Annotated in this window: 89 protein-coding genes (2 of these 89 only partly in view); 43 read left to right on the top strand and 46 right to left on the bottom strand. The window is 72.8% G+C overall.

The features are described from left to right. Window positions 1-1,466: the 5' portion of a hypothetical protein gene (locus ACSMXW_RS10160; RefSeq protein ID WP_485805395.1), read on the bottom strand. The gene continues 1,903 nt to the left of window position 1, outside the view; 1,466 of the gene's 3,369 nt are visible here — the first part of the coding sequence; its start codon is at window positions 1,464-1,466; its stop codon lies off the left edge, out of view. Window positions 1,467-2,160: 694 nt separating this feature from the next. Next, window positions 2,161-2,826: a helix-turn-helix transcriptional regulator gene (locus tag ACSMXW_RS10155; protein WP_485807931.1), complete on the bottom strand. Its 666-nt coding sequence runs from the start codon at window positions 2,824-2,826 to the stop codon at window positions 2,161-2,163. 390 nt (window positions 2,827-3,216) lie between these two features. Between ACSMXW_RS10155 and ACSMXW_RS10150 the strand changes: the two genes are divergently transcribed. Next, complete coding sequence (locus tag ACSMXW_RS10150) at window positions 3,217-4,548, top strand: COG1470 family protein (protein ID WP_485805393.1); 1,332 nt, start codon at window positions 3,217-3,219, stop codon at window positions 4,546-4,548. Between the two features lie 530 nt (window positions 4,549-5,078). Here ACSMXW_RS10150 and ACSMXW_RS10145 read toward each other — a convergent pair. Beyond that, the gene (locus ACSMXW_RS10145) at window positions 5,079-6,323 is read right to left on the bottom strand and encodes an acyltransferase family protein (RefSeq protein ID WP_485805391.1); all 1,245 of its coding nucleotides are present in this window, start codon (window positions 6,321-6,323) and stop codon (window positions 5,079-5,081) included. A gap of 467 nt (window positions 6,324-6,790) precedes the next feature. Here ACSMXW_RS10145 and ACSMXW_RS10140 point away from each other — a divergent pair, with 467 nt between their 5' ends. Then, a complete protein-coding gene (locus ACSMXW_RS10140; protein ID WP_485805389.1) occupies window positions 6,791-7,987 on the top strand; it encodes a damage-control phosphatase ARMT1 family protein in 1,197 nt (398 codons plus the stop codon). 189 nt (window positions 7,988-8,176) lie between these two features. On the opposite strand, the gene metE is transcribed toward ACSMXW_RS10140, so the two are convergent. Beyond that, on the bottom strand, window positions 8,177-10,513 hold the full coding sequence (metE, locus tag ACSMXW_RS10135) for a 5-methyltetrahydropteroyltriglutamate--homocysteine S-methyltransferase (protein WP_485805387.1): 2,337 nt from the start codon (window positions 10,511-10,513) through the stop codon (window positions 8,177-8,179). Window positions 10,514-10,931: 418 nt separating this feature from the next. Between metE and ACSMXW_RS10130 the strand changes: the two genes are divergently transcribed. The 6 genes from ACSMXW_RS10130 (at window position 10,932) to nagA (ending at window position 18,287) form a co-directional block, all read left to right on the top strand. Further along, window positions 10,932-12,185 carry an ROK family transcriptional regulator gene (locus tag ACSMXW_RS10130; protein ID WP_485805386.1) on the top strand — a complete coding sequence of 418 codons (1,254 nt, stop codon included), beginning with the start codon at window positions 10,932-10,934 and terminating at the stop codon, window positions 12,183-12,185. Window positions 12,186-12,190: 5 nt separating this feature from the next. Then, complete coding sequence (locus tag ACSMXW_RS10125) at window positions 12,191-13,495, top strand: extracellular solute-binding protein (RefSeq protein ID WP_485805385.1); 1,305 nt, start codon at window positions 12,191-12,193, stop codon at window positions 13,493-13,495. 24 nt (window positions 13,496-13,519) lie between these two features. Continuing rightward, window positions 13,520-14,497 (top strand): carbohydrate ABC transporter permease, encoded by a 978-nt coding sequence (locus tag ACSMXW_RS10120; protein ID WP_485805383.1) that lies wholly within the window; start codon window positions 13,520-13,522, stop codon window positions 14,495-14,497. Further along, window positions 14,494-15,333: a carbohydrate ABC transporter permease gene (locus ACSMXW_RS10115; RefSeq protein WP_485805382.1), complete on the top strand. Its 840-nt coding sequence runs from the start codon at window positions 14,494-14,496 to the stop codon at window positions 15,331-15,333. Before ACSMXW_RS10120 ends, ACSMXW_RS10115 begins: the two co-directional genes overlap by 4 nt. 126 nt (window positions 15,334-15,459) lie before the next feature. Then, window positions 15,460-16,932, top strand: coding sequence for a glycoside hydrolase family 3 protein (locus ACSMXW_RS10110; RefSeq protein WP_485805380.1), 1,473 nt, complete (start codon window positions 15,460-15,462; stop codon window positions 16,930-16,932). Further along, window positions 16,929-18,287, top strand: a complete 1,359-nt coding sequence (gene nagA / locus ACSMXW_RS10105; protein WP_485805378.1) for an N-acetylglucosamine-6-phosphate deacetylase — start codon at window positions 16,929-16,931, stop codon at window positions 18,285-18,287. The genes ACSMXW_RS10110 and nagA overlap by 4 nt, the downstream gene beginning before the upstream one ends. A gap of 246 nt (window positions 18,288-18,533) precedes the next feature. Here the strand turns inward: nagA and ACSMXW_RS10100 are convergent, their stop codons facing one another. Beyond that, window positions 18,534-19,313, bottom strand: a complete 780-nt coding sequence (locus ACSMXW_RS10100; RefSeq protein WP_485805377.1) for a GNAT family N-acetyltransferase — start codon at window positions 19,311-19,313, stop codon at window positions 18,534-18,536. Between the two features lie 122 nt (window positions 19,314-19,435). Next, window positions 19,436-21,406, bottom strand: coding sequence for a flavin monoamine oxidase family protein (locus ACSMXW_RS10095; RefSeq protein ID WP_485805375.1), 1,971 nt, complete (start codon window positions 21,404-21,406; stop codon window positions 19,436-19,438). Between the two features lie 402 nt (window positions 21,407-21,808). Here ACSMXW_RS10095 and ACSMXW_RS10090 point away from each other — a divergent pair, with 402 nt between their 5' ends. Further along, window positions 21,809-22,546: an SGNH/GDSL hydrolase family protein gene (locus ACSMXW_RS10090; protein ID WP_485805373.1), complete on the top strand. Its 738-nt coding sequence runs from the start codon at window positions 21,809-21,811 to the stop codon at window positions 22,544-22,546. Window positions 22,547-22,703: 157 nt separating this feature from the next. Here the strand turns inward: ACSMXW_RS10090 and ACSMXW_RS10085 are convergent, their stop codons facing one another. The 4 genes from ACSMXW_RS10085 to ACSMXW_RS10070 form a co-directional block, all read right to left on the bottom strand. Beyond that, on the bottom strand, window positions 22,704-23,099 hold the full coding sequence (locus ACSMXW_RS10085) for a hypothetical protein (protein WP_485805372.1): 396 nt from the start codon (window positions 23,097-23,099) through the stop codon (window positions 22,704-22,706). 4 nt (window positions 23,100-23,103) lie between these two features. Further along, window positions 23,104-23,595, bottom strand: coding sequence for a nucleotidyltransferase domain-containing protein (locus ACSMXW_RS10080; protein WP_485807929.1), 492 nt, complete (start codon window positions 23,593-23,595; stop codon window positions 23,104-23,106). A 144-nt stretch (window positions 23,596-23,739) separates the two neighbouring features. Beyond that, window positions 23,740-25,644 (bottom strand): N-acetylmuramoyl-L-alanine amidase, encoded by a 1,905-nt coding sequence (locus ACSMXW_RS10075; protein WP_485805370.1) that lies wholly within the window; start codon window positions 25,642-25,644, stop codon window positions 23,740-23,742. A gap of 487 nt (window positions 25,645-26,131) precedes the next feature. After that, window positions 26,132-26,827, bottom strand: a complete 696-nt coding sequence (locus tag ACSMXW_RS10070; protein ID WP_485805368.1) for a YoaK family protein — start codon at window positions 26,825-26,827, stop codon at window positions 26,132-26,134. 190 nt (window positions 26,828-27,017) lie between these two features. Between ACSMXW_RS10070 and ACSMXW_RS10065 the strand changes: the two genes are divergently transcribed. Then, a complete protein-coding gene (locus ACSMXW_RS10065) occupies window positions 27,018-27,197 on the top strand; it encodes a DUF5996 family protein (RefSeq protein WP_485805367.1) in 180 nt (59 codons plus the stop codon). Between the two features lie 55 nt (window positions 27,198-27,252). Then, window positions 27,253-28,035, top strand: a complete 783-nt coding sequence (locus ACSMXW_RS10060) for an RraA family protein (protein WP_485805365.1) — start codon at window positions 27,253-27,255, stop codon at window positions 28,033-28,035. Window positions 28,036-28,068: 33 nt separating this feature from the next. On the opposite strand, the gene ACSMXW_RS10055 is transcribed toward ACSMXW_RS10060, so the two are convergent. From ACSMXW_RS10055 to ACSMXW_RS10040, 4 genes are all read right to left on the bottom strand, one after another. After that, on the bottom strand, window positions 28,069-28,500 hold the full coding sequence (locus ACSMXW_RS10055; protein ID WP_485805363.1) for a DUF6510 family protein: 432 nt from the start codon (window positions 28,498-28,500) through the stop codon (window positions 28,069-28,071). Between the two features lies 1 nt (window position 28,501). Further along, a complete protein-coding gene (locus ACSMXW_RS10050; RefSeq protein ID WP_485807927.1) occupies window positions 28,502-29,257 on the bottom strand; it encodes a ferredoxin reductase in 756 nt (251 codons plus the stop codon). A 77-nt stretch (window positions 29,258-29,334) separates the two neighbouring features. After that, complete coding sequence (locus tag ACSMXW_RS10045; protein ID WP_485805361.1) at window positions 29,335-29,934, bottom strand: sulfite oxidase-like oxidoreductase; 600 nt, start codon at window positions 29,932-29,934, stop codon at window positions 29,335-29,337. Window positions 29,935-30,196: 262 nt separating this feature from the next. Further along, complete coding sequence (locus ACSMXW_RS10040) at window positions 30,197-30,841, bottom strand: TetR/AcrR family transcriptional regulator (RefSeq protein ID WP_485805359.1); 645 nt, start codon at window positions 30,839-30,841, stop codon at window positions 30,197-30,199. Between the two features lie 229 nt (window positions 30,842-31,070). Between ACSMXW_RS10040 and ACSMXW_RS10035 the strand changes: the two genes are divergently transcribed. The 6 genes from ACSMXW_RS10035 (at window position 31,071) to ACSMXW_RS10010 (ending at window position 38,267) form a co-directional block, all read left to right on the top strand. Beyond that, window positions 31,071-32,543 carry an MFS transporter gene (locus tag ACSMXW_RS10035; RefSeq protein WP_485805357.1) on the top strand — a complete coding sequence of 491 codons (1,473 nt, stop codon included), beginning with the start codon at window positions 31,071-31,073 and terminating at the stop codon, window positions 32,541-32,543. Window positions 32,544-32,596: 53 nt separating this feature from the next. Next, on the top strand, window positions 32,597-32,689 hold the full coding sequence (locus ACSMXW_RS10030) for an Ms4533A family Cys-rich leader peptide (RefSeq protein ID WP_485805355.1): 93 nt from the start codon (window positions 32,597-32,599) through the stop codon (window positions 32,687-32,689). A gap of 223 nt (window positions 32,690-32,912) precedes the next feature. Beyond that, window positions 32,913-34,625, top strand: a complete 1,713-nt coding sequence (locus tag ACSMXW_RS10025) for an ABC transporter substrate-binding protein (protein ID WP_485805353.1) — start codon at window positions 32,913-32,915, stop codon at window positions 34,623-34,625. Between the two features lie 20 nt (window positions 34,626-34,645). Next, window positions 34,646-35,638, top strand: a complete 993-nt coding sequence (locus tag ACSMXW_RS10020) for an ABC transporter permease (protein ID WP_485805352.1) — start codon at window positions 34,646-34,648, stop codon at window positions 35,636-35,638. Next, the gene (locus tag ACSMXW_RS10015) at window positions 35,635-36,687 is read left to right on the top strand and encodes an ABC transporter permease (RefSeq protein WP_485805351.1); all 1,053 of its coding nucleotides are present in this window, start codon (window positions 35,635-35,637) and stop codon (window positions 36,685-36,687) included. Before ACSMXW_RS10020 ends, ACSMXW_RS10015 begins: the two co-directional genes overlap by 4 nt. Next, the gene (locus ACSMXW_RS10010) at window positions 36,684-38,267 is read left to right on the top strand and encodes a dipeptide ABC transporter ATP-binding protein (RefSeq protein WP_485805349.1); all 1,584 of its coding nucleotides are present in this window, start codon (window positions 36,684-36,686) and stop codon (window positions 38,265-38,267) included. The genes ACSMXW_RS10015 and ACSMXW_RS10010 overlap by 4 nt, the downstream gene beginning before the upstream one ends. A 148-nt stretch (window positions 38,268-38,415) precedes the next feature. Here ACSMXW_RS10010 and ACSMXW_RS10005 read toward each other — a convergent pair whose 3' ends face one another. From ACSMXW_RS10005 to ACSMXW_RS09995, 3 genes are all read right to left on the bottom strand, one after another. After that, a complete protein-coding gene (locus tag ACSMXW_RS10005; protein ID WP_485805348.1) occupies window positions 38,416-39,672 on the bottom strand; it encodes an MFS transporter in 1,257 nt (418 codons plus the stop codon). A 496-nt stretch (window positions 39,673-40,168) separates the two neighbouring features. Further along, window positions 40,169-40,687: a MarR family winged helix-turn-helix transcriptional regulator gene (locus ACSMXW_RS10000; protein WP_485805346.1), complete on the bottom strand. Its 519-nt coding sequence runs from the start codon at window positions 40,685-40,687 to the stop codon at window positions 40,169-40,171. 52 nt (window positions 40,688-40,739) lie between these two features. Then, complete coding sequence (locus tag ACSMXW_RS09995) at window positions 40,740-42,869, bottom strand: alpha-galactosidase (RefSeq protein ID WP_485805344.1); 2,130 nt, start codon at window positions 42,867-42,869, stop codon at window positions 40,740-40,742. A gap of 211 nt (window positions 42,870-43,080) precedes the next feature. On the opposite strand from ACSMXW_RS09995, the gene ACSMXW_RS09990 reads away from it, so the two are divergent. From ACSMXW_RS09990 to ACSMXW_RS09960, 7 genes are all read left to right on the top strand, one after another. Then, window positions 43,081-44,316, top strand: coding sequence for an ROK family protein (locus ACSMXW_RS09990; RefSeq protein WP_485805342.1), 1,236 nt, complete (start codon window positions 43,081-43,083; stop codon window positions 44,314-44,316). 8 nt (window positions 44,317-44,324) lie between these two features. Beyond that, window positions 44,325-45,638 (top strand): ABC transporter substrate-binding protein, encoded by a 1,314-nt coding sequence (locus tag ACSMXW_RS09985; protein ID WP_485805340.1) that lies wholly within the window; start codon window positions 44,325-44,327, stop codon window positions 45,636-45,638. Window positions 45,639-45,683: 45 nt separating this feature from the next. Continuing rightward, window positions 45,684-46,658, top strand: coding sequence for a carbohydrate ABC transporter permease (locus tag ACSMXW_RS09980; RefSeq protein ID WP_485805338.1), 975 nt, complete (start codon window positions 45,684-45,686; stop codon window positions 46,656-46,658). Continuing rightward, the gene (locus tag ACSMXW_RS09975) at window positions 46,655-47,578 is read left to right on the top strand and encodes a carbohydrate ABC transporter permease (RefSeq protein WP_485805336.1); all 924 of its coding nucleotides are present in this window, start codon (window positions 46,655-46,657) and stop codon (window positions 47,576-47,578) included. Before ACSMXW_RS09980 ends, ACSMXW_RS09975 begins: the two co-directional genes overlap by 4 nt. A 127-nt stretch (window positions 47,579-47,705) precedes the next feature. Continuing rightward, complete coding sequence (locus ACSMXW_RS09970; protein ID WP_485805334.1) at window positions 47,706-49,592, top strand: alpha-galactosidase D; 1,887 nt, start codon at window positions 47,706-47,708, stop codon at window positions 49,590-49,592. Window positions 49,593-49,867: 275 nt separating this feature from the next. Continuing rightward, a complete protein-coding gene (locus ACSMXW_RS09965) occupies window positions 49,868-52,279 on the top strand; it encodes a glycosyl hydrolase family 95 catalytic domain-containing protein (RefSeq protein WP_485805332.1) in 2,412 nt (803 codons plus the stop codon). A gap of 234 nt (window positions 52,280-52,513) precedes the next feature. Continuing rightward, window positions 52,514-53,839, top strand: coding sequence for an SGNH/GDSL hydrolase family protein (locus tag ACSMXW_RS09960; RefSeq protein ID WP_485805331.1), 1,326 nt, complete (start codon window positions 52,514-52,516; stop codon window positions 53,837-53,839). Window positions 53,840-54,267: 428 nt separating this feature from the next. On the opposite strand, the gene ACSMXW_RS09955 is transcribed toward ACSMXW_RS09960, so the two are convergent. Then, entirely contained in the window at window positions 54,268-56,565 is a 2,298-nt protein-coding gene (locus tag ACSMXW_RS09955) for a lasso peptide biosynthesis PqqD family chaperone (protein WP_485805329.1), read from the bottom strand. A 1,539-nt stretch (window positions 56,566-58,104) separates the two neighbouring features. On the opposite strand from ACSMXW_RS09955, the gene ACSMXW_RS09950 reads away from it, so the two are divergent. The 4 genes from ACSMXW_RS09950 to ACSMXW_RS09935 all read left to right on the top strand — a co-directional run bounded on the left by ACSMXW_RS09950 (window position 58,105) and on the right by ACSMXW_RS09935 (window position 60,322). Further along, window positions 58,105-58,512, top strand: a complete 408-nt coding sequence (locus ACSMXW_RS09950; RefSeq protein WP_485807926.1) for a VOC family protein — start codon at window positions 58,105-58,107, stop codon at window positions 58,510-58,512. 156 nt (window positions 58,513-58,668) lie between these two features. Next, entirely contained in the window at window positions 58,669-59,529 is an 861-nt protein-coding gene (locus ACSMXW_RS09945; RefSeq protein WP_485805327.1) for an NAD(P)H-dependent oxidoreductase, read from the top strand. A gap of 338 nt (window positions 59,530-59,867) precedes the next feature. Beyond that, window positions 59,868-60,212 (top strand): hypothetical protein, encoded by a 345-nt coding sequence (locus ACSMXW_RS09940; RefSeq protein WP_485808594.1) that lies wholly within the window; start codon window positions 59,868-59,870, stop codon window positions 60,210-60,212. Continuing rightward, on the top strand, window positions 60,110-60,322 hold the full coding sequence (locus ACSMXW_RS09935; RefSeq protein ID WP_485805325.1) for a GNAT family N-acetyltransferase: 213 nt from the start codon (window positions 60,110-60,112) through the stop codon (window positions 60,320-60,322). The genes ACSMXW_RS09940 and ACSMXW_RS09935 overlap by 103 nt, the downstream gene beginning before the upstream one ends. A gap of 147 nt (window positions 60,323-60,469) precedes the next feature. On the opposite strand, the gene ACSMXW_RS09930 is transcribed toward ACSMXW_RS09935, so the two are convergent. The 4 genes from ACSMXW_RS09930 to ACSMXW_RS09915 all read right to left on the bottom strand — a co-directional run bounded on the left by ACSMXW_RS09930 (window position 60,470) and on the right by ACSMXW_RS09915 (window position 66,413). After that, window positions 60,470-61,150 carry a glycoside hydrolase family 11 protein gene (locus ACSMXW_RS09930; protein WP_485805323.1) on the bottom strand — a complete coding sequence of 227 codons (681 nt, stop codon included), beginning with the start codon at window positions 61,148-61,150 and terminating at the stop codon, window positions 60,470-60,472. Window positions 61,151-61,965: 815 nt separating this feature from the next. After that, window positions 61,966-62,793 (bottom strand): phosphoenolpyruvate hydrolase family protein, encoded by an 828-nt coding sequence (locus ACSMXW_RS09925; protein WP_485805321.1) that lies wholly within the window; start codon window positions 62,791-62,793, stop codon window positions 61,966-61,968. Between the two features lie 439 nt (window positions 62,794-63,232). Further along, a complete protein-coding gene (locus ACSMXW_RS09920; protein WP_485805319.1) occupies window positions 63,233-64,456 on the bottom strand; it encodes a Tm-1-like ATP-binding domain-containing protein in 1,224 nt (407 codons plus the stop codon). A gap of 262 nt (window positions 64,457-64,718) precedes the next feature. After that, window positions 64,719-66,413 carry an MFS transporter gene (locus tag ACSMXW_RS09915; RefSeq protein ID WP_485805317.1) on the bottom strand — a complete coding sequence of 565 codons (1,695 nt, stop codon included), beginning with the start codon at window positions 66,411-66,413 and terminating at the stop codon, window positions 64,719-64,721. A gap of 108 nt (window positions 66,414-66,521) precedes the next feature. Between ACSMXW_RS09915 and ACSMXW_RS09910 the strand changes: the two genes are divergently transcribed. The 3 genes from ACSMXW_RS09910 to ACSMXW_RS09900 all read left to right on the top strand — a co-directional run bounded on the left by ACSMXW_RS09910 (window position 66,522) and on the right by ACSMXW_RS09900 (window position 71,149). Next, window positions 66,522-67,052: a MarR family winged helix-turn-helix transcriptional regulator gene (locus ACSMXW_RS09910; RefSeq protein WP_485805315.1), complete on the top strand. Its 531-nt coding sequence runs from the start codon at window positions 66,522-66,524 to the stop codon at window positions 67,050-67,052. Between the two features lie 420 nt (window positions 67,053-67,472). After that, the gene (locus ACSMXW_RS09905) at window positions 67,473-70,385 is read left to right on the top strand and encodes an AfsR/SARP family transcriptional regulator (protein WP_485807924.1); all 2,913 of its coding nucleotides are present in this window, start codon (window positions 67,473-67,475) and stop codon (window positions 70,383-70,385) included. Between the two features lie 221 nt (window positions 70,386-70,606). Then, the gene (locus ACSMXW_RS09900; protein WP_485805313.1) at window positions 70,607-71,149 is read left to right on the top strand and encodes a sigma-70 family RNA polymerase sigma factor; all 543 of its coding nucleotides are present in this window, start codon (window positions 70,607-70,609) and stop codon (window positions 71,147-71,149) included. Window positions 71,150-71,722: 573 nt separating this feature from the next. On the opposite strand, the gene ACSMXW_RS09895 is transcribed toward ACSMXW_RS09900, so the two are convergent. From ACSMXW_RS09895 to ACSMXW_RS09885, 3 genes are all read right to left on the bottom strand, one after another. Further along, window positions 71,723-72,046, bottom strand: coding sequence for an ANTAR domain-containing protein (locus ACSMXW_RS09895; protein WP_485805311.1), 324 nt, complete (start codon window positions 72,044-72,046; stop codon window positions 71,723-71,725). A gap of 174 nt (window positions 72,047-72,220) precedes the next feature. After that, a complete protein-coding gene (gene arsB, locus ACSMXW_RS09890; RefSeq protein WP_485805309.1) occupies window positions 72,221-73,315 on the bottom strand; it encodes an ACR3 family arsenite efflux transporter in 1,095 nt (364 codons plus the stop codon). Next, window positions 73,312-73,620: an ArsR/SmtB family transcription factor gene (locus ACSMXW_RS09885; RefSeq protein ID WP_485805307.1), complete on the bottom strand. Its 309-nt coding sequence runs from the start codon at window positions 73,618-73,620 to the stop codon at window positions 73,312-73,314. The genes arsB and ACSMXW_RS09885 overlap by 4 nt, the downstream gene beginning before the upstream one ends. 88 nt (window positions 73,621-73,708) lie before the next feature. Between ACSMXW_RS09885 and ACSMXW_RS09880 the strand changes: the two genes are divergently transcribed. Beyond that, window positions 73,709-74,125: an arsenate reductase ArsC gene (locus tag ACSMXW_RS09880; RefSeq protein WP_485805305.1), complete on the top strand. Its 417-nt coding sequence runs from the start codon at window positions 73,709-73,711 to the stop codon at window positions 74,123-74,125. Between the two features lie 124 nt (window positions 74,126-74,249). On the opposite strand, the gene ACSMXW_RS09875 is transcribed toward ACSMXW_RS09880, so the two are convergent. From ACSMXW_RS09875 to ACSMXW_RS09855, 5 genes are all read right to left on the bottom strand, one after another. Next, entirely contained in the window at window positions 74,250-77,006 is a 2,757-nt protein-coding gene (locus ACSMXW_RS09875; RefSeq protein WP_485805303.1) for a bifunctional YncE family protein/alkaline phosphatase family protein, read from the bottom strand. Between the two features lie 3 nt (window positions 77,007-77,009). Then, a complete protein-coding gene (locus tag ACSMXW_RS09870; protein ID WP_485805301.1) occupies window positions 77,010-78,398 on the bottom strand; it encodes an ABC transporter permease in 1,389 nt (462 codons plus the stop codon). Next, a complete protein-coding gene (locus ACSMXW_RS09865) occupies window positions 78,395-79,369 on the bottom strand; it encodes an ABC transporter ATP-binding protein (protein ID WP_485805299.1) in 975 nt (324 codons plus the stop codon). The genes ACSMXW_RS09870 and ACSMXW_RS09865 overlap by 4 nt, the downstream gene beginning before the upstream one ends. A 488-nt stretch (window positions 79,370-79,857) precedes the next feature. Then, a complete protein-coding gene (locus tag ACSMXW_RS09860) occupies window positions 79,858-80,310 on the bottom strand; it encodes a YbhB/YbcL family Raf kinase inhibitor-like protein (RefSeq protein WP_485805298.1) in 453 nt (150 codons plus the stop codon). Window positions 80,311-80,404: 94 nt separating this feature from the next. Further along, a complete protein-coding gene (locus ACSMXW_RS09855) occupies window positions 80,405-80,941 on the bottom strand; it encodes a hemerythrin domain-containing protein (RefSeq protein WP_485805296.1) in 537 nt (178 codons plus the stop codon). A 620-nt stretch (window positions 80,942-81,561) separates the two neighbouring features. Here ACSMXW_RS09855 and ACSMXW_RS09850 point away from each other — a divergent pair. Then, window positions 81,562-83,970 carry a bifunctional polysaccharide deacetylase/glycosyltransferase family 2 protein gene (locus ACSMXW_RS09850; RefSeq protein ID WP_485805294.1) on the top strand — a complete coding sequence of 803 codons (2,409 nt, stop codon included), beginning with the start codon at window positions 81,562-81,564 and terminating at the stop codon, window positions 83,968-83,970. A gap of 55 nt (window positions 83,971-84,025) precedes the next feature. Here ACSMXW_RS09850 and ACSMXW_RS09845 read toward each other — a convergent pair whose 3' ends face one another. The 12 genes from ACSMXW_RS09845 to ACSMXW_RS09790 form a co-directional block, all read right to left on the bottom strand. Beyond that, the gene (locus ACSMXW_RS09845; RefSeq protein ID WP_485805293.1) at window positions 84,026-84,463 is read right to left on the bottom strand and encodes a hypothetical protein; all 438 of its coding nucleotides are present in this window, start codon (window positions 84,461-84,463) and stop codon (window positions 84,026-84,028) included. 95 nt (window positions 84,464-84,558) lie between these two features. After that, window positions 84,559-86,241 carry a hypothetical protein gene (locus ACSMXW_RS09840; protein WP_485805291.1) on the bottom strand — a complete coding sequence of 561 codons (1,683 nt, stop codon included), beginning with the start codon at window positions 86,239-86,241 and terminating at the stop codon, window positions 84,559-84,561. Between the two features lie 874 nt (window positions 86,242-87,115). Beyond that, window positions 87,116-88,462 carry a helix-turn-helix domain-containing protein gene (locus ACSMXW_RS09835; protein WP_485805290.1) on the bottom strand — a complete coding sequence of 449 codons (1,347 nt, stop codon included), beginning with the start codon at window positions 88,460-88,462 and terminating at the stop codon, window positions 87,116-87,118. Window positions 88,463-88,785: 323 nt separating this feature from the next. Further along, on the bottom strand, window positions 88,786-89,871 hold the full coding sequence (locus tag ACSMXW_RS09830) for a hypothetical protein (protein ID WP_485805288.1): 1,086 nt from the start codon (window positions 89,869-89,871) through the stop codon (window positions 88,786-88,788). A 1,336-nt stretch (window positions 89,872-91,207) separates the two neighbouring features. Continuing rightward, window positions 91,208-92,326 carry a hypothetical protein gene (locus ACSMXW_RS09825; RefSeq protein WP_485805287.1) on the bottom strand — a complete coding sequence of 373 codons (1,119 nt, stop codon included), beginning with the start codon at window positions 92,324-92,326 and terminating at the stop codon, window positions 91,208-91,210. 11 nt (window positions 92,327-92,337) lie between these two features. After that, on the bottom strand, window positions 92,338-93,252 hold the full coding sequence (locus tag ACSMXW_RS09820) for a hypothetical protein (protein WP_485805286.1): 915 nt from the start codon (window positions 93,250-93,252) through the stop codon (window positions 92,338-92,340). Next, entirely contained in the window at window positions 93,249-94,340 is a 1,092-nt protein-coding gene (locus ACSMXW_RS09815) for an LD-carboxypeptidase (RefSeq protein ID WP_485805285.1), read from the bottom strand. The genes ACSMXW_RS09820 and ACSMXW_RS09815 overlap by 4 nt, the downstream gene beginning before the upstream one ends. After that, window positions 94,331-95,350: an asparagine synthetase A gene (locus ACSMXW_RS09810; protein WP_485805283.1), complete on the bottom strand. Its 1,020-nt coding sequence runs from the start codon at window positions 95,348-95,350 to the stop codon at window positions 94,331-94,333. The genes ACSMXW_RS09815 and ACSMXW_RS09810 overlap by 10 nt, the downstream gene beginning before the upstream one ends. Next, window positions 95,347-96,243 carry a P-loop NTPase gene (locus tag ACSMXW_RS09805; protein ID WP_485805281.1) on the bottom strand — a complete coding sequence of 299 codons (897 nt, stop codon included), beginning with the start codon at window positions 96,241-96,243 and terminating at the stop codon, window positions 95,347-95,349. The genes ACSMXW_RS09810 and ACSMXW_RS09805 overlap by 4 nt, the downstream gene beginning before the upstream one ends. Then, entirely contained in the window at window positions 96,240-97,277 is a 1,038-nt protein-coding gene (locus ACSMXW_RS09800) for a phosphotransferase (RefSeq protein WP_485805280.1), read from the bottom strand. Before ACSMXW_RS09800 ends, ACSMXW_RS09805 begins: the two co-directional genes overlap by 4 nt. Beyond that, window positions 97,264-97,752, bottom strand: coding sequence for an NUDIX hydrolase (locus tag ACSMXW_RS09795; RefSeq protein WP_485805278.1), 489 nt, complete (start codon window positions 97,750-97,752; stop codon window positions 97,264-97,266). The genes ACSMXW_RS09800 and ACSMXW_RS09795 overlap by 14 nt, the downstream gene beginning before the upstream one ends. Continuing rightward, complete coding sequence (locus tag ACSMXW_RS09790; RefSeq protein WP_485805277.1) at window positions 97,749-98,651, bottom strand: class I SAM-dependent methyltransferase; 903 nt, start codon at window positions 98,649-98,651, stop codon at window positions 97,749-97,751. Before ACSMXW_RS09790 ends, ACSMXW_RS09795 begins: the two co-directional genes overlap by 4 nt. A gap of 337 nt (window positions 98,652-98,988) precedes the next feature. Between ACSMXW_RS09790 and ACSMXW_RS09785 the strand changes: the two genes are divergently transcribed. From ACSMXW_RS09785 to ACSMXW_RS09750, 8 genes are all read left to right on the top strand, one after another. Next, a complete protein-coding gene (locus ACSMXW_RS09785; protein WP_485805276.1) occupies window positions 98,989-100,173 on the top strand; it encodes a M16 family metallopeptidase in 1,185 nt (394 codons plus the stop codon). Next, on the top strand, window positions 100,170-100,982 hold the full coding sequence (locus ACSMXW_RS09780) for a hypothetical protein (protein ID WP_485805275.1): 813 nt from the start codon (window positions 100,170-100,172) through the stop codon (window positions 100,980-100,982). Before ACSMXW_RS09785 ends, ACSMXW_RS09780 begins: the two co-directional genes overlap by 4 nt. A 1-nt stretch (window position 100,983) precedes the next feature. Next, the gene (locus ACSMXW_RS09775) at window positions 100,984-101,619 is read left to right on the top strand and encodes a histidine phosphatase family protein (protein WP_485805273.1); all 636 of its coding nucleotides are present in this window, start codon (window positions 100,984-100,986) and stop codon (window positions 101,617-101,619) included. Beyond that, window positions 101,619-102,692, top strand: coding sequence for a nucleotidyltransferase family protein (locus ACSMXW_RS09770; RefSeq protein ID WP_485805271.1), 1,074 nt, complete (start codon window positions 101,619-101,621; stop codon window positions 102,690-102,692). Before ACSMXW_RS09775 ends, ACSMXW_RS09770 begins: the two co-directional genes overlap by 1 nt. A 1-nt stretch (window position 102,693) precedes the next feature. Further along, on the top strand, window positions 102,694-103,638 hold the full coding sequence (locus tag ACSMXW_RS09765; protein WP_485805270.1) for an ABC transporter ATP-binding protein: 945 nt from the start codon (window positions 102,694-102,696) through the stop codon (window positions 103,636-103,638). Beyond that, window positions 103,635-104,420 carry an ABC transporter permease gene (locus ACSMXW_RS09760; protein WP_485805268.1) on the top strand — a complete coding sequence of 262 codons (786 nt, stop codon included), beginning with the start codon at window positions 103,635-103,637 and terminating at the stop codon, window positions 104,418-104,420. The genes ACSMXW_RS09765 and ACSMXW_RS09760 overlap by 4 nt, the downstream gene beginning before the upstream one ends. Continuing rightward, entirely contained in the window at window positions 104,413-105,216 is an 804-nt protein-coding gene (locus ACSMXW_RS09755) for a hypothetical protein (RefSeq protein WP_485805266.1), read from the top strand. Before ACSMXW_RS09760 ends, ACSMXW_RS09755 begins: the two co-directional genes overlap by 8 nt. 72 nt (window positions 105,217-105,288) lie before the next feature. Further along, the gene (locus ACSMXW_RS09750; protein WP_485805264.1) at window positions 105,289-107,874 is read left to right on the top strand and encodes a helix-turn-helix transcriptional regulator; all 2,586 of its coding nucleotides are present in this window, start codon (window positions 105,289-105,291) and stop codon (window positions 107,872-107,874) included. Between the two features lie 497 nt (window positions 107,875-108,371). Here ACSMXW_RS09750 and ACSMXW_RS09745 read toward each other — a convergent pair whose 3' ends face one another. The 4 genes from ACSMXW_RS09745 to ACSMXW_RS09730 are packed head-to-tail and all read right to left on the bottom strand — an operon-like array spanning window position 108,372 to window position 112,053. After that, the gene (locus ACSMXW_RS09745) at window positions 108,372-109,334 is read right to left on the bottom strand and encodes a JmjC domain-containing protein (RefSeq protein WP_485805262.1); all 963 of its coding nucleotides are present in this window, start codon (window positions 109,332-109,334) and stop codon (window positions 108,372-108,374) included. 55 nt (window positions 109,335-109,389) lie between these two features. Beyond that, entirely contained in the window at window positions 109,390-110,178 is a 789-nt protein-coding gene (locus tag ACSMXW_RS09740) for an ABC transporter permease (RefSeq protein WP_485805261.1), read from the bottom strand. Further along, complete coding sequence (locus ACSMXW_RS09735) at window positions 110,165-110,941, bottom strand: ABC transporter permease (RefSeq protein WP_485805259.1); 777 nt, start codon at window positions 110,939-110,941, stop codon at window positions 110,165-110,167. The genes ACSMXW_RS09740 and ACSMXW_RS09735 overlap by 14 nt, the downstream gene beginning before the upstream one ends. Next, window positions 110,938-112,053 (bottom strand): ABC transporter ATP-binding protein, encoded by a 1,116-nt coding sequence (locus ACSMXW_RS09730; RefSeq protein WP_485805257.1) that lies wholly within the window; start codon window positions 112,051-112,053, stop codon window positions 110,938-110,940. The genes ACSMXW_RS09735 and ACSMXW_RS09730 overlap by 4 nt, the downstream gene beginning before the upstream one ends. A 489-nt stretch (window positions 112,054-112,542) precedes the next feature. Between ACSMXW_RS09730 and ACSMXW_RS09725 the strand changes: the two genes are divergently transcribed. Continuing rightward, complete coding sequence (locus ACSMXW_RS09725; RefSeq protein ID WP_485805255.1) at window positions 112,543-113,967, top strand: phenylacetate--CoA ligase family protein; 1,425 nt, start codon at window positions 112,543-112,545, stop codon at window positions 113,965-113,967. A 378-nt stretch (window positions 113,968-114,345) separates the two neighbouring features. Beyond that, window positions 114,346-115,343, top strand: the beginning of a protein-coding gene (locus ACSMXW_RS09720; protein WP_485805253.1) for an amino acid adenylation domain-containing protein. Its footprint extends 3,661 nt past the window's final position; the window shows 998 of its 4,659 coding nt (coding positions 1-998); its start codon is at window positions 114,346-114,348; the stop codon falls past the right edge of the window.

Raw genomic sequence — 115,343 nt, 5'->3', positions numbered from 1 at the left:
TCGGTGTCCTCGAAGCGGGTGACCACGATCCGGCGGCCGTCCGGCGTGTAGGTCTGCCGCTCGGTCCACGGGTCGTAACCGGGCCGGGGCTTGAACAGCGGGTCGGCGGCGGGGTCGGTGGCGGTGTCCGCTTCCGGGTCCTCCCGCAGGATGGTCACGTCCAGGTCCCTGGGGTCGGTGCCGTCGCTCCGGATGTCCTGGAGGGTGGCGGTGTGCGGCCCGTCGGCGGTGGTGCGGGTGACGACGACGGAGCCGCCCGCCGCGCCGCCCAGCCAGGTGGGGCCGTCCACCAGCCGGTCCTCGCTCAGCAGTTTCCCGGCGGTCTCCTCGGAGTGCGCCCCCGCTCGGTAGACCAGGTCGAACGTGGTGTCGCAGGTGCAGGTGTGGTCGGGGCTGACGAAGAGCACGGCGTCCCCGCCGGGCAGCCAGTCCGCGGACCGGGTACGCCAGCCGGCCTGCTCGCCCGCCAGCAGCGGCTGGTCGTCGCCGGCGGTGTCGGTGACGTACAGCCGCGGGTTCCGCGGCACCGGCGCGTCGTCCACGCCGCGGGCGAGGGCGGCGGTGGGGGAGGGCGTGCCGGCCGGGGCGTCGGGTGCGGCCGCGGTGGTGCCGGGTGCGCCGGCCGGGGTGCCGGTGGGCGTGGCCGCGGGGCCGCCGGTGGGTTCGCTCGCCGCGGTGCGGGGCGCCGGGCCGGGTGTGCCGGCCGCGGGTCCCGTGCCGTAGGTCAGCGGGACCGGGTCGAGGGTGTAGGCGATGAGGTCGCGGTGCGCGGCGTCGCCGACCGGGTTCCACACGGGCTGGGTGGCGTTCCCGGCGAGCGCGTCGGTGACCGCCCGCGGGGTGCCGCCGGACAGGTCGCGCACATAGATCCGCCAGCCCGTCGGGGCCGCGTCGCCGGTGTACGCGATCCGGGTGCCGTCCGGGGAGACGGTCGGCGATATCTCCGCCGTGGGCGTGTCGGTGAGCCGGGTGAGGCCGGTGCCGTCCGTGCGCACCAGCCACAGGTCCCGCTGGGTGCCGCCGCCGGGGCCGCCTGGCCCGGCCGAGTCGAACACCACCGCGCGGCCGTCGGGGGTGAGCCGGGGGTGCGCCGCGTCCAGGCCGGTGGTCAGCCGGTGCACCGCGCCGCCCGCGTCCCGCAGGTACACCTGGGGGCGGGGCTCGTCGCGCAGGCTGGTGAACACCAGCTCGTCGCCGCGTGCCGACGCCTGCTGGTCGAAGTGGGCGGGGCCCGGGCCGAAGAGGGGGACGCTGTGTGCCGGGTCCGTCACCCGGCCGAGGCTGCGGTGGCCGGTGCCGGCGAACGCGATCCGGCCCTCCTGGGCCGCCCGCGGGGTGCCGTCGCCCGCCGGCGGTCCCGGCGCGGCCTGGGCGGAGCCGGCCGCCAGCGAGGCGAGCACCAGCACCGCGGCTGCGGCCAGTCTGGCCGGCCGGGCCCGGCCGGCCGGTCCAGCGGTGCCGATCACGGTCCACCTCACTGTCTGGGGAACGACCCTCCCCGCAAGTCTCCCCGCCCCCACCACCCCGTCCCAGGCCCCCGGGGCCCGCCCCGGGGGAAGCGCGACTGCCTTTTCGGGCAACGGATCCCGTCGCTCCGGCGGGTGGGTGGCCGCGCGCGCCGGCCCGGGAGGAGCCGCACGTCGACACAGCCTCGTGCCCCCTATCGGGGCGAAGCCCCGCTTCGAAGGGGCGTGTGGCCGTGACGTTGTGCGGCTCCGCCGCGTGGGCGCGACCGCCCCGACGGCACCGGGGGTCGCCACCGTCCGAAGGGGACTGCTCGGGTTCGTTCCGGACCACCGGCCGGTGGGTGGTCGGGCGGGCAGTTCCCCGCGCCCCTTTGCGGGGTGGGCGGGTACGCGGGGCGGGCCCCCGCGTATCCGGAGGCGCGGGGAACCGGGGCACCTCCCACGCCCTCGAGGCAGTGGGGGGAGCAATGCGGGTGGCCGGCGCTGGGCCCGGCCCTGGCCGAAAAGGGTTGCGGCGTCCCTCGGGGTGCCTAGTGCCGCAACAGGCAACGTTCGCCCCGTCGCGACGCCCGGCACGCCCTCTCGCCGCACCGGCCGAAAGCCCAAGTACATCCAGTACGAGGACTTCCGGCCGCACACCGAGAGCACGCACCGGACGCCGCTCCTTGACGGGCAAACGTCGCCTGCCGCGGCACTAGATCAGTCCGTGCCGCATCGCATACCCCACCGCATGCGCCCGGTTCCGGAGCTGAAGCCGGGTGGACAGCTCATGCAGCACGTTCTTGACGGTACGTTCCGAGTACGACGTCTTCTCCGCGATCTCGACCGTGTCGAACCCCTCGGCGACCAGCCGCAGCATCTCCACCTCCCGCGCCGTCAGCGTGGAGAGCGTGAGCCCCCGGGGGTCGAGCACGGTCCGCTGGAGGCTGCCCACATGGTCCAGCAGTTTCCCCAGCAGATCGCCCGGCAGCACCCCCTCACCCCGCGCCAGCGCGGTGACCAGGTGCACCAGACGGTCCTGGTCCGCCTCCCCGCGCCGCAGCACGGCCGCCACCCCGCACTCGATCATCGTCTGGAGGGAGTTGGCCCCGAAGGAGCCGACGACAAGCCCGGTGCGGGTGGCCGTGTTGCGGCGGAGTCTGGTGAGGAGTTTCACGGCGGACTCGTCGACCGTGTCCACCACGACCAGGGACGCCTGGGCCCGGTCCGCCTCGGACTGAGGCAGTAACTCCACCTCGGGCCGCTGCCGAAGCTGGTGCACCACGCCCGCGTGTAAGATCAGGTCCCCCGCGTAGACGGCCACGGAGACTCTCTCCTGCCTGTCACGCCGCGTGGCACGGCCGGCCGCCGTCGGCGCGATGAGCCTGCGGTGCGGGCCGGCGTCCCGACCCGGGCGCGCCGCGCCGGCACCGCCGTCCGCCCCGTCCGGCGCCGCTCCGTGTGGGCGGATCTCGTCACTCTTCTTCAATGGTCTTCGACCTCCGTGTCGCACAGGGGTGGGGTAGTCCGCTGGGTTTCGCATCGGTTCCCGGGATGGTGCACGGCAGGCCCCGGCCCGCCCACCGGGCGGACCCCGGGCGCCGCGGCGCCGGGACGGGCACCGTCGGCCGTCGTTCCGCGCAGGTCGCCGCGCCTGCCGTGCGGGACAACGCGGGGGCACCGCACCGGTGTTCCGCCGGGCACGGGAGCTGCCCGCCCGTTGCCCCCGGGCTTCTGCCGGGCGCCGGGCCCCGCCGCCTACCGTCGGCCCGTGACCACTGCAGCCGAACTCGCGGCCCCCACAGTGACGGTGTCGCCCGGCGGTACGGCGACCACCACCCTGACCGTGCGCAACGACAGTGACATCGTCGAGGGGTACACGCTCGAAGTGGTCGGCGACTGCGCCGCGTGGAGCACCGTCGAACCCGCGCGCCTGTCCCTCTACCCGGGCACGTCCGAGACGGTCACGGTGCGCCTCGCGCCGCCGCGCTCGCCCGAGGTGCGGGCGGGGGAGGTCCCGCTCGGCGTGCGGGTGCTGCCCGCGGAGCGGCCCGAGACCGTGGTCGTGCCCGAGACCACCGTCCGCGTCGAACCGTTCTGGGAGCTGCGCACCGAACTCGCCCCGCAGCGCCGCCGCGGCTGGCTCGGCGCCCGCTACCGCACCGCCCTGCGCAACCAGGGCAACACCCCCGTAGCCGTCGACCTGACGGCCGGGCAGGCCGGCGAGGAGCTGAAGTTCGCCTTCGACCCGAGCGCCCCGGAACTGGCACCGGGGGAGTCCGCGGAGGTACGGCTGCGGGTGCGCGCCCGCAAGCTGATCTGGTTCGGCAAGCCGGTCGCCTGGCCCTTCACGGTCGACGCCGCGCCGACCGGCGAGGGGCTGCCGCAGGAGGGCCGGGAGAGCCAGGAGGGACAGCCCGGCCGGCCCGCCCCGCTGGACGGCGAGTTCGTCCAGCTCTCCGTGCTGCCGACGTGGCTGCTGGCCCTGCTCGCCGCGCTGCTCGCGCTGATCCTCGCGTGGTTCGCGCTGGTCAGGCCCGCCGTGCAGAGCACCGCCAAGGAGGCCGCGAAGCAGGCCGCCAGGAACACCCCGCCGCGGGGCGACGGCCAGCAGGGCGGCCGGCAGGACACGGGCGCCGGCGGAGGCGGCGGCACCGGGAGTGGGAGCGCTCCCGGGAGCGCGGGCGACGGAGGGGGCACCGGGAGCGGACAGGGCGGAACCGGTGGCGGGACGGTCGTCGGCGGCCAGCAGAGCTCCGCGACGATCGAGGTCGACACCGGACCCGGGGCCAGGAAGGCCGGCACGTATACCGTGCCGCAGGGCAAGGTCTTCAACGTCACCGACATCGTGGTGGCCAACTACCAGGGCGACGAGGGCCTGCTGACCATCACCTTCGGGGAACGCACCATCACCACGATCGCGTTGGAGACCTTCCGCAACCAGGACTACCACTGGGTCACCCCGATCGAGATCCCGGAGAACGCCACGGTGACCGCGGACGTCACGTGCCGCAAGCCCGGCACCCCCGCCTCCGGCAAGCAGGCCTCCGGCTGTGCGGAGGTGCTCAATGTCAGCGGAGTGCTGAGTGAGTTCCGGCACTGAACGCGATCTCAAGCACTGAACCAGACCCGTATGTACCGAACCAAGCGGCGCACCGCCCCTGGACGGGGCGCACGGAGGCGCCCGGGCGGTGCACGCACCCGAGCGTTCCTGCCCGGCGGCATGCCCGCACTCGGCGGCCCGCCCGTGCCTCCACGCGGCGAACATGCCCCGCCTGCCCGCTGCCCGCCTGCTCGCCTGCCCTGCCTGCCCAGCCTGCCGCGCCTGCCCCGTCAGCGTCTCCGGCCGCCGCGTGCGACCCGGCACACCCGTGGTGGCCGATCGCCCAGCCCCGTCCGGTTTCGTCCCCGGCCGCCGGACGGTGGGGTCCTGGCGTCCCGTTCCGCGCGCCCCTGACGGGGCACCGGGTGACGTCTTCCGCCGGGGCGCCCGCAAGGGGCAAGGGGCGCGGGGAACCGCGCGAGCAACCACAGCGCCCGGCAGGGGGCCCGGCACCCGCAGGGAGCCGATCGGCCGGCCCTGCGGGCAGCCCCCGGGCCCGGAGCGGCGGTGGCGGGGGAGGGCCGGGACGGCTACGTACGGCGGACGTGTCCCTGGGCGGTGGCCCCGGCCGTGGGCGGGGGAGCGGCTCCGGCCCCGGGCGGGGGAGCGGCCCCGGCCCCTCCCGGGGGGTCCCCGGACCGAGCCCCGGTTCCGGAGCGGGCGCCGCCGTGTGCCGGGTCACCGCGTTCGCCGTCCTCGTCCGGCCCGTTCCGTGCCGGAACCGGCCCGCGTGGCGTGCCGCGGAACGCCCGTTCCAGCCGGGGCTCCACCACCCAGCGGAAGGCGCGCCGCACGGGCGGTGTGCACAGCAGCGTCACCGCGCAGCCGGCGGCCAGGGTCACCGAGACCTCGCCGAGCGGCCCGTGCACCCACCGGTGGTCGTACCAGCCCCCGAACAGCGCGCCCTTGATCAGGAAGCCGTGCAGCAGATAGCCGTACATGGTGCCGGTGCCGAGCCCGGTGAACCAGGTGCGGCGGCGCGGCACCCAGGCGAGGAAGCACGCCGTGAGCGTCAGCGAGCAGGCCAGCAGCCCCGCCGTCATCGCCGGGCCCGCCCACCACGGTGCCCCCAGCTCCTGGGCGCTGTTGTCGTGGTAGAACCACACGTAGGTCATCCGCGGCGCCGCCCAGTACGCCACCGGGGCGGCCGCGGCGACGACGGGCAGCGTGGCCGCCCTGACCCACCTGGCGCGCAGCCGCGCCAGGTGCTCCGGCCGCAGCCCGAGGCCCAGCACGAAGAACGGCAGGAACTGCAGCACACGCTGGAGATCGAGGTCGTCCCCGATCTCCGGTGACATGGACGCGAGGGTCGCGAGCGCCACCGCGACCACGAGCGGCAGCGGGCGCCGCAGGGTCCGCCACAGCGGGGTCGTCAGCCGCCAGACGAACAGCGCGGGCAGGAACCACGTCAGGTACCAGGGGTCGAGCAGCGTGATCGGGTTCGACGGGTCGTCACCCACCCAGCGCACGAAGAGCGCGTACGCCGTCTCGAAGACCGCGTACGGCAGGGCGACCCCGGTGACCAGGCGTCTCAGCCGGTCGGGCCGGGCGTCGAAGCGCCGCGAGAAATAGCCGGAGACGAGCACGAAGGCCGGCATGTGGAAGGTGTAGACGGCCATGTAGGCGGCGTCGACCGCCCGGCTGCCGCTCTGCAACGGCTCCCACGAGTGGCCCACGGCCACCAGCACGAGGGCCAGGAACTTGGCGTTGTCGAAGAACGCGTCCCGCGCGGGGACGGAGTGCGCAGGCTGCCCTGCCGAGGAGTTTTCGGACATCTCCCCGATGCGGCTAACCGGCCTCCGGCCGGCGAAACGTCATGCGCCGAAGGTACCCGCACCAGAGCGTCTTCGGGGGCCCCGAACGACGACCGCCGCACCCGCGCCCCGAAGGGGCCGGGGGGACTGCGCGTCAGGTCGCACCGGTGGGTGGCGGGGCGACGGGCCGTCAGGGGCGGTCCCTGGAAGGGGACGGGGGGAACTGCGCGGTCGGGCCGCACCGGTGGGTGGTGAGGCCGCAACCATAAGGGGGCACCCCCAGGCCACGGCGCCGCTCAGGCACCGGTTCGCCGAGCCGTGGCCCGCCCGCGCCGGCCTGGACGGTACGGTGGAGGGCCGGCGCTCTCCCCGTGCCGGGCGGCCCGGTGCCCCTGTCCGTCCGGAGGACCCGCGGGCGGGCGGCCACCGCACACCGCCCCCGGAGCAGCGGTCGGCCACGGCACACGCATGCGGAGGACCAGGACGCCATGCCCGAACCCGACGACGCCCCGGCCGGCGCGCCGGACGCCCCCGTCATCGTCAGCAGCACACCCGGCTCGTTCGCCCACGGCGTCCTCACCGAGCGCCACCCGGCCCTGATCGAGAAGGTGTACGCCGCCCTGCCCTACGGTCCCCGCCGCCTGGCCGCGCTGGAGGCACTCGCGCGTGAGATCGCCGGGGTCATCGAGCCGCTCGGCCCGGACGCCCCGGACCACGAGGAGTGGCGGCGCTGGGGTGCGCCCTACTTCGGCCGGTCCTGGCTGGACGTGCCGTTCCTGTGGGCGGAGAGCTACTTCTACCGCAAGCTGCTCGGCGCCGTCGGCTGGTTCGCCGACGGGCCCTGGCGGGACGTCGACCCCTTCCGCCCGTTCAAGACGGCGGAGCTCGGCGCCACCGAGGCCCGCGAGGAGCTGGCCGTCCTCGACCGGCTCGCGATGCGCTCCCCGGACGACCAGGACGCCGCGCTGCTGCACGGCGCCCTGTGGGGCAACCGCGCCGACCTCGGCTTCCGCATCTCCGCCGGGGAGGCCGTCGGCGACGCCGACGACGGCACCCCGCTGGTCGCCGACGACTCCGCGGCGCTGTGGTCCCTGCTGCCCGCCGACGGCGAGGCCGTCGTCCACCTGGTCGCCGACAACGCCGGGCGCGAGCTCGTCCCCGACCTCCTGCTGATCGACCGGCTGCTGCGTCGCGGGCGGGCGGCCCGCGTGCTCCTGCACGTGAAGCCCCGGCCGTACTACGTCTCCGACGCGACGATGGCCGACGTGCTCGACTGCCTGCGGCACTGCGGCGCCGCGGGCGGCGCCGCCGCCGAGGCGGCCGGGCGGCTCTGGGAGGCGCTGCGGGACGGCCGGCTCGACGTGTCGGCCCACCCCTTCTACTGCGCACCGCTGACGTTCGAGGAGATGCCGGACGACCTGCGCGGCACGTTCGCCGGGGCGACGGTGACCGTGCTCAAGGGCGACCTCAACTACCGCCGGCTCGTCGGCGACCGGCTCTGGCCCCCGACCACGCCCTTCGCCGAGCTCGCCGCCCACTTCCCGTCCCCGGTCGCCACCCTGCGCATCCTCAAGTCCGACGTGATCGCCGGCCTCGACGCCGGCACGGAGGCGGCCCTCACCGCCGCCCACGACCAGCGCTGGCGTACCAGCGGCGCCCACGCCCTGGTCCAGGTGCGCCGCTAGACGGGTCCCCGTTCCGCTGGGCGTCGCCGGGCGGACCGTGACCTTCCCGCGTCGCCGGGCGGACCCCCGCCCCGTCCGCGTCGCCGGGGCGGACCCCCGCCCCGTCCGCGTCGCCAGGCGGATCCCGACCCGCCGCCCGGAGGTTGCCCGCCGCCCCGGAGGCCGTCGCTCACTCCGCGAGGCTGCCGCTCAGGCCCGGCCGGGCGGCAGTTCCGTGCGGATCTCGCGGGCCGCCGCCACCAGGTTCTCCAGGGACGCGCCGGCCTCCGGCCAGCCCCGGGTCTTCAGGCCGCAGTCCGGGTTGACCCACAGGCGCTCGGCGGGGATGTCGCGGAGCGCGCGGCGCAGCAGGGCGGCTGCCTCCGCGGCGGTGGGCACCCGCGGCGAGTGGATGTCGTACACGCCGGGCCCGGCCGCGCGCGGATAGCCGTAGCCGGCGAGTTCGCCGGTGACCCGCATGTGGGACCGGGCCGCCTCCAGGCTGATCACATCGGCGTCCAGGGCGTCGATGGCCTCGATGACGTCGCCGAACTCCGCGTAGCACATGTGCGTGTGGATCTGGGTGCCGGGCCCGGCGACGCCGGCGGCCAGCCGGAACGCCTCCACGGCCCAGGCCAGGTAGGCGGCCCGGCCGTCCGCGCGCAGCGGCAGCGACTCGCGCAGCGCGGGCTCGTCGACCTGGATCACGGGCGTGCCGGCCGCCTGAAGGTCCCGCACCTCGTCGCGCAGCGCCAGCGCGACCTGCCGCGCGGTCTCGGCCCGCGGCTGGTCGTCGCGGACGAAGGACCACGCGAGCATGGTGACGGGACCCGTCAGCATGCCCTTGACGGGGCGTTCGGTGAGCGACTGCGCGTACGAGATCCAGCGCACCGTCATCGGCCCGGGCCGCGAGACGTCCCCGGAGAGGATCGGCGGGCGGACATACCGGGTGCCGTAGGACTGCACCCAGCCGTGCCGGGTGGCGACGTAGCCGGTGAGCTGCTCGGCGAAGTACTGCACCATGTCGCTGCGCTCCGGCTCGCCGTGCACCAGCACATCCAGCCCGGCACGCTCCTGGAAGGCGACCGTGTCGCGGATCTCGCTCCTGATGCGCTCCTCGTAGGCGGCGGTGTCGATGTGCCCGGCGCGCAGGTCGGCGCGCGCGGCGCGCAGGGCGCCGGTCTGCGGGAACGAGCCGATGGTGGTGGTCGGCAGCGGCGGCAGCCGGAGCCGGTCCCGCTGGACGGCGGCCCGTTGCGCGTACGGCTCGGGGCGGCGGGCGTCGGCGCCGGTGACGGCGGCGGCCCGGGACCGCACGGCGGCGTCGCGGGTGTGCGGGGACTCGGCGCGGGAGGCCAGCGCCGCGCGGTTGGCGGCCAGTTCGGCCTCGATGGCGCCGGTGCCGTGGGTGAGCCCGCGGGCGAGCGTGACGATCTCCGCGGTCTTCTGGCGGGCGAAGGCGAGCCAGCCGGCGACCTCGGGGTCGAGGTCACGCTCGGCCGCAGCGTCCAGCGGTACGTGCAGCAGCGAGCACGAGGCGGCCACGTCCACGCGGTCCGCGAGCCCACGGAGCGTGGTGAGGGTGGTCAGGGACGCGTCGAGGTCGTTGATCCAGACGTTGCGGCCGTGCACCACGCCCGCGACCAGGCGCTTGCCGGGTAGTCCGCCGAGTGTGGTGAGCAGCTCCAGGTTGGCGGGCCCTGCCTCGGCGAAGTCCAGCGCGAGGCCCTCCACGGGCGCGCCGGCGAGTACGGGCAGCGCCTCGCCCAGGCGCTCGAAGTAGGACGCGACCAGCAGGTGCGGCCGGTCGGTGCGGCTGCCCAGGTAGTCATAGGCGCGGGCCAGCGCGGCCAGCTCCCCGGGACTGCGGTCCTGGACGAACGCCGGCTCGTCCACCTGCACCCACGCGGCGCCCGCGGCGCGCAGCGCGGCCAGCACCCGAGCGTAGACGGGCAGCAGCGCGTCGAGCAGGCTCAGCGGGTCGAAGCCGGGCGGGGCGCCGGGCGCGGGCCGGGCGAGCAGCAGGTACGTGACGGGGCCGAGCAGTACGGGGCGCGCGGTGAGGCCCAGCGCCTGCGCCTCGCGGAACTCGCCGGTCTGCTTGCCCGGGTCGGCCGTGAAGTCGGTTTCGGGGCCCAGCTCGGGCACCAGATAGTGGTAGTTGGTGTCGAACCACTTGGTCATCTCCAGCGGCGCGGTGTCCTCGGTGCCGCGCGCCATCGCGAAGTAGCCGTCGAGCGGGTCGGCCGCGACGGCCGGACGGTGCCGCTCCGGCACGGCGCCGACCATGACGGTGGTGTCCAGGACGTGGTCGTAGTACGAGAAGTCGCCGGTCGGAACCTCGTCGATGCCGGCCTCGGAGAGCCGGAGCCAGTTCTGTCCGCGGAGCTCGGCTCCGGTGCGGTGCAGGGCCGCGGCGTCGGCGCGGCCCCGCCAGTAGCCTTCGACCGCCCTCTTCAACTCACGTGCCGGGCCCTGGCGGGGGTATCCGTACACGGTCGCCCCGGCCGGTGGGGTACCGGCGCCGGTACCGGGCTGTGCTGTCACAGAACACTCCTTCCCGGGGGAAGTGGGGCAAAGATCGCGAATTGCCAGCGTAGCGCCCCGTCGGGGTGCGGAGCGCCGGCAGCGCGCGGCTCCGCCGGCGTGGGGCTGTGCCCCGGCGGGTGGCGGGTGCGCGCGGCCCGCCACCGGCCGGTGGGTCGGCTGCGACACGAAACCGACTCCTTCGGACGGCGGCGACCTGGCGGTCTCGTCGTGGCCGGTCGCTCCCCCACTGCCTTGAGGGCGTGGGAGGTACCCCCAGTTCCCCGCGTCGTTCCCCGCGCCCCTATTTCCGGCGCTCGCGCGCCCGTGGGCGGCGCCCCCGTCGGGGTGCCCGCCGGATTTACCGGAACGTAATGCGCGGGGCTGGTTCCGCTGGCCGAAACGTGACTACAGTGTGGCCCCACCAAATAATCTCAGCGTGAGAGGAATTGTGCCCAGTAACGCGTCTTCCCCGCTCCCCCGTGCGTCCAACCGCAGCGCCGTGCTGTCCGCGCTGCTGTCCGGCGCCGAGATGGACCGCCAGCAACTGATCGCCGACACCGGGCTCAGCCGGGCCACGGTCTTCCGGATCGTCGACGACCTGATGGCCGACGACCTCGTGCGCGAGGCGGGCCGGCGGCTGCGCGAGGGTCCCGGGCGGCAGTCCACGTCCGTCGGCTTCAACGGCCGCTCCGCCCTCGTCTGCGGCATCGACCTCGGCGGCACCAACTGCCGCATCGTGATCGCCGACGCGCTGGGCCGGGCCCTGATCAGGAGCCGGGACGCCACCCCGCGGGACACCACGGCCGAGGAGTTGGCGGCCTGGGTGGCCGGCCGGGTCGGCGAACTGGTCGCCGAGCACGGCGACGGCGTCCCCCTGCACACCGTCACCATCGGCCTGCCCGGCGTGGTGACCGGCGACGGCAGCACCGTCGTCAACTCGCACAACCTCGGCCAGATCAAGGGCACCGAGTTCATCAGGATCGTCTCCCGGCTGGTCGGGGTGCCGACGGTGATCGGCAACGACTCCAACCTGGCCCTGCTCGGCGAGCTGCAGTACGGGGCGCTGCCGGACCGGGAGACGGCGGTGCTGCTCGCCATGGGCACCGGCCTCGGTACCTCGGTCTCGCTCGGCGGCCAGGTGCTGGTCGGCCGCACGGGACTGCTCGGCGAGTTCGGCCGGCTGCCCCTGCCGGGGCGCCCGCAGCGGCTGCGCGACCTGCTCTCCGGCGCCGACCTGGTGGCGTACGCACGCACCAAGGGCGTCGAGGTGCCCCGCGCGCAGGCCCTGTTCTCGGAGCCCGAGCGCTACCGGGAGCTGCTCGACGAGGTGCACGAGGCGCTCACCCACCTGGTGACGATCGTGGCGCTCGCCTACGAGCCGGCCACGGTCGTCCTCACCGGTGGCTTCTCCGAGTCCTTCGACGCCGGGCGGCTCTCCGCGATCAGCGAGGAGGTCGCCGGGACCGTCGGGGTGCACAGCGTGGTCAGACGGTCCGACCTGGGCGACGCGGCGGGCCTGCTCGGCGCGATGGCGTCCTCGCTCGGCCGGCTCTACGACGCGCTCGGTGTCAGCGCCGACCACATGGCCGCCATAGAGGTCGACCGCGACCTCGTCGTCGAGCGGCTCGCCACATGCCCCACAACCAGCACGACGCACGACGCCCAGCAGGTGGAAGGACCCGGAAGGTGAGAACGATGCACACAGCACGGTGGCGGTGCGCCGTCGCGGCGCTGCCGGTCATGGCACTCGCCCTGACCGGCTGCGGCGGCAGCGGCGGCGACAAGGCGGACTCCGACAACAAGCTGACGGTCTGGATGATGACGGGCGGGCCCGGCGACAGCCCCCTCATCAAGGACGTCAACGCGGAGTTCGCGAAGAAGTACGGCAAGAAGTACCCGGGCATGAAGGTGGACGTCCAGGTCCAGCAGTGGGACGGCGTGGCCACCAAGATCACCACGGCGCTGGCCAGCGGCAACCCGCCGGACATCGTGGAGATGGGCAACACCCAGACCCCGTTGCAGACCTACTCCGGCGGCCTCGCCGAGCTGACCGCGGACAAGAAGTCCTTCGAGGGCTCCAGCGGCTGGCTCAGCGGCCTGGCGGACCCGTCCACCTACGACGGCAAGCTGTACGCGGTGCCGCTGTACGGCGGCACCAAGGTGGTCATGTACAACAAGAAGATGTTCGCGGACGCGGGCATCAAGCAGCCGCCGAAGACCGTCGCCGAGCTGGAGAAGGACTGCGGGACGCTGGCCGCGGCCAACAGGAGCACGGCGAACTTCTCCGGCTTCTACATGCCGGGCGAGTACTGGTTCAACGGCATACCCTTCGCCTTCGCCAAGGGCGGCACCGTCGCCACCCGGAAGAACGGCACATGGCGGGCCGAGATGAGCTCGCCGGCGAACCAGGCCGGGCTCAAGGCCTGGCGCACCTTCCAGAACACCTGCTCCACCAAGTCGTCGGTGGGCGTCAACACCGACAGCCCCGACCAGGACCAGCTCTTCGCGGACGGCAAGGCCGCGATGGAGTACGTCAAGGCGTGGGAGCCGGCCACCGTGCTGGAGAAGAACCCGGGGCTCAAGGGCAAGATCGGGTTCTTCGCGATGCCGGGCTACACCGCCGACAAGACCATGCCGGTGATCGTCTCCGGCTCCACCATCGGCATCGCGCAGAACAGCCCGGACCGGAAGGCCGCCACGGACTGGCTGCGGATCATCACCAGTAAGCACTTCCAGGCGACCATGGCGCGGAAGCTCAACCTGCTGCCGATCTCGCCCGACTTCACCCCGCCCGGCGTGCCCGAGCAGCTCACCGTCGCCTCCGAGGCCAGCAAGATCAGCAAGCCGCTGCCCAACAGCCCCGGCGAGGCCACGCTGGAGACCGAGCAGTACAACGAGCAGTTCTTCTCGAAGATCGCGGGTGGCGCGGACATCGCCTCGGCCGCCGCGGCCTACGACAAGCACGCCACCAAAGCCTTCAACTCACTCGGCAGCAACTAGACGTTCCTGGGGCCTTGCATGGCAATGACTGACAAGCGGAGCACGGCCCGTCCGGTGGCCCCGCGGTCCCGGCCGGGGCCGCGGGCGCGGCGGGCCGGGGCCACCCGGCCGCGGCTGCTGCCGTGGGCCATGATCGCCCCCGCCGTGGTGGCGCTGCTGCTGATCCAGGGCTATCCGCTGGTGCGGCTGCTGACGCTGTCCACGCAGGACTTCGGCCCCCGCTCGCTCTTCACCGGGCAGGCGGACTTCGTCGGCCTGCACAACTACACCGAGATCTTCGGCGATCCCGACTTCCGGGCCGTGCTGGTGCGCACGGTGGTCTTCACGGTGCTCTGCGTGGCGCTGCTGATGGTGCTCGGGTTCCTGATGTCCCACCTGCTGATGGGCGTCTCGTCGTGGGCCCGGGTGATGACCACGGTCTGCCTGGTGCTGGTGTGGGCCATGCCGATGGTGGCCGCGACGCTGGTGTGGCAGTGGATGTACCAGCCGCAGTACGGCGTGGCCAACTGGCTGCTGACCAAGCTGCGGATCTTCGGCGACCTCTCCGCGTACGACTGGTTCTCGCACCCGAACCAGGCGCTCGGGCTGGTCATCCTGCTGACGGTGTGGAAGGGCCTGCCGTTCGTGGCGCTGACGCTGTTCGCGGCCCGCGGCCAGATATCCGACTCGCTGTACGAGGCGGCGCGGCTCGACGGCGCGGGCACCCTCCAGACGTTCCGGCACATCACCGTGCCGATCCTCCGTCCCGTGCTGGCGATCCTCACCGTGCTGGAGGTCATCTGGTCGATGAACTCCTTCACCCCGATCTGGGTGCTCACGCACGGCGGCCCGGACGGCCAGACCACCACGCTCGGCGTCCTGGCCTACCTCACCGCCTTCAGCCGCAACGAATACGGCTCCGGCGCGTCCATCGCGGTGGTGACGGTGCTGATCCTCGCGGTCTTCTCCATCTTCTACGTCCGCAGGCTCTCGGACCAGGCGGAGCAGGGAGGCACGGCATGAGTGCGATGAGCCCGGCCCGGCGGCAGCGGGCGGTCAACAACGCGATCGCGGTCGTGGTCTCCGCGGTGATGATCTTCCCCGTGTACTGGATGCTGGCGACCGCGTTCAAGCAGCGCGGCCACATCCTCAGCACGGTGCCGCAGTTCTTCCCCTGGCCGATCAGCCTGGAGAACTTCCGGCGGGCGCTGGGAAAACCGCACTTCTGGGTGTTCGTGGGCAACTCCCTGACGGTGACGCTGTCCTCGGTGGTGCTGTCGCTGCTCATCTCGCTCTTCGCGGCGATCGCCATCGCCCGCTTCCGGTTCCACGGCCGCCGGGCGCTGATGGCGGTGCTGGTGCTGGTGCAGATGGTGCCGATGTCGGCGATGGTCATCCCGGTCTACCTGATGCTGCGGTCCATCAACGCCCTCGACTACATCCCCGGCCTGGTCCTCACCTATATGACGTTCGTCCTGCCGTTCACGGTCTGGACGCTGCGGGGCTTCGTCGAGGGTGTGCCGGTGGAGCTGGAGGAGGCGGCGCTCGTGGACGGCTGCGGGCGCTTCCAGATGTACGTGCGGGTGCTGCTGCCGCTGCTGATGCCCGGCATCGTCGCCACCTCGATCTTCGCCTTCGTCAACGCGTGGGACGACTACCTCTTCGCCTACGTGATCATGAAGTCGCAGAGCAACTACACGCTGCCGGTCTGGCTGGTGTCGTTCAAGACCGCGGAGAGCGTGGACTACGGCGCCATGATCGCGGCGTCCACGATCTTCTCCCTGCCCGTCCTCGTCTTCTTCCTGCTGGTGCAGCGCCGCCTGGTGGGCGGCATGACCAGCGGCGCGGTCAAGGGGTGAGCGCCCGGGGACACGTCCCCGGGCCGGCCCCGGCCCGCCCCTCGCGAATCCCGCGAATCCCGTGAACCCCCTACGCCCCCACACCCCCCGCATTCCCGAACATCCCGAAAGGTAAGGACCGAAGCGATGAATGCCGAGCTGTCACGGCTGGCCCACGGTGTGCTGTTCCCCGCGCTGGGGCGGCAGACCGTGCCGAAGTGGGCGCGTGCCCGGGTCGCGGAGGGGCTCGGCGGGTTCGTCCTGTTCGGCAAGGACCTCGCCTCCGCCGAGCAGGTCGGGGAGCTGACCGGCGCCCTGCACGGCCTGCGTGAGCACGTCCTGCTCGCCATCGACGAGGAGGGCGGCGACGTCAACCGTCTGGAGCCGTACGGCGGGACGTCGGTGCCCGGCAACCACGCGCTCGGCCGGCTCGACCAGCCCGACCTCACCCGCGAGGCCGCCTACCAGATCGGCCTGTCGCTGGTGGCGGCCGGCGTCGACTGGAACCTGGCGCCCGCCGTGGACACCGCCGTCAACCCGCTCAGCCCGAACGGCATCCGCTGCTTCGGCCCGGACCGGGCGAAGGTGGCCGTGCACGCGGCGGCCTGGGTGGAGGGCCTGCAGGCCGCGGGCGTGAGCGCCTGCGCCAAGCACTTCCCCGGCCACGGCCTCAGCTCCACCGACGCCCACCTCGGGACGCCCACCGTGGACCTGTCCCGCGAGGAACTCGTGGCGCACTACCTCGACCCGTTCCGCGCCGCCATCGCGGCCGGGGTGGACAGCATCATGGTCTCGCACGTCCACCTCACCCAGCTCGACACCGTGCCGGCCACCATCAGCCCGGCCGTGCTGACCGGGCTGCTCCGCGGCGAGCTGGGCTACGACGGCGTGGTGATCACGGACGCGCTGGAGATGCACGGCATCAGCGATGTGGCGAGCCTGCCGGACGCCGCCGTGCGGGCAATCAAGGCGGGCGCCGACGCGCTCTGCCTGGGCGCGTGGGCGTTCGGCGACGACGTGGACGCCGCCGCGAAGGCGCTGGTGTGCGCCGTGGAGAGCGGTGCGCTGCCCGAGCAGCGGCTGCGCGAGGCCAACGAGCGCATCGCCCGCCTCGGCACCCGGCCCAAGGCCGACACCGCCGAGCGGGACGACTCGGTGGGCGCCCGGCTCGCCCGGGACGTCGTCGAGGTGCACGGCGACCCGGTGCTGCGCGGCAAGCGCACCCTCGTCGTCCGGCTCGACCCGACGCACTCGCCCGCGCAGGGCCAGGCGTCCTGGGGCGTGGAGGAGCCGCTGCGCGCGGCGGGACTGACGGTCGAGGGCCTCGCCGTCGCCGGCGACACCTACAACGCCGCCGGCATCGTCAAGGCCGAGATCGGCCTCTTCCTCGACGAGTTCGGGGCCGACGCGGACGTGGTGATCCAGGTACGCAGCTCGCACCGGTTCCCCTGGCAGCGGCCCGTCCTCGACGAACTGCTGCGCCGCCACCCGCGCTGTGTCGTCGTGGACATGGGCGTGCCCGGCGACGACTTCGGCGGCTTCCGCGGCTGGGTGCGCACCTTCGGCTCGTCGGGCGTCTGCGCGCAGGCCGCGGTCGACGTCCTGCTGGCGAAGGCGTGAGCCGCCCGCTTCCGGTGCCGGGCGGCGACCTCCTGCTGACCAACGGCCGCCTGGTCACCCCCGGCGGGATGATCAGCCGCGGCTGGCTGCTGGTCAGGGACGGCCTGATCGCGGCCCTGGGCGAGGGCGCGCCGCCGGCCGGGATCGAGTTCCCGACGGGCGCCGGTGCGGGGGCGGCCTCCGGCGGGGCGGGCGGCGAAGGGCACGCGGACGCCACGCGGCGCCGCGCCGGCGGGCCCGCTGGATCCGGTGACGGGCCCGCTGGATCCGGTGACGGGCCCGCGGGATCCGGTGACGGGACCGCCCTCCGTGCCCGGCCCCGCCGGTCCGTCGTGGACCTGGGGGGCAGGCTGCTCACCCCCGGCTTCGTGGACGCGCACTGCCACGGCGGCGCCGGGCACTCCGTCTACACGGGCGTCGAGGACGACGTGCGGGCCGCCGCAGCGGGCCACCTGGCGCACGGCACCACCACGCTGCTGGCCTCCGTGGCCACCGTCGCGCCCCGGGCGATGACGGCCGCGGTGCGCGCCATCGCGGCCGTCATCGCGGACGGCACCGCGCCCGCCGTGGCCGGCATCCACCTGGAGGGCCCGTTCCTCTCCCCGGTGCGCCGCGGCGCCCAGACCCGCACGGCGCTGCGGGAACCGGACGAGCGGGTCCTCGGGCGGCTGCTGGACGCGGCGGGCGGCCACGCCGTGTCGATGACGATCGCGCCGGAGCTGCCCGGCGCGCTGGACCTGATCCGCGACCACGCGGCCGAGCTGGTGTGCTGCCTCGGCCACACCGACGCCTCAGCCGATGTCTTCTCGCAGGCCACGGACCTCGGTGCCCGCGCGGTCACCCACCTGTTCAACGCGATGCCGCCGCTGCACCACCGGGAGCCGGGCCCGGCCGCGACGGCGCTGCTCGACGCCCGGCTGCGCTGCGAGCTGATCCTGGACGGCCACCACCTCGCCGTCGACACCGCCCGGCTGGCCTACCGCCTCGCGGGCCCGGACCGGCTGCTGCTGGTGAGCGACGCCATGCCGGCGGCGGGCATGCCGGACGGCACCTACCGCTTCGCCGACCGGGAGGTCACCGTCACCGAGGGGGTGGCCCGGCTGCGCGGCACGGACACGCTGGCCGGGTCCACGCTGTTCGTGGCGGCGGCGTTCCGCAGGGCGGTACTGGACGTCGGCGTTCCGGTGCCGGAGGCGGTCCGGATGGCGGCAACCACGCCGGCCGCCCTCCTCGGCCTCACCGACCGCGGCGCACTGCGCCCCGGCCTCCGCGCCGACCTGATCACCTTCGACGCACGCCTGCGCCCGGCGCGGGTGTGGCTGGCGGGCGAGGAGCAATCGGTGGCGGCGGCCTGACCCGCTGCCCCCGCCGCCCCGGTCCGCGGCTGGGCGGTGCGGACGGGAGCGGCCCCCCGCCACCCGCTCCCGCGCCTGAGCCGGCGTCCGCCGCCGTGGACGGGAAACCAGTGGTCACGGATGCGAATGGGCAGGTACCCGACGCCTACCACCATAGGAGGGTGATTGCGCCCGGCCGCGGGCGGACGGGGGCCGGGTTTCCGCTCCGCCGCAGTCCGCCGTCGCATCGCGCAGTGAGGGGACGGTTCAGTGCACGGGGGCGGTGAACGCGGTCGTGTCCTGGGCGTGCTCGAAACCCAGGGCCTCGTAGAGGGGGACGCCGCTTGGGGAGCTCTCCAGGACCGCACCGGTCGCCCCGGCCGTGTGGGCTTCGCGCAGCAGGGCGGCGGTGATGGCCCGGCCGAAACCGCGGCGGCGCTTCTCGGGCAGCACGGACACGAGGGACACGCCCACGGTGTCGCCGGTGCGGGTGGCGACCGCGGTACCGACCGGAACACCGTGGTCCTCGGCGATGTACGTGGTGGTCGCGGGGGTGTCCAGGACGGACGGATCGCTGTAGGGGGCGAGGAGTGAGGCGTCGGGCAGGTCGTTACCCGCGCCGGCGAGCTTCAGGAAGAGGGAGCCGTCCGCTCCCGTGATGGCGCGTACCGCCACGGTGCCGGGATCGAGGGAGCGCAGGTCGGCGCCGTCCAGGCGCTTGACCATCAGCGGGCTCGACGAACGCTCGGTGAGGCCGTGGTCCGCGGCGAGCCGGATGACATCGGGGGTGGGTTCGCCCGCCACCTTGACCGCCCAGGGCAGTCCGTCGAGTTCGGGTGCGCCGATGAACGCCACGAGGTCGTCGACGTCGGGCTTCTCAGCGACAGTGAAGATCGCATTCAACTCCGCCACGGGCACTCCCGTGACTATCAGAGCTGTGTCCCCGGTGCCGCGCCGGACGCTCATGCGGGGATGGGGTGCGAAGTACGTCTCCAGTGCCGAGAGGTAGGCCCGGGCGGCATGGCCGCGAAGATCAGTAGGTGCCATGACCTGATTATTGGGGACACGCGCGGTTTCCCGTGGTACTGCGCCCCGGTGGGTCCGTCGCCGTCAACGGGACCTGCCGGGGCGCAGGAACGGGGCGGGGTGCGGGCACCCCGGTGGGCGGGTCAGTGCCGGCCGTGTACCTCCAGCGCCGCACGGACACCGGACTCCAGGGCCCCCTCGATCCAGGCGGGCTTCAGGGAGGTGTGGTCCCCCGCGAAGTGCAGCGGACCCTCGGGCGTGGGGATGTCGGGGAAGATCTCCGTGTGCTGCCCGGGCAGCAGCACGGACGCCTCACCGTACGCGTACGGGTCCCGCAGCCAGCTCTGCGTCCTGCCGACCCCCGTGTAGAACACCTCGATGCGCTGGCCGTACACCTGCTCAAGGCCGCGCAGCGCGTGCGGGTAGCGTGCGTCGTCGTCGAAGGAGTCCCAGCGCACCGCGTCGTCCGCCCAGCTGTACGAGGCCAGGATCACCCCGCCCGCGCTGCCCCGCACCGGGTGCGAGGGGTGGTACATGAAACGGTTGGAGTTGTCGCTGACGGAGCCGCCGCCGAAGACGTGCACCGCGTCGGGCTGGTCCCGGGTGACCCACCGCGTCGCGGCGTAGTGCCCCCGCTGGGCGTCGCTGATGTGGCCGGACGGCACCGAGCCGTGCGCGCCCAGCAGCCTGCCGTCGTCCGGGGTCCGGCCCAGCCGGTAGTCCTCGTACAGGCCCGGGTCGATGGTGGCCAGCTCGCGCTTCCAGTCGTCCTCGGTGAACTCCCACCAGCGGCGGCTGAACTCCAGCAGCACCTTGGTGGCCGTGTCGTAGTGCAGCTCGATCACGGCGCGCCGCTTGGGGTACGACGGCGCCGGGGTGAGCTGCACCTGGCGCAGGCCCGCGAAGGGCACGGTGACGATCGCGAGGTCGGCCGTGAACTGCTCGCGGACCACCTTGCCGTTCCGGCCCTCCGAGACGGTGTCCACCCAGACGTGCGGCCCCTTCCGGGAGACGTGGGCGGCCTCGCCGTGCCGGGGCCGCTGCGGGTCCCAGTATTCGATGCGGGTCACCCGCCGGTCGAAGCGCACCTCGTCCCGCACCCGCTCCAGCAGGGCGTCGGCGAACACGGCGGTGCCGCCGGCCAGTTCGTAGAACGTGGTGTCCGGGCTGATCAGGGCCGCGCCGAGGAAGTTGTGCAGGAAGGAGAGCGGCAGCCGGGAGGTGAGGTTCTTGATGGTGCCGATCAGGTCGACGGTGCGGGCGTCGAGCCCGGCGTGCTCGGTGAGGAAGCGGAACATCGAGTAGTCGCCGAACCTCTCGATGATCCGCGTCCAGCCCTCCAGGGCCTCGGCCGGCGGCTTGTTCTTCCGCTTGCCGTCCGGGCCGACCGTGCTGATCTCGTCGCGGACCGGGTCGAGGACGCTGTCGAGGATCGCGCCCGCGGGGACGTCCAGGTACTCGTCGGGGACGCCGAAGGTGCGGTTCACCGGGCGCGGGTTCTTCGCGTAGTCGACGCTGCGGACGAGCATGCCGTTGGCCTGGATCCAGGCGCGGTCGGTGCGTTGCCCCTGGCCGTCCTCCGCGACCAGCAGGAACGGCCGCTTCTCCAGGCCGAACTGGTCGATCAGCGCCATCAGCAGCGGGTGGCTGCCGGGCAGCCGCATCGCGCCCGCCTCCGCGTACTGGCGCTCGTCGGAGAACGGCTGCTCGGCCTTCTCGTGGCCGCCCTTACGGAACGTCTTGATGCGGCCGCCCGCGCGGTTGCCGTTCGCCTCCAGGACGGTCACGTGGTGGCCGGCCTGCTTCAGCAGGTGGGCGGCGAGCATGCCGGAGGGGCCCGCGCCCAGCACCAGGACCCGCTTCGCGGCGGTGCCCGCACGCGGCAGGCCCTCCTTGAGCACCCGGAGGTACTCGGGGGTGAGCACCTTCTCGTGCTCGTCCATGACCAGGATGGCGCGGGCCACGGCGCGGCTGCGCGCCGGATCGGCGGCCGTGCGCTGCCGGGGGAGCGACGGGGCGCTTGCCGGCGGGGTGGCCGCGGCCGCCGCCGGGCCGGTCAGCAGGCTTGCTCCGGTGAGGGCGGCGGCGGAGGCGGAGAAGGTACGCCGGCCCATGCTGGTGGACCCCGCAGGGGTCTGAGGGTTCGTCACAATAACAAGTTGTTAGCACCATAGGACTGTGTGTCATACGACGTGTGCGACTTGTCCCGCCATCGGATGAACGGACGTATCCGGGTTGACGGCGGGTGCAGCGGCGACGCGGCCGGGCCGGCTTGCCGTCGCGGACGGCGTTGCCCCGTGGATCCCCGGTGAAACCCGCGATTCCGCGCCGAAATCCGCGTGCCGCCGCTCGCCGCCCCGCATATTGACGTAGGTCGAACCGATGAATTCTCATCGAACCAGGCCGCTCCTCGGCGGCGCACCGCACGGCACCCCCGCATTCGGCTCTCGCGCTCCGCGGCGGCCTGACGAGAGGAAGCTCACGTGCGCAGACGCACCCCCCTGAATGTCATGTCCATGCTAGGGACGATCCTGGGAACAGCGCTGGTCGCGCTGGTGGCCGCGGTCCTCGCGCTGCCGCCGTCGGCGGCGGTCGCGGCGGAGCCCGGCGAGTCCGACGGCGGGGTCCGGATCATGCCGCTCGGCGACTCCATCACCGACGGGTTCACGCCGTATCCCGGCGGCTACCGCGTCAACCTGTGGCAGCGCCTGGCCGCCGGCGGCTACCGCGTGGACTTCGTCGGGTCCCAGACCAACGGCCCGGCCGAACTGGGCGACCACGACCACGAGGGCCACTCGGGCTGGCGCATCGACCAGCTCGACGCCAACATCGTCACCTGGCTGAAGGCCTCCGACCCGCGCACCGTCCTGCTGCACATCGGCACCAACGACATCAACCAGAACTACGACGTCCCGCACGCCCCCGACCGGCTCTCCGCGCTGATCGACCACATCCTCGCGACCAAGCCCCGCGTCGAGCTCTTCGTCGCGCAGATCATCACGGAGTGGGGCGAGCCGCACGCCTCGATGGTGAACGCCTACAACGCCGCGATCCCCGGCGTCGTGCGGAGCAAGGGCCCGCACGTGCACCTGGTCGACATGCACTCCGCCCTCACCGAGGCGGACCTCGCGGACGGCGTCCACCCGTCGAAGGAGGGCTACGACAAGATGGCCCCGGTCTGGTACGACGCGCTGCGCGCGGTGCCCGGCAGCCTCCAGCCGCTGCCCGCCGCGGCCCCGGAGGGGGCCCGGTAGGCGCCCGGTGGGCGGTCCGGTGGGCACCGCGCCGCCCACGCGCCGGCGGCCGCTCCTCGCCGCTCCACGCGCCGGCGGCCGCTCCACGCCGCTCCTCGCGGCGACGGCCGCCGGCCCGGGGGCCCCGGCACCGCCGTCCGCCGTCCGGCGCCCGCCCCTAGTGGCGCAGATGGGGCCGGTGCAGGTTGAGGAACGGGCGGCGCTTGCCGCCGTAGGACGTGCTGCCCTCGTGATACGGGCCGCCGCTCTCGGGGAGCCGCCGCGCCATCGCGTCACGCTCGGCCGTGGCCTGCCGGGCGTGCCTGCGGTTGGTGCGCCGCTGCCCCCGGCGGCGCCGGATCAGCGACGTGCCGGCCAGCATCATCGACAAGCCGAGCCCGAAGAGCAGCGTCAGGCCGATGCCGCCCACGAACGCGCCGAGCGTGCTGATCGTGAAAGGCTGGTTGCCGAGCAGGGTCACCGTGTAGTCCGGGCCGGCCCCGGTGTTGAAGGAGATCAGCAGTCCCGCGAAGGCGGCCGTCGCGGCCGCCAGCAGGAGACCCAGCAAGAGCATGTCCTCACCCCATCCTGTGGTCGTACGCACCCCGGGTTACCCCTGGTCGTCGGGTAAATCGCACTAAGTCGGAAAAATTCCGATGGGGGCCAGGGTGGCGGTCGGGTGCGGCCGGCCCGGGCCCGGGGTCCAGGCCCGGGATCCGGGTCCCCGACCCGGGTGGGGGGGCGGCCGGGTGCGGCGCCCCCGGGGGGCGAGGTGGCGGGACCCGTTCCTCCGCGGTGGCGCAGGGCCGCGACCGGCTGGGCGGTGCGATGGGCGGGCGGGGGAGTACCGCCGGCTGCCGCCGGGGTGGACGGCGTCGATCCGGGGGAGGTCCGCGGCCGCGCCCCGCTTGCCGGTGTGCGGCGATTCGGAAGTGCGTGGCGATGCCGAACACCCGCCGCAGGTGGGCCATGTCCTGCCGGTCGTGGTCGGCGGGGTGGGAGAACGGGCGCCCGGGGTCGGGCGACGCCTGGAGTGCGGAGCCGTCCGCTGCGAAGTCCAGGGGGTGCATGGCGGTCATCACGCCCGGGAGAACGCCGGCGCCGGCCGGTGCCCCCTGAGGCGCGTCAGGGGACAGTCGGGGTCGTATCCGGGCCCCGGCGGTGGCCGGTTGCTCGGGCACGACCCCGACTGTCCCCCAGGACGACGTCGGACGTCAGCGGCTCACGGTGACGTCCGCCGAGTTGACCTGCACGTACCGGTGGTTGAACTGAATCGTGTAGTACGTCTTCGCGCCGGTCACCACGGCCCCGTCAGAGGCGAAGAAGTCGTCGCTGGGGACGGCTGCCTGGTCGGCGACGTACGCCTGGCCGGCCGGGATGTGGTAGTCCGTCGCGGTCAGCGGCTTCTGCGTGGACGGAGAGTGGCCCGCCGGGTACTCCGCCGCGTCCGGGTAGGCGGTGCCGTAGACGGGCGCCGCCGTGTCGCCGGCCGCCTTGACGATGCGGACCCCGGGCGCGGGGATGGTGTAGCGGCCATCCGGGTTGTGGATCCAGCCCTTCTGGCCGTCGAACCAGATCGCCGTCCAGTCGCCCTGCTGGTCGGCCACCACGAACTGCTGGCCGTCCTGCACGGTGTCACTCCAGTCGTTGACCCGGTCCGTGCCCGCGGTGGCGTCCGGGTGCACGACGGGGTCGAGCAGCAGCGGGGCGTCGTCGGCCGGCGCGCTGCGCACGAAGAGGGAGTTGGACGGTGCCGTGACCTTGGTGCACTCGGTGGTGCCCCCGGTCGGGTCGTCCCCGGGGCAGACCGTGTACGTCTGGTCGTTCTCCTCGAACCCGGGGGCGATCGTCACCGCGGAGCCGACCGGCCCCACGCCGTGCGGCCCGACGTCGGTGGGGGCGTCCAGCATCCGCATGAACCGGGACCAGTCCCAGAAGGGGCCCATGTCCCAGTGCTGCGCGGCTATCCCCGAGTCGGAGGGCGCGGGCACGTCGTCGTGGCCGACGATGTGCTGGCGGTCCAGCGGGATGTTGTAGCGCGCGGCGAGGTAGCGCACCAGCCGGGCCGTCTGCTCGTAGGCGGCGTCCGTGTACCACTCGGCGCCGCGTGCGGAGAAGCCCTCGTGCTCGATCTGCACCGAGTGGAGGTTGCTCCAGTAGTTGCCGTCGCCGAAGGCGACGTCCTTGTTGGCCACCATCTGCGTGACCGCCCCGTCCGAGGACCGCATCACATACTGCGCGGAGGAGCCGCCGGGCTTCTGGAAGGTGGTGATGGTGTTGTCGTACGACGCCTCCGTGGTGTGGAGGACGATCTCGGTGATCTTGATGCCGTTCGCCGGCCGGTTGGACACCTGGCCGTTCGACGGGTCGGCCGGCACGAACTGGCAGTTCATGCTGGACGGGCACTCCGCCTGCGGCGCCGAGACGTCCTTCAGCTTGAGGCGGTCCACCTGCGCGTCGGCCGGCTTGGCGGCCGGGTCCGCGCTCAGCTCCACGCTCTGGTCGCCGGTGACCTTCTTCCTGCCGCCCGACCTGATGGTGCGGAAGACGTCGTCGACGAAGCCCTGCGCGGCCTTCTTGTCCGTCATCTGGCTGTACTTGGCGACCGCGGCCGTCCAGTCGGACGGCTTGTCGCTGAGCTTGCCGGTGATCTGCTTCTGGTAGGACGCCAGCAGGGCGGCGCCGCCGCGGATGTTGCTGCCGGTGTCGTGCCGCAGGTCGTCGGCGGAGATCCCGGTGAGGTCCGCGGCCTTCTGGAGGGTGTGCGCCTGGGGGCGGTCCGCGAGCGCCGGCGCGTCGGCGCGGCCCGCGGTGCCGGCGTCACCGGTGGCCAGCATGGACTTCGTGACGTCTCTGAGGGCCATCAGGCCGAAGCCGCCGTCGGCGCTGTAGCCCTTGTGCAGTTGCCAGCCCGACTCCTCGTGCGCCACTCCCATCAGCACCGGCAGTGGCACCTTGTACTCCTCGGCCGCCTGCTCGAACTGCTGCTGGACGTCCGTCTGCTTCTGATCGTCGGTGGCCTGCGCCAGCGCCGGCAGGAACACGAACGCCCCCGCCGCCACCGCGCCGCCCGCGACGGCCACCGAGAGCCACCGGAGCGTCTTCTTGCGTCTGTGCACTGTTTCCCTTTCACCGCAACCGCACGTCATGCGCTCTCGTCGTCGTCAGGGAACAGCCCCCTCGGGAGCACCACAGCCTCTACCCCGCCCGGCGTCGCACGCACCATGGATTTCATCGCGTCAACAGGTTCACTCAGGCAAATTGATATCAGACGTGCGGTGTCCGGATCGCGAAGGGCCTGTGGGGGATACCGAACGAAACGGTCACGGCCCGTCCGCCTTGTCATGGTTTGATGGTTCGTTTCCGGCCAGGTCCTGGCGGCGGCTGCCCGAACGGGCAGCGGGACGGCGGTCGTCCGGGCGGTTACGGGACGGCGTCCTGGCGGGCGGTCACGGCGACGCGGGGGCGGTCACGGCGACGCGGGGGCGTGCACGGCGTCGCGCCGCACGCGGGCGGTCACGGGATGACGAGCTTCTCCCGCTCGACGGGGGAGTCCCGCTGGGCCGCGCGCCTTCGGGGCGCGGCCCCACGCTGCCTTCCGGGCGCTCATGGCGCCGACGCAGCGGCGCGGGCCGCCAGGGGGACCGTCGTGAGCAGGACCAGGGCGACGACGAGTACCGGCACCGTGCCCTGGTGGACCTGGAGGGCGCCACCGGTGAGCGCGCCGCACACCAGCACCGTCACCGACACCGCCCGCCGCACCCGGGACGGCCCGGCCGGGTCGGCCACCAGGCCGGTGAGCGTACGGGTGAGGACCGTCGTGGTCAGGTCGGGCACCCCGAGCCGGTGCACCACGGCGTTCTGCAGCCCCATCCCCGCCGCGAGCAGCACGATCAGCACATACGACACCGCACCCGCGGCCCCCGCGGCGAGCGCCCCGGCCACCAGCAGGGCCTGCGCGGCGACCAGTGGCGCGAACATCCGCTCGGGCGTCCCGAACCGCGCCGCCCACCGCCCCCCGACCAGCACCCCCGCGACGAAGCACGCCACCGCCAGCAGCGAGGCCGGCGCGGACAGCTCCGCCGCACCGGCCAGCGCGAACGCCAGGAACGCCATGTTGCCGGTCATGTTGGCGACGAAGACGTGGTCCAGGCCCAGAAAGCTCACCGCGTCCACCAGACCGCTCACGAAGGTGAGCACCACCAGCAGCGGCGGCAGTACCCCGTGGTGCTCACGACTGCCCCCGAACAGCAGGGCGGCCGCGCGGTCGAGCAGGCCGACGACGGAGGGGAGGAAGTTCATACTCCCTGTCTCGGCAGCCGAGCCCGGCACCGCAAGCGTTCGGCCGGGCCCGGCAGCCGTGCCGGCACGGCAAGCGCTCGGCCGGCCCCCGGCCCCGTCCGGGACGAGTGGCGCCACCCGGGACCGCGTCGGACAATCCACGAGAGGCCCCACCGGCCGGAGAGGTCCGAGGAAACGGAGGGTCGCTCGCATGTCCCTCACCCAGCAGCCTTCGCCGGGCGCCGTCGAGGACTGGCCGCGCGCACCCCTGGACGAGTGGACCGGGACCAGGGACACCCTGCACATGTGGGCCCAGATCGTGGGGAAGGTCCGGCTGGCCGCGCGCGGCGCCCTGGAGGACCGCCCGGAGCGGCGCGCCGCACCCCGCTGATCCGGCCGGCCGAGCGGTCGGCCCCACCGTCCACGGCCGCGAGGGAGACCACGGCATGCGTGAGCAGAACGCAGGTGAGCAGCACACGGGGGAGCGGAGCGCGGGGGAGCGGAACTCGCCTGGGCCGGGCACGGACGGGCGGGGCACGCCCGGGCCGGGCACGGACGGGCGGGGGGCCGACCCGCGAGCGCTGGTCGAAGGGCTGGCGTGTGCGTCGCTGGTGGACGCGATGGGCCGCCTGTACGGGCACCGGGCCCACATCCTGAGCCTGGTCAGCCCCACTCCCGAACGGATCCTGTTCGGCCCGGCGGTGACGATCGCCTACCTGCCGTACCGCGACGACTTCACCGAGACCAACCGGCTGGGCTTCGGCGGCTGGTTCTACCGCGCCGTCGGGGACGCCCCGCGGGACAAGGTGCTGGTGCTCTCCAGCGGCGGCTACCCCAATGCCTCGCACGGCGGGGGCAGCAAACTGTCCCGCCTGCACAACCACCACCTGGCGGGCGTCCTCACCGACGGCAGGCTGCGCGACTTCGGCGAACTCGCCGGCTACGGCTTCGCGGCCTGGTGCGCGGGCGAGGCCACCCACTGGGGCGGCGACACGGTGGCCCCGTCGGCGGCGAACGTGCCCGTCGAGGTCGGCGGCGTCTGCGTGGCGCCCGGCGACTACGTCTTCGCCGACAGCTCGGGCGCCGTCGTCATCCCGGCCCGGGGGCTGTCCGACGTGGTCGCGGAGGCCCGCCGCATCGACGCGGAGGACCGGGGGTACCTGGCCCAGATCCGCGCCGAGGACCCCGAACGGATGCGGAGGGGCGACCAGCGCGCCACGGCGGGGTGACGCGACGGGACCGCCGAGGCCGCCGCCGCGCCCTCAGGGCCCCGGCAGCTCGCGCGGGAAGGAGAGCGCGACCGTGCCGCGCAGGTCGAGCACGAGGCGGTCGGGGGTGGGCACGAGGCGCAGGATGACGCGGTCGCACTCGGGGCAGCGGCCGACGTACCCGGGCGCACGGGAGTACACGCGCAGGCGCGCCAGCGGCCAGCCCGCGCCGCAGCCGGTGCACCGCCCGAGCGCGGTCGTCGGGTCCAGCGCCAGCAGCTCCGACAGCGGCCCGGCCAGCGCGTTGCCGTCCTCGTACCGCGCACGGAACGGCCCCGCGCCGGCACCGGGACCGTCCTCGGTACCGGCGCCGGGGCCCTCGTCCACGCCGGTGCCGGCACCGGGGCCGGCCCCAAAGCCCCTACCGGGGCCGTCCTCGCCACCGGTGCCGGGCCTGTCGTCCTTGCCGCGATCGTCGGGCTGCATGTCATCCTCCGGTGGGGCCGAACCGCTCGGTGCGGATGCGTTCGGGGGCGTGCCCCAGGCCCACCAGCAGGTCGGCGGCGGCCTCGACGAAGGCGGTGGGCCCGCACACGTAGCACAGCGGCGCGGACCCCGGTGGCCAGCCCGCCTCGGACAGATCCCGCGCCGTCAGCCGCCCCGCGGGCCGCGGCCGGTCCGCGGGGACGGTGCGGGTGTAGAGGCAGACGGTCCGCAGGCCCGCCTCGGAGCGGTCCAGCTCGGAGGCGTAGAGCCGGTCCTGAGGGGTGCGCACGGAGTACAGCAGCCGGAAGGGCGCCGGACTGCCGGCCGCGCGGCGGGTGCGGACCATCGCCATCAGCGGCACCAGGCCGGAGCCGCCGGCGACCAGCAGCACGGGGTCGCTCCGCTCGGGCCGCCAGACGAACCAGCCGCCCACCGGCCCGCGCACCTCCACCATGTCGCCGACCTCCATGACGTCCGCCAGGTACGGGGACACCTCGCCGTTCGGAACCCGCTGCACCGTCAGTTCGAGGCGGTCGCCGTCCGGCGCGGACGCCACCGAGTAGCTGCGCTGCGTGCTGTAGCCGTCCTCCGCGGTGAGCCGCACGTCGACGTGCTGGCCGGCCAGGTGCCCCGGCCAGGCGGGCACGTCGAAGACGAGGGTGTGCGCGGTGGCGGACTCACGGCGCCGGGCGGTCAGCTCGGCGGGCAGCCAGCGCAGCCGCCCGCCCGTCCGCCCCGGCCCGGCCGGCTGTCCCAGCCTGTCCGGTCCACCCGGTCCACCCGGCTGCCCCGGCTCACCCGTCCGCACCGGTCCGTCCGTCCGCCCGGGCCCGGCTAGTCACCCTGGTACCGCTGCTCGCGCCACGGGTCCCCGTAGTCGTGGTACCCGGCGGTCTCCCAGAAGCCGGGTTCGTCCTCGGTGCGCAGCTCGATCTCGCGCACCCACTTGGCGGACTTCCACAGGTACAGATGGGGGACCAGCAGCCGGGCCGGGCCGCCGTGCTCGGGTGCCAGGTCCGCCCCGTCGTAGCGGTACGCGATCCAGGCGCGCCCGCCGACCAGGTCCGCCAGCGGCAGGTTGGTGGTGTACCCGCCGTAGGCGTGCACGAGCGCGAACCGGGCGGTGGTCGGCACGTCCGCCATCAGGACGTCCAGTGAGACGCCCTCCCACCGGGTGCCGAATTTGGACCACTTGGTGACGCAGTGCAGGTCCACCGTGGGCGTCTCGGTGGGCAGGGCCGTGAACTCGGCCCAGTCCCAGCTGTGCGCCTCGCCCGCCTCGGTGCGGATCGTGAACCGCCACGCCTCCCGGTCCACCCGCGGCGTGGGCCCGGCGGACAGCACCGGGAAGTCCCGCGTCTCGTACTGGCCCGGGGGAAGCGCGTGCCCGGTGTCCCGGGCCCGGCCCCGGAACCCGCGCGAAATGATGACCATGCCGTCCCGCCCTTCACACAGATATGGACCTTATTGTCCACCTTTGTCCGTGACGGCGCAGATCGTGCACGCAGCGCAGGCGAAGCCGGTGCGGCGCTTGAGAACGAGCGCAGCGAAGACGAAGCCCGTCCGGCGTTTGAGGACGAGCGCAGCGAAAAAAGCCCGTCCGGCGTTTGAGGACGAGCCCGAAGGGCGAAGGGGGTCCGGGGCGCAGCCCCGGGACCGCGCCACCGGAGCGACCTGACGGTGGGACCGAACAGCCTCACCGAGTGACCGACGCCCCCCACAACCCCACGATCGCGTCGGTCAACCCCGTGGCCGTGTCCCGCCAACTCGCCCGGGGCGTGGGCGTCCTCTCCGCCAGCGCCCGCTCCCGCTCGGCGCACGTGTGCACGATCAGCTGCCGCGCCATGTCCCCCCGCTCGGCCCGCACCTCCGCCGGCAGGTCGGGCATGGTCGCGCTCAGCCGCCGCACGATGTGCCGCAGCGCGGGCGACGCGAGCGACACCTCGGTCATGATCTCGTGCAGGGCCGGATCCGTCATCACCTGCGCACAGAACCGCGCGTACCACGTGGGGCTGCCCAGCGCCGCCAGGTGCTCGGTGACGGGGCGGACCAGACACCCCACCCAGTCCCGCATCTCGCCGGAGTGCCCCGTCTCGTCCAGCAGCCGCACCCGCACCTGCTCGATGCGCCCGGCGTGCTTCATCGCGATGGCCCGCACCAGGTCGGCCTTGGTGCCGAAGTGGTAGCCGACGGCGGCGTTGTTGCCCTGGCCCGCGGCCTCGCTGATCCTCCGGTTGGACACCGCGTACACGCCCCGTTCGGCGAACAGCCGCTCCGCCGCCGTCAGGATCAGCTCCCGTGTTGCGCTGACCTGGTCAGCCCGTACCGACTTGCCCACCATGGTCACCACCTTACGGCGCACCGGAACTCACCCGGCCCAGGGAAGGCGCGCCCGCCCACACCCGCATCCGGACCGTCCGCACTCCTCACCCGCCCTCCCTCGCACCCCGGCCGCCCGCACCCGCACCGAACCGCCCGCGTCCCCCGCCCACACGAACGGATCATCGACTAACCTGAGCGAACTAAGTCAAGCGACTGATTTAAATCTTGGCCCGGACGGAGACCCGACGATGACCGACGCTCCTGCCAGACCCGCCGGCGGGGCGCCCCCCGCGCCACGGGCCAACCCCGTCGTGGCCGTGCTCGCCCTCGCCGGCATCACCGTGTCGTTGATGCAGACCCTGGTCATTCCGCTGATCCCGAAGCTGCCGGCGCTCCTGCACGCGTCCACGTCCGACGCGACCTGGGCGGTGACCGCGACGCTCCTCGCCGGTGCCGTCTCGACGCCGGTGATGGGGCGGCTCGGGGACATGTACGGCAAGCGGCGCATGCTGCTGGTGAGCCTGGTCCTGCTGGTGGCCGGCTCGTCCGTGGGGGCGCTCAGCGACTCCCTGGGCCCCATGGTGGCGGGCAGGGCCCTGCAGGGCATGGCGGCCGGGGTGATCCCGCTGGGGATCAGCATCATGCGGGACGAACTGCCCGCCGAACGGCTCCCCGGGGCGACCGCCCTGATGAGCGCCTCGCTCGGGGTGGGCGGCGCGCTCGGCCTGCCCGCCGCGGCCTTCCTGGCCGAACGCACCGACTGGCACGTGCTGTTCTGGACCTCGGCCGGCATCGGCGCCCTGGTCACCGTGCTGGTGCTCCGCCTGGTGCCGGAGTCCGCCGTGCGCACCGGCGGCCGTTTCGACGTGGTGGGTGCCGTGGGCCTGTCCGTCGCGCTGTTCTGCCTGCTGCTGGCGATCTCCAAGGGCGGCGACTGGGGCTGGGGCGCCGGCCGCACCACCGCGCTCTTCGGCGTCTGTGCCGTGGTGCTGGTGGTGTGGGGGTGGTACGAACTGCGCGCCCCCCGGCCACTGGTGGACCTGCGCACCACGGCACGCCGCCAGGTGCTGTTCACCAACCTCGCCTCGGCCGTGTTCGGCTTCTCGATGTTCGCGATGTCCCTGCTGCTGCCGCAGCTGCTCCAGATGCCGAAGGCCACCGGGTACGGCCTCGGGCAGTCGATGCTGGCCGTGGGCCTGGTCATGGCGCCCAACGGCCTGGTGATGATGGCCATGGCGCCGCTGTCCGCGCGGATCTCCCGGTCCCGCGGCCCGAAGGTGACGCTGATGACCGGCGCCGTCGTCGTGGCCGCCGGGTACGCGCTCGACATCGTGATGATGTCGGCCGTCTGGCAGTTGGTGGTGGTCTCCTGCATCGTCGGTGCCGGCATCGGGCTCGCCTACGGCGCCATGCCCGCGCTCGTCATGGCGGCCGTGCCGGTGTCCGAGACCGCGGCCGCCAACAGCCTCAACACGCTGATGCGGTCCATCGGCACCGCCATGTCCAGCGCGGTCGCGGGTGTGGTGCTCGCGCAGCTGGTCACCCGCTTCGGCCCGGTGCACCTGCCGTCCCGGAACGGCTTCCGGGTGGTGATGGCCATCGGTGCCGGTGCGGCCGTCGTCGCCCTCGGCTTCGCCGCGTTCCTGCCGGGGCGGCGCCCGCCCGTCACCGCCGCCCCCGCGGCCGCCGAGGCGGCGCCGGCACCCTCCCCGTCACCCTGACGTCGCTCCGCGTCACATTGACACGAAGGGGAGGGCTCCTTCATATTTTCCGCATGTTTATCAGCCATGCCCCGCTGCGCGCCGCGTTCGAGCTTGCGCTCATCGGCGTCAACGCGTTGAGCGTGGCCGATATTCACTGTCGCTGAACCACCGCCTCCCGCGAGTCCGACAGCTCTGCCACGGGTTCTCCACCCAAGTCCCCGCACCCCGTCCTATGGTGCAGAGGGGCGGCCTGCCCGCGGCTCCTTCGCTCCCGCACGCCGCGGCAGCACCGTGTCCCGGTCACCCCGGGCCCCGGTCGCCATCGGCGCCCGCTTCCACCACACGGTTCCCCGCCGGATCCGACGGCCGACACCCCGAGAGGCCCCCATGCGTCATCCGTCCAGCACCGCAGCCCGCCGCGCCGCGGCCGCATCCGTCAGCCTGGCCCTCGCCGCCGCAGCGGTCGCCTGCGCCGGGCCCGAGGACAAGGACGAGGGCGCCAAGGGCACCCCGCACAAGGGCGGCACCCTCACCGTCCTGAACACGGAACCGCAGACCGACTTCGACCCGGCGCGGCTGTACACGTCCGGCGGCGGAAACGTGCCTTCTCTGGTCTTCCGCACCCTGACCACGCGCAACCGCGCGAACGGCGCAGCGGGCAACAAGGTGGTGCCCGACCTCGCCACGGACCTCGGCACGCCCAGCAAGAACGCGACCGTCTGGACGTACACCCTGAAGAAGGGCCTGACGTACGAGGACGGCACGCCCATCACCAGCGCCGACATCAAGTACGGCATCGAGCGGTCGTTCGCCGCCGAACTCTCCGGCGGCGCCCCCTACCTGCGGGACTGGCTCGTCGGCGGCGCCGACTACCCCGGCCCCTACAAGGACAAGAAGGGGCTCGCCTCGATCGAGACCCCCGACGAGCGGACCATCGTCTTCCACCTGAACAAGCCCGAGGGCGAGTTCCCCTTCCTGGCCACCCAGACGCAGTTCACCCCCGTGCCGCGGAAGAAGGACGACGGCACCAGGTACGAGAACCACCCGGTCTCCTCGGGCCCCTACCGCGTCGTCAGCAACGAGAACGACGGGGAGACCCTCGTCCTCGCGCGCAACCGCCACTGGTCCCCGGCCACCGACGACCAGCGCAAGGCCTACCCGGACCGCATCGAGGTGCGCTCCGGCCTCGACCCCGCGGTGATCAACCAGCGGCTGTCCGCCGGCCGGGGCGCCGACGCCGCCGCCGTCACCACCGACACCAACCTCGGCCCCGCGGAACTGGCCAGGGTCAGCGGCGACAAGAGCCTCGCCGCCCGGGTCGGCACCGGCCACTTCGGGTACACCAACTACCTGGCGTTCGACCCGAAGGTGAAGCCGTTCGACAACCCGAAGGTCCGCGAGGCCATCGCCTACGCCATCGACCGGTCCTCGGTCATCAACGCGGTCGGCGGCACCTCCCTCGCCGAGCCCGCCACCACCTTCCTGCCGAACCAGAAGGCCTTCGGCTACACGCCCTACGACCCGTTCCCCGCCGGCCCGTCGGGCAACCCGAAGAAGGCCAGGCAGGTCCTCGCCGAGGCCGGCTACCCGCACGGCATCACCATCACGCTCACCCACGCCAACCAGGACCCGGAGGCCGGCCCCGAGATCGCCACGGCCGTCCAGGACGCCCTGAAGAAGGCGGGCATCACCGTGAAGCTCAGGGGCCTGGAGGTCAACCAGTACCGCGACGCGTACAAGAGCGTGAAGAAGGAGCCCGGATTCTTCCTCGCCCGGTGGGGCGCCGACTGGCCCTCCGGCGGCCCCTTCCTCGCCCCCATCTTCGACGGCCGCCAGATCGTCAGGAACGGCGCCAACTTCAACCACGCCCAGCTCGACGACCCCGCCGTAAACAAGGAGATCGACGCGATCAACCAGCTGACCGACCTGAACGCCGCCGCCAGGCGCTGGGGCGCCCTCGACAAGCGCATCGGCGAACAGGCCCTGGACGTCCCGCTGTTCCACCCCGTCTACAAGCGGCTCTACGGCAAGGACGTGAAGAACGTCGTGATCGGGAACTGGACGGGCGTCCTCGACGTCTCCCAGGTCGCGGTCAAGTAGCGCGGCCGGAGCCCGACACCATGAGTGAGGCCCTGCTGCCCACCGAGACGGCCACGGACCCGGCGGCACCCCCTCCCGCCTCCGGCGGCCGCCCGTTCCTGCGCCGGCTGCGCGCACAGCCGGCCGCCCTCGTCGCCGGCGGGATCGTCGTCCTGCTCGTGCTCGTCGCGATCGCCGCGCCGCTGCTCACCGCCCTGGAGGGGCAGGACCCCACCACCTACCACCCGCACCTGGTCGACTCGGCCAGGGGCGGCGTGCCGGTGGGGCCGCTCGGCGGGATCAGCGCCCACCACTGGCTCGGCGTGGAGCCCCAGACGGGACGGGACCTGTTCGCCCGCCTCGTCTACGGCGCCCGGGTCTCCCTCGGCGTCGCCGTCGCCGCCACCCTGGTGCAGATCCTCATCGGACTCGTCGTCGGGGTGGCCGCGGGGCTCGGCGGCGGCTGGGCGGACCAGGCCCTGAGCCGCCTCACCGACATCTTCGTCGCCCTGCCCCTCATGATCATGGCACTGGCGGTGCTGGCCATCGTGCCCCCGTCCGTGCCGCGGCCCGTCCTGGTCGCCGTCATCATCGGACTGATCGCCTGGGGCTCCACGGCGAAGATCGTGCGGGCGCACACCATCACCCTCAAAGAGCTCGACCATGTCGCCGCGGCCCGCCTCAGCGGCTGGAGCACCTGGCACATCGCCCGCCGTGAACTCCTGCCGGCCCTCGCCGCCCCCGTCATCACCTACGGGGCGCTGCTGGTGCCCGCGAACATCACCGTCGAGGCGGCACTCTCCTTCCTGGGGGTCGGCGTCAAACCGCCCACCCCCTCCTGGGGACAGATGATCACCACCGCCAACGTCTGGTACCAGGCGGCACCGCAGTACCTGCTCCTCCCGGCCGGGGCGCTGTTCGTCACGGTGCTGGCGATGACCGTCCTCGGAGACGGGGTGCGCACCGCGCTCGACCCGAGGGCCGCGTCCCGGCTGCGCATCGGCACCGGACGCAAGCGGGAGGCCAAGGCATGAGCACGACCACCGTCCGCCGGCGCCCGCTGGTGTGGCGCGCGCTGTCCGCACCCGGCGGGCTCGGCGGGTTCTTCCTGCGCCGGGCCCTGACCGCCGTCGCCACCCTGCTGGCCATCACCGTGATCGTCTACGCGGTGTTCTACATCGTGCCCGGCGACGTCGCCCAGATCACCTGCGGTGAGCGCTGCTCGCCCGCCCAGGTCCACCAGGTCGCGGCCCAACTCCACCTGGACGACCCGGTGTACGAGCGGTACTGGGAGTTCCTGCGCGGCATCGTCGCGGGCCGCACCTTCTCCACCGGCACCTCGCTCGAACACTGCGCCGCGCCCTGCCTGGGCCTGTCGTACCAGAGCGACCAGCAGGTCACGCAGCTGATCACGGCCAAGCTCCCGGTCACCGCGTCCCTCGCGCTGGGCGCCCTGGTGATCTACCTGCTGCTGGGCGTCGGCACCGGCCTGCTCGCCGCCTGGCGGCGCGGCCGGCCCTCCGAGCGGCTGCTGACCGGGCTCACCCTCGCCGGCTGGGCCACCCCCGTCTTCGTCATCGGCCTCCTGCTGATGATCGTCGTCTGCGGCCAGCTGGACCTGCTGCCCTTCCCGCAGTACGTGCCCCTGACCGAGGACCCCGAACAGTGGGCGTGGAACCTGCTGCTGCCGTGGTTCTCGCTCGCGCTGGCCGAGGCGGCCAGGTACGCCCGGGTGACCCGTGCCGCGATCCTGGAGACCCTGGCCGAGGACCATGTGCGGACCTTCCGCGCCTACGGCGTCTCCGAACGCTCGGTCCTCACCCGGCACGCGCTGCGCGGCGCGCTCGCCCCCGTCATCGCGCTCGCCGCCAACGACTTCGGCTCGATGTTCGGCGGGGCCGTGCTCACCGAGGCGCTCTTCGGGCTGCCCGGCATCGGCCAGGCGCTGGTGAGCGCCGTCAACGTGTCGGACCTGCCCGTGGTCGTCGGCATGGTGCTCGTCACCGGCTTCTTCGTGGTGCTCGCCAATCTCGTCGCGGACGTCCTGTACGCGGTGGCCGACCGGAGGGTGGTGCTCGTATGAGCCTCGTGGACGTCCGCGGGCTGACCGTCGACTACGGCACCACGCGTGCCGTCGACGACCTCTCCTTCACGCTGGCCAAGGGCGCCGCCCTCGGCCTGGTGGGCGAGTCGGGCTCCGGCAAGAGCACCGTCGCCGCCGCGCTGCTCGGCCTGCACCGCGGGACCGGGGCCCGCACCGGCGGCACCGTCACGGTGGCCGGCACCGATGTCCGCAAGGCCACCGACGAGGAGATCCGCCGACTGCGCGGCGGCCGGGCCGCGATGGTCTTCCAGGACCCGCTCTCGTCACTCGACCCCTACTACGCCGTCGGGGACCAGATAGCCGAGGTGTACCGCACGCACACCCGCGCCGGACGCCGGGCCGCCCGGCAGCGGGCCGTTCAGGTGCTCGACCTGGTCGGCATACCCGACGCCGCCCGCAGGGCACGTATGCACCCCCACGAGTTCAGCGGCGGCATGCGGCAACGGGCCCTGATCGCCATGGCCATGGCCTGCGAACCGGAACTCCTCATCGCCGACGAGCCGACCACGGCCCTCGACGTCACCGTCCAGGCGCAGATCCTCGACCTGCTCCACGGCCTGCGCGAGGAGACCGGGATGGGGCTGCTGCTCGTCACCCACGACGTGGGGGTGGCCGCGGAGAGCGTCGACGACGTCCTGGTGATGCGTGCGGGACGGGCCGTCGAACGCGGCCCCGTCCGCACCGTCCTGCGGACCCCCGCCGAGCCGTACACCCGGGAACTGCTCGGCGCCGTGCCCCGCGTGGACGGGCCCAGGGCCGAGCGGGCCCCGGTCACGGGCGACGTCCTGCTCACCGCCACCGGCCTGCGCCGCGACTTCGGACGGGGCCGGCGCGCCGTCACCGCCGTCGACGACGTCTCCCTCACCCTGCACAGCGGCGAGACCCTGGGCATCGTCGGCGAGAGCGGTAGCGGCAAGACCACGCTCGGGCGGATGCTCGTCGGGCTGCTGGAGCCGACCGCCGGCACCCTCGCGTACGGGGGCGGTCGGCCCCGCGTCCAGATGGTCTTCCAGGACCCGGTCTCCTCGCTCAACCCCAGGCGCAGCATCGGCGAGGCCGTCGCGGACCCGCTGCGCGCCCGCGGCGAGCGCGACGGGGCCCGGCTCCGCGCCCGCGTGGGGGACCTCCTCGAACGCGTGGGCCTCGACCCCGCCCACTACGACCGCTATCCGCACGAGTTCAGCGGCGGACAGCGCCAGCGCGTGGGCATCGCCCGGGCGCTCGCTCCCCAGCCCGACCTCGTCGTCTGCGACGAACCGGTGTCCTCGCTGGACGTCACCACGCAGGCGCAGGTGATCGCGCTGCTGGCCGAGGTCCAGCGGGAGTTCGGACTCGCGCTCGTGTTCATCGCCCACGACCTCGCCGTGGTACGGCAGGTCAGCGACCGGGTCGCGGTCATGCGGCGGGGGAGCGTGGTGGAGTACGGCACGGCCGAGGAGGTGTACGGGGCGCCGCGCGACCCCTACACCCGGCGGCTGCTCGCCGCGGTGCCGGCGCTCGACCCGGTCGCCGCGGCCGAACGCCGCTCGGCCCGGCGCGCCCTGTCCCCCGCCTCCTGAGCCACCGGCGCCGGCCGCCACGCTCCCCGTGCTGGAGCCCGGGGCCACCAGGACGGTGTCGGTGACCCACAGCGGTTCGAGGACACCGGTGGCCATGGCAGGGCGGCCTGACCGGCACCCCGGCGTCGCGGCCGGGGCGCCGGTGCCGTCACCGGCCGGGTGAGGAGGCCGCCGCGGGCGGGGGCGCGGGGGCGCCCCGCAGGTCGGGGGTGAGGGCGGCGACCAGGGCCACCGCGGTGAGGCAGAGCAGCCCGCCGGTGACGAGGGCCGTCGCGCCCGACGTGGCGTCCGCGACCAGGCCGGCGCGCATGTTGCCGAGGTCGGGGCCTGCCTGCCCGACGATCTGCTCGGCGGCGCCGACCCGGCCGAGCAGTCCGGCCGGCGCCTGGCTCTGGACGACGGTGCTCCGGGAGATCACGGAGACGGTGTCGGCCGCGCCGGCCAGGGCGAGGAACGCCAGCCCCGTCCAGGGCCCGGGCGCCATGGCGAACAGGGTGAGGGCCACGCCCCAGCCGGCGGAGCCCAGGAGCATGGTCAGGCCGGGGCGCGGCAGCCGGGTGAAGGCCCCGGAGAACACGGACGCCACGACGCCGCCGGCCGCCACCGCGGTGAGGAAGAGGCCGAGGGTGCGCGGGTCGTCGCCGAACCGCTCCGCGTTCAGCAGCGGGAACAGACTGATCGGCATCGACAGCACGGTGGTGGCCAGGTCCGTGAGCAGCGCTCCGCGGATGACGGGGGTCCGGGCGACGAACGCCAGGCCGTCCAGCACGCCGCGCGGGCCGGGACGGGCCGGCTCAGGGCCAGGGGGCATGCGGGGCAGTCCCCACGCCCCGTAGCACGCCGCGGCGAAGGAGAGCGTGTCGATCAGGTAGCAGCCGCCGACGCCGAGCCCGCCGACGGTGAGGCTGCCCAGCGCCGGGCCCAGCAGCATGGCCCCCTGGAAGGAGAGCCTGCGCAGGGCGAGGCCCGCGGCCAGCTGGTGGGCCGGCAGCAGGTGGGGGAGCAACGTGCGCGACACCGGGCCGCTGCCGGCGCCGAAGCAGGCCTGGGCGGCGACCAGCGCCAGCACTCCGGCGGGCGGGAGGTGGCCGAACAGGCCCTGGGCGGCGAGCAGGAGGGAGCAGACTCCCCGCCCGCCGGTCGTCAGCAGGTAGAACGCCCGGCGCTCCACGCGGTCGGCCACCGAGCCCGCGAGGAGGCCGAGCACGACGAGCGGCAGGGCCTGGGCCAGCCCGACCGCGCCGGTCCACGTGCTGCTCCGCGTCGTCTGCCAGACCTGGTACGCCACCGCGACCAGGGTCATCTGGCCGCCGAGACCGGAGAGTGCCTCCCCGGCCCACAGCCGCCGGAACGCGGGGGACGAGCGCAGCGGTGCGACGTCCATCAGCGCGCGTGTCAGGCCCACGCGGCCCGCCTCCGCACGTGGCCGCGCGTCCCGTCGCGCGGGCCTGGGCAACCACCATCTCCCGGTGGCCCGGACACGACGGGGACCGCCCCTTCGGGGCGGTGGCGATGTGGCGGTCTCGTGGTGGCTGACCGTTTCCCCACTGTCCTGGGGGCGTGGGAGGTGCCCCGGGTTCCCCCGGGCCCTGCGGGGCGCGCCCCAGTGGCCCGGAGGGCATCCGCGCGGCCCGGCCGCGCGCCCTGTCGGGGTGCTCCTTCCGGCCGAGGCCGGCACGGCGCCCGCAGGGGCGCGGGGAACTGCGCGAGCAACCGCCCACCGGCCGGTGGCCCGGACACGACGGGGACCGCCCCTTCGGGGCGGTGGCGATGTGGCGGGCTCGTGGTGGCTGACCGTTTCCCCACTGTCCTGGGGGCGTGGGAGGTGCCCCCGGTTCCATGCGCCGCTTCTCGCGCCGCTTCGCGGCTCCCCGGGTTCTCGGGAGCGGGGCCCGGCGCCCCTACCGCCACGCCGGGTCCTCCGCCAGCCTCTCCGTGATGCGGTCGTGGAAGCTCTTGCGTGCCAGGGCCCGTTCGATGTCGGTGACCACGCGGCTGAGCGGGTAGGGGAGTTCGGCTTCCAGGTCCACGAGGGCGGCCTCCGTGGCGCGCCACTCAGCGGCGAGCCGGCCGACGACGGAGCGGGCGCGGGGCGTCAGCGTCACCCGCTTGCTGCGGGCGTCGTCGCCCGCGACCGTCTCGACCCAGCCCGCCGCGCGCATCGCGGCCACCTTCTGGCTGAGCGCCGAGTGGGTGCGGCCGACCGACTCGGCCAGCTCCTTGATGGTCATCGGCCCGCGCGCGTGCAGGCGCAGCAGCTCCATCACGAAGCTCGGCTTGAGCCCGTCGATCCGCTCCTCCGCGTAGACACGTGCGATGTCGGCGTCCATCGCGGCCTGCAGGAACCGCAGCGGCCGCCAGATGCTGTGCAGGGTCGGGTCGTCGACGTGGGGTCTGTCAGCTACCGGGTCATCGGTCATGGCCGCATCGTAACAGTACTTATGTAAGTGCTGTTGGGTTTTCGGGGAACGCTTACCCCTCCTCCGCCCTCACCAGGTGCAGCGAGGCACTGGCCCAGTCCCCGTGCGGCAGGTCCGGGGTGATGCCGTACCCCATGAGCACGGACGCGTGGTGCACCGTGCCCGTGCGGGTGTCGCGGTAGCGGGCGGTGGGGTCGAGGCCGGCCAGGCGGAGGGCGGGGCGCGGGGTGCCGTGGCGGGGTGCGCGCTGCCAGACCAGCACGAAGGCCTCCCGCGCGTCGGCGGTGACGTACTGCACCGCGGTCGGGCCGTCGTCCCCGGGCCCGCGCAGCCGGTGCAGGGCGCCGTGCTGGACGATGTGCCGGACCTTCTTGTACTCCGCCACGAGACCGGCGGCCTCGGCGCACTCCTCGGGCGTCCAGCGCGCCAGGTCGCCGCCGAGCGCCAGGACGCCCGCCATGGCCACGTGGAAGCGGTAGCGCAGCGGGACCGAGCGGCCGGTGAGCTGGTTGGGCACGTCCGTCACCCAGGCTGCCATCGTGCCGGCCGGGTGGACCTGCGCGTAGCCGTGCTGGATGGAGACCCGGTCCGCGGCGTCCGTGTTGTCGGAGGGCCAGGCCTGGTCGGTGCGGGCGAGCATGGCGAGGTCGACGCGCCCGCCACCGCCGCTGCACGCCTCGATGCGCAGCGCCGGATGGTCCGCGCGCAACCGGTCGATGACGCGGTGCAGGTTCCGCACGTACCGCGTCCACAGCAGGTCGTGGCCGCCCTCGCGGCCGGGCCAGCCGGCCTCGCTGAAGGCGCGGTTCATGTCCCACTTGAGGAAGTCGACGCCGTTCTCGGCGACCAGCCGGGTCAGCCAGCCGTACGCCCACTCGGCGACGTCGTCGCGGGCGAAGTTGAGCACGAGCTGGTTGCGCAGCTCGGTGCGGGTGCGGTGCGGGAAGTGCAGGACCCAGTCCGGGTGCGCGCGGTACAGGTCGCTGTCCGGGTTGACCATCTCGGGCTCCACCCACAGCCCGAAGCGCATGCCGAGCCGGTGCACCTCCTCGATCAGCGGGGTGAGTCCGTTCGGGAAGCCCTTCTCGGCCGGCGTCCAGTCACCGAGGCCCGCGGTGTCGTCGCGACGGGCGCCGAACCAGCCGTCGTCCACGACGTACAGCTCCACCCCCAGCTCCGCGGCCCGCTGCGCGAGCGCCTTCTGGCCCGCCTCGCTCACCTCGAAGCCGGTGGCCTCCCAGGAGTTGAAGAGCACGGGCCGCAGCTCGTCCGGGTGCGGCAGCACGTGCGCGCGGACGTACGCGTGCCAGGCGCGGCTCGCCGCGCCGAAGCCGCCGTCGGTGAAGACGCCCGCGAACCGCGGTGTCGTGTGCTCCTCGCCGGGGCCGAGCGGCAGGGACACCCCGTCGTGCCCGGCGCCGCCGGTGAACGCGGTCCGCCCGTCGGGGGTGCGCTGCACGGTGATCCCCCAGCTTCCGCTCCAGGCCAGGGCCGCGCTCCACACCTCGCCGCGGTCCTCGGTGGCGTCGCCCGCGTCCAGCATCACCCAGGGGCTCGCGTGGTGGCTGGTGATGCCGCGACGGCTGGTGAGCACCGTCTCGCCGTGCGGGACCGGCTCCCGGTGCAGCAGTCCCTCCGCCGACCAGCGGCCCGTCACGTGGCTGAGCCGGTAGTCGTCGCGGGGCGGCAGCGTCCAGGCGGCCGAGTCCGCGCGCAGCAGGGTCAGCGGCTCCTGCCCGGTGTTGCGCAGCACGGTCCAGCGCTCGATGACGTCGGTGCCGGCGTGCACGCGGTAGTGCAGGGTGACGTCCAGCGGGTAGTGGCGGTCGCGGAACTCCAGGGCCAGCTCGGCCGTTCCGGGCGCCGGCTCCGTGGTCCTGTGGCCGACCGGCCGCCACTCGAAGGCCCGGGTGCCGTCCGCGAACCGCACCCGCAGGGACGGCGCCCCGTACCGGGCGCCGCCGTCCACGGGCAGTTCCTCGCCGGCCGCCGGGCGCCCCTCGAAGCTGCTGATCTCCCCGGCCGGCGGCGTCACCAGCTCCCCGGCCGCCGCGAGGCTCAGCCGCGGCCCCCAGCCGAGGTGGCAGGGCGCTCCCGTGTCGTCGATCCGCAGCGCGTACGAGGTGCGCGCGGTGGAGAGCAGCCAGACCCCGCGGGCCGGGTCGAAGGAGATCGCAGACATTGATCCTCGCGTTCGGAGCGTGGGGAGCGTTCGGTCAGCGCCACACGAGCAGGTGGGAAGCGGCAGGGAGCAGCCAAGCGTCCCTTCGATCGGCTGTCAATACCACGCTGTGCTCTGGCAAATACAGGTGTAGCGGGACCATGCAAGGTTCTTCGGAAGGGACTTGCTTCTTTCATTGACAGCAGAAAAGAACAACCCTATGTTTCCGGCCATGCGTTCGACGCCTCCTCGCGAGGCGGTCCCGGCGACGACGCCGGCCGCTTCCCTCGTCTTCACCACCCTCCTCTCGCACGGTCCGCTCACCCGGGCCGAGATCGGGCGGCGGACCGCGCTGTCCGCGGCCGCGGTCACCAAGGCGGTCCGCCCGCTGCTTGAGGTCGGTTACCTGGTCGAGGGCGCGGACGACGGGGCGCCGATCGGCGGAGCAGCGACCGGCGGAGCACCGGGCAGCGGGGTGCCGGGCGGTGCGTCGCGGCCCGTGCTGGGCCGCCCGGCCAACCGGGTCCGGGTGGACGGGGGCCGGGCGCTGTTCATCGGGATCAAGGTGACGGGGGACGAGATCATCGCCGTCCTGGCCGACCTGTGCTGCCGCATCCGGGTCGCCCGGCACGTGCGGCTCACCGGCCGCGCCCCGGAGGCGGTGCTGCCGCCGCTCACCGCGCTGGTGCAGGAACTCCTGACGGAGGCCGACGGGTTCGGTGTCCGGGTGCAGGGGCTCGGCATCGCGGTCTCCGGTGACGTGGACCGCGCGCACGGCGTCGTCCGCTACTCGCCCTTCCTGGAGTGGCGGGACATCGCGCTCGCCGAGATCATGGAGACCGCCACCGGGCTGCCGGTCACGGTCGACAACGACGTACGGGCCCTCACGGTCGCCGAGCAGTGGTTCGGCGCTGGCGTCGGGTTCTCCGACTTCGCCCTGGTGACCGTGGGCGCCGGCATCGGCTGCGGCCTGGTGGTGCACGGCCGGGTGGTGTCGGGCGCGCACGGCGTGGCCGGCGAGATCGGGCACCTGTCCATCGACCCGCTCGGCCCGCCCTGCCACTGCGGCAACAACGGCTGCGTGGAGGCGATCGCGGCGGACCCGGCCATCCTCCGCCGGGTCCGCGAGGCCACCGGACTGCCCGTGGCCACCGCCGCCGAGGCGCTGGAGCTGGCGCACCGCGGCGACCCCGGCGCCCGGGACGTCTACGCCCGGGCCGGTGAGGCCATCGGCAGGGCCATCGGTTCCGTGGTCAACGTCCTCGGCCCGGAACGGGTGATCATCTCCGGCGAGGGCCTGGCCGCCTACGACCTGTTCGCCGAGGGCATCCGCGACGCCCTGGCGGCGTCCGCATTCGGCGCCGCCGCGCAGTGCGACGTGATGACGCGTCCGCTGCCCTTCGAGGAGTGGGCGCGCGGGGCCGCGGCCACCGCGATCCAGTCCTTCATCGGAACAGACACGTACTAGGAGTAGCGATGACGCTGCAGAGCCGCACCCCCAAGGCCGCCACAGGTGCCAGCCGCAGAAAGGTGGTCCAGGGGCTGCTGGGCGCCTGTGCCGCCGCCCTGGCCACGCCCGCCCTCGCCGCCTGCGGCTCGGGGGCGGCGGCCGACCCGAAGACGGTGACGTTCGGGTCGAACGGCGCGGACGCCACCCCGAAGAAGGCCTACGCCGCCCTCACCGCCGCCTTCCACAAGAGCAGCAAGCTCACCGTCAAGACGAACACCGTCGACCACGACACGTTCCAGAAGAGCATCTCCACCTACCTCCAGGGCACCCCGGACGACGTCTTCACCTGGTTCGCCGGCTACCGCATGCAGTACTTCGCCAAGAAGGGCCTCGCCACCCCCATCGACGACGTCTGGGAGAAGATAGGCGCCGGCTTCGGGGACGCCACCAAGCAGCTCTCCAAGGGCGAGGACGGCAAGTACTACTTCGTGCCGCTGTACAACTACCCCTGGGCGGTCTTCTACCGGAAGAGCGTGTTCCAGAAGTACGGCTACGAGATCCCGCGGAACTGGAGCCAGTTCACGGCGCTCGCCAAGCGGATGAAGAAGGACGGGCTCTCCCCGATCGCCTCCGGCTACGGCGGCGGCGACAGCTGGAGCATCCTCGGTGCCTTCGACTACCTCAACCTCCGCGCCAACGGCTACGACTTCCACATGTCGCTGATGCGCGGCAAGGTCTCCTGGACCGACAAGCGGGCCGCCCGCACCATCGACCTGTGGCGCGAGATCGCCCCGTACTACCAGACGGGCGCGGCGGGCCGCTCCTGGCAGGACGCCGCGCAGTCGCTGCTCGACAAGAAGTCCGGCATGGCGATCATCGGCCTCTTCCTGGGCCAGCAGATCACCGACGAGTCGCTCCGCTCCGACATCGACTTCTTCCCGTTCCCGGAGATCGACTCCGCGTACGGCCAGGACACGGTCGAGGCGCCCACGGACGGCTTCATGCTCAGCCGGGGGCCGAAGAACCCCGACGGCGCCAGGAAGTTCCTGGAGTTCCTCGGCAGTGCCAAGGCCGAGAACCTCTACGGGGGCGTCGACCCCAGCAACGTCGCCGTCAACACCGGTGCCGACACCGGCTCGTACAACGCGCTGCAGAAGAAGTCAGCCGCGCTGATCGCCGGCGCCAAGCACCTCACCCAGTTCGCGGACCGCGACAGCGACCCCGGATTCATCTCCACGGTGATCGAGCCCGGCTTCGCCGAGTGGCTGAACCACCCCGACGACGGCTCGGCCCTGCTGAAGAAGATCGAGTCGCAGCGCTCGCACTTCTTCACGGCCTGACGGCACGGCCGGCACCGCGCCCGACACCACCTTAAGAGGTCCACCATGTCATCCGTGCGCCCCGCGCCCCGGTCCCCGGACACCGCGCCCCGGTCCTCCTCGCGCGCACGCTTCCGCCCCTCTCGTCAGCGCAGCCTCGGTCCTGGTGACCGCCTCTTCCTGACGGTCGTCGTCGGCATCCCGCTGCTCGCCCTGCTGGTCTTCGTGTGGCTGCCGGCGCTGGCCTCCGTCGGCCTGTCCTTCACCAGCTGGGACGGCCTCACGCTCTCCGACATCCACTGGGTCGGGTTCGGCAACTACCAGCAGATCTTCACCAACTACCCGCCGTTCTGGCCGGCCGTGCGGCACAACGTGCTCTGGCTGCTGTTCACGGCCCTGCTGCCCACCCCGTTCGGGGTCTTCCTCGCCTACCAGCTCGACCGGAAGATCCGCTTCACCCGGATCTACCAGACCGCGATCTTCATGCCGATGGTGCTCTCCCTGGCGGTCGTCGGCTTCATCTGGGAGATCATCTACAACCCCGACACCGGCCTGCTGAACGGTGTCATCGGCGCCGTCTCGTCCGGGCACCACATCGACTGGCTGGGCAACCCGCACCTCAACCTGTGGGCCGTCCTCGTCGCGTCCGGCTGGCGGCACACCGGCTACATCATGATCCTCTACCTGGCCGGCCTGAAGGGCTTCGACCCCGCCCTGAAGGAGGCCGCCGCGCTGGACGGCGCCAACGGACGCCAGACGTTCCTCCGTGTGGTGCTGCCGGCCATGAAACCCGTCAACATCATCATCCTGGTCGTCACCGTCATGGAGTCGCTGCGCGCCTTCGACATCGTCTACGTGCTCGGCGGCGGCACCGGCAGCAAACCCGGCATGGAGCTGCTCTCCCTGCTCATCAGCGACAACATCATCGGCGAGTCCAGCCACATCGGGTACGGCTCCGCCCTCGCGGTGATCCTGCTGCTGGTCTCCCTCGCCGCGATCGGGACCTTCCTCGTGACGACCTTCCGCAAGGAGGACCAGTGACCGCGACCGCCTCCCCGCCGGCCTCCCGGTCACGCGCCCCGCTGGCCGCGCCGGCGGCCGCCCCGAACCGGCCCCGGCGGCAGACCGGGCGGCACCTGATGCTCGGCGGCATCGCGCTGCTGTGGCTCGTCCCGCTGCTGTGGGCGGTCTACACCTCCCTGCGGCCCTACTCCGACACCACCAGGCACGGCTACCTGTCCTGGCCGCACAGCATCAGCTTCGGGAACTTCTCGGACGCCTGGAACCAGTCCGGGATGCCGCACTTCTTCTGGAACTCGGTGCTCATCACCGTGCCCGCGGTGCTCGGCACGCTGCTGTTCGCCTCGGCGGTGGCGTTCTTCGTCTCGCGGTTCGACTTCCGGTGGAACGTCGCGCTGCTCATGCTGTTCACCGCGGGCAACCTGATCCCCGCCCAGGTGCTGATCACCCCGCTGTACAAGCTCTACCTGCTGCTGCCCCTGCCCGCGTGGATGAGCGACTCGCTGCTCGTCTACAACTCGCTGTGGGGCATCATCTTCATCCACATCGCCTACCAGTGCGGCTTCTGCACCTTCGTGCTGAGCAACTACATGAAGACGATTCCGAAGGAGATCTTCGAAGCCTCCCGCGTCGACGGCGCCCCCGTCTGGCGCCAGTTCCTCCAGATCGTGCTGCCGCTGTGCCGGCCGGCGTTCGCGGCGCTCGCGACCCTGGAGTCCATCTGGATCTACAACGACTTCTTCTGGTCCCTCGTCCTCATCCAGACCGGCGACAAGCGTCCGATCACCTCGGCCCTGGCCAACCTCCAGGGCCAGTACTTCACCAACCCCAACCTGATCGCGGCCGGCGCCCTCATGACCGCGATCCCCACCCTGCTGGTCTACTTCGCGCTCCAGCGCCAGTTCATCAGCGGGCTCACCATCGGCTCCGGTAAGGGCTGAGCCGCCACCCCCGACGTCCCGACGGTCGCCCCCCGACCGGCCGGCCCCCCGGCGTCAAGGAACGCACGTCCCCTGCCCGGTTCCACCGCGCTGTCCCCTCGCGATCCGACAACAGGAGGTCCGGCCCATGCGGTCACCCTCGAACCCGACGCCGGGCGCCGCGCCCGCCCGCCCGGCGCGCCGCTCCCTCAGATCCGTGCTGGTGCTGGCCGTCACCGCCGCACTGGCGGCCGCCGCGCCCACCGCCGGCGCTGCCACCGGGGCCCCGGCCGCCACCCCGGCCGCCCACACCGCCCCGGCCACCGCCCGGCCCGCGGGCACCGCCGCGACCGCCCCCACCCTCGCGGCCAAGCCCTACATGGGCTGGTCCAGCTGGAGCATGCAGTCGTCCAAGTACCCGGGCCTCAACCCGGACGGCGACTACAGCTACCTCACCGAGGCCAACGTCCTGAAGCAGACCGACGCCCTCGCCGCCAGGCTGAAGCCCTACGGCTACGACTACGTCAACATCGACGCCGGCTGGTGGCGCGACAACACCTGGAAGCCGGAGTTCGACAAGTACGCACGCCAGACGCCCGACCCGGTCCGCTTCCCGCACGGCATGAAGTCGGTGGCCGACCACATCCACGCCAAGGGCCTCAAGGCCGGCATCTACCTGCCCGTCGGCCTGGAGAAGGAGGGCTACGCCGACGGCAAGGCCCCCATCTGGGGCACCACCGACTGCACCACCGCCGACATCGTCTACCCCGACCTGCGCACCACCAACGGCTGGGACAGCGCCTACAAGCTGGACTTCTCCCGCCCCTGCGCGCAGAAGTACATCGACTCCCAGGCGCAGCTGTTCGCCGACTGGGGCTATGACTTCCTCAAGCTGGACGGCGTGGGCCCGGGCTCGTTCAAGACCGGCGACAACTACGACAACGTCCCCGACGTCGCCGCCTGGCACAAGGCGATCGCGGCCACCGGGCGCCCCATCCACCTCGAACTCTCCTGGTCCCTCGACATCGGCCACGCCGCCGACTGGCAGAAGTACTCCAACGGCTGGCGCATCGACACGGACGTCGAGTGCTACTGCGACACGCTCGTCAGCTGGGAGAACTCCGTCAACGATCGGTGGAACGACGCCCCGGCGTGGACCCACGAGGCGGGCCCCGGCGGCTGGAACGACCTGGACGCCATCGACGTCGGCAACGGTGAGATGGACGGCATCACCAAGGCCGAGCGGCAGAGCTACATGACCCTGTGGGCCATCAACAAGTCGCCGCTGTTCACCGGTGACGACATCACCCGGCTCGACGACTACGGGCTCTCGCTGCTCACCAACCGCGAGGTCATCGCCGTCGACCAGAGCGACGCGCCCGTGGCACGCCCCGTCACCCCCGTCGGCGACCAGCAGGTCTGGGCCACCAGGAACACCGACGGCAGCTACACGGTCGCCCTGTTCAACCTCGGCTCCGCCCCGGCGTCCGTCACCGCCCACTGGGCGGCCCTCGGCTTCACCGGCAACGCCACCGTGCGCGACCTGTGGAACAAGGAGAGCCTCGGCACCCACAAGGACGCCATCACCGAGGCGCTGCCCGCACACGGCTCGCGGCTGTTCACCGTGCGCCCCGGCGGCTCCCGGCTCGTCACCACCGGCTACGAGGCCGAGGCGACCGCCAACACGCTCACCGGCAACGCCTCCGTCGCCGACTGCGACGCCTGCTCCGGCGGCAAGAAGGTCGGCAACCTGTACACCGGCGGCGCGCTGCGGTTCAACGGCGTCACGGTGGACAAGGACGGGATCTACACCGTGAGCGTCCGCTACATCAGCGGTGACCCCCGCTCGGTGACCGTGTCCTCGAACGGTGGGCACGGCAGCAGCCTGCCCTTCCCCGCCACCGGCGACTGGGGCACGACCGACACGGTCGGTGTCCAGCTCGCGCTGAAGAAGGGCACCAACACCATCACCTTCGACAGCGGCAGCGGATACGCGCCCGACATCGACCGCATCGACGTGCCGCGCACCGTCTGACAGCTCGTCGCCCCGCGCCCCTGCCGGTGCGCAGCCCCACCCTGAAGGGGCGCGGGGAACTGGCGGCGCGGACAACGCCCTCCAGGCAGTGCGGGAGCGACCAGCCACAGGAGACCCGCAGGTCGCCACCGTCCCGGAGGGGCAGTGTCTGTCGCAGCCGGACCACCGGCCGGTGGGGGTTGCTCGCGCAGTTCCCCGCGCCCCTTGGGGAGCCGGGGCGCAGCCCCGCATTCTCTTCCCGAACACGCCGTCCCCCCCCGACATGGAGTGTCACCGTGGACATCCCGCACACCGACGTACCAGGCAACCGGCCCAGCCGCAGAGGCTTCCTCGCGCTGGCCGCCGCGGCCGGCGCGGTTACCGCGCTGGGCCTGCCCGCCTTCACCGCCTCGGCGGCCCCGCGCCGCCCGGCCGAGTCCCCGCTGCTGTCCGACGCCGACGCGGCACCCAACCGCCTGTGGTGGCAGGCCCCCGGCTCACCGGGCTCGATGATCCAGCAGGGCCTGCCGGTCGGGAACGGCCGCCTCGGCGCGCTCGCGAGCAACGATCCCGCCGGCGAACTGCTGATGATCACCGACGCGGCGCTGTGGACCGGCGGCCTCAACGACACCCTGGACGCCGACGGCCAGTTCCCCTACGGCCGCGACGACTTCGGCTCCCTCACCCTGCTGGCGAAGCTCACCGTCGACATCGAGGGCCACGACCTCGGCGCCGTCGACGGCTACCGGCGCACCCTCGACATGGCCCAGGGCCTGGTCACCGCCTCGTACCGGCTGGACGGCGTCACGTACGAACGGCAGATCTTCGCCAGCAGGCCCGACGACGTCATCGTGCTGCACTTCGGCCAGCGCGGCGGCGGCGTCTACACCGGCACCGTCTCCCTCGCCGGCACGCACGGCGAGACCACCACGGCGAGCGGTGCCGGAGGGTACGCGTCCTTCGGCGCCGCGCTCGGCAACGGCCTGAAGTACGGTGCCGCCGTCACCGCACGCAGCAGCACCGGCAAGGTCTCCGTGTCCGGGACGTCGATCACGTTCAGCGGCTGCCGGGACCTCACCGTCGTCGTCAGCGGCGGCACCGACTACGCGCCCGACGCCGCCGCCGGGTTCCGGGACCCGGCCGTGGACCCGGAGCGGCTGGCCCGCACCAAGGTCCAGGACGCGGCGGCGCACTCGGCGACGGCCCTGCTGTACACCCATGTCGCCGACTTCCGCCCGGTGTTCGAACAGTTCGCCCTCGACCTCGGCGGCTCCTCGGCCGACCAGCGTGCCCTGGACACCTGGGAGCGGCTCCAGGCCCGCTACCGGGACGACGTTCCCGACCCGGAGCTGGAGGCCGGCTATGTGCAGTTCGGCCGCTACCTGATGATCTCCGGATCGCGCGGGGTCCTGCCGATGGGCCTGCAGTCCGTGTGGCTGGACGGCAACGACCCGGACTGGATGGGCGACTACCACACCGACATCAACATCCAGATGAACTACTGGATGGCCGACCGGGCGGGCCTGTCCGCGTGCTTCGACGCGCTCGCGGACTACTGCCTCGCCCAGCTGTCCTCCTGGACGGACGTCACCCGGCGGCTCTTCAACACCCCCACCAACCGGTACCGCAACTCCAGCGGCAAGGTGGCCGGCTGGGCCGTCGCCTTCTCCACCAACCCCTACGGCGGCTCCGGCTGGTGGTGGCACCCGGCCGCCAACGCCTGGCTCTGCCAGAGCCTGTTCGAGCACTGGGAGTACACCCAGGACCGCGGCTACCTGGAGAAGATCTTCCCCCTCCTCAAGGGCGCCGTGGAGTTCTGGGAGGCCCGCCTCGTCACCACGACCGTCACCGACGCGTCCGGCGCCTCCCGCGAAGTGCTGATCGACGACAGCGACTGGTCGCCCGAGCAGGGCCCCCAGGACGCGAAGGGCATCACCTACGCCCAGGAACTGGTCTGGAACCTCTTCGGCAACTACCACACCGCCACCGAGGTGCTCGGCCGCGACGCCGACCACCGGAAGACGGTCGACGGCCTGCGCGCCCGCCTCTACCTGCCCGTGGTCAGCCCCAAGACCGGCTGGCTGGAGGAGTGGATGTCGCCGGACAACCTCGGCGAGACCACACACCGGCACCTCTCGCCGCTCTTCGGCCTCTTCCCCGGCGACCGGATCCGCCCGGACGGCTCGACGCCGAAGGACATCGTCGACGGTGCCACGGCCCTGCTCACCGCCCGCGGCATGGACAACTTCGGCTGGGCCAACGCCTGGCGCAGCCTGTGCTGGGCCCGCCTGAAGGACGCCGACAAGGCCTACCGGCTCGTCGTCACCAACCTGAAGCCGTCCGTGAACGGCGGCAACGGCAGCGCGATGAACCTCTTCGACATCTACGAGACCGAGCCGGGCCGCGGCATCTTCCAGATCGACGCCAACTTCGGCACCCCGTCCGCCGTCGCCGAGATGCTGCTCTACTCGCGCCCCGGGCACGTCGAACTGCTCCCCGCGCTGCCCGCCGCCTGGGCGGCGTCCGGATCGGTGTCCGGCGTGGGCGTGCGCGGCGGCTTCGTCGCCGACCTGAGCTGGCGGGACGGCAAGGTCACCGAGGTGACGCTGAGGAGCGTCGGCGGCCGGAGCACGACCGTCGTGGCCGGCGGCAGGTCCCACCAGGTCACCGTCAGGCCCGGCGGGTCGGTCACGCTCCGCCACCCCTGAGCCGCCCCGGCCCGGCGCTCGCTCCGGCGCGCCGGGCCGGCCGGCGCACCCCGGCTGCTCAATCGGCACTTCCCGGCCACCCGGCCGGCGCACTTCCTGGCCGGGTGGCCGGCGCACCCCCGGCCACCCGGCCGGCTCCCTCACCGGTACCCCCGCGGCAATTCACCCTGCACGGCGGGCGTGGCCCGCTGCGCGCGACAACGAAGACGCGACGAAGAGGAGTGGAGAACGACGATGTCCCACGAGAAGAGACGCCCCGCGCCCCTGAAGAGACGCCCCGCGCTCATGCGCCGGGCCCGCCGCAGCGCCCTGCTCCTGGCCGTGGCCGGCGCGCTGGCCGGCACGGCCCTGGCGGTGGTGCCGCCGGGCACCGCCCACGCGGCGCCGGACACCGTGCGGGGGGCGGGCACCGGGACGGCGTCCCCCACCCACGGCACCCGGGTCAGCGCCTGGTCGCCCAGCATGACCACCGCGGGCCCCGCCTTCGCCGACCAGACCATCCGGATGGTGGCGCACAGCAGTGTCGCCGGCTCCGACGTCCGCATCACCCTCTCCAACCGCTACAGCGACACCCCGCTCGACGTCGGCGCGGTGACCATGGCCGTCCAGCGCGGCGGGGGAGAGGCGGAGCAGGGCACCACCCGTACCGTCACCTTCGGCCACGCGGAGCGGTTCACGATCCCGGCGGGCGCGGAGGCGGTCAGCGACCCCGTCCCGATCACGGTGAGCGCCGGCGAGAACCTGCTCGTCAGCCTCTACGTGCCCCATGCGACGGGCGCGTCCACCTGGCACTCCGACGCCTTCGACACCACGTACACCGCCGCCGGGAACCACGCCGGCGACGAGGGCGCCGCCGCGTTCGGGACCACCTCCACGTCCTGGTACTACCTGGCGGGCCTGGACGTCGTCTCGCCGACCGCGAAGGGCACCGTCGTCGCCTTCGGCGACTCGATCACGGACGGCTACCACTCCTCCACCGGAACCTACACCCGCTGGCCCGACTTCCTCGGACGCCGGCTCGGCGCCGCTCCGGGACCGCAGCGGCTGAGCGTGGTGGACGCCGGGATCGGCGGCAACCGCGTGCTCACCGACGTGCCCAACCTCTGGCAGGGCGTCAGCGCGCTCAAGCGCTTCGGCCACGACGCGCTCGGCCAGCCGGGCGTCAAGGACGTGATCCTCTTCGAGGGCATCAACGACATCGGCAACAACGCGGGACCGAACGGCGCGCCGCTGACCGCCCAGGACCTCGTGGCCGGCTACCGCACCCTGATCCATGCGGCGCACGCGGCGCACGTCCGCGTCATCGGCGCCACCCTGATGCCCGACGAGGGCAACGGGTACTACACGCCCGCGGCCGAGGCGATCCGGCAGGACGTCAACCACTGGATCCGCACCTCGGGCGCCTTCGACGGCGTCATCGACTTCGACCGCGCCATGCGCGACCCCGCGCACCCGACGGCGCTCGACCCCGCCTACGACGCGGGCGACCACATCCACCCCAACGACGCCGGCATGCAGGTCATGGCCGACGCGATCGACCTGCGGCTGCTGCACCCCTGACGCGCGGCGGCCGCAGGTCCCGGGGCCCGTTGGGCCCGGTACCCGGTGGGCGGTGACGCCCACGGCCCCGGCGAGCGGGTGCCGGCCGACACGCCCGGCCGGCACCCGCTCACCGACGCCCGTCCGCCGTCCCGTGCCGGCGGGCGGGCGACGGTGCCGGCGCCACCGGGGGGCCTGCCGCGTCAGATCGAACGGGCGGGTGAACGGCGGTGGCCGGTAGGGGATGTACGCGGTCTCCGCCACCGCGCAGTGCTCGCGGGCCGCGGCGTTCACGGCCCGGGCCTCGGGGCCGCCTCATGCCCCTCGTGAACGCCGGCTTCCGGGCGGCGCGCACGGTGTCGCCCGCCATGGCGCCGGCCCGACGGCCCTGGGATACGACCAGTCGTATGCCCTGCCCTGCCGCCGCTTGGGCGCGGTGCCGCGGCGGCTCAGGGCCGGTACTCGGCGGCCGCGGTCGGCAGGGCCAGTTCGGCGCTGTGCAGCTGGGCCAGCAGGACCGCCACGTCCTGCTTGGCGTGCGCGGCGGCGGGTGGGTGGGTGGCGGCCAGGTGGCCGGCGGCCTCCTCGGCGTTCGCGCCGTCGAGCAGCGTCCGCACCACCAGCGCCGCGCTGGCGTTGAGCTGCCAGTACCGGCCGGTCGCCCGGTCCCACAGCACCATGCCGCCCACGGTGGGCACCGCGCTGACGTGCGGGTGCAGGGTGAGGGGAGCGGTGGCCGCGGTGGCCGCCCGGGTGCCGTGGCGCGGCGGGCGGCCGACGGTGGCGGCCGGCCGCGGGACGCCGGAACGCAGGGCGTCGGGGCGCCGCCCGGTGGGTGCTTGGGCGCGCTGTTCGGCGGCGACGGCGCGCAGCCAGCTCTCGCAGGCCAGCGTGGCGTCCAGGTCCGTCGGTGTCATGAGGCCGGCGTCCGGGCGGAGCAGTGCCTGCCGCACCGCCGCGTCGTCGACCAGGCCGTGCCGCGCCAGCTCCGAGCCGTCGAACAGCGCCAGCAACTCGGCGCGGTGCCGCAGCAGTCCGGCGGACAGCCCCGTGGAAGGGCCGGTGGGCGGGGCGGCGTACGGGTCGGTGTCGGCGTACGGGTCGTCGTCGGCGTACGGGTCGGTGTCCATGTCCGCCAGGAGACCGGCGCCCGGCTCGTGCCCGGCCGTACGGCGGAGCAGCGCGTCCGGGACGGCGCCCCGCATCGCCGCCGTGAGCAGCGGCTTGAACTCCCATGGCGAGCAGCGGCTCTCCAGGCGTACGGCCAGCACCGCGGCGAGCACCTGGTCGTCCAGGTACGGCAGCGTGAGCCGTACGCCCGCGGCGCTGGTCAGCCGGTCCGCCTGGCGGGCCGCGGCGCCCGTCGCCCGCGCCCTCAGCAGCACCTCGTGCTGGGCGCGCTGGGCGGCGAGCGGTGCCACCGGCTCGCGGACCGCGCCGAGCAGCAGCTCACGGGCGGCGTCCGCGGCGTCCGCCGTCGCCCACGCGGGCAGCCGCGGCGGCGGTGACCAGGTGAAGGCGGCCTGGTGTCCGCCGGTCCTGGGCGCGGTGAGGGCGGCGGCGTGGTCGCGCACCTCACGGGCCGGGCTGCGGCAGTCGGCCAGCGCCCGCAGCGTGCCCGTCCACGGCCCGCGGGCCCTCACATGCGCGCCGTGCAGGTGCCGCAGGGCGGTGCACGGACGCGTCCGCACCAGGTCGTGCACATACGTACGGCCCGGCCGGAACAGCTCGTCGCCGCCGTGCCCCGCCAGGTGCACCCGGGAGCCCTCGGCAGCCAGGGCGCGGGCCAGCTCGCCGAGCCGGGCCCGGCCGCGCACCCAGGCGAACGGCTCGTCGGGGTCGGCGGGCGGCGCGTGCGGGCCCAGTCCCGCGAACATCGGCGCGAGCGCCGCGACCGGGTCCACCCGGTGCCGGGCGTCCGGCAGCGCCTCGGCCACCAGCGCGGCGTACCGGTCGCCGCCGCTGCCCGTGCCGTGCCCCGCCCACCGGTGGGTGACCAGGCCGGCCGGTCCCCGGGCGGCCAGGAAGGCGAGGCTCGCGTCGTCGATGCCGCCGGACAGGCCGACGCTGACCGTGCCGCCGTCACCGGTGCGGGCCGCCACCGCCGCGGCGAGCGCCTCCCGCACCGCGGAGGCGCCCTCGGCCAGCGGCAGCGCCGGCTCCGGTGGCGTCCAGCGGCGCCGGGCGCTCACCGAGCCGTCCGGCTCCAGGGCCAGCCAGTGGTCGCCGGCCACCGCGCGCACCCCGCGCCAGGGCGTGGACTCGTGCAGCGGGAACGGTGCGGTGCGCAGCGCGAGACGCAGGGCGAGCCAGGACGCGTCCCAGTCCGCGCCGGTCAGCCGGGCGAGCAGGTGCGGCGAGTCCGCGGCGATCGCCGTGCCCCGGAACCGGGCGTGCGCCACCCGCCGCACCGAGGCCAGCGACCCCTGCACCCGCACCCGCCCACCCACCGACGCGACCAGGTGGAAGCAGCCGGGCGCCCCGGCGACCGCCGCCTCCGCGTCCTCCACCGACCGCACCCCGGCCAGCCGCCCGCTCAGCGTCGCGGCGGAGAGGGGGCAGAACCCGATCACCGCCACCCGTGCCGTACCGGCCGCGGCGACCGTCACCCGGCCGTCCGGCCAGTGGCCCACCAGCCAGGGCCGCCTGGAGGCGTGCTCGACGATGTCCTCCGCGCGCGGCAGCAGGGCGCGGGCCGCGGGCAGAGCACGGTCGCTGTCCGGCAGGACCACGAACCACTCATCCATGGCGTGCTGGACCCATCAGCCGAGACCCCTCTCCCCATGCCGCCTGTCCGCTGTGTGCCGCTCGTCCACCGTGTGCTGCCTGTCCGCTGTGTGCCGCTCGGGTGCTGTGTGCCGCCGGTGCCCCGCGTGCCGCCGGTGCCCCGCGTGCCGCTCGTCCCTCGCATGCCGGCTGTCCGCCCCGTGCCACCTGTCCGCCCCGGGCCGACGTCCTCGCCGTGCCGGCGCGTCCGCCACCGCACCCGCCGCCCCGCCGCCGGACGTACGGGCCCCCGAACGGCCGCATCCTGGGGACATGCCCGTCCGGCACACGGAGAACCGGGATCGAGAGGCAAACCACCCACGGCGTGGTATCCGGTGCACGACGTCCCCACCGCACGGGGCCGCCCACCCGGCCGGGCCCGCCGGCGCACGGCCGGGCGCCGAGCGCGGCACCGGGGCGCCGAGCGCGGCGCCGCCGTGGCGGGGCGGCCCGGCCCGCGCGGCCACGGCACGGCGACCGGGGGCCACGGCACGGCGACCGGGGGCCGCGGCACGGCGACCGGGGGCCAGGTGGTCACGTTGGGACTGCCCCGGGCCTTTGAGGACCATCAGGTGCGGATGCGCGGGGACTCGGTGCGCACCGGGCAGATCTCCGGCCGCCCCGGGCAGATCTCCGGCCGCCCCGGGGGGAGTACGGCCGCGGCGGGTACGGGGCGTACGGCTGCTGTGGTGGCTGGGTCATCGACGTGCTCCCGTGATCGGTGCGGGCGGAGCCTGCGGCTGAGCGGCACGGCGCCCGCCAGGTGGCAGTGCCGTCGCCGGATGCTCTGCCCCACCACGGTCGGTACACAAACGGCAGGCCGTCACACCGGTTCTGAAACCCCACTAAGCGGTGCTCGTGTGGCTCTGGCGCGTGCGTTCTCGACCAAAGTGCCCCAGAACACCACCGGCGCACACCCTCGTTCGCACCCGCTCCCACCACACAGGGTGAGCGCCGCCGTCCTCCGGCCGCCCGCGCACCGGGCGGGACACACCGGGCACCCGTGCCCGCGCGTCAGACGGCCGGCCGGACCGGCCGGACCTAGCATGGTGCCCGCGCCCCGGGGCGCACCCCGACCGCCGCACGCCCAGGTACACCACCGCGGAAGAGGAGGCCCCGTGACCGGGACCCCGGCCCCCGTCCTCGGCAGCATCCTGCTGGCCAGCACCGACCCCGACCGCCTCAGGGCCTGGTACGAACGGGCCTTCCGCGTCCGCGCGGACGCCGACGGCTTCCTCCGCTTCGGCGGTGTCGACGTCCTGATCGACGGCCGCGACGACATCACCGAGCGCAGCCAGGGGCCCGCCCGGATCGTCCTCAACCTGCACGTCCGCGACGCGCAGGCCACCGTCGACCACCTCGACTCCCTGGACGTGACCTGGGTCGCCCCGCTGGAGTACCGGTCGCAGACGGGCCTGTGGTTCGCCACCGTCGCCGACCCGGACGGCAACCACCTGCAGATCATCGAGGCCACCCCGGCGTACCACGCAGGCAGGCGCGCCCGCACCGGGCTCGGCGTCCTGGAGACGGCCGCCGTCGCCACCCGGCTGCCCGCACAGGATCTCGAACGCGCCCGCCGCTTCTACGCCGACGTGCTCGGCCTGCGCCCGGTCGAGGTACGGCCCGGCGGCCTGCGGTACGCGTGCGGGAGCGGCGGCTTCTCGTTGTTCGCCTCCGCCGGCGGACCGTCGGGCGGGCACACCCAGATGGCCTTCGAGGTCGACGACCTCGATGCCGCCGTCCGCGAACTGCGCGGCCGCGGCGTCGTCTTCGAGGACGTGGACGTGCCCGGCCTCACCACCGTCGACGGCATCGCCGAGGTCGCGGGCAACTACCCGTCCACCGGTGCGCGGGGCGAACGCGCCGCGTGGTTCCGCGACAGCGAGGGCAACATGCTCGGCATCGGCCAGCCGCTGCGCTCCCGCTGACGTCACCCGGGCTCGGGGCGTCCCGCCACGAGGAGGGGCGCGCCCGGTGGCGCGGGAGGCCGGACCGCCGTGCGTCGCGGGCCGTGGCCCGATCCTTGCGCATGTTGTCCTCGCGCCGGCGGCGCGCGGCACGGGTCCGTGGGCACAGTGGGTGCCATGAACGTGCTCTGGATTCTGGCTCACCCCGACGCCCGGTCGCTGAACGGATCCCTGCACCGTGCGGGGGTGGCGGCGCTGACCGGCGCCGGTCACCACGTCGAGGTGTCCGACCTGTACGCGATGAAATGGAATCCGGTGGTCGACCGGGGGGACTACTTCCCGGACCGCTCGTCGGAGTGCGCGTCCACCGGCATACCGGGCGGCACCTCGGGCCGGTCGCCCGCCACCCCGGCCGGCACCTCGGACCACGCCCCGGACGGCGGGCGGCTGCGCGTGGACAAGGCCTCGCAGCGTGCGCTCGACGAGGGCGCGCTGAGCCCGGACATCCGCGCCGAGCAGGCCAAGCTCGACCGGGCCGACCTCGTCGTGACGCAGTTCCCCCTGTGGTGGTTCGGGGTGCCCGCCATCCTCAAGGGGTGGATCGACCGGGTTCTCGTGCGGGGCTACGCCTACGGCATCCCGGACCCGGACCGGCCCGGGCGCAGCCTGCGCTACGGCGCCGGCGGACTCGCGGGCAAGCGGGCGCTCGCCGTGGTGACGGTCGGCGGCGCCGCCGCGGGCTACCAGCCGCGCGGCATCGACGGCTCCCTCGAAGAGCTGCTGTTCCCGCTGCTGCACGGCACGTTCTTCTACACGGGCATGTCCGTGCTGCCGCCCGTCGCGATCCACGACGCGAACCACCTGTCCGACGCGGGCTACCGGTCCGCCGTCGCGGAACTGAGCGCACGGCTCACCGGCGCGGAGACCACGCCGCCCATCCCCTACCGCACGCAGAACGGCGGCGACTACGACGACGAGATGGTACTGCTGCCGCACGTGGCCACCGACAGGACCGGACTGGACGCGCACCGGGCATGAGGGCCGCCCGGACGGAGGCGAGCACGGGCGGCGCACACAGGATGACGCGTATTCCACCCGGCCCGGCACGCGAGGGCCCGCCCCCATGAGGGTGCGCCCGGACTGCGAGGCCCCCCGGCGCATGAGAGAGCCCCCGGATCGTGAGGGTACGGCGGCGCCCCTGACGCAGCCCGCCCGGTTCACCATGGCCCGCGGGATCCGGATGCACGCACTAGCATGTCCGCGTTCACGCCGTGCTCGGGCGACGGACCCGCACCGGACGGGCCCTGCCCCGGGGTTCCGACTCCGGCCGACACCCCGCCCGGCGCAGGCCAGCCCAGCGATGCCGGAGGAACGCCATGCCGGAGCCGACCGTCGAGATCGTCGAGGATGCGGACGAAGCCGTCGTGGACGGCTTCCGACGGCTCCTTCCGCAGTTGGGCAACGTGCTTCCGGACATGACCGCGGAGCACGTCAAGCGCGTGGTCACCACCCCTTCGAACACCGTCCTCGCGGCCCGCTCCCCCCAGGGCGTGGTCGGACTGCTCACCCTGGTCGTCGTCGTCCTGCCCACTGGGGTCACCGCCCCCGCATCGAGGACGTGGTGGTCGACGAGGCCGCGCGCGGTCAGGGCGTCGGCCTCGCCCTCGTGCGCCGGGCGCTGGACCTGGCCGAGTCCCTTGGCGCCCGCCAGGTGGACCTGACCTCACGCCCGAGCCGCGCCGCCGCCCACCGCCTGTACGAGAGGGCCGGCTTCGTCCGCAGGGAGACCCATGTCTTCCGGTACGACCTCGGGACGCGTCCGGGGTCCTGACGGCCGCGGGCTCACCGTCGTCGACGGCCACGGCGTCGAGGGGGAGGCGGCCGCCCCGGTGGAGAGCGGCGTGGCGCGGCAGCCCGGGGGCCGCCGCGCCACAGGTGACGTCCGTCTCGCTGACGTTCGTGGGGGACGGGACGTTCGTCAGCTCACCGAGATGTTGGAGTTGCCGCTGCTCTGGTAGCCCTCGGTCGCGAGGATCATGTAGTAGCTGAAGCTGCCCAGTTGCATCCCGTAGCGGGACCACGCGTCGAAGTGGTTGCCCGTGGTGATGGTTCCGCCGGTCCGCTTCGACTGCCGGACGCTCCAGAACTGGGGGAAGGTCTTGGTGCCCTCGACCGACGGGGCGTTGTACCGCATCGTCTGGTAGACGTCGTACGTGCCGCCGTCACTGGTGACGGTGCCCTTGTACGTGCCCGTGGGCCGGTAGCTGCCCCAGTTGTCGACGATGTAGTACTCCACGAGCGGGTTCGAGGTCCATCCGTAGAGGGACAGGTAGCCGTTGCCGGACGGGCTGAAGCTGCCCGAGTAGCTCACGGTCCTGCGCCCGCCGTTGCTCCAGCCCTTGCCGGCCACGAAGTTCCCGGCGTTGCTCCACGAGGTGCTGTAGCTGCCCCCGGACTTCAGGGTCATGGAGACAGAGCCACTGCCCTCGGTCCAGAACGAGTAGTAGTAGCCGTTGTTGGTGCCGGTCTGGTTCGTGGTGATGGTCGTGTCGGCGCGGGCGGTGCCGGGCAGCAGCACCGCGGACGTGAGCGCCAAGGCGCCGGCGCCGATGAGGCCCCTGCGGCTGAGGGCGTGGGCGGGGGCGTCGTGCTCGTACATGCTTCCTCCTCATGAAGGCCGGCGGGGGGAGCCGGACAGCGTGATACGACCCGGCGGAACCGCCGGTGACCGGGGTGGCGCCGACCGCGCGTCGGCGTCCTGCAACGCGGCGGGGCTGGCCGGACGCCGATCGGACAACGCCCGGAGGACCAGGTCGCGGCTCGTGACCCGGATCGACAGCGGTTCGGTCTGCCGATGCCGACAGTGTTGGTCCATCATCATGGACCTGTCAACTGTTCTCGCAAGCGTTGCGATAACTGTCTGTCGGTCGGCTCCCCGCGGAAGAATGATCGTTGCAGGTCAACGCCCTCCCTTAGCTGTTCGAGTCCGGCGACGGATGGCGGAGGACGTGATTCACGGGTCGGATCCGGAGCTGCGCTCTCGAAACTTTCGACTCGTCTTCCGGTCGTTGCGCGCCGTGCCGAGGGGGAGTCCCGGCCCGGCCCCTCGCGCCTCCGGGTGTGCGGACCGGCCGGCGCCGCTCGGCGTGGTCACTCTCCCCGGCCGGTGCCGGTGGTGCAGGATCGTGCCTGTCGAGGAAGGGGAATGCCGGGCCGGACGGTGTTCGGCCGTCCCGTGGAATGCGGGGAAGCGGCCAATTCCGTGAGCAGCGAATTCCGGAAGCGCGAGTTCGGGGAAGGACGGGCGCGGAGACACGGCGAGTCCGGGGAAGCGGCGAGTCGGGGGAGTGGCGAGTTCGGAGCGACGGCGGGTGGACGCTCTGAACACCGCCCCGGCCTCCGCCCCGGCCGACGGCGGAGGCGGCGTCGGCAAGAGGGGCTGCCCGGCGGCGCCGGTCGTCGCCGGCGCCGGGCTCAGGGGCCGAAGGTGAGGGACTTGAAGGCCTCCGTCTGCCGGCGGATGCCGGCTTCCGTCGGCAGCCGTTCGATCGAGCTCGCGCCGAAGAAGCCCACCACCCCGTCCGTCCGCGCGAGCACGTACTGCGCGTCCTCGGGCTCCGCGATGGGCCCGCCGTGGCACAGGACCAGGATGTCGGGATTGACCGCGACCGCCGCGTCCCGCATCGCCTGGACACGCTCGACGCACTCCTCCAGCGTGAGCGCGGTGCTCGCGCCGATGGTGCCCTTGGTGGTCAGGCCCATGTGCGGGACGACGACGTCGGCTCCCGCCTCGGCCATCGCGGTGGCCTGGGCGGTGTCGAACACGTACGGCGCGGTCAGCAGGGAGCGCTCGTGTGCGGCCGCGATCATCTCGACCTCCAGACCGAAACCCATCCCGGTCTCCTCCAGGTTCTGGCGGAAGACGCCGTCGATCAGCCCGACCGTGGGGAAGTTCTGCACCCCCGCGAACCCCGCCTCCTTGACCTGGTCCAGGAAGCGGCCCATCACCCGGAACGGGTCGGTGCCGTTGACACCCGCGAGCACGGGCGTGTCCCGGACCACGGGAAGCACCTCGTTCGCCATCTCCATCACGATCGCGTTCGCGTCGCCGTAGGCCAGCAGGCCCGCGAGTGAACCCCGGCCCGCCATCCGGTAGCGGCCGGAGTTGTACAGGATGAGCAGGTCGATGCCGCCCGCCTCGGCCGACTTCGCGGAGATGCCCGTCCCGGCGCCGCCGCCGATGACCGGGCGGCCCGCCGCCACGGTCGCCCTGAGCCGTTCGAGTGCCGTGTTCCGGTCCATGGTCGCCTTCCTTCCCGCCCACGCACGCGTGGGCACCTGCCGTCGTCCGGGCACGTACCCGGGTTGCCCGGCCGTACGGGCCCGGGTTGCCAGGCGGTACGGGCCCGGGCTGTTCCGGCGCGCCGACCCGGTGGTGCGGCGCCGGGCCTTTCGCCGTACCGAGCCGGCCGTTCCGCCGTACCGGCCGGCCGTTCCGCCGTGCGGGCCCAGTCTCGCCGTGCGGGCCCGGTCACCGGTGCCCGGCCCCGGTCGTGTCCGCATCGGCCCCGGTCGTGTGCCCAGCGGTCCGGTCATGTCCGTCGCGCCGGCCCCGCAAGCAGGACCGGCACCGCAGGCAGGACTGGGCCCCGCAAGCAGGACCGGGCCCCGCAGGCAGGACCGGCACCGCAGACCGGACCGGGCCCGGCCGGTCCCGCAGGCCCGGCCGGCTGCCCCGCCGTCAGCGAGCCGAGGTGATCATCCGGTGCAGGCGCCGTGCGGCGTCGCGTCCGAATCCCGGATCGTTGATGTGCGCCTCCACATCGACGATCTCGGCCGGCGATCCGGCGAGCGCGCCGCGCAGCGCGGAGAAGAGCTCCTCGTCCGCCGCCGCGTCCCGGAACGGGCCGCCGTCCTTGTCGATACCGCTCACGCCGCGCAGCGGCAGGAGCACGGTCACCGGCCCGCGCGCCCCGGCCAGCTTGGTGCCGATGCGCCGGCCCAGCTCGGCGTTCTCCTCGGGTGTGGTGCGCATCAGCGTGACCGTCGGATTGTGGACCACGAGGGTCCGCCCGCCGAAGCCGGCGGGCACGGTCTCCCGCGGGCCGAAGTTGACCATGTCCAGCGCGCCGACCGAGACCACCTGCGGAATGCCCCGCTCACCGGCCGCCTCCAGCCGGTGCGGACCCGCGCTCAGCACACCGCCCACGAGATCGTCGGCGAGTTCCGTGGTGGTCAGGTCGAGCACGCCGGCGAGGCGGCCGTCGCGCGCGAGCTTCTCCAGGGCGCGCCCGCCGGCGCCGGTGGCGTGGAAGACGAGCGGCTCGTAGCCGAGGCCGGCCAGCTCCGCCCTCGCCTCGTCGACGGCCGGCGTGGTCAGCCCGAACATCGTCAGACCGACGAGGGGCCGCTGTGCGCCGGCCGGTGCGGTGCGGCGGGCCTCGTGCTCCGTCGCCATCGCGGCCACCGCCGCGGCGGCGTTGCCGAAGATCTGTTCGGAGACCGAGTTGATCCCCGCGACGTCGACCACGGAGTACATGAGCGTCACGTCACTCTCGCCGACGTAGGGCGAGACATCGCCGGACGCCATCGTGGAGACCAGCAGTTTCGGTACCCCGACCGGCAGCGCGCGCATCGCACGGGCCGCGACCGACGAGCCGCCGGAGCCGCCGACGGCGAGCACCGCGTCGAGCCGGCCCTCCGCGTGCAGCGCGAGGGCCACCGACGCGGCGCCGGACGCCATCGCCTCCATGGCGGCACCCCGGTCGTCCGCCTCGCGCAGCGCCGTGAGGTCGGCGCCGCCGGCGCGGGCGACCTCCGCGGCGCGGACGTCCGCGACCGCGTCGGAGAACGGGCCGACGTCGACGGTGACGGTGCCCGCCCCGTGCGCCCGTACCCGGTCGGCGAGCCACGCGTACTCCTCGCCCTTGGTGTCCATGGTGCCGATGAGAACGACCGTGGCCATCCTGTCCGCCTCCTGCTCTCCGCCGAGCCGTGTGCTTCCCCTGTGTTTCCCTTGCGCTTCCCCCGGGGCCGCACATCATGTGCGTGGCATGAGCGAGCCGGGTGGGTCTCCCCTCCCCGATGTTGCCCGCGCCCCTTGCCGGGGGGCGGCCCCGTCCCGAAGGGGCGCGGGAACCGCGCGACCGAGCGGGACGGGACCGTCTGACCGCCACCGGCCCCAAGGGGCGGCCCGCACCGGGGCGCGCAGCGCCGTCACGGGGGCGTCACCGTGGTGCGGCGGGAGCGGCGTGCGGGTGGCTCGTGGGGACCGTGGGGAGGGTGCGGCGCGGGCGGAGCAGGACGACGGCCAGGGCGGCGCAGGCGAGGAGGATGAGGGCGCAGAGGAGCATCGCGGCGTGCAGCCCACTGGTGAACCCGGTGTAGGACGCGTCGTTCAGAGCCCGTCGGGTGGCTGCGGGGACACGGGCCGCCCCGCCCGGGTCGGCCCGCCCGGCACGGATCGCGGCCGTCACCGCCGTACGCGCGGAGGCGTCGAGGCGGTCGAACGGCGCGGCGAGCGCGGCCTGCCGGCGGGCGTACAGGACGGCGCCGAGCAGGGCGATGCCCAGCGTGGCACCGATCTGGCGGCATGTGTTGTGCAGGGCGGCCGCGGTGTTGACGTGGTGCGGGGGCACGCTGGAGACCGCCACGTTGCTCATGGTCGAGCTCATCAGCCCGCAGCCGATGCCGACCAGCGACAGCCGCCACTCCAGGTCCGCGAGCGCGGGCCGCCGGGCCTCGGCGGCCAGCGCCAGGCAGCCGGCGGCCGTCACGAGGAGCCCGGTGACGAGGACGGACCGCGCCCCGAGCCGTGCGGTCAGCCGTCCGGCCACGGGCGCGAAGGCGGCCATGCAGGCGGTCAGCGGCAGGAAGAGCAGGCCGGTGGTCAGGGCGGAGTAGCCCTGCTGCTGTTGCAGGTAGAGGCTGTAGAAGAAGAGGACGCCGAAGAGGGTGACGAAGTACGCCAGCCCTGCCGCGTTGGCGGCCACGAAGCCGCGCAGCCGCCACAGTTCGAGCGGCATCAGCGGGCTGCCCCCACGGCGCCCGACGAGATGCTCGGTGCCGAGGAAGAGCGCGGCGCCGGCCGCGGCGGCGACGAAGGCCCCGACGATCCTGGGCGACCCCCACCCATAGGTGCCCGACTCGATCAGTCCGTACACCAGGGCCGTCAGCGTCAGCACGCCCAGGACGACGCCGGCGGCGTCCACCCGGGGAGCGTGCCCCGGCCGGCCGTGCCGGGCGGCCGGCACCACGCGGTGGGCCAGCACCAGCGTCACCACGGCAAGGGCGAGTACCAGGAAGAACCCGGCCCGCCAGGTGGCGACGGTGAGCGCGAGGCCGCCCAGGACGGGGCCGGCGGCCAGGCCCATGCCGGCGACCCCGGCCCAGATGCCCACCGCCCGGGCCCGCGCGGTGGGTTCGCGGTACTCGCTGACCACGATGGAGAGTGTCTGCGGGAGCATGACGGCGGTCCCGAGGGCCTGCACCACCCGGGAGGCGAGCAGGACGGACGTGGTGGGGGAGACCGCGCACAGCAGCGAGCCGAGGAGGAAGGCGAAGACGCCGAGGAGGAACGTGCTGCGCCGGCCCAGCCGGTTGCCGAGCGCGCCGCCCGGCAGCAGGAGGCTCGCGTAGCCGAGGGTGTAGATGTCCGCCACCCACTGCAGACCGGTCTCGGACGCGTGCAGGGAACTGCCGATCTGCGGCATGGTCACATTGACCAGGGTCGAGTTGAGCATGGACAGCATGAGGCCCAGGCACATCGCGAACAGCACGAGACCCGCTCCCGCGCCGGGCGGCCCGGCGGCGCCGGACGCCTCCACCGGTGTGCCGGATATCCGCCGGGGCTCGGCCGGGCCGTTGTCGCCGCCGTTCACGATGCCCTCCCTCTCCACGGTCGCCGCAGGGACACGCCGCACCACTGGATTAAAGTTAGGCTAACTATAAAACCGTCCGGTGAGCGCGATGGCCTGTTGTCCCCGTCACACCCCTATCGTCATGGCACGCTGAACAGAGGGAGGCCTCCTATGGGCGATCAGGAACGTGACCCCCGCCGCGGGGCCCCGGGGCCGGGGGATGCGGAGCCGGCGGGCCCGGGGCCGGCGGATGCGGAGCCGGCGGATGCGGAGCCGGCGGATGCGGAGCCGGCGGACCTGGCTGCCGCGCTCCGCCCGCGTTTCCTGCGGATCAGCCAGGCCATGCGCCGCGACACCCAGGGCCTCGCGGTGACCATCACCCAGGGGGCCGTGCTGAGTCTGCTGCGCGGCGGCCCGTCGAGTGTGGGAGAGCTGGCCCGGTCCGAAGGCGTCCGTCCGCCGAGCATGACCCAGATCGTCAACCGCATGATCGAGCTGGGGTGGGTGGCGCGCAGCGGGCCGGCCGTGCGCGGCAGCCAAGTGGAGATCACCGAGCTGGGCCAGAAGGTCTGGGCCGATGTCACCCGGGAGCGCGTGGCCCTGCTCGCCGCGCGGATGGACCGGCTGTCGGCCGACGACCAGCACACGCTCCGCGCGGCCCTGCCGGTCCTGGACCGGCTCTTCGGCCCGCCGATCGGATAGGCGTCACGACGTCGGGGTGCGTGTCCGCCCGCCGACGGCGTGGCTGCGTGGTCCGCCCGCCGACGTCGTCCACCAGGAGGACCTCCGGCTCTCCCGCCATGCGATGCGGCCTCCCCGCGCGGACCAGGACACGCCGAAGGCCCCGCGCCCGGGAGAGGTAACGTGGCGTAGGGATCGAGCACAGTCGGTACTCGGGAGAGTGGGAGTGCGGCATTCACACCGGGCGGGACGGGTGCGTCACGCCGTGCGGGCCGGTGCCGCCCGCGCCCGCGGCCGCGCCCCCCGGCTGCCGGCCGCTGGTGGCCGGGACGCCGTTTCGGCCAGGAGCGGCACGCGCCTATGCTCGTCCACCAGGGGTCAGTCCATGAGCGGGATGTACCTCATGTCTGTTGTGCCGTCAGTACCGGGGGCGTTGTGACCATGCGCTTCGCCGTGCTGGGGCCGGTCAGGGCCTGGCGCGGTGAGACCGAGCTGAAGCTCGGTCCGCCGAAACAGCGGAGCCTTCTGGCGCTGCTCCTGATCCACGCGGGCCACCCGGTGTCCGTGCACGAGATCGTCGACACCCTGTGGGGCCAGGATCCGCCGGACAGCGCCGTCAACGTGGTGCAGCGGCACATCGGGGCGCTGCGCCGTTTACTCGAACCCGGACTGCCGGCCAGGGGTGCCTCACGGTGGCTGGTACGCGGCTCGGGCGGATACCGGCTGGAGGTGGAGCCCGACTCGCTCGACCTGCTGCGCTTCCGCGCCCGGTGCCAGGAGGCGGCACGCCTGGCCGAGGCGGGGAAGCCGGCCGGCGCGACGGAACTGCTGATCGAGGCGCTGGACCTGTGGCGGGGGCCCACCGCCTCGGGCATCGCCCCCGAGGTGCGGGCGCACCCGGCGTTCACGGCCGTCGACCGCGAGCACTCGGACGCCGTCAAGGCGGCGGCGGACCATGCGCTCGCCGCCGGGCCGGGGCCCGGCGCGCGGGTGCTGGTGACCCTCCGGCAGGCCGCCGCGCAGCATCCTCTGGACGAGACGCTGCAGGCCAGGCTGATCATGGTGCTCGCGGCCACCGGGCACCAGGTGGAGGCCCTGGAGACGTACCGCACCGTACGCACCCGGCTCGCGGACGACCTCGGCCTGGAGCCGGGCCCCGAACTGCAGGCCGCCCAGCGTCAGGTGCTGCGCCAGACCGTCCGGACGGACGACGTGCCGTCCGGACCCGTCGCGGTGCCCGCCGGCCCCGCCGGGGACACGGCACGGCCGCCCGACGCCGCGCGGGCCCCGCGGGGCGCCGCCGACCCGGTGTGTCCGGCCCAGCTCCCGGTGAGCCCCGCGACCTTCACCGGCCGGCGCGGTGAACTCGACCGGCTTCGTGAGCTGCTGCCCGCCGCCGGCGGGCAGCCCACGGGGCTGGCGATCGGCGTGATCGGCGGCATGGCGGGCGTGGGCAAGACCACACTCGCCGTGCACTGGGCGCACCAGGTCGCCCACCGCTTCCCCGACGGGCAGCTCTACGTCAATCTGCGCGGGTTCCATCCGGGCGGCTCGATCATGAGTCCGTCCGAGGCGATCCGGTCCTTCCTCGACGCCCTCGGCGTGCCGTCGCACCGCATCCCCGCGGGTCTCGAGGCGCAGGCCGGGCTGTACCGCAGCCTGCTCGCCGGCCGGCGGATGCTGGTCGTCCTGGACAACGCGCGGGACACCGAACAGGTCAGACCCCTGCTGCCGGGCTCGCCCGGCAGCCTGGTCATCGTCACCAGCCGCAACCAGCTCTACGGGCTGGTGGCCGGGGAAGGTGCGCACGTCGTGCCGCTGGACCTGCTGAGCGAGGCGGACGCGTGGGAGTTCCTGTCCCGGCGGCTCGGCGCCGGCAGGATGGCACGCGAGCCCGGCGCCGGCGCCGAGATCATCGCCCGGTGCGGGCACCTGCCGCTGGCGCTGGCCATCGTGAGCGCCCGGGCCGCGATGAGCCCGGCGTTCTCCCTCGCCTCCATCGCGGCCGAGCTGCGGGACGGCGGGGGCAGCCTCGACGCGTTCACCGCGGAGGCCCCCCTCACGGACGCCCGCAGTGTCTTCTCCTGGTCGTACAGTGCGCTCGCCCCGGACGCCGCGCGGCTGTTCCGGCTGCTCGCGCTGCACCCGGGCCCCGACTACTGCCTCGCCGCCGCCGCAAGCCTGGCGGGCCAGGAGAGCGACCACGTGCGGCCGCTGCTCGCGGCGTTGGTGCGGGCCCATCTGATCAACGCGACGGCGCCCGACCGGTACGGCTGCCACGAACTGCTGCGCGCCTACGCGACCGAGCTGCTGCGGTCCCAGGGCACGGTCCAGGAGTCGCGCGCCGCCAGGCGCCGCCTGCTCGACCACTACCTGCACTCCCTGCACACGGCGGACCGCCTGCTCGCGCCCACCCGGGACCGGATCGAGCTCTCGTCCCACGCGGCCGGCGTGACCCCGATGCGCTTCCGCGACCAGCGCGACGCGGCGCACTGGCTGGACACCAACCGCCCCGCTCTCCTCGCGGCCGTCGAGGACGACGCCCGGCACGGCAGGGGAGAGCACAGCTGGCAGCTCGCCGCGATACTGGAGTGGTACCTGGACCGCAACGGCCGGTGGCACGAGCAGCTGGCCGCCCAGACGACGGCGGTGACGGCGGCGCAGCGGCTCTGCGACACTCGCGGCCAGGCGCACGCGCACCGGGCGCTGGGCTTCGCCCTCGGCCGGATGGAGCGCTGGGACGAGGCGCGTGAACACCTCGCGCGGTCGCTGAAGCTGTTCGGCGAGATCGGCGACCTGGCCGGTCAGGGCCTCGTCCACCGCTACCTCGCCTTCCTGGCCAACAGGCGGCAGTCCCACGAGGAGGCGCTCGACCACTACGCGCAGGCGAGCGCCCTCTACCGCTCGGCAGGACGGCGCAGCGGCGAGGCGAGCGTCTCCAACGAGGTCGGCTGGACGTACATCATGATGGCCCGGTACCCGAAGGCCCTGGACGAGTGCGGGCGGGCCCTGGCGAACCACCAGATGATCGGCGACCGCAACGGCCAGGCCGCGGCCTGGGACAGCCTCGGCTACGCCCACCACCACCTGGGCGACCACGACCGGGCACTCGCATGCTTCAAGCGCGCGCTGGAGCTGTACCGGGAGATCAGCGACCGCTACCTCGAAGCGGACACCCTGGTGCACATCGGCGACACCCACCACGCGGAGGGCGACGGCGCCCGGGCGGAGCTCGCCTGGCGGAAGGCACTCGACATCCTCGAGGAGATCGGCCATCCCGAAGCCCCTCAGGTCCGCGACAAGTTGAGGCAGCTGCACGAGCCCTCCGCCCGCACCGAACTCCTCGGCGCATAACGCGGGGACCGCCCCCGGCCCGGCGTCAGAAAAGCGTCAGTCTTCCGGCAGTGGCCCCCGCCTACGCTCTCCACGCGTGCCGCTTGATCAGAGCTTCCACCGCGACCGGTACCCGGGTGCCGAACCCGGGGTCGCTGCGCCTGGGGAGGCGTGGGGGGAATCCGAGGGCCCTGGTGCGAGCGGGCGGTACCCGGCCGGCCTTTCACCTCGGGAACTGGGACATGAACACGACCACCGCCGCGGACGCCTCGACGGCCGCGGGCCGCAGGCACCCCCTGCACACCCTGATGTCCGACCACACGAAGGCACTGCTCGGCTACACCGAGCGGCTGCTGAACGACCGTTACCTGGCCGAGGACATCGTCCAGGAGACCCTCATCCGCGCCTGGCGCCACAGGGAGCGGCTGCACGGCGCGGAAGGCTCGGTCCGGGGCTGGCTGCTCACCGTGGCCCGCAACCTCGTCATCGACCGGCTGCGCAGCGCCGCCGCCCGCCACGAGACCGTCGGCGCGGAGGACTGGGACGCCGCCCAGCCCGACCACTCCGAGTCCGTGCTGCTCTCGGTCGAGACGACGGCGCTGCTGCGCCAGCTCTCCTACGAGCACCGCGAGGTGCTGCTGCACATCTACCTGTGCGACAGGACCGTGCAGGAGACGGCACGGATCCTCGGGATACCGGCCGGGACCGTCAAGTCCCGGCAGCACTACGCACTCCGCAACCTCCGGGCGAGGAACGGCACGGTCGCCGCGGTGCGGGCGGGGTGACCGGCTCGGGGAGTGCCCTGGCGCGGTGACCGGCCCGCCGGACGTGGCCGGCGCGCCGCGGTGCGCCGTGGCCCCGGCCGGCCCGGGCCGGGGGAGCGTGCCGGGGCTCTCGCTCATGGTGTCCTTCCCGTGTCGTCCGTGTGCCCGTGAGATCGCCGGGAGCGGCCGGCGGGACCGGCACGGCGGGCGGCGGCCCGACGCGGTCTTTCCGGCGTGTTGCTCCACCCCCTACACGGAGCGGCGCGGTGAAAACGTTCGAAGATGATCTGAACCATCCGGGGTCCCCCGGCCGTGTAGGAGGCGAACCGCACCTGAGGAACACCTCGGCGGGGCGACGGGACGGCACGCCGGTACGCACGGCGTGATGGCGCCGGACTCGTCGCGACGGACCGGGCCCCATGCCCGGGGAGCCGGAGGTGTGCCGGTGGCTCTCCCCTGCCGGGGCACCTCCTCCAGGCCCGCGGGCCCGGGACAAGGACGGGCACGCGGAACGCGAGGGGCGGCCGTGGTTCGTCCCGGCCGCCCTTCGGCCTGGTGCGCCGCGGGCCCCGCCGGGAAGAAGGCCGTGTCCGGTCAGTTGGACAGGTGAGGTACCAGCCTGCGGGCCAGTTCCTCGTGGATGTCCGGCGCCAGGGAGCCGGTCTCCCCCCAGGCGACGACCAACTCGGCCACGTGACGCAGTTTGATGTTGGTGCACATCGACGTCTCGCGAAGGATGTCCCACGCCTCGGCCGGCGAGACCCGCCCCACGGCGACGACGACGCCCAGCGCCTGGTCGATCACCGCATGCGAATCCACGGCCTGTTGCAGTTGGGCGACCTTGCCCTCCAGCTGCCTGATCTGATCGGCCGGTGCCTCGGTCTCCGGGTTCAGGAGTCGGTCGGCGCGGTACTCCAATGTTGCCTCCGCGGGTGTCGGGGTCCGAACTCACACTGCGTCTGCCCCGTCCGGCACGACCTAGCACCCGCCTTCGGCAAAATGCCCAGAAAGCGATGCCGTGTCTCCTGTCGCGGCCACACGGCGGGCCGTCGGCGGCACAGGGGACGCCGCCGCCCCGCCGGCGCGGCCGGCTCAGGAACCCGGCCGCGCGGCCGGGAACCTCCGCCGCCGGGCCAGTGACACGTACACCAGCGCCACCAGGACCGGCACCTCGATGAGGGGGCCGACGACCCCGGAGAGGGCCTCGCCGGAGGTGACGCCGAAGGTGGCGATGGCGACCGCGATGGCCAGCTCGAAGTTGTTGCCCGCCGCGGTGAACGCGAGGGTCGCGGTGCGGTCGTAGGCGAGTCCGGTGGCCTTGCCGAGGGCGAAGGCGCCGAACCACATGAGGGCGAAGTACGCCAGCAGCGGCAGCGCGATCCGGGCGACGTCGAGCGGCCGGGAGGTGATCGTCCCGCCCTGGAGGGCGAAGAGGACGACGATCGTGAACAGCAGCCCGTACAGCGCCCACGGCCCGGTCTTCGGCAGGAACGCGGCCTCGTACCGCTCGCGGCCCAGCCTCCGCTCGCCGAGGCGGCGGGTGAGGAACCCGGCGAGCAGCGGGACGCCGAGGAAGACGATGACGTTCAGGGCGATCTTCCCCGCGGGGACGTCGAGGTGCTCGCCGCCGCCGAGGCCGAGCCGGCCGGGCAGCAGGTCGAGGTAGAACCAGCCCAGCAGGCCGAAGGCGAGGACCTGGAAGACCGAGTTGAGGGCGACCAGGACGGCCGCGGCATCGCGGTCGCCGCACGCGAGGTCGTTCCAGATGATCACCATGGCGATGCAGCGGGCCAGGCCGACGATGATCAGGCCGGTGCGGTACTCCGGCAGGTCCGGCAGGAAAATCCAGGCCAGCGCGAACATCACCGCGGGCCCGATGAGCCAGTTGAGGACCAGTGAGGAGGCCATGAGCCTCTTGTCGCCGGTGACCGCGTCCAGCCTGTCGTAGCGGACCTTCGCGAGCACCGGATACATCATGATCAGCAGGCCGAGTGCGATCGGCAGCGAGATGCCGCCGATCTCGACCTTCGCCAGGGCACCGTTCAGGCCGGGGACCAGCCGGCCGAGCCCGAGACCGACGGCCATGGCGGCGAGGATCCACACGGCCAGGAAGCGGTCGAGGGTGGAGAGCCCGGCGACGACCGAGGACTCCCCGGGGGCGGTCGCCGGGGGTTCGGTGCAGGTCACGGGCAGGCCCTCTTGGTGCCGGCGTGGGCGCGGGCGGTGGCGGCGAGATCGGCGAACTGGCCGGCGAGCGTCCCGATGACCTCGGGCCTGAGCCGGTAGTAGGTGAACCGGCCGCAGGGCTCGGTGTCCACCACCCCGGCCTCCCGCAGCACCTTCAGGTGGTTGGACAGGTTGGTCTGGCGGGCTCCCGTCTCCTCCACCAGGTGCGTGGTGCACAGTGTCTCGCGGGCCAGCAGGGTCACGATCCGGAGCCTGAGCGGGTCGGCCAGCACCCGGATCAGGTCAGTGTCGACTGACGTCAGCATGGGCTGATGCTGTCATATCATCGTGGACTGATACCAGTCCGGGCTGACCCGGGGGCCCGTCGGAGGGCCCTCCCCGAAGGAAGAACCCATGGCCTCCGCTCCGCTCGCCTCCGTGCTGTTCGTCTGTGTCCACAACGCCGGCCGCTCCCAGATGGCCGCCGGATTCCTCACCCACCTCGCGGGCGACCGGATCGAGGTCCGCTCCGCCGGCTCCCTCCCGGCCGACCAGGTCAACCCGGCCGCCGTGGCGGCGATGCGGGAGGCCGGCGTCGACATCGCCGGCGCCAGGCCCCGGATCCTCGACCCCGCGGCCGTCCAGGCGTCCGACTACGTCATCACCATGGGCTGCGGCGACGCCTGCCCGGTCTTCCCCGGCAGGACGTACCTCGACTGGGACCTGGCGGACCCGGCGGGCAAGGGCGTCGAGGCCGTCCGGCCGATCCGCGACGAGATCAGGGCCCGGGTGGAGGCCCTCGTCGCCGAGATCGACGCCAAGGCGGGCTGACCGCCAGAAGGCCCCTGGCGGGACGGAAAGAACCCTGGGGGCGGGCGGAACGACTCTGGGGACGGAAAGGCCCCTGGCCGGCGGGTGACGCCGGCCAGGGGCTTCTTCAGCGGATCGACCTGCGTCAGTCGTCGGATCCCGACGGCGGCAGGTAGGCGCCCGGCACGTCCTTCGGCGCGAAGATCTTCTTCTCGCCGGGGTACGGCTTCTTCCAGTCGTACCTCTGGTACCACGTGAAGTGGTTCATCTGGGCGGGGTTCGCGAAGTCGGCCTGGGCGTGGATGCCGGTCAGCCGCTGGTGCGACTTCCAGTCGTCCCACTGAGCCGCGACCTTCTGCATGGCCGCCGGCACCGTCGCCGTCGGCACGGCCGCCGCCTTGGGATCCTGCGGCGCGGGGGTGTCCTCGCCGCAGGCGGGCGGGGTCTTCAGGCCCGCGGTCAGCGAGGTCCGGTTGGGCAGCGCCGTGAACGGAGTGAAGTCCGCCTTCTCGGTGAACGCCCCGGTCATGGGGGTGGCCGCGCTGTCCTTCTGGTTCATCGGGTGGATCCCGAGGATCTGCTCGATGGTCCGGACCATCGTGATCTGCGAGTAGTAGTGGCTGTCGACGACGCCGTGCCGCGCGTAGGGGCTGATGATCTGGATCGGCGCACGGTGGCCGTCGACGTGGTCGAGACCGGCCTGGGAGTCGTCCTCGACGACGAAGATCGCCGAGTCCTTCCAGTACTTGCTGTGCGAGATCTCGTCGACGATCCTGCCCGTCGCGAGGTCGTTGTCCGCGACCTGGGCGGCCGCGCTCGCCGGACCACCGGTGTGGTCGCTGGAGAGCCAGAACATGTTCAGGTCCGCCGGCCCGTGTGCCTCGAAGTCACGCTTCCAGATCTGCTCCCGGTAGACGTCCGGGACGCTGGTGTCGAACTTCGGGTAACCGGGCACCGACACGTCGTTGAGCGACGGGATCGGCGAGGACGAGGTCAGGTGGTAGGCCGTGTCCTGCCCGGTCGCCGCCATGTTCTTGCTGTCGCAGTACAGGTTCTGCCAGGTTCCGTCCGACGGCTTGGACAGGAACTGGTGGAACTCGCCGAAGTCCCGCACGGACTTCCCGGCCGCCTGTGCACCGGTCCAGATGAAGCCGGTCCGCTGGTGGCCGAGGGCGTCGTCCTCGGTGTCGTAGCTGCGCAGGTACTCGCCCGCCGAGGACTCGGTGTACTCGGGGTCGTCGGCCTGCATCAGCCAGTTGTGGCCCTCGGCCGAGTTCGTGCCGATGTCGTACGTGTTGTCGTACAGCCCGAACTGCTTGGCCAGCGCGTGCTGGTTCGGCGTCACGTTCTCGCCGAACTCCGCCAGCGACGGGTCGCCGTTGCCCTGCGGCATGTCACCGAGGACCTGGTCGTAGGTCCGGTTCTCCTTGACGATCATGAAGACGTGCTTGATCGTCGAGGGGTCGCCGAGCCGCGCCGGGACCGGCACCGGCTTCGCGTGGCTCTTGCCCTTGGCCAGGGTGACCGAGCCCTTGTCCCAGCCGTTCTGCTTGAAGACCTTGGCCGTCTCGGACTTGATGACCTTGTCGCTCGGCAGCGTGAACCGCTGGAGGCTCGACGTGGTGTCGTGGGTGGCGTGCCCGGCGCTGTTGGTGGGGCGGCGGGCGTCGATGCCGCGGGTGTTGGAGACCAGCACCTGCTTGCCCACGGTGGTGATCTCCGCGGGGAAGTAGTCCGTCGGGAGCAGGCCGACGTAGCTGACCGGCTCCTGCGGGGTGGTGTACCGGTAGACGGCGACCGCGTTGGCGCGGCCGAGCGTCACCAGCAGGTGGCCGTCGTCGGTGAGCGTCACCGCGTCGGGCTCGTAGCCCACCGACGCCTGCGGCCACGGCCGGGTGGCGATGGTCTGCACGACCTTGTCCTTGGCCGTGTCGATGACCGACACGTCGTTGGTGGCGGTGTTCGTGACGAACAGCGCCCCCTTCTTCGCGTACAGGGCGGTCGGGTGCAGACCGACGTCGATGCTCGAGGCGGCGGCGGACGGGTTCGCCAGGTCGATGACGGAGACCGTGCCGGTGGTGGTGGCGGCGGTCACCGGGTCCGCCGGCACCTGGGTGTTGTAGGAGTTGATGGTGGTGTCGCCCGGCTTCGCCGGACGCCCGCCCTCGTTGCTGACGTAGAGCTTGTCGCCGACCTGGACCATGTCACGCGGAGCGTTGCCCACCGGCCAGCTCTGCTTGATCGCCCCGGTCGCTGCGTCGATCGCGACCACGCGGTTCTGGCCGTTGACCGCGGAGTACACGGTCGAGCCGTCGGGCGAGAACACGGCCTCACCCACCAGCGCGTGCTTGGGCCCGTCCGCCGGGATCTTGATCGACGTCGGGTTGGCGACGCTGCCGTCCGGGTTCACGGTGAACCGGGTGTAGCCGTCGGTCTGGCCCAGCCACAGCTGCGAACCGTCGGGAGAGTAGGTGGGGCCCTCCTGGCCCACGTCGTTGCCGCTGATGCGCGGGTTGGACGACGCGGAGTTGCCGACGAGCTGCTGCACCTTCCAGTTCTTCAGGTCCACGATGGACAGCGCCGACCCACCGTCGGTGACCGAGGCCGCGAGGTGGGTGCCGTCCGGGCTGACCGAGGACGACATGATCTTGCCGTTGTTGACGACGAGGCGGTCGCCGTACGGGGCGATGTACTGGTCGCTGGAGATGACCTGGCCCTGATCGGTGCTCTGGCCGACCTGATCGGTGCCGAACTGGCGCGTCTGGGCGAAGGCGGCACCGGCGGCGACCACGGCGAGCGCGGTGATACCCGCGGTGACCAGGGGTATCCGGCGGCCGATGCGTCTACCGAGAAGGCCGGAGTGCGCCTTCTCGACACGCCGACGACGGCGTGTTACCTGCATGGGTTATCCCTTCGGGGTGGTGACGAGCAGTTCGACGTTGCCGTCGAACTGCCATAGCGGGTTCGGTGCGTCGCCGGTCGGGGTCCGCACCAGGAAGTAGCCGTTCACTTCCTTCGGTCCGTCGCCATCGGCCACGAACCGCCCGTCTGGGGTGACGTCGAGCTGATAGACGGCCTGTCCTGTGGCCGCGACGTCGGGGAGATGCCAGGAGACGACGCAACGCCAGTCGTTGCCCGCTCCCTGGGCGCCGTCCTGCACACCGCCCTTGGTGCACGCGGCCGTGGTCTTCAGCCGCGCCTCGGTGACGGCGGGACGGTGGAGCTGCTCGGTCTGCATGCGGTACAGGTGGGCGAACGCCGTGGCGACCGAGCGCTCCACCTTGTCCTGCTCGATCCCGGAACCCGTCAGGGGCGCGGCCCCCGTCGCCGCGCCGACGACGCCCACCGTCACGGCGAGCAGACCGGCCAGCGGCAGGGCTCCGGCGGTGACCGCGCGGCGACCCGAGCCGTCGTCGGTCAGGTTGGTGAAGTCGCGCCGTACGAACAGCACGTAGGCGAGGACCGTCGCGAGCACCGCCCACACCAGGCTGACCACGACGCCGATCAGGAGCGGGCCTAGCTGTGCCGGACTGGTGAACAGGCCGTTCCAGGCGATGAAGGCGTAGCCGGGCAGGGCGAGGCGTACGGCGACGGGGAGCGGCAGCATCTGGGCGAGCTGCATCGCGAGCGCGACGAGCGCGGGCAGCAGCAGCCCCATCGGGGACCGCCCCAGCGTGACGGACCCGAGGAGCCCGATCGCGGCGAGGGCCAGGGTCGGGCCGAGCACGCAGACCCAGGCGAGCAGCACCTTGCCGGCGGCGTCCGCCGGTGCCAGCAGGTGGCCGTCGAGGCCGACCAGCGGCTGGTTGCCGACGGCCACGATTCCGCCGGCCGCGCTGGAACACGCGAGACCGGCCACGAGCAGCAGGATGACGGTGAGACTGGCCAGGGCCTTCGCCGCGAAGATCCGGCGCGGCGACCGGACCGCCACGAGCAGGTGGCGCCAGGTGCCGAGCCGGTCCTCGGAGGCGAACACGTCGCCGGCGACCACCGAGGTCAGCAGCGGGAGCGCCCAGGTGCCCGCGAAGCCGAGCGTCACCAGCGGCCCGGCCCAGCCGGTGGCGTGCATCAGGCGGCCGAAGAGGGTGTCGACGGGGAGCGAGCTCTGCTGGCTCACCGCGGCGACGAAGAGTGCCGGCGCGATCCAGCAGGCGAGGACCAGCAGCCGGATGCGCCACTGGGAGACGAGCTTGACCAGCTCGAAGCGGTAGCCGCGGGCCACCGAGACGCGGCGGGCGACGGCGGCGCGGTCGTCGGCGACGGCCGGGTGGCCGTCGGCGGTGGTCACGGTCATCGGCCGGCCTCCTGCGGGTGCCTGCCACGCCTGTACGGCTGTGGGGAATCGTCGGTGAGGGCGAGGAAGGCGGCCTCCAGCGGCGACACCACGGGGGTGAGCTCGCGCAGCGCGATGCCCGCCGCCACGAGCAGCGCCACCAGTTCGTCGAGTGCGGGCACCAGCGCGCGCACGACGAGCACGTCGGCGGCCTGCCGCACCCCGGCGTCGTCGACGACCCGGATCCCGGCCGTGTCGGCGGCCAGCCGGCGGGCGGCCGCAGGGTCGGAGGTGAGCAGCCGGTAGTCGAGTTCACGGTTCTCGGCGGCCAGCTTGCCCAGCGGTCCCGAGAAGACGACCCGTCCGGTGGCGAGGATCGTGACCTCGGAGCACAGGGCTTCGAGGTCGTCCATCCGGTGACTCGACAGCACCACGCTGGTTCCGTCCGCCGCGAGCCGGGTGAGGACGCCGTGCACGTGCTTCTTGCCGGCCGGGTCCAGACCGTTGGAGGGTTCGTCGAGCACGAGCAGCCGGGGCCTGGTGAGCAGCGCGGCGGCGAGCCCGAGCCGCTGACGCATGCCGAGGGAGAAGCCGCGGGCCCGGTCGTCGGCCACATCGGCGAGCCCGACCTCGTCGAGCACGTCGTCGATCCCCGCCCGCCGGGCGTCCTGGCCGCGCAGAGCGGCCAGCGCGGCGAGGTTCTGCCGGGCGGTGAGCGAGGGATAGAGACCGGGACCGTCCACGAAACCGGCGACACCGTCCGGAGCGGCGAGCGCCCGCCCCACCGGGGTGCCCAGGATCTCCAGACGGCCGCCGTCGGCGACGGACAGGCCCAGCAGGAGGCCCAGCAAAGTCGTCTTGCCGGCGCCGTTCGGTCCCACCAGGCCGTGGATCTGCCCCTGCGTCACATCCAGATCGATGCCGTCGAGCGCGACGACGTCGCCGAAACACTTGGTGATCCCGCGAGCCCGAATTGCGCGGAGTGTAGCCATGAGCCCCTTCTTTCCAAAGCCTCAAGGAGACTAGGGACCGCACACAGCGCAGGTGGGGACACTCGGTTGAATATTCATTGAACGGGGGACGTCAGGCTCCGCCGTGGCGACAGCCCCCGGTCGACGCTCCTGGGAGCAGGACGGGTGGGGCCACGCGCGCACGTGGGCACGGCTGTCGGAGCCGGACCGACGGGCCCCGGGCGGACCGCGGACCGCATCCCGTCGGGACCGCGGACCGCATCCCGTCGGGACCGCGGACCGCATCCCGTCGGGACCGCGGACCGCATCCCGTCAGGAGCGCCGACCCTGTCCCGTCAGGAGGTCCGAGCGGGCGCCCCGGCGCTACGCGGGGGGCACGTCGGGGTCCTCGGCGCGTGCCGCGGGCAGCAGTTCGCGGATGTCCGAGGGGAGGGAGCCGGCGAGCTTCCGCATCACCTCCGGTGAGACGGCGGGGCCGTCGGCCGGCCGCCGCCGGCGCGCTCCGGGGTTCAGCGGTGGTACAGGCCGACGAGAGTGCCGGAGGTGAGTTGCTTGTCGCCGACGGCCTCGTGCACGCGGTCGGCGCTGGGCGCGTCGGGAAGCACGCACGGTTCCGCGAGCGCGTACAGCCGGAAGAAGTACCGGTGCGCCTCGTCTCCCGGCGGCGGATGCGGTCCGCCCCAGCCCGGCTCGCCGAAGCCGTTGACGAGCTCGGTGCCGCCGGGCGGGCACCGCCCCGTGTCCGTGCCGTCGCTGTGCGGATCGATGCCCACCACGATCCAGTGCGCGAAGGTGCCCGACGGCGCATCGGGGTCTTCGCACAACAGCACCAGTTCGGCCGCGTCGTCCGGGACGCCCTGCCACGTCAGCGGGGGCGAGACGTTCTCCCTCTCCAGGGCGTGGCGGCCCGGGACGAAGGAGTGGTCGGTGAATGCGCTGCTGCTGAGGTCGATGCCGGCCATGGCGCCGGAGTACCCGGGCCGGGACACGGCATGCGTCCGGACGGAGCGACACCCCACCGAGGAAGCTCCCGCAGGGCCCGCAGGGGCCCGTGTCTCAGGACTGCCTGCCGGACAACCAGTCGCGTACCCGGTCCACCAGCGCGGTGCCCGGGGCGACCACCGTGCTGAACGGCGGCTTGTCGGGCGTGTGGGGGTGCGGGTGGGTCGGGGCCGCCCTCTTGGCCTGCTCGGCCTTGGCCCCCAGGTCGCGGAGCTCCCGCGCGGTCAGCGCGGTACGCAGCCGCGGGAAGACGGCGCCTTCCTCCTCCCGGATGTGCGCGTAGGCCTGGGTCATCAGCGTCCGTATGCGGCTGTCCAGTTCGGCGGCGTCCAGGTCCGCCCGGTCGAGGCCGTTCATCGTCCGTTCCGCTGCCGCGTGCGTCTCCAGTTGCGCGTCCGCGATCTCGTCACCCTCGGGCAGTGCCCTGCGGACGACGGGGTACAGGTACTCCTCCTCGGCCACCGAGTGCCGGACCAGCTCCATGATCAGGCGATCCACGAGCTCCTGCCGCTGCCCGGCATCCGTGCTGGCCTCGAAGGAGGTGAACAGTCCCTCGACGGTGCGGTGGTCCTCCGCCAGAAGGTCCAGCACATCACCTTTCGGTGCCCTTGCCACGTAACCTCCCCATGCCGATGCCGGAGGCGGGTTCCCGCCGCGGCACACCCGAAACGCCAGGGGTGACGTGCCTCCGGACCGGCCGGCGAGAGGTCGGCGAAGGGTCCCACATCATCGGCGAGGGTCGTGCGAGACACGCCGACACATCGCGTAGGTCAGAAAATCGTATTTTTTAATCTAGTATCCGGATCATGGATTCTGAGTCCGGCACGGCCGAGCGCGTCCTGTCGCCTCCTCTCCCCGTCCGGTGCGAACGATGCCGACGGCACGACGGGCGGGAACAGCGCGTCGGCAACCCCGTCTTCGTGGATCCCTCCGGGCGCCGGGCCCGCCTGGTCAGGCGCTGCGGGGTCGTCGCCGGGGGCGTGCTGCTCGGCTATACGGCGATCTTCTGCGCCGGTGTCTGGGGCAAGACGCCGGACGCTCCCAGGACGCCGATACAGCCGACGCCCGGGCCGTGGGGGGCTGGTCCGCAGCAACCGGAGGGACGGTCACCGCAGTCACCGAGGTGACCGCTCGACGTGGGGCCCGGGCCGTGCGCCCGGCCCGAGCACGGACGTGCTTGACAGTGCCGGACACGTGGAGGCCAGGCCGAGATGCGCGACAGGACCCACAGGACCCACAGGACCGACAGGAAGCCGCCCGCGCCCGCGGGCCCGCGGCCGACCGGCCCGCCGGAACAGCCGGCCGTGCCCCGCAAGGGCGCCTGGTTCCGCGGGGTGCTGGCCGTGGCCGCGCTGTTCGCGCTGGTCTGCGCCATGCTGCTGAACGGCTATATGTCGCTGGAGGTCGGCAGCGACGACCACGGCGCCGACGACCGGAAGCGACGGGCCGCAGGGCCGGGCAGTTGCGCGGCACCGCGCGGGAAAGGAGCCGCGCCGCACGGGAAGGGGGGCGCACCCCACGCGAAAGGGGCCGGCCCGGACGCGAAGGGAGGGCCCGTCGGCGACGCGCCCCCCACCGCGGCCGCCCTCGGCCTGACCGCTTCTCAGCGCTCGGTCCCCGAGAAGGTGCTCACCGGCGGACCGGTGCTGGCCTTCGGGGCAGACGGCCGGGCGACCGGCTACCGGATCCCGAGGCAGACCATCGCGCTCACCTTCGAGGGCGGCCCGGACCCGGTGTGGACCGCGAAGGTGCTGGACGTGCTGGGGAAGCACCGGGTGCCGGGGACGTTCTTCGTGGCCGGCCGGATGGCGGCCCGGCACCCCGGCCTGGTCCGCCGGATGCGGGACTCCTGCCACGAGATCGGAGTGAACGCCTTCACGCGCGTCGACCTCGCGTCCCACGGCACCCGGCGCATCGACCGCGAGGTGGCGTGGACACAACTGGCGTTGGCAGGCTCCGCGGGCGTCACCACCTCGCTCTTCCGGGCCCCGTACGCCTCCTATGTCACGGCGCTCGACGACCGGACCTGGCCCATGTACCGGCACCTGGGCGCCACGGGGTACATCAGCGTGTTCGCCGACAAGGACAGCGGGGACCGGCGGCGGCTCCCGGCGGCGGCGATCATCCGCAACGCGACCCCCCGGGGCGGCGCGGGCGCGTCCGTGCTCTTCCACGACGCGGGCGGCGACCGCACGCAGACCGTGCGTGCCCTCGGCGCCTACATCGAGAGGATGAAGCACCGGGGCTACGCCTTCACCACGGTCACCGGCGCCCTGGGCACCCGCAGCGCCGTGCACCGGGCGGGGACGAAGGGGCTGTGGGAGGGCCGGGCGCTGCTTGTCGCCATCTGGCTGACGCAGGTGATGATGCCGGTGCTGAGGGTGCTGCTGTACACCGTCGGCGCCGCGGTGCTCGCCCGGTCCCTGGTCATGCCGGTCCTCGCCGCGTGGCACCGCCGTTCCCGCAACCGACCGGACTTCACCTGGGGGCCGCCGGTGACGGAGCCGGTGAGCGTGATCGTGCCCGCGTACAACGAGAAGGAGTGCATCGCCCAGACGATCGGGTCGCTGGGCGACAGCACCCATCCCATCGAGATCATCGTGGTGGACGACGGTTCGACCGACGGCACCGCCGACATCGCCGAGTCCATGAACCTGCCCTGCGTACGTGTGCTGCGGCAGCCCAACGCGGGCAAGCCCGCGGCCCTCAACCGTGGTGTGGCCGAGGCCCGGCACGACCTGATCGTCATGATGGACGGGGACACGGTCTTCGAGCCCGAGACCGTCTGCGAACTGGTCCGCCCGTTCGCCGACCCCCGGGTGGGCGCGGTGTCGGGCAACGCCAAGGTCGGCAACCGCGCGACAGTGATCGGCGCCTGGCAGCACATCGAGTACGTCATGGGCTTCAACCTCGACCGCCGGACGTACGACCTGCTGCGCTGCATGCCCACCGTCCCCGGAGCCGTCAGCGCCTTCCGCCGGGCGGCGCTGACCGACGCGGGCCTGATGAGCGAGGACACCCTCGCCGAGGACACCGACGTGGCCATCGCCCTGCACCGGGCGGGCTGGCGCGTCGTCTACGCCGAGCACGCCCGCGCCTGGACGGAGGCCCCCCGCTCCATCGGCCAGCTCTGGCGCCAGCGCTACCGCTGGTCGTACGGCACCATGCAGGCACTCTGGAAACACCGCCGCTCGGTCGTCGACCGGGGACCGTCAGGCCGGTTCGGCCGCGTCGGGATGCCGCTGGTCGTCCTGTACCAGATCGTCACCCCCCTCTTCGCCCCCCTGATCGACCTCTACGCCCTCTACGGAATCCTCTTCCTCGACCCCGTGAAGTCGCTGCTGGTGTGGGCCGCGTTCCCGCTGTGCCAGCTCCTCTGCGCGGTCTACGCCTTCCGGCTCGACCGCGAGCGGTACCGCTTCCTTCTGCTGCTGCCTCTGCAACAGCTCATCTACCGGCCGTTCCTGTACCTGGTGCTGATGCACTCGTGCGTCACGGCGGCTACCGGAGCCCGGCTGCGGTGGCACAAACTGCGCCGGACCGGCGAGGTGGACGCACCACGCCGAGCGCACGTACCGGCGGCCGGACGGACACCGGTACGGACCGGCGGCGGCGAATAGGGCCGGGTGGTGTCCGGCCGGCTCCCGCCCCGCCGCACCACAGTGCGCGCGGTCGTCAGCCGGTGAGCGTTCCGGCGAGCTGGCGCAGCCGGTCCGCGGCCTCCGCGAGGGCGCCGGTGCCGGTGAGGCACGCCGCGAGCAGCTGGAGCCGTTCCGACAGGCGGCGCAGCCCGCCGCCCGACCGGGCCGAGGCGAGCGCCTGCTCGGCGTCGTCGACGACCCCCTCCACGGCGGCGTGCTGCCGCGCGGTCAACCGGTCGTCGGCGGAGCCGTCGGCCGCGGTGGAGGCGTCCGCGGCGGCGTCGGCGGCGCGGGCCAGGAGGTCACGGATGTGGTCGAGATGGCGCTGTACGGCATCCAGGTGTGCGGCGCCGCCGTGGTGTTCGGCGTGTGCGCCGTGGCCGGCGGCGAGCGCCGCGTCGGAGACGGACGCGTGCCCGCCGATGATGATGCCGTCGTTGCGCGTCACGCGGGGCGCGTCCGCATCGTTCATGTGGCTCCTGCCTTCGTCGTGGGTCCGTCCTGGCGGACGGACCCGTCGGGACCCGTCGGGACCAGCCCGTGGCCGCGGCGTGCGGGGTGCCGCGGTCAGCCGGCGGCCGGGGCCGCCGGGCCGCCGGAGCCCGGGCCCTGCCCGCCACCGGGCCGCCCGGTCACGAAGCGGACCGGGCCGCCCGGGCCCCCTCCCGCCGTGGCGACCGCGCCGGTGCCCGCGGCGACCGCGCCGTGCATGGCACCGCCGGTCATGATGATGCCGTTGTTCAAGATCATTTGTCGGCCCTCGTCCAGCTCGCCGGTGTCCCAGCCGTACTTCTCGAAGAGGGACTTGAGCACGGTCAGCACCCGCAGCTGGAGCTGGCTCTCGTAGCGGCGGACGTCGATCCGCTGGAAGTAGTTGGCGTAGTCGCCCGTGGTGGCGAGCTCCCGCAGGGACTGCCCGCCCCCGAAGTCGTACCGCCGGTCATAGCGGATCGCCTCCTGCAACTGTTCGCGCTGCCGCTCCAGCCGGCCACCGCGGAACACGTGCCGCACGGCCCGCCGCACCGGCTGCGCCAGGCCGTCCATGGCCGCCTGCCACCCCGACGCCACCACCCGCAGCCGGTGTTCGGAGCCGTGCGCCGCGGTCATCCGGTCGACCTGCCGGTACGCCTCACGGACCGGAGGCAGCACCGCGGCCGTGCTGTACAGGTGCACGGTGTGCTCGGTGACGGCGGCCTGCACGTGCACGGTCAGCACCACGTCCGCGTCCCACGACCGGACCTGCGCGGTCAGGCAGTGCCGCACCGGGCCCTCGGTGCGTCCGCGGGCCGCCTCCACCACCTCGGGCGGAACGGTGCTGACGGGCCGGAAGGCGAACGGCACCGAGTCGCCGAGGAAGGTCTCCGCGGTGAACGGCTCCGGCCCGTCCAGCAGGTCCTGGCCGCTGACGAAGAGCTGCTCCCAGACGGTGAGCCCAGGCACCGTGGCCGGCCCGTGCTGGAGCTCCGTCAGGCCGGTGCGCAGCGCGGTCAGCAGCTCCCCGGTGCCGAAACGGGCCGCGTCGGCAGGGGTGCCGGCCGCGCCCCGAGCGGGCGTCAGCCGCAGGTCGAGCGCCCAGGAACGGATCTCCGTGCCCGAACCGACGAACGGCCGGAATCCGCTGTAGATGACGACGTTCTCCGGCGGCGGCCCGGAGCCGGGCCGCCGGCCCGTGCCGAGCCGGCGCAGCTCCTCGAAGACCTCCTGCTGCTGGGACCAGGCCGCCAGCCACGGCAGGACGATCAGGAACACCAGCACGTCCAGGACGACCACTGCCGACGGGAGATAGCTGGCCCACGTCAGGACCGGCAACAGGAACCCGCTGAGCACCAGCAGGAGAACGCAGCTCATCAGGGCCTTCAGCAGCTCCTGCGCCGGTGACTGCACACGCCACGCGCCGGCCCGGGTCCGGTACCAGCTGTGCATGCCCGGCACCCGCAGCGCGTGCCAGCCGGCGGCGCCCCTGGCCACCCCTCCGGCCAGCACGCCCCGCGTCTTCATGAGGACCACGAACAGCACGGCCGCCAACGGAGCGGTGACGAGCACCACCAGCCAGCTGCCGCAGATCCTGACGTCCCGGTCGCCCACCAGCGCCCGCGCCCGCTCGGCATGGCGCCGCAGCCTGCCCAGGTCCACGCCGTAGCACGGCGGCACCGCCTGGAAGTCCTGCATGTCCAGCTGGTGCTGGACCTGCAGGGCGAAACCCTCGTCGACGTACGCCCCCACGCACATGTGCCGGGTCGCCTCGGACATCTCCCCGTTGTCAGGCGCATCCTTGAACCGCCAGGCCATCGAATCTCCCCCTGTGTCCGATGAGTGGTACGCCGTCCGTTCCCCGATCCGGGGAGTCGGACACGCCGCACGGGGGAGAAACAGCGGTTACCGGCCGCCGCTCGGGGGACTGTGCGGGCGCGACGTCGGGGCGCGCGACGCCCGGGGGTTCTGTCGTCTCTTTCTGAATCGACGCCACCTTTCCTATTGCATAAGGGTATATGTCATATTCTTATGGGCATTTTGTTTTTGATTTTGATTATTGACAAGATCAGTCACTAACTGCGAAGCTTTTTTTGAGAACGAAGCCCCGCAAGGGGGTACGGTGTATCGGAGGTTCCACCATGTTGCGTCTTCCTGCTGCTATTTTTGTCTCGGCGTTCGTGGCTTTCTCGGCGGTGGTCGCAGTCAGTGCCGACGCTTCGGCGGTGACACGTGAGGCGAGAGCCGGGGTGTCCAGAGCGTTCGATGCCGCGTGGGGGCAGAACGTGCAGGCGGCGGGGCCGGGAGCCGAGCCGGGTACCGCGGGTGACGTACCGTTGTGCTGCTGAGCCTTTCCCGGGTGACAGGCCGCGGGCCAGGCGGACGAAGGCTCCGCGCGAATGCGGAGCCATACAGCCATACACATGCGCCCTGAATCAGTGGAGTTCGCCGGCCGTATTCAGCCCGGCGGGCGGAATGTGGTGCAGCCGGCCGAAGACATCAGCCTGCTGAAACCGCTCCACGCGGCGCCGGCACGTCTGTCCGGCGCCGAACCACGGCTTCCCGGAACCGGCCACCCCGTCCGTACGGACGCGGAGGCACACGTCGGGGACCGACGTGTGGAAGAGGGCACGAGCTGAGTGAATGTTCCCCGTCAGCTCTGCCGGGAGTGTCGGCTTGTGCCGGTGGCGAGTGCGCTGCGGTGGCCCATCAGGCGCATGCTCTGCCGGTAGGCCCACACGGCGCGTTCCGAATCGCCGCTGCGTTCGAGGATCTCGGCCAGTTCGGACCAGGCGAACGCGGCCTGGCGTCCGGCTTCGGAGGCTTCCAGGAGAAGGGCTCCGCGTTCGCATTCGGCCTGTGCGGCCTCACGGTCGCCCTGGCGCAGGTATGCGGCTCCCATGACCAGGTGCGCCCGTGCGCTCTCCAGCCGGTGTTCGGGGCCAAGAATGGTCAGTGCCCGAGTGGCGTGGGCAATGGCGCTCTTGGTGTTGTCGAGCATCACTTCGGCGCGGGCGAGCGCTGTTTCGGCGTAGGCGATGTCGATGTTGCTACCGAGGGAGGTCAGGACGCTGATGCTCTGTTCGAGCAGCGACTTGGCGGTCTCGGTCGTCATGCCGTCGGGTTCGGACTGGAGCAGCACGCCCGCGTAGGCGTTGCGAATGCGGGCCAGTGCGCGTTCGTCGTCACCCTCGGAGTAGATCGCCACCGCTTTGCTGATGAGTGACAGTGCTTCCCGTGACTGCCCGCGCCGGTGCATCACCACGCTGGCGTTCCAGTAGGCCGCGCCCAGCGCCTTGCGGTCGCTGATCACCTGTGCCCGTTCGACCGCCTGAGAGGCGAGATACCCGGCGCGGTGCAGGTCGCCCCGCTCGGTGTAGATACCGATCAGTGTGGACAGCAGTTCCACGGAGGTCGTGGTCGGCGGCACTCCGAGGCCGTCTATCTCGTTGAGGGTGTTCTCGGCGACCTCGATGGCGCGCGAGAGGTCGCCGAGCTCGCGGTAGCAGCGGCACAGCGACATCACCATCCTCAGCCGAAGGTCGAGATCGGGCTCGTGTCCGGCGGTCGGCTTCAGCAGGTCCTCCAGCCGGGCCACCGCCTCCTCCAGCCGGCCGTTGTGTTCCAGACACTGCGCGACCCCGAGGGTGGCGGACAGCCACAGCGAACGGTGTTCGGTGGCGGAGAGCTTCGGCAGTAGTTCCTCGAAGCCGGCCAGCGCCGCGCCGGCATCGCCGTTGCGCAGGGCGAGTTCGGCGTAGCGGAGCTCGGCCTCCAACGCGAAGGTATCCGGTTTGGTCACGCCGCGGATGTCCTCGACGGTGCAGCCGAGCCGTTTGGCGAGCCCGCTCAGCACTTCCTCCGAAGGGACACGTTTGCCCGCTTCGAGGAGTGAGATGTAGCTGGCGGACAGCAGGGGCTGTGCGAGAGCGTCCTGGGACAGGCCCGCCTCGCGCCGGAGGCGACGGAGACGGGAACCCAGTGACTCGTTCGTCGGCATGCGATCTCCTTGCCGTGTCATGTTGACCGCCGTGTGACATACCCGCTGATCCGAAGCCATGGTGCGTGCTGACGAAAGTTACACAAATATGATAAGGGTCATGTCAAATTATGATGACTCCGGCGTGACGGTGGCTCGGTAATGGCTCGGTAGGACATTGTGACTGACTGCGCGTACCGTCCATGCCCGTTCCGGGCAGGAGCGGTGGTGTTCGGGTCCCTTCTTCTGTCGTATTCGGGAGGGAGGACCCACCCGTCGTGGGCGGCGGGAGGGGAGGGTGCGCGCTGGTCGGTGGCTGCGTCTGGCAGGCCGTCTCCTCATGGTCAGGGACCCGCTACCGGCAGCTCCGAACGCAGGTCGGCCGCCGCGATCTCCCGGAGGGACACGTCGATCTTCTCGCTCCGGCACCAGTCCAGCAGCAGCGAGAGCGGCACGCCCTCCTCCGACCGCAGCCGGATGAGTGCCCGGGCCCGGTCGGCCGGATCATGCAGGGGCGGCACACGTCGCAGCAGGAGAGTGCGGCCGCGCCGGAACACCACGCTGACCTTGCTGATCTCCTGATCCACCAGCGCCGTGGCCTCGGCGGGCAGCGGGGGGAATCCCAACGGCACCCGACGCAGCCGGTCCGCCGCGGCGACCACTGCCGTGACATGGTCGATGGGAGCGTCGGTGAGTTCGAACTCGGCCGCGGAGCGGCGCAGCAGTTTCCGCACCACGTAGGAGGGGCCCCGCGGCCCGGGCTGGACACCGACGCCGAGTAGCAGCGCCGCGGTGAAACCCTGGTCGGTCACCGACCGGACCGAGGCCGTGGGACGGCCCGTCAGCAGGTCGGCGACCACTGCGGTCAGCGGGGCCAGGCCGGGCAGGGCGAACGGATCGGTCGTCCCGGTGATCGCGGAGAGCAGGGCGTACTCCGGGACGAGCACCTCGACGAGGGGCTGGCCGGAGGACGTTCCCTGCCCGTTGCGGGCGTCGCCCGGCCCCACGAAATGGCAGTACGCCAGGGTGATGTGCCGATCGCACGAGCACTGGTGCGGGCAGGCCCTCGACCGTTGCTGGTCCTGCCCGCCGATGGCGAAGCGCAGGGTGAGGACGATCCCTCGTTCGCTGTTCATCCGGGACAGGGGGGAGAAGGACTCCGATGCCTGGGCGATCTGGTCCTCGGCGATGCCCAGATCGGCGAGGGCCCGCATCACCGGTCTCGGCGAGCAGTCCCGGGCGACCAGCAGGAACGTCATCCTGTGGCGCTCCAGCCCGATGGAGTCGAGCGCTGTGAGCAGATCCTCCAGTGGCTGTCGGTAGGGGCGCGTGCCGCGCCACAGCGCGGCCACCATGCGCTCGGCCGAGGGCTGCCGCAGCACCGGGAAGCCATACAGCATGCTGGTGCGGACGCTCCACTGCACGGCCACGGAACCGCCTCCTGATCGTGGCAGGTCCTCCAGCATCCAGACCCGCCAGCCCGGAGAGGACGGGGCCGTGAACAGGACGCCGTCTCCAGGAAGCGCCAACAGGGGTCTCGGGGGGTGCCGGCGGTACCCGGAGTCGGCGAATCTCATGGCAAGCTGATGAACTTCGGGTGAGTGCTCTTGATAATCCACGACTCCCTTTCGGCGCCCTCTTTAAATTAGGCATAAATGATCGGTGGTGCGATCTGGAATTCGGAGGCCGTACGTGCCTGCGCTGCCGGGACATGAGGGAGGTTCGTGGCCCGGTTTGGCGGCGTTCACGATCTCTCGTGCACGCGTAAGGCGCGGATCCAGCCAGAGTGTGTGCGCGGCGTCGGCGCCTGTTGCCCCCTTGCTGAACAGGGTGGCCATGGCACCGGTACGGTGCGGCACGGAGTAACGCCCTGCGGCGGTGCCGGCGAGTGGTAATCCTCCGGGCACCGGAGCCGGCCCGGCGCTGCGTTCCCGGCCCCGGGTGCCGCCGGGTCCGGCGCTGTGCAGGGCCCTTTCAGGGAGCGGGGAACTTCGGCACGGTGCGGATCGCGCGGGCGCGTGCGCGCGGAGTGGGGCGACAGTCCGCACCGGCCCGCCGCGCCTCTCGCGGGGCGCGGACGGCACGCCGGTCCTGCTGTCGCCGGCCGCACAGCCCGGGGCGGCAGTCCACTTCGTGCGATCCCTGGAAGGCACGCGGTTCACCATGGTTTCTGTCCTGTCGGACAAATGTGCTCATGTGACTTACAGTACCTGGGGACCCTAGCAATAAATTGACAATTGAGTCAACTTGCAGTCAACATTACCCTGACCCGCAATGGCCGAAGACAGCTCTCGCGAGACCCGATGGATCGGCGCTCGGAGCGGGATGTCAGGTGCTTCCAGTCGTAGTTCCGGGGGACTGGGACGTCTTGAGACTTTCCTCGGAGCGTGTGTGAGGGCCTGTCAGAAAGGCTGAAAAGTCGTCTGTGTTGTGCAACACGGAGATTCATGACTCGTGGGCGGGGCCAGTCCGGTTGTCGCGCTGGGTCGGGGCATCGGCGATCACGGCCGTCCAGGCCGGCGCGTCGCGAGGCGGAGGGCGCGTGACGGCATCCGGTGACGAGCTGTGGTGGGGCACAGCGTAGCCGCAGGCCGCGGGGCTCCCGGAGCCGGGGCGGGGCCGACGGGGGAGGGGGCGATCGTCGGTGCCCGCCGTCCCGCTCGCTTCGGCAGGCGGTCCTGGGCTTGTGCGCCGGGCCGTCCGCCCGGCGGGCGCCGGCGCCAAGGGGCCGGGTCCATGGTGGCGGTACCGGTGAGGTGACGTGTGTCAGGAGTGGTGGTGATATGCGTCGGAGATCGTTTGTTCCTTGAGGGTTCTGATGAGAGTAGTGGTGGCATTGGGGAGATCGTGCATGTTCTGGACGAGCTGGTAGCAGGGGACGGTTCGCAGGAGTTGGTCGGTGATGTGTGTCCTGCGGAGCGAGTTGGTGGCGGGGTACCAGTCCGCGAGGAAGGGGTCATAGGTGAGGGCCGCGTCTTCGGTGTTGTCGGCGAGGAGCCGCGCGGCCTGACCGGGGGAGAGCCGTGTGACAGTGGGGGTCGTGGTGTCGTGGAAGGTGGGGAAGACCACCGCGGTGAGGGGCGCGGTGGGGATGAGGTTCCGGCCGGTGGTGAGGGCGAGTTCGTGACAGCGGACCCACGTGCGGGGAGGCACTGTCGTGCCGGGCAGCCAGGGCAGCTGTGGCTCGTGCGTGTGGTGCTCGCCGGGGAAGGCGTTCGCGGGGTGGGTGACGTGTGTGAGGAGTCTGTTCAGCTCGGGGCGCCCGGTGGCCAGTGCCAGGAGGGAGTCCGTTCGTACGTTGATGCTTCGGGGGAAGCCGAGGCCGCGTAGCCCTCCGCGGGCGCCGGTATCGGTGATCACGAGGTCGTCGTTGGAGACGAAGTCCGCTCCGGCGTGGAGCAGCGCGCTGATGATGCTGGAGGTCTTGCCCGAGCGCTTCCGGCCGGCGAAGGCGATGCCGTGGCCGCCCACGGTGACGAGTCCGGCGTGGAGGAAGAGTTCTCCGTCCGCGAAGTGTTCCCAGCGCAGGAGGTTTCGGACGCACCTCAGTAGCTGTTGCGTGCGCCAGGGAGAGGCGGGGGCGCAGACCGCGACGGTGAGGGTGGTGTCCTGCGTGAACAGGACACGGTCGGGCTCGTAACGGGAGGTGTAGGTCACGCGCTGCCAGCCCGGGCCGTCGGGGGGCGCGGTGAGTGCCAGCACCCGGGGGCGCGGACGGCGTCGGGGGCCGGGGACGCCGTCTGCCGACCGGAGGGTCAGGAACGGCGCCATGAGGGGGAGGAGGGCGGCACGCGTGGCTTCGTCGCAGACGAGGTCGACCTGTTGGGCACTGCCGGGTGAGGCGACGGTGTAGGTGTGCTCGGGTGTGTGGACGGGTGTGGTCATGGGAGTGCCTTTCACCGGTGAGGGAGGCGGGCACTGGCGAGGTGCCGGTCGAGGAGGTCGAGCAGGGGTGTCCCGCGGCCCCAGGGCGTGACTGCGTGAAGTGGTTCGGGGCTGTGGCGTTCGGCGTACGCGAGGATGACGTAGGCGTGGAAGGCCGCGTAGAGGTGCAGCAGCCAGTCGGGGGCGCCGCTGCGGCTGAGGAGTGTCTGTTCGCCCTTCGTGGCGGACCAGTGGACCAGGGCCTGGCCGTAGGCGGCCGTGGGGTCTCCGCCCCACAGGACGGGAAGGTTCACGTTCGTCAGTCCCTGGGGCCCGATGACGAAGTTGCGGTTGTTGATGTCGGCGGCCACCAGACGGGGAACGGGTGTGGTGGCGTCGAGCAGCGGTGCGGCGCCGATGAGCAGGGAGTGGAGGGCGGCGTACCGAGCGGCGGCCAGGGCGGGGGCCTTGAGCCGCTGTTCGCGTGTGTAGTCGAGCAGGAAGGACGACCAGGTCGGCCACGGGGCGTGCAGGTCGCCGGAGAGCTTGCCGAAGCCGGACACGGTGATGGCGCCGGTCTGCTGAAGCAGGTCCGACAGCTGTTCCGCCCACGGTGTGACGGTCTCCGCCGAGCCGATCACGTCCGCGAGCAGGGGACCCTCGATGTGCTCGGCGAGTACGTAGTGCGTGCCGTCGCGATTGCGCCGGAGGGCCAGCACCGGCCGGACGCGGCTGCTGCCTTGTCGGGACAGGAGTCCGCGCACGGTGCGCTCCGCTTCGGGCATGCTGGAGGCGTCCGTCAGGTGTTTCACGACGAAACCGCGCCCCTGTGCGTCGCTGACCCGCCATACCCGGCTGTTGGTAGCCGACAGCAGGACGGCATGTGCGGTGCCGTCGGTCCCCAGTCGTCCACTGACCCACTCCGCCAGGTCGGCCGGCCAGGTCATCGGCCGGGCCTCTCGGCGGCCGGCTCCGGGCGGAGTTCGGGACGGCCTCGTCCGGGCCGGGGCGCGTGCACGGTCATGACCGCGCCGATCGGCAGGGTGAGAACGGGATCGGTGTGGCCGAACTCGAAGTCGGTCACCACCGGTCCCGAGCAGCGCCGTGAAAGGGGCTGGAGCAGGCGATGGCTCAGCCCCGGTGCCCACTGGCCCCGGTGGTCCTGGGCGAAGCGGCCCACGAGGAGGGCCGCGGCACCGTCGAGCAGGGCGCTGTCGGCCAGTACCGAGACCGCCTGGTCCAGTTCGTCGGCGGAGACGGTGTCGGACTCCTCAAGGCAGACCACGTGCCCGCTCCAGCGGATACCGGTGTGCAGCCCGCGGCGCAGGTCGTCGGCGAGCACGGTGATGTTCGCGGCCACCAGGGGACCGGTGGCCCGGCCGGGGCGCCGCACCCTGCGGGGTGCGCGGGCTTCCGCCGTCCGCGGCCGGTCGTCCTGTGCGTCCCACAGCAGGGTCTCCACGACGACGTCGTCGGTCCAGGGCAGCGCGTCGGTGGTGTTCCTCCGGGACAGCACGTTCCACAGGCTGTTCCAGGTGAATTCCATCGTTCCGCCGCATTCACCGAGCTGGGGCAGGGCGGCGGGACCGTAGTAGGTTCTCCAGCCCAAGTGGTGGTAGAGCCAGAGCAACAGTGAGGTGGTGTCGCTGTAGCCGACCACCGCGGTGGGCGACGTGGCCAGCAGCGAGGCGTCCAGGTACGGGAGGATGTCCCGGGCGCCCTCGCCCCCCACCGCCGACATCACCACGCGTACGTCCGGGTCCAGCACGGCTCGCGTGAACGCGGCCGCCCGGACGTCGGGGGGGCCGGCGGTGCGCCCGGTGCCGAGCCGTGTGGTGGGGTCGACCCGCACGCGCAGACCGTGCCGGAGGAGGTCGCCGGCCGCCCGGCCCAGGCGCCGCGGGCACCGGGCCGCCAGCGGACCGGACAGCGAGACGACGGCGATCTCGTCCCCGTGCCGCAGCGGTGGCGGGATGGTCCCGTGCGGGTGCGGGTGCGGGTGCGGGAGCGGGTGCGGGAGCGCCGTCACATCCACGTCGGCTCGCCTTTGAGCCGGGGCATGAGGTGCATGTCGCGGATGTCGTGGTGGCGCAGCAGCCAGGCCAGGAACCGCTCCAGACCGAGGCCGAATCCAGCGCTGCGCAGGGGGGCCAGTTCCTTCATCCGCAGGTACCACTCGTACTGCGCGGGATCCACCTCGTGCTCGGTGAGTGCCTGCTCGGCGGCCGCGCGGGTGGTGTGCCTCTCGCCGCACCCGACGACCTCCCCCAGGCCGAGCAGCAGGTCCGCGCAGCGTGCCGTGCCGTCCGGGTCGGTGGCCTGGTAGAACGGCACTGTCCGGCTGGGCATCCTGGTCAGCCATACGACGCCGCCGAAGTGATCTATGAGCCGCTGTTCACCGGCTCTCGTGATGGTGCGCAGGCCGGTGCCGCGGTCTTCCACCTCGTCGGGGGGAAGAAGGGTGCAGGCCTCCTCGAAGGTCACCTCCGGGAAGCTTTCGCGGCCGGCGATGTCGCTCACGTGGTCGAGACCGCCGGTCACCCCGCCGATCTCGTCCGCCACCGGTGAGGCCAGGAGCCGTGCGCACAGTGTGGTGACATAGCCTTCGACCAGCCGCATGACCTCGTCCAGCCCGCCGGGTACTTCGGCCTCGGAGTGGAAGAACTGGTTGAGGTGGCTGCTGTCGGGGTCCTCGCCGCGGAACGTCGGCATGATGTAGTAGGCGCCCCGCAGACCCATCCGCAGCATGAACTCCAGCTGGAACTGCATCGAGTCGGCCAGGTAGGTGGGCTCGCCGAACAGGTCGACCCGCACGGGCAGACTGTCGCTACCGAGTCCCATGGGGCTGGAGACGGAGTTGACGGTGATCGGCATCAGCACCGGTGAGATCTCCCGCTGCCGGTAGAAGTCACCGCTCGCGTTGACCAGTTCCGCGTTGATCCGCGCGATCAGCCGGAACCACCGGCTGTTCAGCGTGGACTCCAGGTCGCGGGGCGCGGTGCGTGAGTCCGGTGTGTGCGTGAGCGGTTCGATGACGGTGCTCATGAGGCACTGCCTTCCTGTAGGAGGGGGCCCCGGCGTGGGCCGGAGTGGTTCCCGCCGCGTACCTGCGGGGGAACGGGGATGGAGCAGACAGGCGTCCGAGGGGCGTGCGGTGCGGGCGCGGGGCGCTTGTCGTGCAGGAGGCCGACAAGCGTGGCGAACGCGCCGTCTGCGGGGGCGGCCGGACCGGCGGCGGCGAGGGCGGAGGGCACGCCGTGCTCGGCTCCGGCGGTGATCTCGGGCAGCAGCGGCAGCTCGATGATCCGGGCGTGCGGGTAGCCGGCCTCGGAGAGCAGCGTGCGGGTCCGGCCGGCGTTGGGGAAGGGTTCGGTGCGTGCGTTACAGCAGGGGCAGGTGAAGTACGCCATGTTCTGCACGACCGCCGGAACGGCGATACCGAGCCGGGCCAGCATGGTGACGCACCGTCGGGTGTCCTCCAGCGCCATCTGCTGCGGAGTGGTGACGACAACGGCCGCGTCGATGTCCAGCAGGTGGGCCAGCGCCATGTGGATCTCGCCCGTGCCCGGAGGGGTGTCGATGACCAGCGTCGACACGTCCCCCCAGGCCACGTCGCGCAGCATCTGCCGGACCGCGCCGCGCAGCAGCGGACCCTTCCAGGCGAGCGCGTGGGAGGCGTCGGCCAGTAGTCCGGTCGACATCAGCCGTACTCCCTGGCGTACCACCGGACGGATGCGTCCCTCGTGCACGCGGGGCCGTTCTCGGATGCCGAACAGGACGGGCAGGCTCGGCCCCTGGATGTCGGCGTCGAGCAACCCGGTGCGGACACCGCGGGCCGCGAGCGAGGTCGCGAGGTTGGCGGCCACGGTCGACTTGCCGACACCGCCCTTTCCGCCGCACACCATGACGACGCGGACCCCGGGCAGTAGTCGCTTCATCGGCTCTCCTCGTCACCCGGGCCACGGGTCAGTGCGTGGAAGATGCGTACGTGCGCGCCGAGACGCTGGTGGGAGAAGTCGCGGCGGAGCAGTCCGAGGCAGGTCAGCTCGATCCAGACGGCACCGAGAGCGGACGGCAGGCAGCCGCGTTCCTCGGCCGAGAGCGGCAGGACCTCCTCGTAGTGAGCGAGGAACGCACGCATGGCCGCCCAGTCGACCGACTCGGCCTGTTCGGAGGCGAAGTTGGTGGTGTCGCCGGCGTAGCGCAGGACGCAGAACGTCAGCAGCGCCTCCGCGACGTCGTGCAGCCGGGACCCGACGTCGCAGTTGTCGAAGTCGACGACCGCGGCTACCTGGTGGTCCGAGGTGAACAGCAGGTTCCAGGGGTTGAAGTCCCCGTGTACGGCGGTGACAGGCAGGAAGGCGAACCCGGCCCACCGTGCCTGCTCCTTGGCCGCGGTAAGCAGCCCCTCGAGGACGGACGCTGCCTGCTCCGCGTCCGGGAGCACCGAGCGCAGCAAGGCGATGTGATCGGCGGCGAGGGTGAACACGTCCTCCGACGCGGCGCCCTCGACGGTGACCGCCGCCCCGTGCAGCCGGGCGAGGACCCGGGCGGCGGACGCGTCCTGGCCGGGAGCCGAACGGTACCGCACGCCGTCCACGTGGTCGAAGAGGACGAAGCTCTCTCCCGCGAACGAGGTCCACAGCTTGCCGTCCCGGGTGGGCCGCAGACGCGCCACCGGCACACCTGCGCGCCGTAGTGCCTCCTGGATCCTGGTGGACACCGAGATCTGTTCGGGGCTGTCGCAGTACCAGGGGATCTGTTTGAGGAAGTACCGCTCCGAACCGGCCTCCACCATGGCCTTCTTGGAGGTGTCCGAGCGGACGTCGAGCAGTGAGCAGCGGTCGCCGTCGAGGAGGACGGGCAGGAAGCAGTCGGCCTCGGGGAGCGCATAGCGCTCGGCCACGAGGCCGAGCACCCGGTCGTCGAGATTGAGGAAGTCCTTGAACAGGGGTTTCTCACGGACCGGCATGGCCTGCCCCTCCCGCTGCCGCACCGTCGGCAGCATGCCGGCGGCGGACGGCCTCGGCCAGGCTCACGTACTCCTTGGTCCAAGGGGGTGCGTCGGACAGCGCCACCTGGTCCGCCGTCAGCCACTCGATGCCCGCGACCTCCGCGGGATCCCGGGCGACGGGCGAGCCGTCGGGGCACGGGGCGCAGAAGACGACGTTGACGACATCGGTGCCGTCCTGGAGCCCGAAGCGGGCACTGGTCACGTAGGTGAAGGTGTCGCCGGCGTCGAGGCCGACCTCTTCGGCGATCTCACGCCGCAGGGCGTTCTCCAGGACGCGGCCGGGTGCGTCGTCATGCTCCACCTTTCCGCCGACGAGCGCCAGGGTGCCCGCCGAGTGGCGTTCACCGGCGCCCCGGCGGATCAGGAGCCAGCGTTCGCCGCGCCACAGAGCCCCCTCCACGTTGCAGATGTGCAGCGGTGCCGGGGTACTCATGCGGACTTCCGGCGCCCGGCCAGGTAGATGTTGTTGCCCCGGGCGGCGATGTCGGGCTGTAGCGTGAGCAGTTCCTCGATGGCGAGGACACGCGCGAAGACCGACGGGTCTCCCAGGAGCTGCGCCACACCGGGGCTCGACCCGTCCAGCTGTGTCTCCTGGACCGACGGGTAGACCGAGCTGGGAAACCCGGTGAGCAGGTCGACCGTGCACCCCGCCGCGGTGTAGAGGGCGATGAGCTCGTCCGGGGAGAACAGCCGCAGCGGCGGCATGTCGTCGGTGAACGTGGAGACGCCGGTCTCGGCGGCCCGTTCTGCCTCGTCGAGCCGGCCGACCGACAGGTTGAAGTACACGCCGTGGTAGCGGTTGGGGGCCAGGGTGACCAGGCTGCCGCGCTCGGAGAGCAGGCCGGCCAATGAGCGCAGCACGGCACCCGGATCGGGCACGAAGCCGATGACGTTGTGGAAGTTCCACACGGCGTCGAACCTCATCTCGCGTACCTGCGGCGGGAGGTCGCCGAGGTCGCCCTCGACGAGCTGCATCCGCTCGCGACGGTCGCCGGTGCGTTTCGCCTCGGCCACCGCGAGCATGTCGGGGGACAGGTCCACCAGGACGCCGCGGGCGCGGGGATAGGCATCCAGCACCCGTTGGGTCCAGCGGCCCGTGCCGCCGCCCGCGTCGAGGAACGTGAAGTCGGGCGGGAGCCTGTCAAGGCACGTGGTGGTCAGGGTCTTCCACAGCAGTTCGTCGGACAGCCGCCAGTAGACCTGCTGGTCGACCTCGTCGTACCGACCTGCCTTGCCATGGAAGTAGGAAAGGATCTCGGTGGGCAACTCGTTCCCCCATCTCTTCTTGTACTTGTTGAGGACAATGTGCCCCCTGAAGATGGCCGTAGTCAATATGACTAAAGGATATTGACTCCTTGTCACAATCGGGTTAGCTTTCTCCGTGTCGAGGGGTGGAGGCACGCTCTTCAGCCCACACGTCTCGGCTTCAACCCAGTTCAGGGCCGTTCTCGCGCCCGCTATCCGTAAGGGAAGGAGGTCAGCCATGACTCGCAACCACGCCACCGGTCTTCGCCCGCGCATCAACAAGCTCGTCGTGAAGAAGGCTGCCTGAGGTTAGGTACAGAGGTTCGCGCGCCGGGCCTGTGACGGCGCGCGAACCTGTTGTTCATTCGGACCCGAAACACGGAGGGCTGATGTCCGTGACCCTAATGCAGAAGGATGCGCGCTCGTGACCGCCGATGCCCTCCTGGAAGCGCACCGTCCCTGGCTGCGGACCACCACCGTGTGTGTGGGACTGGCCCACGGGAGCAGGGACGACGGGCCGGGGCAGGCCGGAGCGGCCCACTTGTTCGAACACCTCGTGATGTCCGCCCGTGGCAGCGGTGCTGCCCTGACCGACCTGGTCGAGGAGCGCGGCGGCACGGCCAACGCGAGTTCCGGCAACGAGATGACCCTGTACTACGCGCGCGTCGCCAACGAGGACGCGCCCCGCATCGCCTCGGAACTCTGGCGGTCCGTGGCGCATCCGCAGATCGCCGAGGCCGACCTCGCCCGGGAGAAGAGCGTCGTCGCCCAGGAGATCGCCACCGCTCGGGCGGACGCGAGCGATGTCGTGCAGGATGCCTTCCTCACCGACCTGTTCGGAAGCCACCCGCTGGGCAGACCGGTCGGCGGCGCACCCGAGGACATCGAGCGCTTCGGTCTGCGCGACGCCGAGCGGCTGCGGGCGGCGGGCCTGCCCCGGCACTGCATCGCCGTCGTCGGCGGCGCCGAACCCGACCGGATACGCGCCGCCCTCCCGCCCGAGGCCCTCCTCCCGGCGCGGACCGCGCGCACGCCCCGGCCACCCGAACCCCGTCCTGCCGCGAGCAGGACCGAAACACATGTGCCGCAGGACGACGAGGAGTTCGTCTGGGTCGCCGTGGGCGGCCGGGCGGTGCCGGCCCACGACCCCGGCCGGGCGGCGTACTCCGTGCTGGGCTCCCTGCTCGGTGCCAGCCCCGCCTCCGCCCTCTACCGGGAACTGCGTGACGGAGCCCAGCTCGCCTACACCTTCCAGGCGTGGCCCTCCCACTACTCCGACGCCGGCGCGTGGCGTGTCCTCATGGGCGTGGAGCGCCCCAACGCCACCCGGGCGGTCGGCATCGTCGAGGGACTCCTGCAACGGATCTCCCGTCAGGGCCCCACGGACAGGGAGCACCGCATCGCGGTCCGGCAGGCCGTGGGCCAGTGCCAGCGCGACGCCGAGGACCCCTGGCAGCTGGCCGTCGACACGGTCCTGCGCAGTGGTGTCGGGCAGTATGCCTGGTGCCCGGAGACCGAGCGCGAGGCGCTGGAGAAGGTGACGCCCCAGGACGTGTGCGCCGCGGCCGCCCACGTCATCGACTCCCTGACCGTGACGGTGAGGTCATGACCGCCGGCCCGGAGTACCTCCAGGCCGCCGCGGACGCCGGTCTGCTGCACCGCCACGCCGGCCTCACCGTCGTGGCCGACACCGTCGTCGATCCGCTGACCGGCCGCCGGCAGTGCCTGGTGGAGCACGTCGCAGGACCCGGGCGCGAGGACGCCGGCGGTGCCGTCTGCGACCCCGTCACCCTGTACCGCTTCCTGCGCGAGGGGTGGCCCCGGTGCCAGGAGGCACTGGTGCGCACCGCGACACCGCTCGGTCCGCCGTTCGTCCCGCACGTGACGTACGTGGTCCGGCCACCGGTGCCCCGATCTGAGGACGGCCCGCAGCCCGCCACCGTACGGATCCGGGCAGCGCAGCCGGGCGACCGTGACGCGGTCGGCTCCATGCTCGCCGAGGCCTTCGAACGTGCCACCCGCCAGCACGGCCGGCATCCCGACCCGGCCGCCGTCGCCACCGCCGTCGTCTCCGTGCTGGACACCCCCGGACGCGTCACCTACGTCGCCGAACGCGAGGGCCGCACCGTGGGACACGTGACCCTGCTCTCGGACACCGTCGACGACCCCACCGGCGTCGAGTACACCGAGCTCCTGGACGTCCTCGTACGCCCCCTCGACGACCGCGAGGCCTCGCGACGGCTGGTCGCGGCGGCCCAGTCCCACGCCATGCGCCGCGGCAGGCCGTTGCTGGGCAACGTCGTCCACGTCGTGGACGACCCCGGGCACGCCGAGCGCACCCTGGCCGGGCTGCGACGGGGCGGCTGGCGCATCGCCCACCACTACTCCCTGGTGACGCTCCAGGACGCGGGAGACTGACATGCTCACCGAAATATGCCTCATCCGCCACGCCGCCTATGAACAGACCGACCGACGCCGTTGCGCCGACGGTCGCTGGGACCCGCCGCTGTCCGACGAGGGCCGGCAGCAGGCCGAGGCCCTGGCCGCCCGCCTCGCGGCCTTCAGCTGGGACCACTTGTACAGCTCCCACCTCCTGCGCGCCCGCGCCACCGCCGAGAAGATCGCCTCGGCCTGCCTGCTGACCAGCGAACAGAACCCGTCCTGGGCCGAGTTCTTCAAGGGCACCCTGGAGGCACCCGTGCCCCTGGAAGCGGACGCGGAGGCCTATGACCGCCACTGGCGCGACGGCACATGGCGGCTGTGGCCCGGGGGCGAGACCCGCAGTGGCTTCCGCACCCGCGTCCTCGACGCCCTGCGCGCCTGCCCTGAGGGATCCCGGACGCTGGTGGTCACCCACGGCGGCGTCATCAACGAAGTGCTCTGTGCCGTGCTGGACAGTCCGCCGCGTGCGCTCTTCCGGATCGACCTCACCGGCGTCACCCGGATCGGACGCGAAGGCGACAGCATCTCGGTTGCCGCGGTCAACGACACCTGGCACCTGGAGGACTCCCTGTCGATGCCCCTGACCGTTCTCTCGTCGAAAGGCAGGGTGTGATGATCGATCTCGACCACCTCTACGCCGCCGCCGGCCTGGACCGCGACGAACCCGTCCGCCGGCTGGTCCGCTCCCAGGGCCCGCTGACGCCCCTGGTGCTGAGCGTGGCGCTGGCCGAGGGACACCCGGCCGGCCCGCACACCGCGCTCGTCCTCGAACGGCAGCGCCTGCGCGCCCGCACCTACGCCGACGTGCTGGACCTGCTGCGCGACAGCGCAGACCCGGTCGTGTTGAAGGGGCCCGCCCTGGCCGCGCTGTACCCGCAGCCTCTGCTGCGTCCGGTCGGCGATCTCGACCTCGTGCTCTCCTCCGAGAGCCGGCTCTGGGCGGCGGCCCTGACCCTGATGGAGGCCTACCCGGCCACCCCTTCGGTGTTCACCCTCATCCGGCACGAGGGAACCGAACACTGCTTCCTCGGGCTCAGCTGGCCCTCCGACGATCCCCTGCTGGAGACCGACCTCGAAGTGGAGATGAGCACGTTCGCGTACGCCGGCGACCAGGCGGGGATCCCGCTGCGCGTGGCATGCCCGCCGTCGCAGGAGCTCACCCAGCTCTTCGCCGTCGTCGAGGAGCGCTGTCAGGGGCCCTTCACCGTCAAGAGTGCCCTGGACTGCGCGGCCGTCCTTCACTCGCGTCCCGGTATCCTCACCGAGCCCGAGGCGCTGAGCGCCATCCGCTCCTTCCACGTCGCCCCCGAACTGCGCGAGCTCCTCGCGCACAGCGCGCGTGTGCTCGGCCGCGCCCTCCCCGTCCCCGCCTGCCTCGACATCCTGGCCGAACAGGAACAGGTGTGCCGAGCCAAGGCCGGGGCACCCACGGCCCCGGGCCTGCAGGACGGCCGCTGGACCGCCGCGGCCAACGTCCGCTTCGGTGTGCTGCTGCACCGCCGCCCCCGCCCCGGGACCGAGCGGCGGACGGGCGGCCCCGCACCCGGCGGCGAACTGATGCACACCCCCGTCGGCGATTACCTCATGCTGAGCGGGACCGAGGTGGACGCCCGCGACGTGGCGGACTCCCGGCAACTGAGCCTCGCCCTCGCGGCGGGTACCGCCTCTCCCACGACGGGGGGCTGACATGACCGCCATAGAGATCGCCAACCTGCGCCGGGTGTTCGTCAGACGCCGGCAGCCCGACCACACCGCCCTCGACGGCGTGGACCTCCGCATCGACACGGGTGAGGTCTTCGGACTGCTGGGGCCCAACGGCGCCGGGAAGACCACCCTGTCGCGCATCCTGAGCACCCTGTTGCTGCCCACCTCCGGGCAGGTCGTCGTCGCCGGACACGACGTGGTGCGCGAACCGCGCGCTGTACGGGCCAGCGTCGCACTGATGCTGGGAGGCGAAAGAGGCCTGTACGGACGGCTGTCCGCGCGCCGCAACCTGGAGTACTGGGCCGCGATGTGCCGGGTGCCGCGCCGCGTCGCCCGTGACCGCATCGCGTGGCTGCTGTCCGACCTGGGCCTGGCCTCCCGCGCCGACGAGCCGGTGGAGACCTTCTCCCGCGGCATGCTCCAGCGCGTGCACCTGGGACGGGCACTGGTCGCCGACCCGCCGGTGCTCATCCTCGACGAACCCACGGTCGGCATGGACCCCAACGCAGCCGCCGCCTTCCGGCAGCGCGTGCGCGCCCTCCGAGCCGCCGGCAAGACCGTGCTGCTGACCACCCATGACATGGCGGAGGCGGAGGAACTCTGCACCCGGGTCGCCTTCCTCGACCGCGGACGCGTCCTGGCCACCGACAGTCCCGCCCGTCTCGGGCTCGCCCTCGACGCCGTCCAGACCATCACCGCGACGCATGCCGTGCCCGGCCTCGCCGAGCGCCTCCAGGCGCTCCCCGGCATCGGGTCGTGCACCACCGACGGCACCGGCGGCCTGACGGTCACCGTCATGCGGGCGGAGGCCGTCGCACCCGTGCTCGCCGCCCTCGCCGCACACAAGGCGCGCGGCATCAGTACGCACAGTCCGGGCCTGAACGACGTCTACCGCACCCTCATCGCCGACCGGGAGTTCTCACTGTGAGCACCGCCGCCGACGTGGCCGCGGTGACCGGCCCCTCCCTGCGGATGCAGACGCGCCTGCTGCTGCGCCGCCCCGGCTCCCTGGCCCCGCTGCTCATCAACCCCTTCTACGTGGTCGTCCTGGTCGGGGCGGTGGTGCACCGTCATCCCTCCAGCACGCTGCTGACCAGCCTCGCACTGACCGCCTTCGTCATGGCCGCGTGGGGCCACGCGATGTTCACCGCCTCCCACCTGATCGACGAGGAACGCTTCGCCGGCACACTGGAGATCAACCTGACCGCCCCGGGCGGCTACCTGGCCTCCCTCGTCGTCCGGATCTTCACGGTCACCCTGGCCGCCGCGCCGGTGATGGCGGAGGTCGCCGCGATCGGCTGGCTGACGCACGGCACCCTCCTGGTCATTCGCCGCCCCTGGCAGTTCGGCGTGGCCGTGCTGGCCTGCCTGGCGGGCTGCGCGGCCGCCGCGCTGCTCCTCGGTGCGCTCCTGCTGCTGGTCAAGGGCGCCCGCACCCTGCAGAACGCCGTGACCTATCCGTTCTACCTGCTGGCCGGCCTGGTCCTGCCGCACTCCCGACTCCCGGCGGGGATCCGGCAGGTCTCCGACCTGTTCTTCCTGACCTGGGCGGTCAAGGGGCTGCGGGCCGCCGCCGCGGGAACCGCGGACGGTTGGACGGACCTGGGCACGGCCGCCGTCCTGATCGTGGTCCAGGCAGTGGCCGGAACACTGGTGCTGCACCGGGTCGTGCAGCGGCTTCGACGAGGAGAGGTGGCGCTGCATGGCTGACGCGCTGCTCTCCTGGCTCGACGTGGTGCGTATCGGGGTGCTCAGCAGTTTCGAGGACTACCGGCGCCTGTTCACCTGGCGCACCTGGCTGCTGGGCTGGCTCTCCCGGCTCGTCGCCCAGGTGCTCTTCTTCGCCATGCTCGGGCGTCTCGTCGGCAGCGTCGCCGACGAACGCTTCATGGCCATCGGCAACGCCCTTGTCCTGGCCCCGCTGGGCACCCTGGGCGTCGTCGCCTCGACCTCGCTGGAACGCCGGCTGGGCACCCTCCACCTGCTGCTTCTGTCCCCGACCGATCCCCTCGTCGTCATTGTCTCCAGGGGACTGTACTGGCTGCTCGACGGACTGCTCACGTCCTTGGTCACCCTCGGCCTGGTCTCCGTGATCCTCGGCCTCGACGTCCAGCACGGCACCATCGCCCTCATCGTCCTGAGCCAGGTGATCCTGGCCTGCTCCACGTATGCGATGGCCGTCGCGTTGAGCGGACTGAGCATCCGCTGGCCCGAAGCCCGGACCTTCGTCACCAGCACGGTGACCATCGCCCTGCTGTCGGGCACCGGAGTCAACGGCGCGGTGCCGGGCGGAGTGCTCGGCACCCTGCTGCATCTCCTGCCGGTCACGAATGGCCTGCCGGCGGCGCGCGCCGCCGTTGACGGCGCTTCGACGACGCCGGCCTTCTTTCTCCACCTCGGTGCCGAGTGCCTGGTGGGCGCCGGCTGGCTGGCCGTGGCACACGTCGCCGTGGTCGGCTCCGTCCGCCGCCAGGTCCGCACGGGTCAGCTCTCGTCCACGGGCTGACAGGACCCGGTGTCCGGGGCCCGGCGAGCACTCCCAGCCGGGCCTCGACCTGTCTCAGAGAGGAACACCCCCATGCTGGTTGGCCGTGAGCGAGAACACGACGAACTGGTACGCCTGGTAGCCGGGGTCCGGTCCGGCCGCAGCGACGCACTGGTCCTGCGCGGCCCCGCCGGAATCGGCAAGACCGCCCTGATCGACGTCGCCCTGCGCGGCGCGGACCAGGAGCTCATGATCCTGCGCGCAGCGGGCGTCCACGAGGAGGCGAACCTCCCCTTCGCCGCCCTCCACCAGGCGCTGCGCCCGCTGCTCCCCGGCCTGCCGGATCTTCCCGAACCCCAGGAGACCGCGCTGCGCTCCGCCTTCGGATATGACCGGGGCCCCACCGACCGCTTCCTCGTGGCGCTGGGCACCTTGACGCTCCTGGCCAACGCGGCGGCGCGCACCCCCCTGCTGCTCGTGGTGGAGGACGCACACCGGCTGGCCCCCGCCTCCGCGGACGCGCTGACCTTCGCCGCACGCCGGCTGGCAGGGGTCCGGAACGTGGGCATACTCTTCGCCGCCCGCGACCGGACACCCGGCTTCGCCGCCCCCCAGGTCGCCGACATGCGGCTGGCACCACTGGACGGTGACTGGGCCACGGCCCTCCTCGGGCACACCGCCCCACGGGCCACCGAGAGCGTGCGCACCCGGCTGCTGTCCGAGGCCCAGGGCAACCCGCTGGCCCTCCTGGAACTGCCCGGCGCCCTGACCCCGCGGCACCTGGACGGCTCCGACCCCCTGCCGCGCCTGCTCCCGCTCAGTGAACGGCTCAGGAGCGCCTTCCTCCCCGACGCCGCGGAGCTCAGCCGGTACCTCCTGCTCGCCGCGGCCGCTCACGGAGGAGAGCTCTCGGCGATCCTCGGCGCCGGCGGTGACCACGACGCGGTCACCGCCGCGCTCGGGGCCGCCGCGGCCGCGGGCATCGTGCACATGGACCACTATCAGGTGCGCTTCCACCATCCCCTCGTCCGTTCCGCCGTCTACCACAGCGCCACCATGAGCGAGCGGCGTGCCGCCCACCTGAGCCTCGCACGTGTCAAGGACGACGGCAGCGCCCACCGGATCCAGCACCTCGCGGACGCCACCCTGGGCGCGGACGAGTCGGTCGCCGAAGCGATGGTGGCGCTGGCCGGGAACAACCCAACGGGCACCGCGGCGGCCGCGGCGGGCCTCCTGCGCCGTGCGGCGGAGCTTGCGGCCAGCCCCGGACTGCGCATGCGCTGCCTGACCGACGCAGCCGCATCGGCCTGGGCCGCGTCCGACACCGCACAGGCCGCAACGCTCATCGACCAGGCCGACGCCCTGGCGAAGACCCCCCAGGAGCGTGCCCGGCTCGGCTATCTGCGCGCCCTGGCCCGCCACGGCACCGGCGGCCCGGCCCTGGGCGCCTTGGCCGCGAAGGTCCGCTCCACCGACCCCGAGCTGGCTGAGCGCATGACGGCGCTGGGCGCCCGTTCCGCCTGGGCCGCGGGCGAGATAGGGAGTCTCCTGACGACGCCGGGACAGGGTGCGGCGCCCGCACCGGACGACGACCGGGTGCCGTGGCGCTGGCTGCCCGGCCCGCGGCCGTACCTGATGGGCCTCACCGTGCCCGACGTGCCCCACCACCGGCGACACGTGGAACTGCTGCAGAGCGGCGGCGCCCTCGCCAGCCTGCCCGGCGCCTTGTACGAGCTCGCCGCCGGCGAGATGCTGACGGGGCAGTGGTCGGACGCCGAGACCCACTGCTCGCAGGGGCTCGCCCTGTGCGGACGGACCGGCCAGACCTCCCTCGCGGGCCGCTTCCACGCCCTGCTCGCCTGGGTGGCCGCTGTGCGGGGCCGGACCACCGCGCACCGGGATCACGCCGCGGCCGCCCTCGCCGCCGGCGACGCCGCCCCACCACCGTCGACCAGGGCCCTCACCCAGTGGGCCCGGGGACTGAGCGCACTGGCCGGGTCCCGGGCACAGGAGGCGTTCCACCTCTTCACCGAAGTCGTCACCCCGGGATCGCCCTCGGCGCACGGCACCATCGCACTGCTCGTCTACCCGGACCTGATCGAGGTGGCCCTGCGCACGGGGCGCGAGGAGCAGGCCCGGGAGGCGATGTCGAGGTTCGAGATGGCGGTGGCGGGCAGCGCAGGCGACGACCGGCACACCGCGGGCCTCAGCCGGGCCGCCGCGCTGCTCGTCACCGGCGACGAAGCCGAACCCGCCTACGAGCGGGCCCTCGCCGCCACCGCCTGCTCACCCTTCGAACAGGGACGGACGCGGTTGCTGTACGGGAACTGGCTCCGTCGGCAGCGCCGCGTCATCCAGGCCCGCGAGCAGCTGCATCTGGTCGTGAGCCAGATGGAGTCGCTGGACGCCGCACCCTGGACCGAGCAGGCCCGCAGCGAACTCCGCGCCGCGGGAGTGCGGGATCAGCCTGACGAGGTGGAGGAATCCGGCTGCGCCACGTCCGCCCTCACACCGCAGGAACTGCAGATCGCGACGTACGCGGCCAAGGGGCTGCGCAACAGCGAGATAGCAGCCCAGCTCTACCTGAGCCCGCGTACCGTCGGCTACCACCTGCACAAGATCTTCCCCAAGCTGGGAGTCACCTCCCGGCACCAGCTGCACGAGCTGATCCGCTCCTGAGCCCCGTGCCCACGGTGGCCCCCGGTCACCTCACGGGAGGGAATCCGACGGATCGCCACCGACGTCCCGGGTCAGAGGCCTGGAAACGGCCCCCTGGCCTTCGAGCCCCGGAGCCGGGCGAGGACCCCGCGAACACCGCGCGTCGCGCACGGCTGGTCCGACGCGGGCGCACACCGGGCTGCGACGGCCTCGTCTCCCCGTGGCGCCCGCGCCCTCGGCGCGCACCACCTCCCACCCCTGCCCCCTGCTGTGTGCACCGCCTCAGCGGCGCGCCGCGGATGGGCCGGCAGCGGGCGCCGACCCCTGCCGCGGAGGCGGCGGGCGGTGGCCCGGGCCCGCCGCCACTCGTGCAACGGCTTCGTGCGCACACGCGGAATAGGCCTGGTGCCCGCGCCCGGGGTCGCCCTCGGAACGCGGGCACCGGTGCGGGACCCGGGGGATCCCGGCGGCCCAGGCGGCCCGCCGACCGCCACGTCGAACAGCGCGGGCCGGGTTCGTCAGACCGCCTCCGGGACCGGGAGCCCGGCGGCCGGCCCGGGCGTGGCCGTACCGTTCAGGGACTCGGCCAGCTCACTCAGCCCGGGACTGGCGTGCCGCGTCACGTCGGCCAGCATCTCTGTCCGGGCCATGGCGACGATGTCCTGCGGGGAGAGGGCCGCCAGGCGGTCCGTCAGGTGCGCGATCAGGCCGTCGGCCTGCGCGAGGAGCGCTGTGTCGTCGACCGGCCGCGCGCTGATGTGGTACCCCTCCAGCAGCGCCTGCTGCAGGGCCTTGTACAGGTGGACACCCCCGACCTCCCTGACCGTGAGCGACAGGTGGGCCGACAGGCCGGCGTCCCCCGTGGCGTAGTGCGCGTACCCCCTGGGGATGTAGAGGACCTCGCCGGCGTGGAGCGTGGTGGACAGCAGTGCCGGACCCTCCTGTTCCGTCGGCCCCGGAGCCCAGTCGGCGTCGGCCGGGCCGCCGTGCACCCGCCAGTTCTTGCTGCCGTTCAGCTGGAGGACGAAGACGTCGGCGTCGTCCCGGTGAATGCGTAGACCCTGGCGGCCGGGTGGCGTGACGAAGAAGAACGCGTCCACCTTGCGGCCCAACTCGGCCGCCAGCGAGGCTGTCAGGGCCGCCGTCGGGGCGTGCCACTGGTCCACGCAGCGCAACAGCAGCGTGCTGCCCGCCCGGAGGAGGCCGCGGATCTTGTCGCCGTCCGCGAAGCCGTGGTGGAGCGACTGGTTGACGCGACGAGGGCTGCAGTACGACTCCGGCGGGATGATCTTGTCGGTGCGGGCCATTTCGACGTACGCCGACTGCAGTGCCCCGAAGGCGAGCACGTCATCGACGTCGGCCAGGGTCAGCGGCGGCCGGAAGGCCGTCGGGGGCTGGAACACCGCGGGCGTACGTCGCCAGTGGACCGTTTCGAATGCGGCCACGTCGCCGACCAGGGCGGACAGTGTGCGGGTGGACATGCGTGGATCTCCTCGGATTCTTCGTGAACGGGTGAGGGGGACGGCGGGCGCCGTCCTACATGAGGAAGTCGCTGCCGTGCCGGCGGGAACGCACTGCCTGGATCCGCAGCCCGGCGAGCGCGAGCGCCCACCAGCCGAGCCCCACCAGGAGCTCCGCGAAGACCTCGGACGCCGCGGGCCGGCCGGACTCCACCAGGGAGCGCAGCGCCGCCGCGCCGTGGGACAGCGGCAGGAGCGCCCCGACGTCCGCCCGCGGCGTCCCCGCCGACAGCGGTACGAGCACACCGCCGAGGGCCAGCACCAGGTAGGACGCCAGGTTGGTGAGGAAGACATCCGCGCGCCGGCCCACGGCGAGTACGGCCACGGCCAGACCGAAACCGCTCGTCGTCAGCGTGACCAGGGCGAACAGGGGCAGCACGGCGGGCAGCACACGCAGCAGGCGCGGTTCACCGGTGAGCAGCGCGACCAGCGGGAGGGCAATCGTCGCCGAGGCGATTCCCTCGACGCCGTAGACAACCCAACGGGCGATCACCAGTCCCGGCATCGGCAGCTCCGTCAGGCGCATCCGGTACAGCGTTCCCTGGAGCCGCTCGTTGATGAGCACGTCCGGGGCCTTGACGACCGTCGCCGAGACGATGCTGAAGGCACAGGCGCCGATTCCGGCGGTGAGGGCGCCGTCTGCGCCGCCGGCGGCTCTGCCCAGCAAGGTCAGGAAGACCACCTGGAGGAGCACGCGAGGCGCGACGGCGCCGATGAGGACGCGCGGAGGGTACTCGACCAGATACTCCCGGGCGCCGGTGCGGACCGTGTGCAACAGGGCGGGCACCACATCAGAAGATCTCAAGGCTTCCCTCCTGTCGCGCTCGGTGCAGCACCCGCCGGAAGGCGAGGCGGGCCCCGGCCGTGTACACGGCTCCGGTGATGAGCAGGCCGGCCCAGCCGCGGGCCGCGACATGCCCCGCGGCTGCCCCGGTCAGCAGTTCCTGCGCCCAGTGCAGACTGAGCAGGCCGGAGAACGGACGCAGCCAGGAGGGCAGTCCGCTCATCGGGATGAGCAGCCCGCCCAGGATGAAGACCGGGTAGACGAGTGTCTCCGCGATCCGGATCGCGGACCTGGTCAGCAGGAAGAGGCAGGAGATCAGCAGGCCCAGCGGCAAGGTCGCGGCGAACCCCGCGACGAGGGCGGCGGCGAAGAGCGCGGGCTGGGCGACCGTCAGGGGCTGCCGTTCCACCGCGGCCACCGCCGCGACGGAGACGGCGGTCACCGTGACCGAGAGGCCGACGGCCGCGAGTGTCTTACCCAGCAGGACGGGCCCCAGACCGGCCGACCGTGAGCAGATCGCGGGCAGGGTGCCCGACCAGAACTCCCGGCGCAGCACCATGCCGGCCTGCCAGAGCGTGACCGTCCACACGCCCAGCAGTCCGCTGCCCAGGACGATCTCCTGCCGGTCGAACGAGGACGACCCCTGTGCGGCCAGCGTGATGCTCACATAGGTGGCCGGCTGGACCGCGGCTCCGATCAGCACGGAAAGCCAGGCGGTACCGCGCAGCTGGATCCGGGAGGCGGCGAGTACCGGTGTCAGTGACACATTCCGCAGCCAGGTCATGACGCCTTCGCCTCCGTGCCGTCCGCGAGGTCGAAGAAGATCTGCTCCAGGCCCGACGGGGCGACCCGGACGTCCCGGATCTGCTGGTCGGGCCAGGCGTCCGCCAGCGCACGCAGCGATGCGGGCGTCCAGGAGTCCAGCTGGAGCACCATCGTCCATCCGCTCTCGTGCTGCTCCAGCCGCTGCACACGGGCGGGCGCGCCCGCGACCTCCGCCGGCCGCAGCGGCGCCCGCCCCCGGCCGGCGATCGTCACGACTGCCGCGGTCTTCGCCCGCTCCAGCAGCCGGGGCAGCGGCAGGTCGTGCAGGACCCGTCCCTGGTAGAGGACGACCACCCGCTCGGCCAACTGCTCGATGTCGTGCAAGTAGTGGCTGGTCAGCACGATCGCCGTGCCCTCGGCGCGCATGGCGGCCACCGCCTCCCTGATGTTCTGCGCCTCGACGGGGTCCAGCCCCACCGTCGGTTCGTCGAGCAGCAGCAGTTCCGGCCGGGTGACCATGCCGATGGCCAGGTGCAGCCTCTGCCGCATACCGCGGGAGAAGGTTTCCACCGGCGTGTCCGCGACGTGATCAAGATGGACGAACTCCAGGGCCTGGGTGGCTCGCCGGGACAGCTCGCGCCGGCGTAGCCCGGTGAGCATCGCGAAGAACTCCAGGTTGTCCCGCGCGGAAAGACGCAGGTACAGGCCGCGGTCGCCGCCGAGTACGAGCGACAGCCGCCGTCGGGCCTCGCGATGCTCGCGCGTCACGTCGTGGCCGCAGACCTGCACGCTGCCGGACGTCGGCAGCAGCAGGGTGGACACGATCTTCAACAGCGTCGTCTTCCCGGCCCCGTTGAGGCCGAGGAGGCCGACGAGCTCGCCCGCGGCGACGGACAGACTCACCCCGTTGAGCGCGTTGACGGTCGTGCCCTTGCCCCGGAACGAGCGGGCGACGTCCGTGACACGGAGTACCTCGGGGCCCGGCCGGCCGGTGCCGGCCTGGACCGCCTGCTGTTCCCATGGGGGAGGGTGAGCGGCCGCGAGCGAGGTGCGGGCACCGCCGTGCCCCCGGTCGTCATGGGGCGGCAGCGTCGCCTGCCGGGTTGTTGGTTCCACGGTGGACCTCGTCATGTCGGAGGAAGAAGGGGCGCCTGACAGGGCCTCCCACCACTATGTGAGCCGTGTTCGCCAGGGTGCATCTGTCGGCCGACCGGGCCCGTGCGGGGAGCGGCCGTGGTGGCCTCACCCGGTGGCCGTTCCGGCTTCCGGGTCATGCCCGGCCGTCATATGACAGATGCTTCTGCTGATGCGCGCGGCCCCCGCCGGAGGGCGCCGCGGCCGCCCTCCGGCCTGCCCCCGCCCGCTTTCCCGCGACCGCTGCCCGTTCCAGCACCCCTGTCGAGGGTGACTGGTCGTCCGGCAGATGCCCGTGGGGTGCCCGGCCCCGCAAGCTTATGGACATCGCCCCACGGACGACCGGAAGCGGGGCGGCCGCTCCTCCACCACACACCTCAGGTGGTGGCGGGTGCGGCGCAGGCAGGCCCACACCGTCGTGTGCCGCAGACGACACCGTCGGACGGGCCATCTCGCCGCACTGTGAAAGGGAGGGAGATCACGATCATGGACACATTGACCGGCACCGGCAACGCGTCGGCCCCCGGCCGGGTCGGCCGGGAAACGGACGGCGTCCGCACTCATGGGCGCAAGACGGCCCTGCGTGACAAGCTGCTGCCCCGCACCATCGAACACGCCGCACAGATCGCCTACTACCGCGAGCGCTGGGCCGGCAGGCCGGAGCACCCCGCCACCGTCGCCGAGCTGGCAGGCCTCCCGGTCCTCACCCGCACCGATCTCCAGGCCCACACCGAGGAGATGCTCCACCCGGACAGCTCGCCCGATGTGCTCATCCACAGCACCGGTACCACCACGGGAAACCCCGTGCGCAGATACCGCAGCGCCCAGGAGATAGCGGCCTTCGGCGAGTTCCGGGCCGAACTGAGCCGCAAGGCACAGAAGATGCTGGGCAGGCCGGGCCAGCCCGTCATCCACTTCACCACACTGACCGCCCGGCATCACGGGGGCACCCTCGGCGCGGTGGACGGAGCGCAGCGGCACATGTCACTGAGCGTCCTGACCGAAGCGGAAGTCGCCCGGTCCGTGGGCCTCCTCACGTCACCCCGGCTCTTCCCGGGCCTCGCCGACAGCCGTTACGAGGTGAGCGGGCCGCCGGACGACCTGATGCTGCTGGCCACCGCCGTCGTACAGGACGGGTCGCTGGAACCCGACCGGATACGCCGGGTGACCAGCGTCGCGGACTACCTCTCCCGCGCACAGAGCAGGGCCATCCGCTCCGCTCTCGCCCCATCCGGCCAGGTGGTCCACCGCTACAGCATGTCGGAGGTGATAGGCGGTGCGACACTGTGCGCCACCTGCGACCTCTTCCACTTCGACGCACACGTCATTCCCGAGGTCCTGTCCCTCGCCGACGACACGCCGGTGCGCGAGGGCGTGGGACGGCTGGTCCTGACGGAGCTCCACCCCTTCTCCCAGTGCCAGCCCTTCATCCGCTACGACACCGGGGACCTCGTCGAACGACGCGAGTCGCCGTGTGATCCCGGTGAGATCTCCATCGCCCTCATCGGCAGGAAGGCCCGCACCCCCACGCTGGTGCACCGCGGCGAACACCTGCCGGCCTTCAGGGCCTACCCCCTGCGGGAGGCGCTCGAGCAGATCCCCGAGATCAGCCGGGTGCCCCTGGCCAGCCGGATCCCCGCATGGAGCCAGAGCGCGGGTGCCGCCCCGCTGGCCTCCTGCGACCTGGAACCGGGCGGGGCCGGGCAGCCGAGCAGGTTGGTACTGCGCGTGGCGGTGGGCTTCTCACCCGCCCTCCTACCGGACGCGGCCCGGGTGCTCACCGAACGGACAGCCGCGGCCGCCACCGCGTCGTCCCCCGAACTCGCCCGGCTCGTCGCCGACGGCCTCTGCACGCTGGAGGTCCGCCTCACGGCCGACCGAGCCTCCGTGCCCGGCTTCGCACTGCGCTGAGCCCCCACCCGTGTGCCCCAGGCACACCCCAGGACTCCCGGGCATCCGCCCGGGGATCCGCCGGCCGCCGACCGCGTCGGTGACCGACGGATCACGGTGGACGGGAAAACCCGTCCGCCGCACAGGGAACCGAAAAGGTTCCGCTCAACAGAAGGAGAACATCATGGCGAACATCGTTGACGAGGTCCTGGCCACCGTCGAGTCCCTGGAGACGGTCACCGGTACGGCCTTCATGGCCGAGTCGATCTGACGCATCAGCTGACGGGTGCGGGTGGTCGCCCTGGCGCCACCCGCCCCCGTCGGGAAAACCGTTCACACGTTCGAGGTCGTGCTGTCACGGCCGATCAACCCCAGACAGGCGTACCAGAGGAGCAGGTGATGACCGATCTCCACACGGCCCCGGGCCGAACCGAGGCCGATGTCGCCACCGTCTCCCGCCCGTTCGGCCTGTCCGTCGAGCAGCGGACCATCTGGCTGCACACCCAGACGCACGAAGACCCCTGCGCCTACACCCTCTCGATCGCCCACCGGCTCACCGGCCCCGTGGACGTGGCCGCACTGCGGGCGGCCTTCGACGAGGTGATCGCCCGGCACGAGGCGCTGCGCACCGGATTCCGGCTGACGGACGCGGGCCCGGTCCAGGAAGTCCACCCCCCGATGCCCTGCCGCCTGACGGTGGACACCCTCCCACGGCATGAGGCCACGGCCGGCGGCACGGCACACGACACGGCACACGACACGGCCACCGACGCATGGCTGCGCCGGGCCGCCGAAGAGCCGTTCGACCTCGGTCGCCCGCCACTGCTGCGGGCCCACGTACTGCGGGAGAACCCGCACACCACGGTCCTCCTCATCCTCGTGCACCACCTGGTGTTCGACGGATGGTCCGTCGGACTGCTCCTTGAGGACCTCTCGGCCGCCTACCGGCGGGCGCGCTCCGGCACGGCCGGCCCCCACTCGGCGGAAGCGGCCCCGGCCACCTCCTACCGTCCGCACGTCGACGCCGAATCGGCACGGATCGACCCGTGCACCCGCGAGCGCAACGTGCGGTACTGGGCGCAGACGCTGAGCGCCACCGACCAGGGCGCCCCCTTCACCTTCGACCGGCGCGACGCCGGCGCCGGCGACCCGGACCGGACACCGACGCGTCCTCCCGCTGAGCCCTTCCAGCTCGGCCACGACGCCACCGACGCCGTGGCCCGGCTCGCCGCCGAGCTCGACACCACCCGGTTCGTCGTCGTCGCGGCGCTGGTGGCGCTGGCCCTCGCCCGGCTGCACGGTGTCCGACGTGTGGTCCTCGGCTACCCCACGGCGGACCGCAGCCCCGACGAGGAACGGACCGTGGGGCTGTTCCTCAACACCCTCGCCCTCGCCGT

The sequence above is a fragment of the Streptomyces sp. DSM 116793 genome, assembly GCF_057320905.1.
Note: the sequence above shows the minus strand (reverse complement) of the source record. Positions and strands in the feature narration are given on the sequence as shown.

Bases quoted from the DNA above. Each gene is read 5' to 3' on its own strand.
- ACSMXW_RS09910 (WP_485805315.1), top strand. From the start codon at position 66,522: ATGGGCGATCAGGAACGTGACCCCCGCCGCGGGGCCCCGGGGCCGGGG.
- ACSMXW_RS10095 (WP_485805375.1), bottom strand. From the start codon at position 21,406: ATGGGCCGGCGTACCTTCTCCGCCTCCGCCGCCGCCCTCACCGGAGCA.
- ACSMXW_RS10020 (WP_485805352.1), top strand. From the start codon at position 34,646: ATGAGTGAGGCCCTGCTGCCCACCGAGACGGCCACGGACCCGGCGGCA.
- ACSMXW_RS09885 (WP_485805307.1), bottom strand. From the start codon at position 73,620: ATGCTGACGTCAGTCGACACTGACCTGATCCGGGTGCTGGCCGACCCG.
- ACSMXW_RS10080 (WP_485807929.1), bottom strand. From the start codon at position 23,595: ATGCACCCCCTGGACTTCGCAGCGGACGGCTCCGCACTCCAGGCGTCG.
- ACSMXW_RS09940 (WP_485808594.1), top strand. From the start codon at position 59,868: ATGCCGGAGCCGACCGTCGAGATCGTCGAGGATGCGGACGAAGCCGTC.
- ACSMXW_RS09825 (WP_485805287.1), bottom strand. From the start codon at position 92,326: ATGACCACACCCGTCCACACACCCGAGCACACCTACACCGTCGCCTCA.
- ACSMXW_RS10030 (WP_485805355.1), top strand. From the start codon at position 32,597: ATGTTTATCAGCCATGCCCCGCTGCGCGCCGCGTTCGAGCTTGCGCTC.
- ACSMXW_RS10025 (WP_485805353.1), top strand. From the start codon at position 32,913: ATGCGTCATCCGTCCAGCACCGCAGCCCGCCGCGCCGCGGCCGCATCC.
- ACSMXW_RS09980 (WP_485805338.1), top strand. From the start codon at position 45,684: ATGTCATCCGTGCGCCCCGCGCCCCGGTCCCCGGACACCGCGCCCCGG.
- ACSMXW_RS10000 (WP_485805346.1), bottom strand. From the start codon at position 40,687: ATGACCGATGACCCGGTAGCTGACAGACCCCACGTCGACGACCCGACC.
- ACSMXW_RS09745 (WP_485805262.1), bottom strand. From the start codon at position 109,334: ATGTCCACCCGCACACTGTCCGCCCTGGTCGGCGACGTGGCCGCATTC.
- ACSMXW_RS10140 (WP_485805389.1), top strand. From the start codon at position 6,791: ATGCCCGAACCCGACGACGCCCCGGCCGGCGCGCCGGACGCCCCCGTC.
- ACSMXW_RS09955 (WP_485805329.1), bottom strand. From the start codon at position 56,565: ATGGATGAGTGGTTCGTGGTCCTGCCGGACAGCGACCGTGCTCTGCCC.
- ACSMXW_RS09905 (WP_485807924.1), top strand. From the start codon at position 67,473: ATGCGCTTCGCCGTGCTGGGGCCGGTCAGGGCCTGGCGCGGTGAGACC.
- ACSMXW_RS09775 (WP_485805273.1), top strand. From the start codon at position 100,984: ATGCTCACCGAAATATGCCTCATCCGCCACGCCGCCTATGAACAGACC.
- ACSMXW_RS10015 (WP_485805351.1), top strand. From the start codon at position 35,635: ATGAGCACGACCACCGTCCGCCGGCGCCCGCTGGTGTGGCGCGCGCTG.
- ACSMXW_RS09880 (WP_485805305.1), top strand. From the start codon at position 73,709: ATGGCCTCCGCTCCGCTCGCCTCCGTGCTGTTCGTCTGTGTCCACAAC.
- ACSMXW_RS09995 (WP_485805344.1), bottom strand. From the start codon at position 42,869: ATGTCTGCGATCTCCTTCGACCCGGCCCGCGGGGTCTGGCTGCTCTCC.
- ACSMXW_RS10085 (WP_485805372.1), bottom strand. From the start codon at position 23,099: ATGCTCTTGCTGGGTCTCCTGCTGGCGGCCGCGACGGCCGCCTTCGCG.
- ACSMXW_RS10090 (WP_485805373.1), top strand. From the start codon at position 21,809: ATGCTAGGGACGATCCTGGGAACAGCGCTGGTCGCGCTGGTGGCCGCG.
- ACSMXW_RS09800 (WP_485805280.1), bottom strand. From the start codon at position 97,277: ATGCCGGTCCGTGAGAAACCCCTGTTCAAGGACTTCCTCAATCTCGAC.
- ACSMXW_RS09850 (WP_485805294.1), top strand. From the start codon at position 81,562: ATGCGCGACAGGACCCACAGGACCCACAGGACCGACAGGAAGCCGCCC.
- ACSMXW_RS09990 (WP_485805342.1), top strand. From the start codon at position 43,081: ATGCGTTCGACGCCTCCTCGCGAGGCGGTCCCGGCGACGACGCCGGCC.
- ACSMXW_RS10055 (WP_485805363.1), bottom strand. From the start codon at position 28,500: ATGCAGCCCGACGATCGCGGCAAGGACGACAGGCCCGGCACCGGTGGC.
- ACSMXW_RS09795 (WP_485805278.1), bottom strand. From the start codon at position 97,752: ATGAGTACCCCGGCACCGCTGCACATCTGCAACGTGGAGGGGGCTCTG.
- ACSMXW_RS10100 (WP_485805377.1), bottom strand. From the start codon at position 19,313: ATGGCACCTACTGATCTTCGCGGCCATGCCGCCCGGGCCTACCTCTCG.
- ACSMXW_RS10040 (WP_485805359.1), bottom strand. From the start codon at position 30,841: ATGGTGGGCAAGTCGGTACGGGCTGACCAGGTCAGCGCAACACGGGAG.
- ACSMXW_RS10070 (WP_485805368.1), bottom strand. From the start codon at position 26,827: ATGAACTTCCTCCCCTCCGTCGTCGGCCTGCTCGACCGCGCGGCCGCC.
- ACSMXW_RS09925 (WP_485805321.1), bottom strand. From the start codon at position 62,793: ATGGACCGGAACACGGCACTCGAACGGCTCAGGGCGACCGTGGCGGCG.
- ACSMXW_RS09845 (WP_485805293.1), bottom strand. From the start codon at position 84,463: ATGAACGATGCGGACGCGCCCCGCGTGACGCGCAACGACGGCATCATC.
- ACSMXW_RS09920 (WP_485805319.1), bottom strand. From the start codon at position 64,456: ATGGCCACGGTCGTTCTCATCGGCACCATGGACACCAAGGGCGAGGAG.
- ACSMXW_RS09945 (WP_485805327.1), top strand. From the start codon at position 58,669: ATGAACGTGCTCTGGATTCTGGCTCACCCCGACGCCCGGTCGCTGAAC.
- ACSMXW_RS10010 (WP_485805349.1), top strand. From the start codon at position 36,684: ATGAGCCTCGTGGACGTCCGCGGGCTGACCGTCGACTACGGCACCACG.
- ACSMXW_RS09900 (WP_485805313.1), top strand. From the start codon at position 70,607: ATGAACACGACCACCGCCGCGGACGCCTCGACGGCCGCGGGCCGCAGG.
- ACSMXW_RS10115 (WP_485805382.1), top strand. From the start codon at position 14,494: ATGAGTGCGATGAGCCCGGCCCGGCGGCAGCGGGCGGTCAACAACGCG.
- ACSMXW_RS10125 (WP_485805385.1), top strand. From the start codon at position 12,191: ATGCACACAGCACGGTGGCGGTGCGCCGTCGCGGCGCTGCCGGTCATG.
- ACSMXW_RS09970 (WP_485805334.1), top strand. From the start codon at position 47,706: ATGCGGTCACCCTCGAACCCGACGCCGGGCGCCGCGCCCGCCCGCCCG.
- ACSMXW_RS09730 (WP_485805257.1), bottom strand. From the start codon at position 112,053: ATGACGAGGTCCACCGTGGAACCAACAACCCGGCAGGCGACGCTGCCG.
- ACSMXW_RS10045 (WP_485805361.1), bottom strand. From the start codon at position 29,934: ATGGTCATCATTTCGCGCGGGTTCCGGGGCCGGGCCCGGGACACCGGG.
- ACSMXW_RS09765 (WP_485805270.1), top strand. From the start codon at position 102,694: ATGACCGCCATAGAGATCGCCAACCTGCGCCGGGTGTTCGTCAGACGC.
- ACSMXW_RS10060 (WP_485805365.1), top strand. From the start codon at position 27,253: ATGCGTGAGCAGAACGCAGGTGAGCAGCACACGGGGGAGCGGAGCGCG.
- ACSMXW_RS09875 (WP_485805303.1), bottom strand. From the start codon at position 77,006: ATGCAGGTAACACGCCGTCGTCGGCGTGTCGAGAAGGCGCACTCCGGC.
- ACSMXW_RS10145 (WP_485805391.1), bottom strand. From the start codon at position 6,323: ATGTCCGAAAACTCCTCGGCAGGGCAGCCTGCGCACTCCGTCCCCGCG.
- ACSMXW_RS09770 (WP_485805271.1), top strand. From the start codon at position 101,619: ATGATCGATCTCGACCACCTCTACGCCGCCGCCGGCCTGGACCGCGAC.
- ACSMXW_RS09860 (WP_485805298.1), bottom strand. From the start codon at position 80,310: ATGGCCGGCATCGACCTCAGCAGCAGCGCATTCACCGACCACTCCTTC.
- ACSMXW_RS10035 (WP_485805357.1), top strand. From the start codon at position 31,071: ATGACCGACGCTCCTGCCAGACCCGCCGGCGGGGCGCCCCCCGCGCCA.
- ACSMXW_RS09840 (WP_485805291.1), bottom strand. From the start codon at position 86,241: ATGTCCGAGGCGACCCGGCACATGTGCGTGGGGGCGTACGTCGACGAG.
- ACSMXW_RS09870 (WP_485805301.1), bottom strand. From the start codon at position 78,398: ATGACCGTGACCACCGCCGACGGCCACCCGGCCGTCGCCGACGACCGC.
- ACSMXW_RS09820 (WP_485805286.1), bottom strand. From the start codon at position 93,252: ATGACCTGGCCGGCCGACCTGGCGGAGTGGGTCAGTGGACGACTGGGG.
- ACSMXW_RS09750 (WP_485805264.1), top strand. From the start codon at position 105,289: ATGCTGGTTGGCCGTGAGCGAGAACACGACGAACTGGTACGCCTGGTA.
- ACSMXW_RS09725 (WP_485805255.1), top strand. From the start codon at position 112,543: ATGGACACATTGACCGGCACCGGCAACGCGTCGGCCCCCGGCCGGGTC.
- ACSMXW_RS10065 (WP_485805367.1), top strand. From the start codon at position 27,018: ATGTCCCTCACCCAGCAGCCTTCGCCGGGCGCCGTCGAGGACTGGCCG.
- ACSMXW_RS09930 (WP_485805323.1), bottom strand. From the start codon at position 61,150: ATGTACGAGCACGACGCCCCCGCCCACGCCCTCAGCCGCAGGGGCCTC.
- ACSMXW_RS09735 (WP_485805259.1), bottom strand. From the start codon at position 110,941: ATGACCTGGCTGCGGAATGTGTCACTGACACCGGTACTCGCCGCCTCC.
- ACSMXW_RS09805 (WP_485805281.1), bottom strand. From the start codon at position 96,243: ATGAAGCGACTACTGCCCGGGGTCCGCGTCGTCATGGTGTGCGGCGGA.
- ACSMXW_RS09985 (WP_485805340.1), top strand. From the start codon at position 44,325: ATGACGCTGCAGAGCCGCACCCCCAAGGCCGCCACAGGTGCCAGCCGC.
- ACSMXW_RS09865 (WP_485805299.1), bottom strand. From the start codon at position 79,369: ATGGCTACACTCCGCGCAATTCGGGCTCGCGGGATCACCAAGTGTTTC.
- ACSMXW_RS10120 (WP_485805383.1), top strand. From the start codon at position 13,520: ATGACTGACAAGCGGAGCACGGCCCGTCCGGTGGCCCCGCGGTCCCGG.
- ACSMXW_RS09755 (WP_485805266.1), top strand. From the start codon at position 104,413: ATGGCTGACGCGCTGCTCTCCTGGCTCGACGTGGTGCGTATCGGGGTG.
- ACSMXW_RS09960 (WP_485805331.1), top strand. From the start codon at position 52,514: ATGTCCCACGAGAAGAGACGCCCCGCGCCCCTGAAGAGACGCCCCGCG.
- ACSMXW_RS10110 (WP_485805380.1), top strand. From the start codon at position 15,460: ATGAATGCCGAGCTGTCACGGCTGGCCCACGGTGTGCTGTTCCCCGCG.
- ACSMXW_RS09780 (WP_485805275.1), top strand. From the start codon at position 100,170: ATGACCGCCGGCCCGGAGTACCTCCAGGCCGCCGCGGACGCCGGTCTG.
- ACSMXW_RS09835 (WP_485805290.1), bottom strand. From the start codon at position 88,462: ATGCCGACGAACGAGTCACTGGGTTCCCGTCTCCGTCGCCTCCGGCGC.
- ACSMXW_RS09810 (WP_485805283.1), bottom strand. From the start codon at position 95,350: ATGAGCACCGTCATCGAACCGCTCACGCACACACCGGACTCACGCACC.